The sequence below is a fragment of the Bradyrhizobium sp. WBAH42 genome (assembly GCF_024585265.1).
In the GTDB taxonomy this organism is placed as follows: Bacteria; Pseudomonadota; Alphaproteobacteria; order Rhizobiales; family Xanthobacteraceae; genus Bradyrhizobium.
The window spans coordinates 1-112,266 of sequence record NZ_CP036533.1 but is presented as its reverse complement, the minus strand read 5'-3'; the positions used below and the strand labels follow the sequence as shown (position 1 = coordinate 112,266).

108 protein-coding genes and 4 pseudogenes (1 of these 112 only partly in view) are annotated in these 112,266 nt (G+C 64.1%); 55 read left to right on the top strand and 57 right to left on the bottom strand.

Translation table 11 applies throughout. The features are described 5' to 3' along the window. A protein-coding gene (locus tag DCG74_RS00565) for a chemotaxis response regulator protein-glutamate methylesterase (RefSeq protein ID WP_172789632.1) crosses the window boundary here: on the top strand, positions 1–325 show its end. The gene continues 872 nt to the left of window position 1, outside the view; 325 of the gene's 1,197 nt are visible here — the last part of the coding sequence; the start codon falls outside the window, past its left edge; it ends in the stop codon at positions 323–325. After that, positions 322–1,194, top strand: a complete 873-nt coding sequence (locus tag DCG74_RS00560) for a protein-glutamate O-methyltransferase CheR (RefSeq protein ID WP_172789633.1) — start codon at positions 322–324, stop codon at positions 1,192–1,194. The genes DCG74_RS00565 and DCG74_RS00560 overlap by 4 nt, the downstream gene beginning before the upstream one ends. A gap of 155 nt (positions 1,195–1,349) precedes the next feature. Here the strand turns inward: DCG74_RS00560 and DCG74_RS00555 are convergent, their stop codons facing one another. From DCG74_RS00555 to ctrA, 4 genes are all read right to left on the bottom strand, one after another. Then, positions 1,350–2,510, bottom strand: a complete 1,161-nt coding sequence (locus tag DCG74_RS00555; protein ID WP_172789634.1) for a glutathionylspermidine synthase family protein — start codon at positions 2,508–2,510, stop codon at positions 1,350–1,352. A 2-nt stretch (positions 2,511–2,512) separates the two neighbouring features. Beyond that, positions 2,513–2,908: a hypothetical protein gene (locus DCG74_RS00550; protein ID WP_172789635.1), complete on the bottom strand. Its 396-nt coding sequence runs from the start codon at positions 2,906–2,908 to the stop codon at positions 2,513–2,515. 1 nt (position 2,909) lies between these two features. After that, entirely contained in the window at positions 2,910–3,314 is a 405-nt protein-coding gene (locus tag DCG74_RS00545; protein WP_172789636.1) for a DUF350 domain-containing protein, read from the bottom strand. A 164-nt stretch (positions 3,315–3,478) separates the two neighbouring features. After that, entirely contained in the window at positions 3,479–4,180 is a 702-nt protein-coding gene (gene ctrA / locus DCG74_RS00540; RefSeq protein WP_016848562.1) for a response regulator transcription factor CtrA, read from the bottom strand. 448 nt (positions 4,181–4,628) lie between these two features. Here ctrA and fliI point away from each other — a divergent pair, with 448 nt between their 5' ends. The 6 genes from fliI to DCG74_RS00510 all read left to right on the top strand — a co-directional run bounded on the left by fliI (position 4,629) and on the right by DCG74_RS00510 (position 11,084). Continuing rightward, positions 4,629–5,954, top strand: a complete 1,326-nt coding sequence (fliI, locus tag DCG74_RS00535; RefSeq protein ID WP_172789637.1) for a flagellar protein export ATPase FliI — start codon at positions 4,629–4,631, stop codon at positions 5,952–5,954. 121 nt (positions 5,955–6,075) lie between these two features. Continuing rightward, the gene (fliJ, locus tag DCG74_RS00530) at positions 6,076–6,495 is read left to right on the top strand and encodes a flagellar export protein FliJ (protein ID WP_172789638.1); all 420 of its coding nucleotides are present in this window, start codon (positions 6,076–6,078) and stop codon (positions 6,493–6,495) included. A 315-nt stretch (positions 6,496–6,810) separates the two neighbouring features. Next, a complete protein-coding gene (locus tag DCG74_RS00525; protein WP_172789639.1) occupies positions 6,811–7,356 on the top strand; it encodes a sigma-70 family RNA polymerase sigma factor in 546 nt (181 codons plus the stop codon). Between the two features lie 37 nt (positions 7,357–7,393). Continuing rightward, positions 7,394–8,455, top strand: a complete 1,062-nt coding sequence (locus DCG74_RS00520; protein WP_172789640.1) for an anti-sigma factor domain-containing protein — start codon at positions 7,394–7,396, stop codon at positions 8,453–8,455. Between the two features lie 149 nt (positions 8,456–8,604). Next, positions 8,605–9,564: an AraC family transcriptional regulator gene (locus tag DCG74_RS00515; protein WP_172789641.1), complete on the top strand. Its 960-nt coding sequence runs from the start codon at positions 8,605–8,607 to the stop codon at positions 9,562–9,564. 299 nt (positions 9,565–9,863) lie between these two features. After that, positions 9,864–11,084, top strand: coding sequence for an NAD(P)/FAD-dependent oxidoreductase (locus DCG74_RS00510; RefSeq protein WP_172789642.1), 1,221 nt, complete (start codon positions 9,864–9,866; stop codon positions 11,082–11,084). 282 nt (positions 11,085–11,366) lie between these two features. Here the strand turns inward: DCG74_RS00510 and DCG74_RS00505 are convergent, their stop codons facing one another. The 8 genes from DCG74_RS00505 to DCG74_RS00470 all read right to left on the bottom strand — a co-directional run bounded on the left by DCG74_RS00505 (position 11,367) and on the right by DCG74_RS00470 (position 18,691). Beyond that, positions 11,367–11,567 (bottom strand): hypothetical protein, encoded by a 201-nt coding sequence (locus tag DCG74_RS00505; protein ID WP_172789643.1) that lies wholly within the window; start codon positions 11,565–11,567, stop codon positions 11,367–11,369. A 294-nt stretch (positions 11,568–11,861) separates the two neighbouring features. Next, the gene (gene flhA, locus DCG74_RS00500) at positions 11,862–14,003 is read right to left on the bottom strand and encodes a flagellar biosynthesis protein FlhA (RefSeq protein WP_172789644.1); all 2,142 of its coding nucleotides are present in this window, start codon (positions 14,001–14,003) and stop codon (positions 11,862–11,864) included. Between the two features lie 342 nt (positions 14,004–14,345). Beyond that, positions 14,346–14,648, bottom strand: coding sequence for a copper-binding protein (locus tag DCG74_RS00495; protein ID WP_172788126.1), 303 nt, complete (start codon positions 14,646–14,648; stop codon positions 14,346–14,348). Positions 14,649–14,665: 17 nt separating this feature from the next. Further along, positions 14,666–15,121, bottom strand: a complete 456-nt coding sequence (locus DCG74_RS00490; RefSeq protein WP_172788127.1) for a plastocyanin/azurin family copper-binding protein — start codon at positions 15,119–15,121, stop codon at positions 14,666–14,668. Positions 15,122–15,153: 32 nt separating this feature from the next. Further along, positions 15,154–16,488: a copper oxidase gene (locus DCG74_RS00485; protein ID WP_172788128.1), complete on the bottom strand. Its 1,335-nt coding sequence runs from the start codon at positions 16,486–16,488 to the stop codon at positions 15,154–15,156. A gap of 14 nt (positions 16,489–16,502) precedes the next feature. Then, positions 16,503–17,930: a TolC family protein gene (locus DCG74_RS00480; protein WP_172788129.1), complete on the bottom strand. Its 1,428-nt coding sequence runs from the start codon at positions 17,928–17,930 to the stop codon at positions 16,503–16,505. Positions 17,931–17,939: 9 nt separating this feature from the next. Beyond that, positions 17,940–18,221: a hypothetical protein gene (locus DCG74_RS00475; RefSeq protein ID WP_172788130.1), complete on the bottom strand. Its 282-nt coding sequence runs from the start codon at positions 18,219–18,221 to the stop codon at positions 17,940–17,942. A gap of 77 nt (positions 18,222–18,298) precedes the next feature. Next, positions 18,299–18,691: a hypothetical protein gene (locus DCG74_RS00470; RefSeq protein ID WP_257187608.1), complete on the bottom strand. Its 393-nt coding sequence runs from the start codon at positions 18,689–18,691 to the stop codon at positions 18,299–18,301. Between DCG74_RS00470 and DCG74_RS00465 the strand changes: the two genes are divergently transcribed. After that, positions 18,678–18,938, top strand: coding sequence for a hypothetical protein (locus DCG74_RS00465; protein WP_172788125.1), 261 nt, complete (start codon positions 18,678–18,680; stop codon positions 18,936–18,938). The genes DCG74_RS00470 and DCG74_RS00465 overlap by 14 nt on opposite strands. After that, positions 18,877–20,142 (top strand): MFS transporter, encoded by a 1,266-nt coding sequence (locus DCG74_RS00460; protein ID WP_172788221.1) that lies wholly within the window; start codon positions 18,877–18,879, stop codon positions 20,140–20,142. Before DCG74_RS00465 ends, DCG74_RS00460 begins: the two co-directional genes overlap by 62 nt. 53 nt (positions 20,143–20,195) lie before the next feature. Here DCG74_RS00460 and DCG74_RS00455 read toward each other — a convergent pair. Next, positions 20,196–20,599, bottom strand: a pseudogene (locus tag DCG74_RS00455) (DUF4864 domain-containing protein). 222 nt (positions 20,600–20,821) lie between these two features. Between DCG74_RS00455 and DCG74_RS00450 the strand changes: the two are divergent. Further along, on the top strand, positions 20,822–21,199 hold the full coding sequence (locus DCG74_RS00450) for a PRC-barrel domain-containing protein (protein ID WP_172788132.1): 378 nt from the start codon (positions 20,822–20,824) through the stop codon (positions 21,197–21,199). 180 nt (positions 21,200–21,379) lie between these two features. Here DCG74_RS00450 and DCG74_RS00445 read toward each other — a convergent pair whose 3' ends face one another. Continuing rightward, positions 21,380–22,846, bottom strand: a complete 1,467-nt coding sequence (locus tag DCG74_RS00445; RefSeq protein WP_172788133.1) for an NAD(P)/FAD-dependent oxidoreductase — start codon at positions 22,844–22,846, stop codon at positions 21,380–21,382. A gap of 195 nt (positions 22,847–23,041) precedes the next feature. On the opposite strand from DCG74_RS00445, the gene DCG74_RS00440 reads away from it, so the two are divergent. Beyond that, a complete protein-coding gene (locus DCG74_RS00440) occupies positions 23,042–23,857 on the top strand; it encodes a class I SAM-dependent methyltransferase (RefSeq protein ID WP_172788134.1) in 816 nt (271 codons plus the stop codon). 114 nt (positions 23,858–23,971) lie between these two features. Here DCG74_RS00440 and DCG74_RS00435 read toward each other — a convergent pair whose 3' ends face one another. Further along, the gene (locus tag DCG74_RS00435; RefSeq protein WP_172788135.1) at positions 23,972–24,949 is read right to left on the bottom strand and encodes an ABC transporter substrate-binding protein; all 978 of its coding nucleotides are present in this window, start codon (positions 24,947–24,949) and stop codon (positions 23,972–23,974) included. Between the two features lie 489 nt (positions 24,950–25,438). On the opposite strand from DCG74_RS00435, the gene DCG74_RS00430 reads away from it, so the two are divergent. Then, entirely contained in the window at positions 25,439–25,642 is a 204-nt protein-coding gene (locus DCG74_RS00430) for a hypothetical protein (protein ID WP_172788136.1), read from the top strand. A gap of 379 nt (positions 25,643–26,021) precedes the next feature. Here the strand turns inward: DCG74_RS00430 and DCG74_RS00425 are convergent, their stop codons facing one another. Further along, entirely contained in the window at positions 26,022–26,660 is a 639-nt protein-coding gene (locus DCG74_RS00425) for a TetR/AcrR family transcriptional regulator (protein ID WP_172788137.1), read from the bottom strand. Positions 26,661–26,911: 251 nt separating this feature from the next. Between DCG74_RS00425 and DCG74_RS00420 the strand changes: the two genes are divergently transcribed. From DCG74_RS00420 to DCG74_RS00410, 3 genes are read left to right on the top strand one after another with little or no spacing between them, the layout of a single operon-like run. Beyond that, positions 26,912–27,409, top strand: coding sequence for a (2Fe-2S)-binding protein (locus DCG74_RS00420; RefSeq protein ID WP_172788138.1), 498 nt, complete (start codon positions 26,912–26,914; stop codon positions 27,407–27,409). After that, a complete protein-coding gene (locus tag DCG74_RS00415) occupies positions 27,406–28,461 on the top strand; it encodes a xanthine dehydrogenase family protein subunit M (protein ID WP_172788139.1) in 1,056 nt (351 codons plus the stop codon). The genes DCG74_RS00420 and DCG74_RS00415 overlap by 4 nt, the downstream gene beginning before the upstream one ends. Beyond that, positions 28,454–30,715, top strand: coding sequence for a xanthine dehydrogenase family protein molybdopterin-binding subunit (locus DCG74_RS00410; RefSeq protein WP_172788140.1), 2,262 nt, complete (start codon positions 28,454–28,456; stop codon positions 30,713–30,715). The genes DCG74_RS00415 and DCG74_RS00410 overlap by 8 nt, the downstream gene beginning before the upstream one ends. 103 nt (positions 30,716–30,818) lie before the next feature. On the opposite strand, the gene DCG74_RS00405 is transcribed toward DCG74_RS00410, so the two are convergent. After that, positions 30,819–31,367 (bottom strand): cupin domain-containing protein, encoded by a 549-nt coding sequence (locus DCG74_RS00405; RefSeq protein WP_008561958.1) that lies wholly within the window; start codon positions 31,365–31,367, stop codon positions 30,819–30,821. Between the two features lie 148 nt (positions 31,368–31,515). Here DCG74_RS00405 and DCG74_RS00400 point away from each other — a divergent pair, with 148 nt between their 5' ends. Both DCG74_RS00400 and DCG74_RS00395 read left to right on the top strand, forming a co-directional pair. Next, positions 31,516–32,844 (top strand): aspartate aminotransferase family protein, encoded by a 1,329-nt coding sequence (locus tag DCG74_RS00400; protein ID WP_172788141.1) that lies wholly within the window; start codon positions 31,516–31,518, stop codon positions 32,842–32,844. Between the two features lie 65 nt (positions 32,845–32,909). Then, positions 32,910–34,175 carry a D-amino acid dehydrogenase gene (locus DCG74_RS00395; RefSeq protein WP_172788142.1) on the top strand — a complete coding sequence of 422 codons (1,266 nt, stop codon included), beginning with the start codon at positions 32,910–32,912 and terminating at the stop codon, positions 34,173–34,175. A gap of 149 nt (positions 34,176–34,324) precedes the next feature. On the opposite strand, the gene DCG74_RS00390 is transcribed toward DCG74_RS00395, so the two are convergent. Then, positions 34,325–34,969, bottom strand: a complete 645-nt coding sequence (locus DCG74_RS00390) for a helix-turn-helix domain-containing protein (protein ID WP_172788143.1) — start codon at positions 34,967–34,969, stop codon at positions 34,325–34,327. 168 nt (positions 34,970–35,137) lie between these two features. On the opposite strand from DCG74_RS00390, the gene DCG74_RS00385 reads away from it, so the two are divergent. From DCG74_RS00385 to DCG74_RS00370, 4 genes are read left to right on the top strand one after another with little or no spacing between them, the layout of a single operon-like run. After that, entirely contained in the window at positions 35,138–35,896 is a 759-nt protein-coding gene (locus tag DCG74_RS00385) for an ABC transporter substrate-binding protein (RefSeq protein ID WP_172788144.1), read from the top strand. A 45-nt stretch (positions 35,897–35,941) separates the two neighbouring features. Continuing rightward, positions 35,942–36,595: an amino acid ABC transporter permease gene (locus DCG74_RS00380; protein WP_172788145.1), complete on the top strand. Its 654-nt coding sequence runs from the start codon at positions 35,942–35,944 to the stop codon at positions 36,593–36,595. Continuing rightward, complete coding sequence (locus DCG74_RS00375; RefSeq protein WP_172788146.1) at positions 36,592–37,323, top strand: amino acid ABC transporter ATP-binding protein; 732 nt, start codon at positions 36,592–36,594, stop codon at positions 37,321–37,323. The genes DCG74_RS00380 and DCG74_RS00375 overlap by 4 nt, the downstream gene beginning before the upstream one ends. 11 nt (positions 37,324–37,334) lie before the next feature. Beyond that, positions 37,335–38,618, top strand: a complete 1,284-nt coding sequence (locus DCG74_RS00370) for an FAD-binding oxidoreductase (RefSeq protein WP_172788147.1) — start codon at positions 37,335–37,337, stop codon at positions 38,616–38,618. 431 nt (positions 38,619–39,049) lie between these two features. On the opposite strand, the gene DCG74_RS00365 is transcribed toward DCG74_RS00370, so the two are convergent. Then, complete coding sequence (locus tag DCG74_RS00365; protein WP_172788148.1) at positions 39,050–40,639, bottom strand: gamma-glutamyltransferase family protein; 1,590 nt, start codon at positions 40,637–40,639, stop codon at positions 39,050–39,052. A gap of 119 nt (positions 40,640–40,758) precedes the next feature. Between DCG74_RS00365 and DCG74_RS00360 the strand changes: the two genes are divergently transcribed. Next, positions 40,759–41,532, top strand: coding sequence for an enoyl-CoA hydratase-related protein (locus DCG74_RS00360; RefSeq protein ID WP_172788149.1), 774 nt, complete (start codon positions 40,759–40,761; stop codon positions 41,530–41,532). A gap of 159 nt (positions 41,533–41,691) precedes the next feature. Here the strand turns inward: DCG74_RS00360 and DCG74_RS00355 are convergent, their stop codons facing one another. Beyond that, on the bottom strand, positions 41,692–41,868 hold the full coding sequence (locus DCG74_RS00355) for a hypothetical protein (RefSeq protein ID WP_172788150.1): 177 nt from the start codon (positions 41,866–41,868) through the stop codon (positions 41,692–41,694). Positions 41,869–41,877: 9 nt separating this feature from the next. Further along, positions 41,878–42,111 (bottom strand): hypothetical protein, encoded by a 234-nt coding sequence (locus DCG74_RS00350; protein ID WP_025032002.1) that lies wholly within the window; start codon positions 42,109–42,111, stop codon positions 41,878–41,880. A gap of 200 nt (positions 42,112–42,311) precedes the next feature. Between DCG74_RS00350 and DCG74_RS00345 the strand changes: the two genes are divergently transcribed. The 3 genes from DCG74_RS00345 (at position 42,312) to DCG74_RS00335 (ending at position 46,451) form a co-directional block, all read left to right on the top strand. Next, complete coding sequence (locus DCG74_RS00345; protein ID WP_172788151.1) at positions 42,312–44,399, top strand: sorbosone dehydrogenase family protein; 2,088 nt, start codon at positions 42,312–42,314, stop codon at positions 44,397–44,399. After that, the gene (locus DCG74_RS00340) at positions 44,356–45,294 is read left to right on the top strand and encodes an SMP-30/gluconolactonase/LRE family protein (protein WP_172788152.1); all 939 of its coding nucleotides are present in this window, start codon (positions 44,356–44,358) and stop codon (positions 45,292–45,294) included. The genes DCG74_RS00345 and DCG74_RS00340 overlap by 44 nt, the downstream gene beginning before the upstream one ends. A 131-nt stretch (positions 45,295–45,425) precedes the next feature. Then, entirely contained in the window at positions 45,426–46,451 is a 1,026-nt protein-coding gene (locus tag DCG74_RS00335) for a histone deacetylase family protein (RefSeq protein ID WP_172788153.1), read from the top strand. A gap of 30 nt (positions 46,452–46,481) precedes the next feature. Here the strand turns inward: DCG74_RS00335 and DCG74_RS00330 are convergent, their stop codons facing one another. The 3 genes from DCG74_RS00330 to DCG74_RS00320 form a co-directional block, all read right to left on the bottom strand. Next, positions 46,482–47,213 carry a 4'-phosphopantetheinyl transferase superfamily protein gene (locus DCG74_RS00330; RefSeq protein ID WP_172788154.1) on the bottom strand — a complete coding sequence of 244 codons (732 nt, stop codon included), beginning with the start codon at positions 47,211–47,213 and terminating at the stop codon, positions 46,482–46,484. 220 nt (positions 47,214–47,433) lie between these two features. Continuing rightward, on the bottom strand, positions 47,434–47,607 hold the full coding sequence (locus DCG74_RS00325; RefSeq protein WP_172788155.1) for a hypothetical protein: 174 nt from the start codon (positions 47,605–47,607) through the stop codon (positions 47,434–47,436). Between the two features lie 139 nt (positions 47,608–47,746). Beyond that, positions 47,747–54,190, bottom strand: coding sequence for a non-ribosomal peptide synthetase (locus DCG74_RS00320; protein ID WP_172788156.1), 6,444 nt, complete (start codon positions 54,188–54,190; stop codon positions 47,747–47,749). Positions 54,191–54,326: 136 nt separating this feature from the next. On the opposite strand from DCG74_RS00320, the gene DCG74_RS00315 reads away from it, so the two are divergent. The 5 genes from DCG74_RS00315 to DCG74_RS00295 all read left to right on the top strand — a co-directional run bounded on the left by DCG74_RS00315 (position 54,327) and on the right by DCG74_RS00295 (position 60,525). After that, complete coding sequence (locus tag DCG74_RS00315) at positions 54,327–57,797, top strand: AAA family ATPase (protein WP_172788157.1); 3,471 nt, start codon at positions 54,327–54,329, stop codon at positions 57,795–57,797. Continuing rightward, complete coding sequence (locus tag DCG74_RS00310; RefSeq protein ID WP_172788158.1) at positions 57,794–58,588, top strand: protein-L-isoaspartate O-methyltransferase; 795 nt, start codon at positions 57,794–57,796, stop codon at positions 58,586–58,588. Before DCG74_RS00315 ends, DCG74_RS00310 begins: the two co-directional genes overlap by 4 nt. Before the next feature lie 102 nt (positions 58,589–58,690). Then, positions 58,691–58,957, top strand: coding sequence for a type II toxin-antitoxin system Phd/YefM family antitoxin (locus tag DCG74_RS38945; protein WP_212259253.1), 267 nt, complete (start codon positions 58,691–58,693; stop codon positions 58,955–58,957). Between the two features lie 8 nt (positions 58,958–58,965). Then, a complete protein-coding gene (locus DCG74_RS00300) occupies positions 58,966–59,436 on the top strand; it encodes a hypothetical protein (protein ID WP_172788160.1) in 471 nt (156 codons plus the stop codon). Between the two features lie 138 nt (positions 59,437–59,574). Further along, complete coding sequence (locus DCG74_RS00295) at positions 59,575–60,525, top strand: DUF6492 family protein (protein WP_172788161.1); 951 nt, start codon at positions 59,575–59,577, stop codon at positions 60,523–60,525. 3 nt (positions 60,526–60,528) lie between these two features. Here DCG74_RS00295 and DCG74_RS00290 read toward each other — a convergent pair whose 3' ends face one another. Next, positions 60,529–61,596 (bottom strand): endo-1,4-beta-xylanase, encoded by a 1,068-nt coding sequence (locus DCG74_RS00290; RefSeq protein WP_172788162.1) that lies wholly within the window; start codon positions 61,594–61,596, stop codon positions 60,529–60,531. A 348-nt stretch (positions 61,597–61,944) separates the two neighbouring features. On the opposite strand from DCG74_RS00290, the gene DCG74_RS00285 reads away from it, so the two are divergent. Together DCG74_RS00285 and DCG74_RS00280 are read left to right on the top strand one after the other, a co-directional pair. Continuing rightward, on the top strand, positions 61,945–63,381 hold the full coding sequence (locus DCG74_RS00285) for a lipopolysaccharide biosynthesis protein (RefSeq protein ID WP_172788163.1): 1,437 nt from the start codon (positions 61,945–61,947) through the stop codon (positions 63,379–63,381). A 239-nt stretch (positions 63,382–63,620) separates the two neighbouring features. After that, positions 63,621–65,171, top strand: coding sequence for a L,D-transpeptidase (locus DCG74_RS00280; protein WP_172788164.1), 1,551 nt, complete (start codon positions 63,621–63,623; stop codon positions 65,169–65,171). A 29-nt stretch (positions 65,172–65,200) separates the two neighbouring features. Here DCG74_RS00280 and DCG74_RS00275 read toward each other — a convergent pair whose 3' ends face one another. From DCG74_RS00275 to DCG74_RS00255, 5 genes are all read right to left on the bottom strand, one after another. Continuing rightward, positions 65,201–66,013, bottom strand: a complete 813-nt coding sequence (locus DCG74_RS00275) for a class I SAM-dependent methyltransferase (RefSeq protein WP_172788165.1) — start codon at positions 66,011–66,013, stop codon at positions 65,201–65,203. Between the two features lie 298 nt (positions 66,014–66,311). Continuing rightward, the gene (locus tag DCG74_RS00270) at positions 66,312–66,821 is read right to left on the bottom strand and encodes a DoxX family protein (RefSeq protein WP_172788166.1); all 510 of its coding nucleotides are present in this window, start codon (positions 66,819–66,821) and stop codon (positions 66,312–66,314) included. Further along, on the bottom strand, positions 66,818–67,600 hold the full coding sequence (locus DCG74_RS00265) for a DNA-binding domain-containing protein (protein ID WP_172788167.1): 783 nt from the start codon (positions 67,598–67,600) through the stop codon (positions 66,818–66,820). The genes DCG74_RS00270 and DCG74_RS00265 overlap by 4 nt, the downstream gene beginning before the upstream one ends. Next, the gene (locus DCG74_RS00260) at positions 67,590–68,504 is read right to left on the bottom strand and encodes a DUF692 domain-containing protein (protein WP_172788168.1); all 915 of its coding nucleotides are present in this window, start codon (positions 68,502–68,504) and stop codon (positions 67,590–67,592) included. The genes DCG74_RS00265 and DCG74_RS00260 overlap by 11 nt, the downstream gene beginning before the upstream one ends. A gap of 37 nt (positions 68,505–68,541) precedes the next feature. Then, positions 68,542–68,847: a DUF2282 domain-containing protein gene (locus DCG74_RS00255; RefSeq protein ID WP_172788169.1), complete on the bottom strand. Its 306-nt coding sequence runs from the start codon at positions 68,845–68,847 to the stop codon at positions 68,542–68,544. 311 nt (positions 68,848–69,158) lie between these two features. Between DCG74_RS00255 and DCG74_RS00250 the strand changes: the two genes are divergently transcribed. From DCG74_RS00250 to DCG74_RS00235, 4 genes are all read left to right on the top strand, one after another. After that, entirely contained in the window at positions 69,159–71,255 is a 2,097-nt protein-coding gene (locus DCG74_RS00250; protein WP_172788170.1) for an adenylate/guanylate cyclase domain-containing protein, read from the top strand. Positions 71,256–71,431: 176 nt separating this feature from the next. Next, positions 71,432–72,385 carry an alpha/beta fold hydrolase gene (locus tag DCG74_RS00245; protein ID WP_172788171.1) on the top strand — a complete coding sequence of 318 codons (954 nt, stop codon included), beginning with the start codon at positions 71,432–71,434 and terminating at the stop codon, positions 72,383–72,385. Continuing rightward, the gene (locus DCG74_RS00240) at positions 72,360–72,944 is read left to right on the top strand and encodes a HutD family protein (RefSeq protein WP_172788172.1); all 585 of its coding nucleotides are present in this window, start codon (positions 72,360–72,362) and stop codon (positions 72,942–72,944) included. Before DCG74_RS00245 ends, DCG74_RS00240 begins: the two co-directional genes overlap by 26 nt. 103 nt (positions 72,945–73,047) lie before the next feature. Beyond that, positions 73,048–74,253, top strand: a complete 1,206-nt coding sequence (locus DCG74_RS00235) for an adenylate/guanylate cyclase domain-containing protein (RefSeq protein WP_172788173.1) — start codon at positions 73,048–73,050, stop codon at positions 74,251–74,253. Here the strand turns inward: DCG74_RS00235 and DCG74_RS00230 are convergent. From DCG74_RS00230 to DCG74_RS00220, 3 genes are all read right to left on the bottom strand, one after another. Next, the gene (locus tag DCG74_RS00230) at positions 74,240–74,533 is read right to left on the bottom strand and encodes a hypothetical protein (RefSeq protein WP_172788174.1); all 294 of its coding nucleotides are present in this window, start codon (positions 74,531–74,533) and stop codon (positions 74,240–74,242) included. The genes DCG74_RS00235 and DCG74_RS00230 overlap by 14 nt on opposite strands. Before the next feature lie 165 nt (positions 74,534–74,698). Next, positions 74,699–74,878, bottom strand: coding sequence for a hypothetical protein (locus DCG74_RS00225; protein WP_172788175.1), 180 nt, complete (start codon positions 74,876–74,878; stop codon positions 74,699–74,701). Positions 74,879–74,923: 45 nt separating this feature from the next. Next, on the bottom strand, positions 74,924–75,130 hold the full coding sequence (locus DCG74_RS00220; RefSeq protein WP_172788176.1) for a hypothetical protein: 207 nt from the start codon (positions 75,128–75,130) through the stop codon (positions 74,924–74,926). Between the two features lie 148 nt (positions 75,131–75,278). Between DCG74_RS00220 and DCG74_RS00215 the strand changes: the two genes are divergently transcribed. Beyond that, a complete protein-coding gene (locus DCG74_RS00215; protein WP_172788177.1) occupies positions 75,279–76,076 on the top strand; it encodes an adenylate/guanylate cyclase domain-containing protein in 798 nt (265 codons plus the stop codon). Between the two features lie 157 nt (positions 76,077–76,233). Beyond that, the gene (locus DCG74_RS00210; protein WP_172788178.1) at positions 76,234–79,305 is read left to right on the top strand and encodes an EAL domain-containing protein; all 3,072 of its coding nucleotides are present in this window, start codon (positions 76,234–76,236) and stop codon (positions 79,303–79,305) included. Between the two features lie 57 nt (positions 79,306–79,362). Here DCG74_RS00210 and DCG74_RS00205 read toward each other — a convergent pair whose 3' ends face one another. Then, positions 79,363–79,935 (bottom strand): hypothetical protein, encoded by a 573-nt coding sequence (locus DCG74_RS00205; protein WP_172788179.1) that lies wholly within the window; start codon positions 79,933–79,935, stop codon positions 79,363–79,365. A 265-nt stretch (positions 79,936–80,200) separates the two neighbouring features. Here DCG74_RS00205 and DCG74_RS00200 point away from each other — a divergent pair, with 265 nt between their 5' ends. Then, positions 80,201–81,142, top strand: coding sequence for a Ku protein (locus tag DCG74_RS00200; RefSeq protein ID WP_172788180.1), 942 nt, complete (start codon positions 80,201–80,203; stop codon positions 81,140–81,142). 45 nt (positions 81,143–81,187) lie between these two features. Here the strand turns inward: DCG74_RS00200 and DCG74_RS00195 are convergent, their stop codons facing one another. Continuing rightward, positions 81,188–81,457, bottom strand: coding sequence for a hypothetical protein (locus tag DCG74_RS00195; RefSeq protein ID WP_172788181.1), 270 nt, complete (start codon positions 81,455–81,457; stop codon positions 81,188–81,190). A 247-nt stretch (positions 81,458–81,704) separates the two neighbouring features. Here DCG74_RS00195 and DCG74_RS00190 point away from each other — a divergent pair, with 247 nt between their 5' ends. The 5 genes and pseudogenes from DCG74_RS00190 to DCG74_RS00170 all read left to right on the top strand — a co-directional run bounded on the left by DCG74_RS00190 (position 81,705) and on the right by DCG74_RS00170 (position 85,903). After that, complete coding sequence (locus tag DCG74_RS00190; RefSeq protein ID WP_172788182.1) at positions 81,705–82,181, top strand: DUF3833 family protein; 477 nt, start codon at positions 81,705–81,707, stop codon at positions 82,179–82,181. Between the two features lie 786 nt (positions 82,182–82,967). Then, positions 82,968–83,244 (top strand): annotated as a pseudogene (locus DCG74_RS00185) (DUF3833 family protein); the annotation flags it as partial. 159 nt (positions 83,245–83,403) lie between these two features. Then, positions 83,404–83,826, top strand: a complete 423-nt coding sequence (locus tag DCG74_RS00180; RefSeq protein ID WP_172788183.1) for a hypothetical protein — start codon at positions 83,404–83,406, stop codon at positions 83,824–83,826. A gap of 502 nt (positions 83,827–84,328) precedes the next feature. Further along, a complete protein-coding gene (locus DCG74_RS00175; RefSeq protein WP_246708952.1) occupies positions 84,329–84,913 on the top strand; it encodes a hypothetical protein in 585 nt (194 codons plus the stop codon). A 213-nt stretch (positions 84,914–85,126) separates the two neighbouring features. Continuing rightward, positions 85,127–85,903 (top strand): response regulator transcription factor, encoded by a 777-nt coding sequence (locus DCG74_RS00170; RefSeq protein ID WP_172788184.1) that lies wholly within the window; start codon positions 85,127–85,129, stop codon positions 85,901–85,903. Here DCG74_RS00170 and DCG74_RS00165 read toward each other — a convergent pair. The 7 genes from DCG74_RS00165 to DCG74_RS00135 form a co-directional block, all read right to left on the bottom strand. Then, on the bottom strand, positions 85,900–87,372 hold the full coding sequence (locus DCG74_RS00165; protein WP_172788185.1) for an HlyD family type I secretion periplasmic adaptor subunit: 1,473 nt from the start codon (positions 87,370–87,372) through the stop codon (positions 85,900–85,902). The genes DCG74_RS00170 and DCG74_RS00165 overlap by 4 nt on opposite strands. Further along, positions 87,369–89,105, bottom strand: coding sequence for a type I secretion system permease/ATPase (locus DCG74_RS00160; RefSeq protein WP_172788186.1), 1,737 nt, complete (start codon positions 89,103–89,105; stop codon positions 87,369–87,371). Before DCG74_RS00160 ends, DCG74_RS00165 begins: the two co-directional genes overlap by 4 nt. Before the next feature lie 136 nt (positions 89,106–89,241). After that, complete coding sequence (locus tag DCG74_RS00155; protein WP_035705682.1) at positions 89,242–89,700, bottom strand: hypothetical protein; 459 nt, start codon at positions 89,698–89,700, stop codon at positions 89,242–89,244. 251 nt (positions 89,701–89,951) lie between these two features. Beyond that, positions 89,952–91,256, bottom strand: a complete 1,305-nt coding sequence (locus DCG74_RS00150; protein WP_246708953.1) for a hypothetical protein — start codon at positions 91,254–91,256, stop codon at positions 89,952–89,954. 680 nt (positions 91,257–91,936) lie between these two features. Beyond that, positions 91,937–93,076, bottom strand: coding sequence for a tyrosine-type recombinase/integrase (locus tag DCG74_RS00145; RefSeq protein WP_172788188.1), 1,140 nt, complete (start codon positions 93,074–93,076; stop codon positions 91,937–91,939). A gap of 244 nt (positions 93,077–93,320) precedes the next feature. Then, positions 93,321–93,497, bottom strand: coding sequence for a hypothetical protein (locus tag DCG74_RS00140; RefSeq protein ID WP_172788189.1), 177 nt, complete (start codon positions 93,495–93,497; stop codon positions 93,321–93,323). Next, positions 93,494–93,649, bottom strand: a complete 156-nt coding sequence (locus DCG74_RS00135; RefSeq protein WP_172788190.1) for an Arc family DNA-binding protein — start codon at positions 93,647–93,649, stop codon at positions 93,494–93,496. Before DCG74_RS00135 ends, DCG74_RS00140 begins: the two co-directional genes overlap by 4 nt. 582 nt (positions 93,650–94,231) lie before the next feature. Between DCG74_RS00135 and DCG74_RS00130 the strand changes: the two genes are divergently transcribed. Together DCG74_RS00130 and DCG74_RS00125 are read left to right on the top strand one after the other, a co-directional pair. Beyond that, positions 94,232–94,510, top strand: coding sequence for a TIR domain-containing protein (locus tag DCG74_RS00130; RefSeq protein WP_246708954.1), 279 nt, complete (start codon positions 94,232–94,234; stop codon positions 94,508–94,510). An 11-nt stretch (positions 94,511–94,521) separates the two neighbouring features. Continuing rightward, positions 94,522–94,788, top strand: coding sequence for a hypothetical protein (locus tag DCG74_RS00125; RefSeq protein ID WP_172788191.1), 267 nt, complete (start codon positions 94,522–94,524; stop codon positions 94,786–94,788). On the opposite strand, the gene DCG74_RS00120 is transcribed toward DCG74_RS00125, so the two are convergent. The 10 genes from DCG74_RS00120 to DCG74_RS00075 form a co-directional block, all read right to left on the bottom strand. Continuing rightward, positions 94,777–95,154: a hypothetical protein gene (locus tag DCG74_RS00120; protein ID WP_172788192.1), complete on the bottom strand. Its 378-nt coding sequence runs from the start codon at positions 95,152–95,154 to the stop codon at positions 94,777–94,779. The two genes, DCG74_RS00125 and DCG74_RS00120, sit on opposite strands and share 12 nt — an antisense overlap. A gap of 703 nt (positions 95,155–95,857) precedes the next feature. Continuing rightward, the gene (locus DCG74_RS00115) at positions 95,858–96,133 is read right to left on the bottom strand and encodes a hypothetical protein (RefSeq protein ID WP_172788193.1); all 276 of its coding nucleotides are present in this window, start codon (positions 96,131–96,133) and stop codon (positions 95,858–95,860) included. Between the two features lie 2 nt (positions 96,134–96,135). After that, positions 96,136–96,888, bottom strand: a complete 753-nt coding sequence (locus tag DCG74_RS00110) for a hypothetical protein (RefSeq protein ID WP_172788194.1) — start codon at positions 96,886–96,888, stop codon at positions 96,136–96,138. Continuing rightward, positions 96,888–97,253, bottom strand: a complete 366-nt coding sequence (locus tag DCG74_RS00105) for a hypothetical protein (protein ID WP_172788195.1) — start codon at positions 97,251–97,253, stop codon at positions 96,888–96,890. Before DCG74_RS00105 ends, DCG74_RS00110 begins: the two co-directional genes overlap by 1 nt. 58 nt (positions 97,254–97,311) lie before the next feature. Next, positions 97,312–97,665 carry a hypothetical protein gene (locus DCG74_RS00100; RefSeq protein WP_172788196.1) on the bottom strand — a complete coding sequence of 118 codons (354 nt, stop codon included), beginning with the start codon at positions 97,663–97,665 and terminating at the stop codon, positions 97,312–97,314. A gap of 67 nt (positions 97,666–97,732) precedes the next feature. Continuing rightward, positions 97,733–98,185, bottom strand: a complete 453-nt coding sequence (locus DCG74_RS00095) for a hypothetical protein (RefSeq protein ID WP_172788197.1) — start codon at positions 98,183–98,185, stop codon at positions 97,733–97,735. Between the two features lie 2 nt (positions 98,186–98,187). Next, positions 98,188–98,796, bottom strand: a complete 609-nt coding sequence (locus tag DCG74_RS00090; RefSeq protein WP_172788198.1) for a hypothetical protein — start codon at positions 98,794–98,796, stop codon at positions 98,188–98,190. An 8-nt stretch (positions 98,797–98,804) separates the two neighbouring features. Next, positions 98,805–99,113 (bottom strand): hypothetical protein, encoded by a 309-nt coding sequence (locus tag DCG74_RS00085; RefSeq protein ID WP_172788199.1) that lies wholly within the window; start codon positions 99,111–99,113, stop codon positions 98,805–98,807. A 482-nt stretch (positions 99,114–99,595) separates the two neighbouring features. Further along, positions 99,596–100,672, bottom strand: coding sequence for a hypothetical protein (locus DCG74_RS00080; protein ID WP_172788200.1), 1,077 nt, complete (start codon positions 100,670–100,672; stop codon positions 99,596–99,598). Then, entirely contained in the window at positions 100,669–100,944 is a 276-nt protein-coding gene (locus DCG74_RS00075; protein WP_172788201.1) for a hypothetical protein, read from the bottom strand. Before DCG74_RS00075 ends, DCG74_RS00080 begins: the two co-directional genes overlap by 4 nt. A gap of 523 nt (positions 100,945–101,467) precedes the next feature. On the opposite strand from DCG74_RS00075, the pseudogene DCG74_RS00070 reads away from it, so the two are divergent. From DCG74_RS00070 to DCG74_RS00040, 6 genes and pseudogenes are all read left to right on the top strand, one after another. After that, a pseudogene (locus tag DCG74_RS00070) lies at positions 101,468–101,587 on the top strand (IS1595 family transposase); the annotation flags it as partial. Positions 101,588–101,993: 406 nt separating this feature from the next. Then, complete coding sequence (locus DCG74_RS00060) at positions 101,994–102,533, top strand: hypothetical protein (RefSeq protein ID WP_172788202.1); 540 nt, start codon at positions 101,994–101,996, stop codon at positions 102,531–102,533. A 339-nt stretch (positions 102,534–102,872) separates the two neighbouring features. Continuing rightward, complete coding sequence (locus DCG74_RS00055; protein ID WP_172788203.1) at positions 102,873–103,190, top strand: hypothetical protein; 318 nt, start codon at positions 102,873–102,875, stop codon at positions 103,188–103,190. 15 nt (positions 103,191–103,205) lie between these two features. Next, on the top strand, positions 103,206–104,429 hold the full coding sequence (locus DCG74_RS00050) for a class I SAM-dependent DNA methyltransferase (protein ID WP_257187537.1): 1,224 nt from the start codon (positions 103,206–103,208) through the stop codon (positions 104,427–104,429). A gap of 383 nt (positions 104,430–104,812) precedes the next feature. Continuing rightward, positions 104,813–105,097, top strand: a complete 285-nt coding sequence (locus DCG74_RS00045; protein WP_172788204.1) for a DUF3892 domain-containing protein — start codon at positions 104,813–104,815, stop codon at positions 105,095–105,097. Between the two features lie 573 nt (positions 105,098–105,670). After that, a complete protein-coding gene (locus DCG74_RS00040) occupies positions 105,671–105,955 on the top strand; it encodes a DUF3892 domain-containing protein (RefSeq protein WP_172788205.1) in 285 nt (94 codons plus the stop codon). Positions 105,956–106,499: 544 nt separating this feature from the next. On the opposite strand, the gene DCG74_RS00035 is transcribed toward DCG74_RS00040, so the two are convergent. The 5 genes from DCG74_RS00035 to DCG74_RS00015 form a co-directional block, all read right to left on the bottom strand. Continuing rightward, positions 106,500–106,682, bottom strand: coding sequence for a hypothetical protein (locus tag DCG74_RS00035; protein WP_172788206.1), 183 nt, complete (start codon positions 106,680–106,682; stop codon positions 106,500–106,502). Then, positions 106,682–106,804 (bottom strand): hypothetical protein, encoded by a 123-nt coding sequence (locus tag DCG74_RS00030; RefSeq protein ID WP_257187536.1) that lies wholly within the window; start codon positions 106,802–106,804, stop codon positions 106,682–106,684. The genes DCG74_RS00035 and DCG74_RS00030 overlap by 1 nt, the downstream gene beginning before the upstream one ends. 1,090 nt (positions 106,805–107,894) lie before the next feature. Further along, a complete protein-coding gene (locus DCG74_RS00025; protein ID WP_172788207.1) occupies positions 107,895–108,320 on the bottom strand; it encodes a hypothetical protein in 426 nt (141 codons plus the stop codon). Further along, a complete protein-coding gene (locus DCG74_RS00020; protein WP_172788208.1) occupies positions 108,317–108,742 on the bottom strand; it encodes a hypothetical protein in 426 nt (141 codons plus the stop codon). The genes DCG74_RS00025 and DCG74_RS00020 overlap by 4 nt, the downstream gene beginning before the upstream one ends. 621 nt (positions 108,743–109,363) lie before the next feature. Beyond that, a complete protein-coding gene (locus tag DCG74_RS00015) occupies positions 109,364–109,606 on the bottom strand; it encodes a hypothetical protein (protein WP_172788209.1) in 243 nt (80 codons plus the stop codon). A gap of 816 nt (positions 109,607–110,422) precedes the next feature. Between DCG74_RS00015 and DCG74_RS00010 the strand changes: the two genes are divergently transcribed. Together DCG74_RS00010 and DCG74_RS00005 are read left to right on the top strand one after the other, a co-directional pair. After that, positions 110,423–111,259: a terminase gpA endonuclease subunit gene (locus tag DCG74_RS00010; protein ID WP_172788210.1), complete on the top strand. Its 837-nt coding sequence runs from the start codon at positions 110,423–110,425 to the stop codon at positions 111,257–111,259. A gap of 630 nt (positions 111,260–111,889) precedes the next feature. Next, positions 111,890–112,266 (top strand): annotated as a pseudogene (locus DCG74_RS00005) (transposase); the annotation flags it as partial.

Genomic DNA, 112,266 nt, shown 5'->3' with positions numbered 1-112,266 from the left:
CGGCGTTGACCCGGTGATCGCGCTCGACGACGGCCCCGCCGTCAATTTCTGCAAGCCTGCGGTCGATCCGCTCTTCACCTCCGCCATCGACGTCTGGCATGGCAACATCCTCTCCGTGATCCTGACCGGCATGGGCTCGGATGGGATGCGCGGCGGCAAGGACATCGTCGCGGCCGGCGGCAGCGTGATCGCGCAGGACGAAGCCTCCAGCGTGGTCTGGGGCATGCCGGGCGCGGCGGCCAATGCCGGCATCTGCGCGGCGATCCTGCCGCTCAACCAGATCGGCGCCAAGGTCAACCGCTTGTTCGCGGGAGACCGCTCGTGACACCCGCAGATTACGACTATCTGCGCAAGTTCCTGAAAGAGCGCTCCGGTCTCGATCTCTCCGCCGACAAGCAATATCTGGTCGAGAGCCGGCTGCTGCCGCTCGCCCGCAAGGCAAGCCTTCCCGGCATCCCCGATCTCGTTCTGAAGATCAGGAACGGCGACGGCCGGCTTGCGACCGACGTGGTCGAGGCGATGACCACCAACGAGACCTTCTTCTACCGCGACAAGATCCCGTTCGATCATTTGCGCGACACCATCCTGCCGGGCCTGATCCAGGCGCGCGCGGCGCGCAAGTCGCTTCGCATCTGGTCAGCGGCCTCCTCGACCGGGCAGGAGCCCTATTCGATCGCGATGTGCATGAAGGAGATGGGCGCAGCTCTCGCCGGCTGGCGCGTCGAGATCGTTGCCACCGACCTGTCGCAGGAGGTGCTGGAGAAATCCAAGGCCGGCGTGTACAGCCAGTTCGAGGTGCAGCGCGGCCTGCCGATCCAGCATCTGGTGAAATACTTCACGCAAGTGGGCGAGCTCTGGCAGCTCAACGCCGACATTCGTGCCATGGTGCAGTTCCGCCAGCTCAATCTGCTGCAGGACTTCTCCCATCTCGGCACCTTCGACGTGATCTTCTGCCGCAACGTGCTGATCTATTTCGACCAGGACACCAAGGCGGTGATTTTCGAGCGCATGGCGAAGGCGATGGAGGCGGACGGCACGTTGCTGCTTGGCGCCGCCGAATCCGTCGTCGGCATCACCGACGCGTTCCGCCCGGTCGCCGATCGCCGCGGTCTCTATCAGCTCAACCCCGCGCGTTCCGGCCGTCCGATGGGCGGATTGATGCCGCAGCCGCTGAAGCTCGCCGCGGCGAGGTGACACTGTCATTCCGGGGCGGCGCGCTTGCGCCGAGCCCGGAATCCATAACCACAGGAAATCGTAACAGGCAGGCTGAGAGAGCCGGCCTCTTTCGATCCGCCTGTGGTTATGGATTCCGGGCTCGCTCGCTCCGCGAGCGCCCCGGAATGACCGCTTCACAAAATCGCATGCGGCAAAAACCGCGAGCGGTTGCCTGTGATCGGGCTCTCGTCCTCGCGGATCGACAGCCCGCAGGGCTCGTGGTTCACCAGCCAGCTTCCGATCACCGGATAAAAGCCCGAAAAGTTCGGCAGCGGTGACAATGCCTGGCGCACGAAACCTTCGGCGCCGTAGGGCCCTGCCTGCTCGTCGAGCTGCATGCCGCCGGACACCAGCGTGACATTAGCGCCTTCGCGCGACAGCAGCGGCTTGCGCACATAGGACGAGCCGAGCTCGGCGGCGCGCGGATCGTCCTCGAAGAAGGCCGGCAGCAAATTGGGATGATTCGGAAACATCTCCCAGAGCAGCGGCAAGATGCCCTTGTTGGAGAGCACCGCCTTCCACGGCGGCTCGATCCAGCGCGTCGGCGCATCCTTCAGCTTGGCGCCGAAGGCGTCCTGGAACATCCATTCCCAGGGGTAGAGCTTGAAGGCGAGCGCGATATCGTTCTCGTCAACATCGACGAAGCCGCCGGCCTCGTCGCGCCAGCCGACCTGTTCGATGTCGAGCAGCGTCGTCGAGAGTCCGGCCTGGCGCGCGGTGTCTTCGAGATAAGCGAGCGTGCCGGCGTCTTCCTCGTTGCCGGTGATCCCGGTGAGATGGACGGGACGACCGCCAGCGATTTCCTTCCAAGCTGCGATCAGCCGCTCATGGATGGAGTTGAACTGGTCGGCGCGCGAGGGGATGACGCGGCGTTCGATCGCCTGTTCGAGCCAGGTCCATTGGAACACCGCGGCCTCGAAGATCGAGGTCGGCGTATCCGCGTTGTATTCGAGCAGCTTCGCCGGCGACTTGCCGTCGAACCTCAGATCGAGCCGGCCGTAGAGGCTGCGGTCGTCGCGCTTCCAGCTCTCGGCGATCAGGCTCCAGAACGCTTCCGGAATCTTCAAGCGCTGCAAGAAGCGCTCGTCGCCGATGACGCGGCCGGCAAGATCGAGGCACATCGCGTCGATCTCGCCGGTCGGCGTCTCGATGCCGCGCTCGATCTCGTCCAGCGTGAAGCCGTAATAGGCGCGCTCGTCCCAATAGCGCTCGCCGTCGATGGTGTGGAAGACGAAGCCGCATTGCGCCGCGGTCTCTCGCCAGTCGTCGCGCTCCAAGCAAGTGATGCGTTGCATGGTCAACCCCCGCCGGAGAAGCCATGGCCGAACGAGCCGAAGCCGCCACGGCTCACGCTGCTGTGGCCGGAATCCGACGACGTGCCCGACGAGGAATGGCTCGATGAATCGCTCTCGAAGAAGCTCGATCGCGACGACCAGCGCGAGCTGCTGCCGCCCGACGAACTGCTGCTGCTGCTGCTGGTGGTGCAAGTCGTGGTCGTCTGCCCCGGCACGGCGCCGGGGGAGGGCTCGCAGGTCTGCCGCGGCATCAAGGTGTAGGCGGTGGTGCCGACGGCGATCGTACCCATCACCAGCAGCGCGACGTGGCCGGAGCGCTTCATCGGCGGCCGCGAGGGCGGCGGCTCGGCCACCGGCCGGCGCTTGCCGAACTCCTTCTTGGCGGGTTTGTCGGCCATGTCAGTAGATCATGCTGGCGGCGTTGAGCAGCCCCGCGGCGAGCGAGGACAGGCCGAGCCAGATCGCCGGGGCAAGCTCGCCGGCGGAGATCCGCTCCGAGAGGTTGGGGACCGGGACCTTGATGAGGAAGAACACGATGACCTGCACGATCAGCGCGATCGTCGCCCAGATCAGGCAGTCCAGCACGTTCGCCGAATGCGCGATGGCGCTGACCAGCGGCGCCACGAAGCCGAGCAGGCTCAGCCCGAGCGCGATCGCCGCGGCCGGCTCGTTGTCGCGGATGAGCTGGAACTCGTTATGGGCCGTGATGCGGGTATAGACGAACAGATAGGCCACGATCGCGATCAGCCCGGTGCAGAAATAGACCAGGAAGGCGGGCAGGCCGGCGAGTGATTGCAGGATCATCGTTCCCCCATCGTGCAGCGACCATTCGTCGGCAGGGGAAGGCTAGTGGTTCAAACGTTAAGCTTCGGATGAAGCCTCACCCCAAAAAACGAAAACCCCGCCATTTGCGGCGGGGTCCAGGCTGGGAGGAGCGAGCCTGATGGGCTCGCGACGTAACCTTAAGATCAGGCGGGGATGCGCTCGTCGGCCTCGTGCGGCTCGCGCAGCACGTAGCCGCGGCCCCAGACGGTCTCGATGAAGTTGCGGCCCTCGGAGGCGTTGGCGAGCTTCTTGCGGAGCTTGCAGATGAAGACGTCGATGATCTTCAGCTCGGGCTCGTCCATGCCGCCATAGAGATGGTTGAGGAACATTTCCTTGGTGAGGGTCGTGCCCTTGCGCAAGCTGAGCAGCTCCAGCATCTGATATTCCTTGCCGGTCAGATGCACGCGCTGGCCGCCGACTTCCACCGTCTTGGTGTCGAGGTTGACGACGAGGTCGCCGGTCTGGATGACCGACTGGGCATGGCCCTTGGAGCGGCGCACGATCGCGTGGATGCGGGCCACCAGCTCGTCCTTGTGGAAGGGCTTGGTCATGTAGTCGTCGGCGCCGACGCCGAGACCCTTGACCTTGTCCTCGATGCCGGCGAGGCCGGAGAGGATCAGAATCGGTGTCTTGATCTTGGAGACCCGGAGCTGCTTGAGCACGTCGTAGCCGGACATGTCGGGCAGGTTGAGGTCGAGGAGAATAATGTCGTAATCGTATAGTTTACCGAGATCGACGCCTTCTTCCCCCAAATCGGTCGTGTAGACGTTGAAGCTCTCCGACTTCAGCATCAGCTCGATCGACTGCGCGACGGCGCTGTCATCTTCAATCAGCAAAACGCGCATGCCAGTTCCCCATAGTCGCCGCTCCTGGGCGTCAGGTCGGCCGCATTCGCGGCACTCAACAAAACGCCTTTGAACAACTGATTCGGATCCTGACAACAGATGGTTAACAAAGTCTGATTCTGGAACGCAAGTCCCCCCGGTGCAATTTTTGTCGAATCGCCCTAAGGTCTTGCGGGAGAAGCAGCTTTCGTTACCCGATTCCGTTCAAGCTCCACTTTAAGAGACGGGCCTAACCGACTCCCGGGACTCAGCCTTCTTCTGAAGGGGAGTCACGCTCAGTCTCAAAGACAGTGACGCAATGATTAATGATGCGGGTAAACACGAAGTTAAGCGCCGTTCAGAAATATGGCGAAACTTAAGGTTTCCACCGTGATGTCCCGGGATCACCAAAGGCGACCATCTCATGAGGCCCCTCATATGAAGGTGCGCTGCCGATGAAGGCCCCCCTATGAAGGCGCTGGCCGAACAGATCGGCGACATCGACGGCATCAACATCTATGGCCGCGTCGTCGGCGTTCGCGGTCTGATGGTCGAGGTGGCCGGCCCGATTCACGCGATGTCGGTCGGCGCGCGGCTCGTGATCGAGACCGGCGCCAACCGCACCATTCCCTGCGAGGTGATCGGCTTCTCCGGCAACAATGCCGTGGTGATGCCGTTCGCCGGCCTCGAGGGCGTGCGCCGCGGCTGCAAGGCGGTGATCGCCAACGCCGCCAATCAAGTACGGCCATCCGCGGCCTGGCTCGGCCGCGTCGTCAACGCGCTGGGCGAGCCGATCGACGGCAAGGGGCCGCTGCCGCAAGGCTCTTCGCCGATGCCGTTCCGCAATACGCCGCCGCCTGCACATTCGCGCAAGCGCGTCGGCAGCCCGCTCGATCTCGGCGTGCGCGCCATGAACACCTTTCTCACCTGCTGCCGCGGTCAGCGCATGGGCATCTTCGCAGGTTCCGGCGTCGGCAAGTCGGTGCTGCTGTCGATGCTGGCGCGCAACGTCGATGCCGATATCAGCGTCATCGGGCTGATCGGCGAACGCGGCCGCGAGGTGCAGGAATTCCTTCAGGACGATCTCGGCGAGGAGGGCCTTGCGCGCTCGGTCGTGGTGGTCGCGACCTCCGACGAGCCGGCGCTGATGCGCCGCCAGGCGGCGTACCTCACGCTCGCGGTCGCCGAGTACTTTCGCGACGAGGACAAGGACGTGCTCTGCCTGATGGACTCGGTGACGCGCTTTGCCATGGCCCAGCGCGAGATCGGCCTGTCCGCCGGCGAGCCGCCGACGGCCAAGGGCTACACGCCGACCGTCTTCACCGAGTTGCCGAAGCTCTTGGAGCGTGCCGGGCCGGGACTGGGCGAGGGCGCCATCACCGCGATCTTCACGGTGCTGGTCGACGGCGACGACCATAACGAGCCGATCGCGGATGCCGTGCGCGGCATCCTCGACGGCCATATCGTGATGCAGCGCTCGATCGCCGAGCGCGGCCGCTACCCCGCGATCAACATTCTCAAATCCGTCTCGCGCACCATGCCGAAATCGGCCGATCCGCAGTTCTGGCCGGTCATCCAGAAGGCGCGCCAGGTGATGGCGACCTATGCCGACATGGAGGAATTGATCCGTCTCGGCGCCTACCGCGCCGGCTCCAGTCCCGAGGTCGACGAGGCGATCCGCCTGAATGAGCCGCTGGAAGCCTTCCTGCGCCAGCGCAAGGACGAAAAGGCATCGCTCGCGGAGGGCTATCGCCAATTGGCGCAAATCCTCGGCAATTTGGAAACGGAACGCTAACTTTGTCCGGTCATCATCCGATCCCACAGAGTAGCAGAGCCGGTCTGGGCCCCCTTCGGGCCCGTGGGGTGACCGGTATCGTCCCACGTGCAGCGGGGGGACTTCTGGGGAGTACGAGTCGATGAAGTCACGAGATACCCTCATCCGCCTGAAGAAATTTCAGGTCGACGAGAAGCGCCGCCGGGTCACCCAGATCGAGACCATGATCGCCGACTTCCAGCGCATGTCGGTCGATCTCGAACGCGAGATCCAGACCGAGCAGGAGCGCGCCGGGATCAACGATCCCTCGCACTTCGCCTACCCGACCTACGCCAAAGCCGCGATCCAGCGCCGCGAGAACCTGACCCGTTCGGCCGACGAACTCAGGGGCCAGCTCGAGGAGGCCAAGGCCGCACTGGCCGAGGCCTTCGAGGAGCTGAAAAAGGTCGAGCTGCTCGACGAGCGCGACCAGGCCCGCGAGCGCGCCGAGGAGAACGCCCGCGAGCAGGCCGACCTCGACAGCATCGGCCTGATGCGTGCCCGCATCGGCGCCGTCGCCTGAGCCGCTAGCGCCAGACCATCCAGAAATTCCAAAACCCGGACCCGCAAGGTCCGGGTTTTCGCATGTGCTGTCCACAGTGAGGCGCCGCGCCCCTGGTTGTCGGCTTGGCCGCGCGCTATGGTAGCGGGGATGAATGCTGTGCCAGCGACGGCGGTGACCACCTCTCCCTTGGGAGAGGTCGGCGCGGAGCGCCGGGTGAGGGGTAACGGTCTCCCGTCAGCCCTGCGCCCCCTCACCCGATTTGCTGCGCAAATCGACCTCTCCCCGTCGGGGAGAGGTGAAGGGAAGCGACTGGGCCGCGTTTCAGGGGGCTGAATGCTGACGCCAGCAGAGCTGGTCGGGTTGATCGAGGCGGTGGCAAAGGGCGATCAGGCCGCGTTCGAGCGCCTCTACGCCGCCACGCGCGCGAAACTCTATGGCGTCGTGCTCCGTATCTTGCGCAGGCAGGATCTCGCGGAGGAGGTCATTCAGGAGACTTACGTCAAGATCTGGAACAGCGCCGGCCAGTTCAATCCGGCCCTGTCGTCGCCGATCACGTGGATGGCCTCGATTGCGCGCAACCGCGCGATCGACATCGTGCGGAAAAAATCGGAAACCTCCATCGAGGAAGAGCCTCAGGCGATGGAGGTGGCGGCCGAAAGTCCCGATCCGCTGGCGCGCCGCGAGATGACCGAGGAGCTGAAGCGGCTCCTGGAATGCGTCGGCCGGCTCGAGCCGGACCGTCAGAGGCTCGTGCTGCTCGCCTATTACAACGGCTGGAGCCGCGAGCAATTGGCGGAGAAATTCGCCGCGCCCGTCAACACGGTGAAGACGTGGCTGCGGCGCAGCATGCTGGAAATCCGGGAGTGCCTCGGACTGTGATCGCTTGGATGATGAGGGTGGTTCTGGACTGCAATTGATGGCCTACACGGAGGACCATATCGCGCTCGCCGCGGAATACGCGCTCGGTACGCTCGGCGCCGACGAGCGCGCGCAGGTCGAGACCATGATGGCGGTGGACCCGGCGTTCGCCGAAATCGTGCAGGCCTGGGCCTATCGGCTCGGCGTGCTCAACCAGATGGTCGGCTCGGTCGAGCCGCGTCCGATCGTGTGGGAGAACATCAGGGCGGAGATCGCGCGCACGGCCGCCGCGCAGGAGCAGCCCGCGCGCGTCGAGGCTTCGCCGCCGCCGCCGCCACCTGTGCCCGACTCGTTCTCGCTGGGACCTGCGGAGCCTCCGTCCGAAAGCTCGCAGCCGCTGGAGACGCTGCATACCGAAGCCGGGCCAATCGAGGCGCCGCATCCCGAGCCTGATGCGCTTCCGGACATCGCGCCGCAATTCATCCCGCAGGTCCATGCTCCGGATGCCAACGTCGTCCGTGCGCCGCAGCCGCCGGTGGTCGACGACAGCAATGTGATTCGTCTCGAGGGCCGGGTGAAGCGCTGGCGCAATGTCGCATCCGCAATCGGCGCGCTCGCCGCCGCGCTGCTCGTGACGTTGTCGCTGCAGATCTTCCTGCCCGAGGCGCTGCCGGGCGCCTTGCGTCCCGCGCCGCGCATCCAGACGGTCGAGGTGAAGACGCCGGCGGCGCCGCTCGCCGCCTCCGCGCAATATGTCGCGCTGCTGCAGGGCCAGGGCGGTGGTCCCGCCTTCATCATGACGATCGACGGCGCGACGCGGAATTTCACGGTGCGCAAGGTCGGCGCGACACCGGAGCCGGGCAAGAGCTTCGAGCTCTGGCTGATCTCGGACAAGCTGCCGCGCCCGCGCTCGCTCGGCGTCATCGGCGCCAGCGATTTCACCGCGCGTCCGCTGCTCGCTTCCTACGATACCGAGGTCATCAACGGCGCGACCTACGCCGTCACCGTCGAGCAGGCCGGCGGCTCGCCGAACGGCCAGCCGACCTCCGCGCCGGTGTTTTCCGGCAAGCTGATCGAGACCGTGCCGCCGTCCCAACCGCAGGCGCCCGCGCAAAAATAGGGGCCGTGGCGACTGTCGCTACGGTCCGTCCCACCGTCGCATCCCGACAAATGCCCCTGAATCCGCCCCTGATTTGAACCTCCGCTCGGTCCGCGGCGTCAAATTCCCGGAATTTGCACGCGGTGATGCCGGAAAGGGCGAGAAATCAGATGGATGCAGCGAGAACGCCGGGCATCTTCGTTCACCAATATACCGGCCTGCCGCACGGTGCGGCCTTCGAACATTGGCGCGAGCGGGCCGTCGGTCCGTGTGGCCTCGATATCGGGCCGAGCCATGGCGACAGCATCGATTGCCGGCTACAGATCAGCGTCGTCGACAACATCGCGCTCGCCATTGCCGAAGGCGCCTCGGCGCAATATTCCCGCACGCAGAGCCACCTTGCCGACGGCAGCGACGATCTCGTGCTGATTTCGGCCCATGCGGGGCTCGTCCGCGTCGGGCAGAACGGCCACACTGTCGAGCTCGCGCCCGCCCAGATGGTGCTGGTCGACATGAGCGTGACCGGGACAGTCGGCCACACCGAGGCAGACCGCTTCACCACCATTCGCATGCCGCGCCGTGCGCTGCTCGACATCAGCCCGCGCGCCGAGGACAAGCTCTCGCAGGTGCTCATCGACGGCGCGGTCGCCGAGACCATCTTCCGCTACCACGCGCTCGCCGCCAATCACGCGCCGCATCTCGATGCGGTCGGCCAGCGCCTGACCGCGCAGCACATGGTCGATCTCGTCGGTCTCCTACTCGGCACCGATGCCGAGCACGCAAGCCGCGCCCGCGGCCGCGGGCAGGCGGCGGCCCGCCTCGATCTCATGCGCGCCGACGTGATGGCCGCGCTCGGCCGCAACGATCTCTGCCTCGCCGAAGTTGCGACGCGCTCGGGCTTGAGCCCGCGCCAGGCCCAGCGCCTGTTCGAGCAGGCCGGCACGACCTTCACCGAATTCGTGCTGGAGCAGCGCCTGCTCCAGGCACGCAAGCTGCTCGGCGATCCCCGCGCCAGGATGCGCAAGATCAGCGACATCGCGCATTCCTCCGGCTTCTCCGACCTGTCCTATTTCAACCGCGCCTTCCGCAAGCGCTTTGGCGCGACGCCGTCGGAACTGCGCGAGGCGTAGATCGCAGGTCTGTAGGAAGGTCGTCATTGCGAGCGCAGCGAAGCAATCCAGTCTGCCCCAGCGGAAAGATTCTGGATTGCTTCGCTGCGCTCGCAATGACGGTGTATGTCGCACCAGGTCGTCCTCAAGCTGCGCTCCGCTTCGCTCCACCCATCCCACGGCCGCGTTGCGCGAAGCGTAGATCGCGATTTCGTGTTGGCGGCGCGGGCGCTGCCGCATTTGGTCGCCGCCCGCTGTTGAGCTAGTCTGTCTCTGCGGGCAGGCCGCAGGTAATCCTCGGGAAAGTGCAGTAGGCGGAGATGGCGCGTATCGTCGTGCTCGGCGCCGGGTTTGCAGGCTTGTGGGCGGCCATCGGCGCTGCGCGCAAGCGCGAGGAGATCGGCGCAAGCGAGCGCGACATCGAGATCCATCTCGTCGACCGCAATCCCTATCACAACATCCGCGTGCGCAATTACGAGGCCGATCTGGCCGAGGTCGCGCTTCCGCTTCCGCAATTGCTCGATCCGATCGGTGTCAGCCACCGCCTCGGCGAGATCGAAGCCATCGATCCGGCCCGGCGCGAAATCTCGCTCGTCACCAGCGCCGGCGAGGAGACGCTGTCCTATGACCGCCTCGTGCTGGCGCTCGGCAGCGAGGTGATGCGCCCCGACATTCCCGGCCTTGCCGCGCATGGCTTCGACGTCGACAGCTATGCCGCGGCGCTCCGCCTCGAAGATCATCTGGTTTCGCTCGGACGCAGCGCGCCGTCTGTCGGCCGTTCAACGGTGGTTGTGGTCGGCGCCGGCTTCACCGGCATCGAGGTCGCGGCCGAAATGCCGGCGCGGCTCGCGCATGCGGGCATCACCGGCAGCCGCCGCATCATCCTGGTCGATTCCAATCCGAGCGTCGGTGCCAGCATCGGCGCGCATGCGCGTCCCGTCATCGAGACGGCGCTGGCTTCGCTCGACGTCGAGATGCGGCTCGGCGTGCGCGTCGCCTCGGTCGAGGCGGCCGGCGTGCATCTGAGCTCGGGCGAGTTCATCCCGGCGCAGACGGTGATCTGGTGCGCAGGCATGCGAGCAAGTCCTTTGGCGGCGAGCTTTCCGGGCGGGCGCGATCGCCTCGGGCGTCTGCTGGTCGATCCCTTCATGCGGGTTGCGGATGTGCCTGGCGTGTTCGCGGCCGGCGATGTCGCCTCGAGCGTGATCGACGGTCTGCATCCGACCGTGATGTCCTGTCAGTTCGCCCGTCCCATGGGCCGCTTCGCCGGCCACAACGTCGTCGCCGATCTCGTCGGCCTGCCCATGCTGCCGCTGCGGATCGATTGGTACGTCACCGTGCTCGACCTCGGCGGCTGGGGTGCGCTCTATACGGAAGGGTGGAATCGCGAGGTCCGCGCCACCGGCGCCGCGGCAAAGGCGACCAAAGAGACCATCAACCGCAAGCGCATCTATCCGCCGCTGACCGGCCGCAAGGACGAGCTGTTCGCCGCGGCCGCGCCGACCGTGCAGGCGCCGCCGCCGACTTATGGGGGGAGGTAGTTTGACAGGCAGGGCCCTGCCGCTTGCTCCGTCATTGCGAGCGCAGCGAAGCAATCCAGAATCTTTCCGCGGAGGCAGTCTGGATTGCTTCGCTGCGCTCGCAATGACGAGTTTGACGCGCGTGCGCTCGCAATGACGAGGTACCCCAGACATGGGAAAGCGCCCGTGGGGGGCGGGCGCTTTCTGTAGTCGACTTGGGGTTGGGGTCGTCTACATATCCACGTGGCGACTTTGGGGGGCTGGTAAAGAGCCGCGTGAATTCACAAAACTCGTCAGATCTCCTTAGCGAACGAGGGATGCGTTCGAGCTGGTGACAACGACCGGCTTGCCGGCCTTGATGACGCGGGCGGTCTGGGTCAGGCCTTCATCCGAACCCGAGCGTGCCGTGATGCCGAGGCCTGCCAACGCGATCCCTGCGACGAGGGCGACGACCACGACTTTCAAATGGGTCGCGCGATCTGCGCTGTAGATCGAGTGGTTCATGGAAGCCTCCTGCCGCCATCTACCCGAAGTAGTCGCCGGCCGCTTCAGGCAGGTTCATACTTCCGGTGCCCAACAACCTAGTATTGGGTGGATTCGTTCCCAAGAGGCCATCACAAGAGCGTGATAGGACGTGAAAGATCGCGATCAAAAGCGACCTTCGATCGTCGTTTTATACAATTATTTCAAAGCTGTAATGTGCCTGTGGCCCGACTTTTGGGCGCTTGGTCGACAAAGCGCCAGGAACTCAAAAACCATTTGCCTGTGACTGAAAAACACACGGCTTCTTAAGGCAAATCAGATGCTTCCGACCGTTTTCAGCCTCGCCCTGGGGTGGATTTCGGCCTGCGACAGCACGGTGGTCTGGGCCCGGAACCGTTCCACCAGGGACCGCACGAAGGGCCGGATGGACGCGGAGGTGACCAGCACGGGCGCCTCGCCCTCGCGGGCGGCGCGCTCGAAGGCCTCGCGCACGGCGGTCATGAATTCCGACAGCTTCGACGGCTGCATCGCAAGGCTGCGCTCCTCGCCCTGGCCGATGATGGATTCGGCGAAGGCCTGCTCCCATTTCGCCGAGAGCGCGATCAGCGGCAGATAGCCGGCGTAGGAGGTGTTCTGCGCACAGATCTGCCGTGCCAGCCGCGCGCGGACGTGCTCGACCATGGTGGCGGGGTTACGCGAGAAGGCGAGCGAATCGGCGATGCCTTCTAGGATGGTGGAGAGATCGCGGATCGAGATGCGCTCGGCGAGCAGCAGCTGCAGCACGCGCTGGATGCCGGAGACCGTGACCTGTCCCGGCACGATGTCCTTGACCAGCTCGCTCTGCTCCTTCGGCAGCTCCTTGAGCAGCTTCTGCACCTCGCCGTAGGACAACAGGTCCGACATGTTGGCCTTGAGCAGCTCGGTGAGATGGGTCGACAGCACGGTCGCGGCGTCGACGACGGTGTAGCCCTTGAGCGAGGCCTCTTCCTTGAGGCTGGCATCGACCCAGGTCGCGGGCAGGCCGAAGGTCGGCTCGGTGGTGTGGATGCCGGGCACCTGCACCTGGCTGCCGCCGGGGTCCATGACCATGAACTGGTTCGGCCAGATCTTGCCGGTGCCGGCGTCGACCTCCTTGATCTTGATGATGTAGGTGTTGGCCTCGAGCTGGACGTTGTCGAGGATGCGCACCGCCGGCATCACGAAGCCCATCTCGATCGCGAGCGAGCGGCGCAGCGCCTTGATCTGCTCGGTGAGGCGGTCGGTGCCGTCGGGCCCGTTGACCAGCGGCAGCAGCGCATAGCCGAGCTCGATCTTGAGGTCGTCGATCTTGAGCGCGGCGGAGATCGGCTCTTCCGCCGCGGCAGCGCCCGGCGCGCCCGGCGTTCCCGGAGCGGGTGCGGCCATGGCGGCCTGCTCGGCCTTGATGGCGGTCTTCTTGTGGTTGCGGGCGTGCCAGGCTAGCGCGCCGGCGCCGGCGCCGAGCGCGAGGAAGGGAATGGTCGGAATGCCCGGCAGCGCCGCCAGCACCAGCATCACCGCCGAGGACATCGCCAGCGCCTGCGGATAGCCGGAGAACTGCTTCATCAGCGCCTTGTCGGCAGCGCCGGAGACGCCGGCCTTGGAGACGAGCAGGCCGGCCGCGGTGGAGACGATCAGCGCCGGCACCTGGGTGACGAGGCCGTCGCCGACGGTCAGCAGCGTGTAGGTGCGGCCGGCGTCGGCGAACGACATGCCCTGCTGCGCGACGCCGATGATCATGCCGCCGACGACGTTGATGAAGACGATCAGGAGGCCGGCGATGGCGTCGCCGCGGACGAACTTGGAGGCACCGTCCATGGCGCCGAAGAAGCCGCTCTCGTCCTCCAGCTCCTTGCGCCGTTCCTTGGCGACCTTCTCGTCGATCAGGCCGGCGGAGAGGTCGGCGTCGATCGCCATCTGCTTGCCGGGCATGGCGTCGAGGTGGAAGCGCGCGGCAACTTCGGCGATGCGGCCCGAACCCTTGGTGATGACGACGAAGTTGACGATGATCAGGATGGCGAAGACGATGATGCCGATGACGAAATTGCCGCCCATCACGAAGTTGCCGAAGGCCTCGATGACGTGACCGGCCGCAGCCGTGCCCTCGTGCCCGTGCGACAGGATCAGGCGGGTCGAGGCCATGTTGAGCGACAGGCGCAGCATGGTCGAGATCAGGAGGATGGTCGGGAAGGCGGAGAATTCGAGCGGCGCCTGGATGAACAGCGACGTCATCAGGATCAGGATCGAGAGCGTGATCGAGATCGCCAGGAACAGGTCGAGCACGATCGCGGGCAGGGGCAGGATCAGCACCACCAGGATGGTGAGGATGCCGAGCGCCAGCGCGATGTCGCCGCGCTTGAGGACGGTGACGATGTCGTTGAGGGAGGGGATGCCGGGCTTGGCGTTGCCTACGCCCTGTCCCGCGGTGACGTCGACCATGGTAGCTGCCTCCCCGCGCGACTGCCGTCCGCGCGCCCCAAACGTCTGCGCGGCGGCCGATGGGCCGCCGTTCCGAAAGTGAGGCACCGCACTGGCGTCCACGGGGTTCCTCCCGTTCTACGCGGCCGACGACACTCGACTTCACCCGGCAATTTTTGCCCGGTGTATGGTTAGCAAAGGGTTAACGGAGGGGGGGAGAAGGGGTGGACGACCGGGGTGTTTCGGGGTGTCATTCCGGGGCGATGCGGAGCATCGAGCCCGGAATCCATCGGGTCGCAGGTATGGTGGTGAAATGGATTCCGGGCTCGCGCCAAGGGGCGCGCCCCGGAATGACAGCGGAAGCTACTTCGCCTTCTCCATCTTCGTCACCGTGTAGCCCGACGACGCCTCCTCGGCCTCGAAGGTCACCTTGTCGCCGACCTTCACCTGCTTGAGCATCGCCGCGTCCTTGACGCGATAGACCATGGTCATGGGGTCATCCATGCCGAGGCTCTTTGCCGGTCCGTGCTTGAGCGTGATCTTGCCGGCGCCCTCGTCGATCTTCTTCACTTCGCCGCTGATCGAAGCGCCTTCGGCGGCGAGGGTTGCGGTCGCAAGGCCGGCGGTCAGCGCCAGCGCGGCCGTGATATTGATGATGCGGTTCATGGGAATCTCCTTTCGCGTTACTTCACGGTGACCTGGCCCACCATGCCGTACTCGCGGTGGTCGGGAATGAGGCACGAATATTCGAACGTGCCGGGCTTGCTGAACTTCCAGAGGATCTCGGTCGTCTTTTTTGGTGCAAGCCGCACCGCATTGGGATCGTCGTGCTCCATGTGCGGATGCTTCTTCATCTCGACTGCATGCGCGAGATTCTCTTTCGTCGTCGCGAGCAGGAATTCATGGTCCTCCTTGCCGACATTGCGCAGCACGAAGCGGATCTGCTCGCCGCGCTTCACCTCGATTTTCGCGGGCGTGTAGTCCATCTCGTTCAGCAGAATCTCGATGGTTCGTGCGGGCTTCTTGGGATCGCCGGGCTCGCCGGCCGAATAGTTTCCGTGCCCGTGCTTGTCGTGAGCAAAGGCCGGTGCGGTCGAAAGTGCAGCCAGCGCGAGGGCGAGCTTGATCGTGATCTTCATCGTAGTCTCCAGTTGGTGGTTCATCGAAACGCTCACATCTTGTGCTTCATCGGCGCCCTGCCGGGTTTGTGCCGTGCCGGCTCCGTGGCGGGTGCGGCCACTTCGTAGGCGACGGTGCCTTGCGGGAACTTGTACGGACCGGGATCGCGGTAATCGTCGCGCGCGAGGTCTTCGCGGATCTTCATCACCGTGAACATGCCGCCCATCTCGATCGGGCCGAACTGGCCGGTGCCGGTCATCATCGGCAGCGTGTTGTCGGGCGCGGGCATCTCCATGTTGCCCATCGCCATGCCGGTCGAGCCCATGGCCATGCCGTCAGGCGCGAGCTTGCCGACGGCCTTGGCGAGGTCCTTGCGCGACACGCCGATCAGGTTGCGCACGTCGTGTCCCATCGCGTTCATGGTGTGGTGCGACTTGTGGCAGTGGAACGCCCAGTCGCCGGGATTGTCGGCGAGCACGTCGAACACCCTGATGGCGCCGACCGGCACGTCGGTGGTCGTCTCCGGGATCTGCGCGCTCTCGGCAATCCAGCCGCCATCGGTGCAGGTCACCGCAAAGCTGTGGCCGTGCAAATGGATCGGATGGTTGGTCATGCTGAGATTGCCGATGCGCACGCGCACCTTGTCGCTGAGCCTGACCGGCAGCGGATCGATGCCGGGAAAGACCCGCGCGTTCCAGGTCCACATGTTGAAGTCCGTCATCTCGTTGACGTGCGGCAGATAGGTGCCGGGGTCGACGCGATAGGTGCTCATCACGAACACGAAGTCGCGGTCGACGGCGCGGAAGTTCGGATCGCGCGGGTGCACGACGACCATGCCCATCATGCCCATCGCCATCTGCACCATCTCGTCGGAGTGCGGGTGGTACATGAAGGTTCCGCTCTTCTTCATCTCGAATTCGTAGACGAAGGTCTTGCCGGGCTCGATGTGCGGCTGGGTCAATCCGCCGACGCCGTCCATGCCGCTCGGGATGATCATGCCGTGCCAGTGCACGGTGGTGTATTCGGGCAAGCGGTTGGTGACGAAGATGCGGAGCTTGTCGCCCTCGACGGCCTCGATGGTCGGGCCCGGCGATTGCCCGTTGTAGCCCCACAAATTCACCTTCATCCCTTCCGCGAACTCGCGCACCACCGGCTCGGCGACGAGATGGAATTCCTTCCAGTCGCCGTTCATGCGGAACGGCAGCGACCAGCCGTTCAGCGTGACCACGGGACGATAATCCGGGCCGCTGGTGGGGTGCAGCGGCGGCTGCATCACCACCTTGTCCATGCTGGCGGCTTCCGGAATCGAAGCGGCCTGGACGCGGCCTTGAATGGCCGATGCGCCGACCAGCGCGGCGGTGCCCAAAAATCCTCGGCGGGAAAACATCTCAGCCTCCGTCTTTAGTGTCCGCCGCCTTCGGCAGGTGCTGCCGCGGCGATAGTGGTTGGATTGTCCCCGCCGGCGGCGGACGCGCCGCCGCCGTTGACGGCGGTCTGCAGATCGGCCTGGGCAAGGAAGAATCTCTGCCTGGCGTCGATCGCGCCGCGCAGCGCCGCGAGGCGCTGCCGCGCTTCGGTGAGCAGCGCGAAGATGTCGACCTGCATGCTGGAGAATCGCAGCTGCATCTCCTCGGTGATGATCTTGCGCAACGGGATGATCTCGCGCTGGTAGTGGCCGACGATGTCGTAAGTGGAGCGATAGACGCGATAGGCGTCGCGCGCCTCGGAGCGCACATTCACGGCCCGCTCGGTCAGGCGGTTGAAGGCGAGATTGTAGGTCTCGGCGGCCTGGCGCACGCGCACCTCGCCGCCGTCGAAGATCGGAATCTGGAACTGAACGTCGAAGCCGCGCTCGCGGAACGGTGGTCCTTCCGGATCCTGGGTGCGGCGGGAGATGCCGGCGAGATCGAGCAGCGTCACGAAACGCGTCGCCTCGGTGAGGTTCAACGCCTTCGCCAGCGCGGCCAGCTCCAGCCGTGCGATCTGCAGGTCGATGCGATGCGCGACCGCATCGGCCTCGATCGTGGGGAGGGCGAGCGGCCGGCGCGGCAGCGGCGGCAATTGATTGGGCAGGCGGAAGTCGAGACCGTCGTCCCACAGCCCCATGAGGCGCGCCAGCCTTTCGCGCGCGCTTCCCGCCGCCTGCCGCGCGGTGGCGAGGTCGGCGGTGGTCTCGGCATAAAACACCTGCTCGCGGGCCTGGTCGAGCTTGTTGAGCGAGCCGGTCTCGCCGAGCTTGAGCGCGAGCTGCGCGGTCGATTCCGCCGTCGCTTTCGCGTCGGTCAGCAGCCCCACCATCTCGTTGGCAGCGACAGTGCGGACATAGGCGCGGCGCATGTCCGCGGCGAGCCGCAGCGTCGCCAGCGCGGCGCGCAGCTGCGCGCCGCGAAAGCGCTCCCGGGCGATCTCGGAGCGGAACGGCAGGGTGGCGAGCGCGAGGATGTCGCCGACCACCTGGCGCTCGATCTCGCTGGCGCCATTGCCTGTGATGCGCGAGACCGCGAACACCGGATTGGGCGGCAGGCTCTGCTCGACCAGGTCGGCCTCCGCCAGCGCCAGCTCGTTATAGGCAGCCTGCAGTCCCTTGTTGTTGAGTAGTGCGATCTGCACGGCGGCGTCGACGCTGAGGGTGCGCGAGAGCAGCTGGCGGACGCGGGCGTCGACCGTGGCGGCGCCCTCGGCCGAGCGCACGAAGGCGACGTCCTTGTTGATGGTCCGGCTCGTCAGATCCGCGACATCAGTCATGCCGCCGTCGGGCGAGAACGCAGCGCAGCCGGACATGCCGAGCGCGGCGAGCAGGAGCAGGGCTCGCGCAAAATGCTGTGCCATGGCGCGCCCCTAGCGGTCTTGCTTCGGCAGCGGCGTCACCGCCTGGTTGCGGTCACGCCACGGCGCCGGCGTCGCCGGCCGCAGGCTGGTATAGGGCGCGGTGGTCGAGCGATAGCCGATTGGGGCCACCTTCGCCGCCGGATCGGCGGGATCCGCGCTGGCTATCTGCGTCGTTGCCGGCATGCAGCCGGACAGTGCCGACGCAGCAAAGGCCAGCAGCAGCCAAATGAATCGAGCGTGTCGTTCACCCACCGCAGATGCGGCGGATGTCGCCCCGGAAAGCGCAAGCATGTCTTCATTCCTGATCTGAAAGACCACAGGTTCGCGCGCGCAAAAGCGCGCATCGAAACCGACGCCGTCGTGTCAGATCAGGCGATGGGGGGACGGTAGTGCTGCGGCGGCGCGGCGCTGTGCAGGCTGGGCACGATCGCGGGCGCACAGGTCGACGTCGGCTGGACCGGCGTGGCGACGCTGGGCAGATCGGCCGGCAGCGCGCTGACGCACATCATCGCACAGCACGGGCCCACTGTTCCCTTGCCGTCGTGATGATTCGGAAGAGGTGCATCCTTCGCGGCAGTCTGGGAAGGGGTGCCCGCATGCTCGTGCGGAACATCGCCATGGCTCGCAGCCATGTGATGATGCACCGGAACGAGGTCCGCCAAAACCTCGTCGCCAAGGCAGGGCGCAGCACTGCCCCAGGCAAGGCTTGCGGCTGGCGCGAGCACGCAGAACAGATAGGCGAGGGCGATGATTCGCCCCACCCTGATCCGCACCGATCGCGTCAATCGCAACAACATCCCGCCGATAGGCTCCTCGCGCGGCAATGTTGCACGCGCTTATTGCAACCTAATGTCAAAAGACGCATTCGCCAAGAACTTATTACCGCAGCGCACCGCGCATGCCCAATATCGCGGCACGCTGGTTGACCATGCGACGGTCCGCGAACATGGTCCTGACCGTGCACGCGCCAAATCATCCAGGACAAACACCTGCTTCCTTCACCCCTGACTCCCGTCAGGCCTGGGTGCGACTCGTCCTTGCCCTCGTGATCGGCTCGATCGGCGCCGTCGGCATGTGGGCGGTCGTGGTCGTGATTCCCGTGGTGCAGACCGAATTCGCTGCCACGCGCGGCGCGGTGTCGCTGGCTTTCACCCTGATGATGTTCGGCTTCGGGCTTGGCGGCGTGATCGCCGGCAAGATCACCGACCGGTTCGGCATCGTGCCGGCGATGGCGATCAGCATCGCCTTTCTCGGCGTTGCCAATGTGCTCGCGGGCCTGTCGGGGCAGCTGTGGCAGTTCGTGGCGGCATATTTCCTGATCGGGCTCGGCACTTCCGCGACCTTCGCGCCGCTGATGGCCGAAGCCTCGCACTGGTTCGAGCGCTATCGCGGATTGGCCGTGACCATCGTCGCCAGCGGCAATTATGTCGCCGGCGCGATGTGGCCGCCGATCGTGAGCTGGGGCACGCAGGAGATCGGCTGGCGCTACACCCATATCGGCATCGGCATCGTCTGCGCCGGCCTGATGACGGTGCTGGTGCTGATCCTGCGCGCGCAAATGGGCCGCGACACCGTCCACGATCATGCCAACGCACCGCCGCCGCGGGTCGATCTCAGGCTGTCGACGAATACGCTGACGGTGCTGCTCTCGATCGCCAGCATCTCCTGCTGCGTGGCGATGGCCATGCCGCAGGTGCACATCGTCGCCTATTGCGGCGATCTCGGTTATGGCGTCGCACGCGGCGCCGAGATGCTGTCCTTGATGATGGGCTGCGGCATCGTCAGCCGGATCGGTTCGGGCTACCTCGCCGACAAGATCGGCGGCATCCGCACGCTGCTGGTGGGATCGCTGGCGCAGGGCTTTGCGCTGGTGTTCTATCTGTTCTTCGACAGCCTGACCTCGCTGTATCTGATCTCCGCGATGTTCGGCCTGTTCCAGGGCGGCATCGTGCCGAGCTACGCCATCATCGTGCGCGAGGCGATGCCGGCGAGCGAGGCCGCGACCCGCGTCGGCATCGTGATCTTTGCGTCCGTGTTCGGCATGTCCTTCGGCGGCTGGGTGTCAGGCGTCATCTTCGATGCCACCGGCTCCTATGCCGCGGCGTTCGCCAATGGCGTCGCCTGGAATGCGCTCAACATCGGCATCGTCGTGCTGCTCTTGATCCGCGCGCGGATGGGCTCGGTCAAGACCGGGGCGGGTTTTGCCACTTGAAGTTTGAGCATGATCTTTTCGGAAAACCGCTACACACTTTTCCGGATCATGCTTTAAACCGCCTGTCCCGCCTTCAGCAGCGAGCAGCCGGTGATCTTGTAGCTGCCGTCGCCCTGCTGCTCGAGCGTGTAGAGCGCCTCCCAGGCCTCGCCATTGGCATCGACGATATGAACGCGCTGGGCGATCCAGGTGCCATCAGTCCTGCTCTCGCCGAATTCGAAACTCTTGTGACGATAGACCGGCGCGTAGCCGTTCTGCACCATGGACATGAAGATGTCGGGTGCGGGAAAGATCTCCTTGATCGCCGGTGCCGCATGGGAATAGGCCGCCGTCGCATCGTCGCGAACGAAGGCCTGCTCCTGGGCGCGGATCACGCTTTGGGCGGCCGCGACATCGCCGGCAAACGCTGCGTGATGACAGGCAACGATGAGGCGATCAGCAAGGCTGCGATGCGCATGGCAGGCTCCGCGTTGAGATCCCGGCGGAGGCGATCCTAGCACATCTGCGCCGACAGGACGTGCACTCAGATATCACGCGCTGGGCTTGGATGCTCCAGATGCCCATTCATCCGGGACAGCGACACAAACCGCAGGCAGCTGCGACATGTTCTCCTAAGGCAGGAACGGCTCCGCGATGGCCGAGTTAAGCCGGCAAAACCACCCTATCAAGGAGCAAAGTCATGGCCCGTGCAACAGCCCATCCGGATCATCACTGCATCTCAAGCGAGGACATTGAGGGAACCGAGGTCTATGGAGCAGATGGGACGAATATCGGCGAGATTGATCACCTCATCATCGACAAGATGTCAGGGCGCGTGGCTTATGCGGTCATGAGCTTTGGTGGATTTGTGGGTTTGGGTCACAGCCACTACCCCATTCCCTGGGGCGCTCTGACATATGACAGGTCGCTTGGCGGTTTTCGAACCAATATCACCGAGCAACAGCTGAGGGATGCGCCCGAGTTCAGCGATGACTCCTGGGAAGATCGAGACTGGGAACAGCGAACTCACCGGTATTATGGAACGCCAACCTACTGGGAAGGGCGAGGTGGCCTATAACGCCAGCTGCGCGTCAGGACAGCTGAACTGACGGCGGCACCAACATCAGAGGTCGTGCAAGTCGCCAATCGGGCAGAAGCTGATTGACTTGTCCTCACTGGATCGGAGGACTGGACTTCGCAATGCCTAGTGCTTTCGCCTTGGAGAAAGGATGGGTTTCGCTGGCGATCTACCCCCATCCTACGAGCTGTCCAGCAGCGCTGCCATTCGGTGTCGGTCGATGATGTTGGGATCCGGCGGGATTTGATAGCCGTCCATTTCAGCCAGTTTTGCGGCGACGCGCGGTCTGGTGACGACCTCCTGAGGCAGCGCAACGCACATTGCGATCTCAATGATGCCACGGAGCACGTCGGCGTCTTGAGACGACGCAATGAGAAGCTTGGCCATGACCGGGTTGGGTGCGGGCAGCGGCGTGCCCGCTTCCAGAGCATTCATCTCAGCGATCCGCGCGCGGTCCGCGGCGATCTGGTTGCGGTAAAACGGACCGACCTGGATTTCGGTCTCGGCGTCGTATTCCCGGGAGAACGCTTCGGGATCGTCGAGGTGTCGGCGGGCAACATTGCGAAGCACCTGTGCGTGCAGAAGTCCGACGCTCAAGCCTCGTCCGGCGGACGGGTTGGTGCACGCCCATGCATCGCCGACAGCAGCGAATCCCGTGATGACGGGACGGCCATCGACGACAAATCGCCGGTATCGGTCGATAACTCCCGCCATCAGAAGGACGGGTGTTATTGGCTCGCCGTCGAGCCAATGGGCTTGCCGTGGGCACGCTGAGACGACGCGATGGAATGTCGCCGTATCGCGCAAGGCGCGCATCGCCTTGTTTCTCGACGAGGTATACAAGGTGACCGACCAGGTGTCGTTGTCGCCGTCCAGGGTCAGGATCGAGAACAAGCCCATCGGAGTAAGCGCGCGTCCCATCCTGCGAGGCCGCTGTTGCCCCGAGAAATATCGCGTAAAATAGACAAAGTTGCTGTCTTCGGCCTCCTCGAACGGGCTGCGGGCACCCGCGCCGCTGATCCAGTCACAAGCCGTGCTTCGCCGTCCCATGGCGTCGATGACCAAATCAGCGCGAATCTCTTCGCCGGATGTCGTGCGCACCCCCGTGACGTGCGGCACACGCGCGACCGCCGATGCGCCAATGATCAGTTCGCGAACCTTGGTCCCCCGACGAATAGCAACGTTAGGCGCGGCTTGCGCCATTGCAGCTACGGACCATTCTATAATTGGCCTCCTTCCAGTGACGAAGCGCATGGCCTCGTCGCCGGGACGCGGTGTCTTGTCCGTTAGCGTCGGGGGAAGAGATCGACTGTCGAGAAAGTCCACCCAAACGCATCCGGCGCGCAGCAAATCATCCGTCAATCCCGGCAATTCCAGATCGCTGATCATCCGAAATCGCGAACCGAGGCTGTGTGGTTGCCTGAATTGTGCAACTCCCGGACGTGCCCACGTGTCCCATCCCTCGGCAGCGACCACAGGGTGACCGGCCGGATCAGCCTCCAGGACCGTGACGTCGTGGTCGTCGCGACCAAGCATCGTCGCAACGCTCAATCCAATCACGCCTCCGCCGCAAATGACGATTTTGCTCATCTTCTTCCCCACCTGTTCGAGCTCGGCGGGCCGCAGAAGCGGCGATGAAATCGTCATCGTCTCCTCCCGGCGAACGACAACGATGCCCACCCACGTGGGCACGGGTACTCAAGAGATTGAGTCGGTGTGGCGAACCGGAGGTTCAAAGAAAGGCGCCAGAAGCGGCCTCGCCCCTTGCAGCTCCTCGTCCAATAGGTCAGCATCAACGCTGCGAGCGTGCAATGCTTTCCACTAGTGATCATAGGGGAAGTCATGTCGGTCGAAGAACATTGGCAAATGGATGCCACCGCGCCGGAACTTTACGATCGGTACCTGGTACCAGCGATCACTTCACTATGGGCCGGCGACCTGCTCGACCGCATCGCGCCAAAGCGCGGCGACAGCGTACTCGACATCGCCTGTGGAACTGGGGTCGTAGCGAGGTTCACGGAGCAGCTTGGCCTGGCGAGACGCGTCGTTGGCCTTGATCTCAATAGTGCCATGCTCGCGATTGCGCGCTCGAAGACTCCACAGATTGAATGGATCGAGGGGAGCGCGCTCGACCTTCCATTCGATGCAGGCAGTTTCGACGTGGTGCTTTGCCAGCTCGGGCTTCAATTTTTTCCAGATCGGTCTCTCGCGCTAAAGGAAATGGTGCGGGTGCTCAAGCCCGGAGGCCGCGCAGGCTTCAGCGTTTACAGCGCAATTGAGAACACCCCCGCAGCGTACGCATTTGTCCAGGCGCTCGATGAGTGCCTCGGAGAAGAGGCGTCACGCACCAAGCGTTCTGAGCATCTCTCTTGCGATGCTCAGGAGATTGCCGATTGGACGAAGCAGGCGGGCTTTGATCTTGTCGATGTGGCCACGGTCACCAAACAGATCAAGTTTCCGTCAATGTTGGATTATGTTCGCTTTCAGCTCACGGCAACACCAATGGCTGGGCTCCTGAAGGACAAGGAGGTACCTGAGCGGGAGCGCCTAATCGTCTCGATTTCCGATGATGCAGCCTCTCGCCTTGATCGTTCGATGTTGGCAGGTGGCAAGCTGACATTTCCGCAGCAATCCTTCGTAGCGATTGCTTCCCTCTAGTGAGCCCCGCTTGGGTTAAAATGCGAAGGAGATCGCTGCTTCCGTCTCCTCCGAGGACCGAACGGTCATGAGCCTCGCAGCGTGACGCAAGGGGCCAGTTCAGACATTTCGATGCTATTCAATCACCTCATCCGCACGAGCAATGAGGACCGATGGCAAGTCGGCTCCAATGAGACGTGCCGTCGCAAGGTTGAGTACCAGCTCGTATTTTGAAGCCTGCTCGACAGGGAGGTCGCCCGGCTTTTCCCCTTTCAGTATCTTGTCGACAAAGAAGGCGACGTAACGATACATGCTGTTGAAGTTCGGTCCATAGCTCATGAGCCCGCCAGCTTCCACGTTCGCTCTGTTCGCAAACATGGTCGGTAATCGGTGCTTGATACCCAGTTCGGCGAGCGCCCGACGGCGAGCGTTTGTGATCGGGGACGATGGGACAAGCACCGAAGCAACCTTTTCGTTCACCATCAGGTCAAAAGCTCGGTTGAAATCGTCGGCCGTGCTGATCGGCGCTCCCACCAAATCGATGCTCTTGCGCTTAGCCGCTTCTTCAAGGACGGACAGTACACGGGCATGCGTCGGCGTGGTCAAATTCCACAGCACCCCCACACGCTTCGTCCCCGGTTGTGCCTCGACAAGGATTTCCAATCCTTTGGCAGCCATTTCTGTAAGGACCATCGATACCCCGGTAACATTGCCACCCGGGTGCGCCAGACTGGCTACGTGCCCAATTCCGACTGGGTCGGCGTGCTGCGCAAAAACGATCGGGATCGTCCTCGTGGCCCGCAGTGCGGGTTCAACCTGCGTCGACGCCGGCGCGATGATAATGTCGACATTCAACTTCGAAAGCTCTTCGGCAAACCTATCCAATTCAGCAATCGCGGCGGCCCATCGAAATTCGATCAGCAGGTTGCGGCCTTCGTGATATCCGAAGCGCTTAAGTCCAAGGCGCAAGGCTTCGATCTGGTCAGTCCAATCCTCGGACTTGCCAAGACCGAGAAACCCGATGCGAGGAACACTCCCGGTCCGCTGCGCCAGCCCCACGACTGGCCACCCGATCACGCAAACCGCCGTGGCAATGAACTGCCTCCGGTTCATCCCTGACTCCAGCTGTACTTAAAAGCCATCGTAGAGACCGGCAGTTCATCCAGAAGGGCCATGTCCGTTACTGTCATAGGCGCCGCTCTGGCGCATTGCACGATCAGTGATCTTGGTTGGGGACCCATTCCTCAGCGGTTTCATCCCAATGATGGGTATCGTCGAAATGCTTCCAGAGTGGCTGCCTTTGCTTCCTTTCGTCCTCCTGCCGGTTTGCCTGTGCGCCGACAACGAGTGTAATAGCCAACATTACCCATTCGCGAGTGCGAGAATTCCATTTGATTGCTGAGAGCATGGGAGGCCTCCGTCAAAGCAAGAACTTGTCTTCACACTAGGCCGCGCCATGAGCGAGGAGATGTAAACTACTTCACAAGCAGTCAATATCTTCGACAGAGGTGACGGTGATGCGGTGCAGCGAACGAGAGGCAAAGCGTCGGCTTGCCTTCCAGGTTAAGAAGAGTTGCGGGCTGCGGCCCTTGGCGATGATTCATGGCAGGGGATTTCCAGGCGGCTGGAAAAGCCAGTCCACCTTCCATTGCGGCGGAGCAGATCGAAGCCCACAACCTGTTGGCGCACGAGCGAGCTTCGGTTGGTTCGACACCGCGCCTGCATGTGCGAGATGGAATGGGCCTGGTATGGAAGCAGCGATGCCTGCAACAACTGACTCACCCACCGATGTTGCTGCAATCGTGATTGTCACCATGGATATGACGACTACAACGAAGTAGGGCACAACGCTGTTTGAAAAGTGCTTCGTCATGAGTTGAGTCCTCACAACCGAAATAAACGACCGTGCAGCTACAATCTCAGTTCGTGGCAGATGGTTATTTGTATCGGTGCTCGCAGCAAATGGCGTGCTCGTCGCCTTTGTAGGGCAGACGTGAACAATGTTGTAGCAGCGATCCAGACCTAGTCTGGCGCAAAAACACGCTCCCATCGTGCGTAGGCGCTCCTGAAAAGAGCGCCTTCATAAATCAGAGATCGTGCTGCCGGTTTTCACATGATCTTGGATTGTGGTTTGCGACCCGCGTGGCGAAGCGCTTCGCCTGCGGCGTAGGTCGCTCTGCACGCCCTACCGCTTCCGCTTCGTCGCGGGCTTCGTCGTCTTCGACGAGCGCGCCTTGGCCTTGCTGGGCGGCGGCACCCGCAAGCCGTCGACGAACACGTCGAGCAGGCGCAGCGCCGTCGCCTGCCAGCCGGGCTGGTCGTGCACGTAGCACATGCCGAAGAAGGCGCGCAGCAGGTCCTCCGGGCTGAGGTCGGCGCGCATCTCGCCAGCTGCGACCGCCCGGTCCAGCAGCGAGCCGATCGCCTTGGTCAGACGCTCGAAGGAGAAAGCATGCAGCTCCGACCCGCTCTGCACCGCGAGCGCCAGCGCCGCCATCATCCCCTTCTTGGTCGCAACGAACTCGACCCCCGAGTGCAACCAGCGCCGCAGCGCCTCGACCGGGTCCTTCTCGTTCTTCAGCAACTCGGCAAGCTCGCTGAACTGCTCGACCTCGCGCCGATACACCGCCTCGAACAAGGCCTCGCGCGTCGAAAAATGCCGATACAGCGTGCCGATGCCGACGCCGGCCCGCTTCGCCACGGCTTCCAGGCTCGCCTCGGGCCCGCCCGCGCTGAACACCAGCTTGGCCGCTTCGAGCACGCGCTCGCGATTGCGCACGGCATCGGCGCGGGGCTTTCGGGTCTGGTCGGTGTGGTCGTCCATGGCGCGCAATGTAGATCACGAATTGGTTAGATTGAACCCTCGCCGGACCCATGCAGGGCTGCATCGCGTTGGCGGCGCACGCGGTTTTGACGAATTCCAAATATTTCCGGGCGGCTCTTGTTAAACGGAGGGTGCCTCCGTATCTTCGCTCGTGCGCCGGCCGCATCATGTTCGGGCGGCGCTATTCGACGGCGGCCACGGCGGTGGCGCGCTGCGCGATGACTCATGTCCAAATCTGATCGGAGCCTTGTATGAACCACTCCATCAGCCTCACCGTGAACGGTGCGCGGCGCGACTTCGTCCTCGACGATCCGCGCGTCACGCTGCTCGATCTCCTGCGTGAGCGCCTCGATCTGACCGGAACCAAGAAGGGATGCGACCGCGGCCAGTGCGGCGCCTGCACCATTCTGGTCGACGGCAAGCGCATCAACTCCTGTCTCGCGCTCGCCATCAGCCACGACGGCGCCGACATCCTCACCATCGAAGGCCTCGCGCGCGGCGACCAGCTGCATCCGGTGCAGGCCGCCTTCATCGCCCATGACGGCTTCCAGTGCGGCTTCTGCACGCCCGGCCAGATCATGAGCGCGATCGGCATGATCGGCGAAGGCCAGGCCGGCAACGATCCCGAGCGCGTCCGCGAATGCATGAGCGGAAATTTGTGCCGCTGCGGCGCTTACGCCGGCATCGTCGATGCCGTGCTGGACGCGCAGGCCGGGATGGACGAGACCAATCAGAGGCGCTCCGCATGAAACAGTTCGATTATGTCAGGCCGGCCACGGTCACTGAAGCCGTTGCTGCCGCGGCCGAGCCGGGCGCGGTCTACCTCGCTGCCGGCACCAACCTGCTCGACCTGATGAAGGGCGGCGTCAGCCGTCCGGACCGGCTGGTCGACGTCACGCGTCTCGATGGCCTCGACCAAATCGAGACGCTCGCGGACGGGTCGTTGCGCATCGGCGCGCTGGTGCGCAATGCCGATCTCGCCCATGATGCGGAGTTTGCGCGGTCCTATCCCGCTGTGGCCGAAGCGCTGCTCTCCGGTGCGTCGGCTCAGTTGCGAAATGCCGCCACCGTCGGCGGCAACCTGTTGCAACGGACGCGCTGCGCGTATTTCTACGACACTGCCAGCCGCTGCAACAAGCGCGCGCCCGGCTCCGGCTGCGACGCGCGCGACGGCGAGAACCGCAGCCATGCCGTGCTCGGCTGGAGCGAGAGCTGCATCGCCACGCACCCCTCCGACTTCTGCGTGCCCCTGGTCGCGCTCGATGCCATCGTCGAGATCGAGGGCAGGGGCGGCCGGCGCGAGGTTGCGCTCGACGAGTTGCACCGCCTGCCGGGCGATGCGCCCGAGCGCGAGTCCGTGCTCGAGCCCGGCGATCTCATCGTCGCGGTGCGCCTGCCGCCCGCTGCACGCGGCTTTGCCGCGCATGCGCGCTACCTCAAGGTCCGCGAGCGCACCTCCTATGCCTTTGCCGTCGTCTCGGCCGCGGCTGCGCTGCGGATCGAGAACGGCAGAATCGCACAGGCGCGGCTCGCGCTCGGCGGCGTCGCCGCAAAGCCCTGGCGCGCTCGCGCAGCGGAAGACGTCCTCAAGGGCGCCGCGCCCACGGCAGACGCATTCCAGGAGGCGGCCTGGCGCGCGCTCGAGGGCGCAAAGCCGTCCGGCGACAACGCCTTCAAGATCGAGCTCGCGCGTCGCATCGTCGTGCGCGCGCTGACCTTGGCCGCCGCCGGCATGCCCGCGCGGATACCCGCGCTGCCGGCCTCTCCCTTTGCCTCGACCTCCGGAGCCATCCATGTCTGAGCTCAACCTCACCAGCGCTCCCGCTCATCTGCGGCACGGCTCGAATATCGGCCAGCCGCTGACCCGCCGTGACGGCATCCTCAAGGTGACGGGGCAGGCGACTTACGCCGCGGACAATCATCCGCCCGGCATGCTGTTTGCCGTGATGGCCGTCTCCAGCATCGCGCGAGGCCGCGTCGTCTCGCTCGATGTCGCTGCCGCAAAACGCCATCCCGGTGTCGTCGACGTCATGACGCCGGAGAATAAGCCGGCGCTCGCGATCGATCCGGAGATCAAGACCAATCCGTTCGTGTTTCGGATGGAGGCGTTGCAGAGCAACGAAGTCCGCTACGCCAACCAGCCGATTGCCGTCGTGATCGCCGAGACGCTTGAAGCCGCGACCGAAGGTGCCGCGCTGCTGGCACCGCGCTACGAGACGCTGCCTCCGCTGGTTGGGCTCGACGCCGGCGAGAGTTTTGTGCCGCCCGTCGTCGGCGTCGGAAACCCGACCGAATATCACCGCGGCGATGTCGAGGCCGGCCTTGCCGCAGCCGAAAAGCAGATCGATGCGACATACGAGACCCCGCCGCAATATCATAACGCCATGGAGCCGCATGCTGTCGTGGCGCACTGGGATGGCGACAGGCTGTCCGTGGACATGCCGACCCAGGGCCTGAAGCTGTCGCTGGCGCGCATCGCCGAACTGTTCGGCATCGCGCCCGACAAGATCCACGTGCGCAGCCCGTTCCTCGGCGGCGGCTTCGGGTCGAAGGGGCTCATGGGCGGGCCGCCGGTCCTCGGCATCATGGCGGCAAAGCTCGTCGGCAGGCCAGTCAAGCTGGTGCTGCGCCGCGAGCAGATGTACGGCCCGGTCGGCCATCGCGCGCCGACACGTCAGCGCCTGCGGCTCGGCGCTGATCACGAGGGCCATCTGACCGCACTCGACCACCATGCCAGAACGGTGTCGAGCACCTTCGACGATTTCTACGAGCCCGCCGCCGATGCCTCGCACACGCTCTATGCGGCGCCGGCGATCCGCACCTCGCACGATGCCGTCCGCGTCAACACCGGCACGCCGCTGTTCATGCGCGCGCCCGGCGAGGCGACCGGCTCGATCGCGCTGGAGAGCGCGATCGACGAGATGGCCTGGGCCTGCGGCATGGATCCGCTGGCCTTCCGCCTGAAGAACTACGCCGAGGTGGAGCCGATGACGGGGCGGCCTTTCTCCTCCAAGGCGCTGCGGGCCTGCTACGAGCAGGGCGCCGCGCGCTTCGGCTGGGCGGAGCGTCCGTTGCAGCCGCGGCAGATGCGCGACGATGCCGGCCTCCTGGTCGGCTGGGGCATGGGCACGGCGACCTTCCCGGCGCTGATGTTCCAGGCCGAGGCGCGCGCGGCGATCCGCCGCGACGGCTCCGGCGTGATGGAGATCGGCGCGCACGACATGGGGCAGGGCGCCTGGACGGCGTTGGCGCAGATCGCGGCCGATTCCGTCGGCCTCGACATCGACCGCCTCGACTTCAAGTCCGGCACGTCCGACCTGCCCGACGCCGGTATCGCCGGCGGCTCGGCGCACACGGCAACGGCGGGCGCGGCGATCCACAGCGCCGGTGCGGCCGTGATCGCAAAGCTCGCCGATCTCGCCACCAGCGACGAGCGCTCGCCGCTGTTCGGCGCCGGCAATGCCGGCGTGATCGCGCGCGACGGCAGGCTGATCCGCCGCGACGACGAGAGCCGCAGCGAGAGCTATGCCGAGATTCTCGCGCGCGCCGGCGTTGCCGAGGTCGAGGCGCGCGGCACCGGCGCGCCGAACCCTGCGGCGATGGAGCAATATGCGATGCATGCCCACGGCGCGGTGTTCGCCGAGGTGAAGGTCGATCCCGAACTCGGCCAGGTCCGCGTCAGTCGCATGGTCGGCGCCTTCGCCGCCGGGCGCATCGTCAACCCGCGCATGGTGCAGAGCCAGCTGTTCGGCGGCATGATCTGGGGCCTGTCCTTCGCGCTGCACGAGGCGGCGATCACCGACCGCCGCAGCGGGCGGATCATGAATGCTGATCTCGGCGAGTACCACATCCCGGTGAATGCCGACGTGCCGCCGCTCGACGTCATCACCGTCGAGGAGCACGATCCGCACGTCAATGCGCTCGGCATCAAGGGCGTCGGCGAGATCGGCATCACCGGCAGCGCCGGCGCGGTCGCCAACGCGGTCTGGCACGCGACCGGCGTGCGGGTGCGCAAATTTCCGATCCGGATCGAGGAGTTGCTGACTCAGCTTTGAAGCGCGATGAAATGAGGCCAAATCGCTGCAACGACGGAGGTGCGCTCCCTCTGCCGCTTGCGGGAGAGGTGAACGAGTCGCGCCGGATGCGTCGATCTCGCCTTCAGAACGTCGGCGGCGTGCAGGCCGAGATCACCTCGCACGGCTTGCCGCCGACGCAGCGGAAGCGATGCGGGCGGCGGCTCTCGAAATAATAGGCATCGCCGGGATTGAGGATGCGGCGCTCGTCCTCGACGGTGACTTCGAGCTTGCCTGAGATCACGATGCCGCCTTCCTCGCCGTCATGGACGAGATGCACGCGCCCGGTGTCGCTGCCGGGCTCGTAGCGCTCTTTGAGGATCTGCAGGCTGCGGCCGAACAGATTGTCGCCGATTTGTCGGTACGAGATCGGCTTCTTGCCGACCTCGGTGAGCTCCTCGGCGCGGTAGAAGATCTTGCGCCTGGACTCCGGCTCCAGCGCGAAGAACTCGGCGAGCCCCATCGGGATGCCGTCGAGGATGCGCTTGAGCGCGCCGACCGAGGGGTTCATCTGGTTGGATTCGATCAGCGAGATCGTCGAATTGGTGACGCCGGCACGCTTGGCCAGCTCGCGCTGCGACAGCTTGTGGCGCGCCCGGATGAATCGCAGCCGTCCACCGATGTCGACGCTCATGCCCTGGTCCCGTGTTGCAGGTGTTGCGGATCGCGCAAATATGGACCGACAGCCCCAGTCAAATCAATGGCTTGCAGGTCACCAGAAAAGGACTTGTTGCGGTTTCCAAGCCGTGGCTCTGCTAGCGGGTCAGCAAAGGAGCGCGGCCGTGACCCTTCATCAGATTCCGAACACCATCAAGACCGACTCGTTCTGGATGCCGTTCACGGCCAACCGGCAGTTCAAGAAGGCGCCGCGCCTGTTCTCCTCGGCCGAGGGCATGCATTACACCACCGTCGACGGCCGCAAGGTGATCGACGGCTCCGCCGGCCTCTGGTGCGTCAATGCCGGCCACGGCCGCAAGCAGATCGCCGCCGCGGTCGAGCGCCAGCTGATGACGCTGGATTTCGCGCCCACGTTCCAGATGGGCCACCCGCTGGCCTTCGACTTCGCCGAGCGCCTCGCTGAGATCGCGCCGAAGGGCCTCGATCGCATTTTCTTCACCAATTCCGGCTCCGAGTCGGTCGACACCGCGCTGAAGATCGCGCTGGCCTATCACCGCGCCAACGGCCAGTCGAGCCGCACCCGCCTGATCGGCCGCGAGCGGGGCTATCACGGCGTCGGCTTCGGCGGCACGTCGGTCGGCGGCATGGTCGCCAACCGTCGTGCGTTTGCGACCCTGCTGCCGGGCGTCGACCACATCCGCCACACCCACGATCTCACCCGCAACGCCTTCGCCAAGGACCAGCCCGAGCATGGCGCCGAGCTCGCCGACGATCTCGAGCGTCTGGTCGCCTTGCATGGCGCCGAGACCATTGCCGCCGTCATCGTCGAGCCGGTGCCGGGCTCGACCGCGGTGCTGCCGCCGCCGAAGGGCTATCTGCAGCGCCTGCGCGAGATCTGCGACAAGCACGGCATCCTCCTGATCTTCGACGAGGTCATTACCGGCTTCGGCCGCCTCGGCACGCCGTTCGCCGCCAACTTCTTCGGCGTCACGCCGGACCTGATGACGACGGCCAAGGGCATCACCAACGGCACCATTCCCTGCGGCGCCGTGTTTGCGAGCCGCAAGGTGCATGACGGCATGATGGTCGGCCCCGAGAATCAGATGGAGCTGTTCCACGGCTACACCTATTCGGCGCATCCGACCGCCTGCGCCGCCGGCATCGCCACGCTCGACATCTACAAGGACGAAGGCCTGCTCACGCGCGGTGCGTCGATCGCCGAATACTGGCGCGATGCGCTGCACTCGCTGAAGGGATTGCCGAACGTCGTCGACATCCGCAATTGCGGCCTGATGGGCGCGGTCGAGCTCGCCCCGCGCGACGGCGTCGTCGGCGCGCGCGGCTATGACGTCATGGTCGACTGCTTCAACACCGGCCTTTACTTGCGCATGAGCGGCGACAGCTTCGCGATGTCGCCTCCGCTCATCGTCGAGAAGAGCCACATCGACCAGATGGTCTCGATCCTCGGGGACGCCATTAAGAAGGTGGCCTGATAATTGCTCTCGCCGTTGCGAGTTGTGTCCTTGCAGCGGCGAGCGCCGCGGGAGTTTGACGAAGCGTGAAAGTTCTGATCCTCGGCAGCGGTGTCATCGGTGTCACCTCTGCCTACTACCTCGCGCGTGCAGGCCATGAGGTGACGGTCGTCGACCGTCAGCCGGAGCCGGCGCTGGAGACCTCTTTCGCCAATGCGGGCGAGGTGTCGCCCGGCTATTCTTCGCCCTGGGCCGGCCCCGGCGTGCCGGTGAAGGCGGTCAAGTGGCTGTTGATGAAGCACGGCCCGCTGGTGATCCGGCCGAAGCTCGATCCCGTCATGTGGGTCTGGCTGCTCAAGATGCTGCGCAACTGCACCAGCGAACGCTACGCGGTCAACAAGAGCCGGATGATTCCGATCGCGGAATACAGCCGCGACTCTTTACGCGATCTGCGCCGCGACATCGGCATCCAGTACGACGAGCGCTCGCAGGGCACGCTGCAGCTGTTTCGCTACCAGGCCCAGCTCGACGGCACCGCCGAAGATATCGCCGTGCTCAAGCAGTACGGCGTTCCCTTCGAGGTGCTGAGCCGCGAGGGCTGCATCGCAGTCGAGCCGGCGCTTGCCGGCGTGAAGGAGAAGTTCGTCGGCGGACTTCGCCTGCCGCAGGACGAGACCGGCGACTGCCACATGTTCACGCAGGCGCTCGCCAAGCACGCCCAGGCGCTCGGCGTGCGCTTCATGTTCAACACCTCGATCGATCGCATCGTCACCGAGGGCGCGCGCGTCAGCGGGGTCGCGACCAGCGCCGGCCTGTTGCAGGCGGACGCCTACGTGCTCGCGCTCGGCAGCTGGTCGTCGCGGCTGGCGGCGCCGCTCGGCATCTCGCTGCCGGTCTATCCGGTGAAGGGCTATTCGATCACGGTGCCGATCAAGGACGCCTCCGGCGCGCCGGAATCGACCGTGATGGACGAGAGCTACAAGGTCGCGATCACCCGCCTCGGCAATCGCATCCGCGTCGGCGGGACCGCGGAGATCTCGGGCTATTCGAGCAAGCTCTACGACGCGCGCCGCGACACGCTCGATCATTCGCTGACCGACCTGTTCCCGCGCGGCGGCGATCTGTCCAAGGCGACGTTCTGGAGCGGCCTGCGCCCGATGACGCCGGACGGCCCGCCTGTGATCGGCCCGACGCACTACGCCAACCTGCACCTCAACACCGGCCACGGCACGCTCGGCTGGACCATGTCCTGCGGCTCGGGCCGCGTGCTCGCCGACATGCTGTCAGGCAAGAAGCCGGAGATCGACGTCAGCGCGCTGTCAGTGGAGCGGTACAAGCACCGGTTTGGCTAAGGCTCTATCCCCTCGTCATTGCGAGGAGCGAAGCGACGAAGCAATCCAGGCCGTCTCCGCGGTGAGACTCTGGATTGCTTCGCTTCGCTCGCAACGACGGCGTGGAGATGTCCCGGGATTTCTTCAGTCCGCCGCGTGCGTTGAAGCAGCTACCCCGCCCCCGTCACGCAATTCACCCACAGCACCACGGCTTTTGCATCCTGCGCCGGATTGGAAAACCGGTGCGGCCTTCGGCTCGCGAAGCGAAAGCTGTCGCCTGTTTTCAGCGACCACGTCTGGCTGTCCACCGTCAGCATCATCTCGCCTTCGAGCACCAGCCCGGCCTCCTCGCCGTCGTGGGTGTAGAGCTCATCGCCGGTGGAGCCGCCGGGCTCCAGATGCACCAGGAACAGATTGAGCTTGTTGTCGCTGCTGGCCGGGCTCAGCAATTGTTTGGACACGCCCGTGCGCCAGAGCTTCAGCTCGGGCCGTTGCAGCCCGCGTGTCACCACCTGATCCGATGCGCCGTCGGCGCTCGGGCTCGCGCCGAACAGCGCGGCGATGCCGACGCCGAGCACGTCGGCGAGGGTCGCCAGCACGCGCAGCGACGGCGACGACAGCCCGCGCTCGATCTGGCTGAGAAAGCCGATCGACAGCTCCGTGCGCGCGGCGACCGTCTCCAGCGAGAATTGCCTGACCCGCCTGAGGTCGCGGATGCGGCGGCCGACCGCGACGTCCATCGCCGGCTCGGCCGGCTTGGCCTTCACCTTAGCCGGCCTTTTCTTGGCCGGCTTTGCGGCGGCCGGTTTGCGCATTCTTTTGCCACCGCTCACGTCAAACCGCTTCCTTCATGTGCATGAAAACCGCTTGCATCGTCCGCGAAAGTATGACCAAATTTTCATATTAGTGAAAATAGGCCGAAACGGCCCGGCCCGCAACGTCTGATCGCGACATGCGCCGGCCAGGCCCAAAAGGGGGATGCGATGAAGCGTTTTGTTCAGGCCGCAATCGCGGCGCTCGCCATTGCCACAGCCGTGCCGGCTTCGGCGCAGCAGGTGCTGAAGGTCGGCTCGACACCGACAGGCATTCCCTTCACGTTCCTCGACACCAAGACCAACACCATCCAGGGCATCATGGTCGATCTCGTCACCGAGATCGGCAAGGACGCCGGCCTCAACGTGCAGATCGAGCCGATGGCGTTCTCGGCGCTGATCCCGTCGCTGACCTCGAGCAAGATCGACATCATTGCGGCCGCGATGTTCATCACCGCGCCGCGCAAGGAGGTCGTCGACTTCTCAGACCCGATCTACACCTATGGCGAAGGCCTCGTGGTGCCGAAGGGCGATGCCAAGGCCTACGCTGCGCAGGAGGACCTGAAGGGCGAGACGGTCGGCGCGCAAGTCGGCACCGCCTTCGTCGATGCGCTGAAGAAGTCCGGCCTGTTCGCGGACGTGAAGGCCTACGACACCATCCCCGACATCCTGCGCGACGTGAACACCGGCCGTCTCAAGGCCGGCTTCGCCGACTATCCGATCCTCGCCTACAATCTGAAGCAGGGCGGTTTCCCCGACGTGCGTCTCGTCGATAGCTACAAGCCCGTTACCGTCGGCTCGGTCGGCATCGGCGTGCGCAAGGGCGAGAGCGCACTGCTCGGCAAGATCAATGCCTCGCTGGCGAAGCTGAAGGCCAACGGCACCATCGACAAGATCCTCGAGAAATGGGGCCAGAAGGCGCAAGGTTGATTGCCAAGACCTGACCGCAAGACCTGATCGATCGAAGGCTGCCCGATGAAAGGCTTCTGGCGCGACGCCGTCGAGTTCTTCCCGATCCTGCTGAACGGCGTCGCCCTGACGATCATCGTCACGGTGGGCTCGCTGCTGCTCTCGACGGTGCTGGGCCTCGTCTGGGCGATGATGCGGGTCTCCGGCATAAGAGCGCTGTCGATGCTCAGCGCCAGCCTGATCAACGTGATCCGCGGCATCCCGATCATCGTGCTGTTGTTCTACCTCTACTTCGTGATGCCCGATCTCGGCGTCACGCTGTCGGCCTTGCAGGCCGCCATCCTCGGCCTCGGCATCGCCTATTCGGCCTATCAGGCCGAGAACTTCCGCGCCGGCATCGAGGCCATCGACAAGGGCCAGATCGAGGCGGCGCAGTCGATCGGCATGGGCTGGTGGCTCACCATGCGCCGCGTAGTGCTGCCGCAGGCGGTGCGCATCGTGCTGCCGCCTTACGGCAACGTCATGATCATGATGCTGAAGGATTCCTCGCAGGCCTCGACCATCACGGTCGCCGAGCTCGCGCTGCAGGGCAAGCTGATCGCGTCCTCGACGTTCAAGAACACCAGCGTGTTCACGCTGGTCGCCCTGATGTATCTCACCATGAGCATTCCGTTGATCCTGCTCGTCCGTCACTTCGAGAAGCGGGCCGGCAAGCGATGATCGAGCTGAGCGACGTCCACAAGAGCTTTGGCAAGGTCGAGGTGCTCAAGGGCATCACGGCGAGCGTCGAGAAGGGCGAGGTGGTCTGCATCATCGGCCCCTCCGGCTCCGGCAAATCCACCATCCTGCGCTGCATCAACGGGCTCGAAAGCTACGACCGCGGCGAGATCAGCGTCGAAGGCCTGAAGGTTGACCGCGACGCGCCGTCGATCGTGAACATCCGCACCCAGGTCTCGATGGTGTTCCAGCGCTTCAATTTGTTCCCGCATCGCACTGCGCTGGAAAACGTCGTCGAGGGACCGCTCTTCGTGAAGAAGGAGCCGCGTGCGCAAGTGCTGGAGCGCGGCCGGACGCTGCTCGCCCAGGTCGGGCTTGCGGAAAAGGCCGACGCGCATCCGCCGCAGCTCTCCGGCGGCCAGCAGCAGCGCGTCGCCATCGCGCGGGCGCTCGCCATGCAGCCCAAGGCCATCCTGTTCGACGAGCCGACCTCGGCGCTCGATCCCGAGCTCGTCGGCGACGTTCTTGGCGTCATGCGCAAGCTCGCCGACGACGGCATGACCATGGTCGTCGTCACCCACGAGATGGGCTTTGCCCGCGATGTTGCCGATCGCGTGCTGTTCATCGACGGCGGTGTGATTGTCGAGCAGGGGCCGGCGAAATCGGTGCTCAATCAACCGCAGCACGCGCGGACGCAGGACTTCCTGCGCCGCGTGCTGCATCCGCTCTGACCGGACTCGCCATGACGCGCCTGCCTCTGCCGCCCTCGCTCTATGCCGATACTGCAGTCGCGCCGGTTGCCACGCCGCCGCTCGACGTCGACAAGAGCGTCTCCGTCGCGATCGTCGGCGGCGGGTACACCGGCCTCTCCACCGCGCTGCATCTGGCGGAGCAGGGCGTCGAGGCGCTGGTGCTGGAGGCGCAGGAGCCGGGATGGGGCGCGTCCGGCAACAATGGCGGTCACACCAATCCCGGACTGAAGCACGATCCCGATCAGATCGAGGCCGATTTCGGCACTGACCTCGGCCGCCGCATGATCGCGTTCGCCTACGGCACGACCAACTTCACGCACGATTTGATCCGCCGCTACCAGATCCCGTGCGAGGCGCGGCAGAACGGTACGCTGCGCGCGGCTTACAATGAGAGCAGCGCCGCCGCGATCGAGAAGACCGCGCAGCAATGCATCCGCCGCGGCCTGCCAGTGACGTACCTCGACCGAGCGCAGCTCCGCGACATGACCGGCACCGACCGCTACATCGGCGCCATGCTCGATACAAGCGGCGGCGATCTGCATCCCCTCAGCTACGCCCGCGGGCTTGCGCGGGCCGCCATTTCGGCGGGCGCGACGGTTCATGGCGAGACGCCGGCGTTGTCGCTGCGCCGCGAGGGCTCGCGCTGGCGCATCGAGACGCCGCGCGCGGTGGTTCATGCCGACAAGGTCCTGCTCGCCACCAACGGTTTTACCGACGATCTCTGGCCGGCGCTCCGCCGCACCATCGTGCCGGTGTTTTCCTCCATCGCCGCCACCGCGCCGCTCTCCGACGCGGTCGCCCGTTCGATCATGCCGACGCGCCCCGTTCTCTACGAGAGCGGCCACATCACGGTCTATTATCGCATCGATCAGCAGAACCGCCTGCTGATGGGCGGACGCGGCCCGATGCGCTGGATCAAGTCGCCGCATGACGTCGCCTACCTCATGCGCTATGCGGAGCGGCTCTGGCCGCAGCTCAAGGGCGTTGCCTGGACCCACGGCTGGAACAGCCGGCTCGCCATCACCAAGGACCATTATCCCCACGTGCACGAGCCGGCAGAAAGCGTTTTGATCTCGCTCGGCTGCAACGGTCGCGGTGTTGCGCTCTCGACCGCGATGGGCGCGCAGCTCGCCCGCCGCCTGATCGGCGGCGCCAAGGCCGAGATCGACATGCCAATCACGGGCATCAAGCCGATCCCGATGCATGCGTTCTGGCCGGTCGGCGTGACCACCGCCGTGATCGCGGGCCGCGTGCGGGACCGGCTCGGCATATGAAAAAGGCGCCGCCCGTGAGGAGCGACGCCTTGTGTGAATTCCGGATCGGCTTTAGCAGCGACCCTGCTTCCACAGTCCGGGCGGGCAGCCGTAACCGCGCCAACCCACTTTGCGTCCATGCGACCAGCCGGGCGGCGTGCCATGGTAATGATGGCCCATCTTAAGGCCATGACCATGGCCATGACCGCCACCATGGCCGCCCTTGGCCAAAGCAGGGCTGGTGAATGTGAACCCGGCCGCAATGACCAGCGACGCAGCGAACGCAAGTTTCTTCATATGTCCTCCAGGGGTGAGCGCACTTGTCCGTTCAATGAACGACGTTCGGCTGCCTAAGTTCCCCGCGAATGTGGAGGAGTCGTGACGCTCGCCTTGATGCGTAATCGCGCAAATGCTCAACGCGCGCTGGCACGATCTTTCTTCGATCCCCGCGTTCAGCTCTCCGCCACCGCATCGGCCCACGGCTGGAAGATCTCGACCGCGCCGGAATTGAGCTCGCCCTCGCGCATCACGACGCTCGGGAAGGCGAACTTCTGCGGCACCGCCTGCAGCCGGCTCTCTTCATAGTCGAAGCGCGCGGCCAGCGCTTTGCGCACCTCCGCCGGCAGGCGCGCCTCGCCGATCACCACCGCGCCTTCGCTGGCGTCGATGCGCGGCTGGTGGATGGCGGCGTCCAGGTCCATGCCGTAATCCATCGCGAAGGACACGAGCTGCATCACCGCGGGCAGGATGCGGCGTCCACCGGAGGCGCCGACGGCGAGGCGCTTGCCGTCCTTGGTCTCGGCGATGACCGGCGTGTAGTTGCAGAGGCAGCGCTTGCCCGGTGCAAGCGAGTTGGTGTTACCGGGCGACGGGTCGAACCACATGATGCCGTTGTTCATGGTGATGCCTGTGTGCGGTGTCACGTAGCGCGAGCCGAACGACGAGAGCAGCGTCTGCGTCACCGCCGCGATGTTGCCGTGACGGTCGACCACCGAGAAATGCGTGGTGCAGGCCGGCGCCAGATATTCGGCGCCGAGCGAGCGCTTGCCGTCGGCATCGCCCATGTCCTTGAGCCGCTCGCGGAAGGCGGCCTGCAGGGCGAGCGCATATTCGACATAGGCGCCGGCATCCGGCGCGCCTGCGGGCGTCAAGCTCTGCTGCAGCAGGCGCAGCGCATGCGCCATGGTCGGCCCCGCGGTGAGCTCGGGGGTCGCGAACACCCTGCCTTCGCGATAGGGGATCGCCAGCGGCTCGCGCAGATGGGCGCGGAAGGCAGCGAGATCCTCCACCGACAGCGAGCCGCCGTCGGCCTTGATGTCGGAAGCAATGCTCCTGGCGAGATCGCCTTGGTAGAAATCGCGAGCGCCCGCATCGGCGAGATGTGACAGCGTCGCCTTCAGGGCGTCCTGCGGCAGCCGCGTCTCGAACTTGATGCCCCAGGGCGCGGTCGGCGGCAGGCCGTCCTTCAGATATGCGGCCGCGCTCGCGGGATAGCGCCTGAGATCGGCTGCCGAGCCCGCGATCGTCACCGTCGTCCACCAATCGACCAGCAGGCCTTCGCCGGCGAGCCGAGCTGCCGGCGCGATCAGATCCTTCCACGGCATCTTGGCGTAGCGGCGATGCGCCTCTTCCATTCCGGCGACGACGCCGGGCACGGCAATCGAGCCGGGGCCGTGAATGTTGCGATCGCCTTTCACCCTTGGCCAGGGAAACAGGTCGGAGGCGGCGCCTTCGCCGCTGAGCGAATAGTCCTCAGTGCGCAGGCTCTGCGGCGCGCACATGCCGTAGTCGATCACCTCATAGCGATTTTCCTTGGCGCGGTAGAGCACCATCGCACCGCCGCCGCCGATGCCGCTGTTCCAGGGCTCGAGGACGTTGAGGGCAAATGTGGTCGCGACGATCGCGTCCACGCAGTCGCCGCCGGCGGCCAGCACCTGCGCCCCGACTTCAGCCGCCCGCCGCGATTGCGAGGCAACGATGCCGCCCTGGGATGTGACGGCGGGCTTGCGGACGGTTTGGTTGAGACTGAACTGCTGAGGCATGGTGTCGTCTTGATGCTTGTCGATGGCTTCGCTGCGTTGAATGCGAGGCTCCGCAATTGGCGAAGCGCGCGGACAATGGCACATTGCCGCCAACGAGAACATCCAAAGGGAGGCGCGGCATGGCTGGTGTGAAACAGGCGCGGGATGGCGCGGTCGGGATCCTGACGCTCGACGAACCGGCCAGCCTCAACGCGATGACGCCGGACCTGCTCGGCGCGCTCGCCGCTGCCGTGACCGAGATGACGCAGGACGAGGACATCCGCGCTCTGATCCTGACCGGCGCGGGGCGCGGCTTCTGCTCGGGCCAGAACCTGAAGGCCTCGGAGGCACTCGGCGAGGACATCGCGGCCGGCGTGATGCGCTTCCACTGGCCGGCCTTCAAGGCGCTGCGCGAATGCCGCGTGCCCGTCCTCGTCGCCGTCAATGGCGTTGCGGCTGGCGGCGGTTTTAGCCTGGCCATGGCCGGCGACATCATCGTCGCGGCGCGGTCGGCGAGCTTCATCCAGGTTTTCAGCCGCATCGCGCTGGTGCCGGATCTCGGCTCGACCTGGCTGCTGCCGCGACTGATCGGCCGGCAGCGCGCGCTCGAGCTGATGCTGCTCAACGAGCCGCTGACGGCGGAACGTGCCCAGGAGATCGGCCTGGTGCGGCAGGTCGTCGACGACGCCAAGCTGATGGACGAGGCGTTAGGTCTGGCCCGCCGCCTGGCGGAAGGCCCGACCCGCGCCTTGGTCGCAACCCGCAACCTGGTCGAGGAGAGCGAGCACGCGACCTACCAGGCGCAGTTCCGCCGCGAGATCGAGCTCCAGGCCACGATCCGCAAGAGCGCGGACGCCATCGAGGGCCGCAACGCGTTCGTCGAAAAGCGCAAGGCGAGGTTTACGGGGAGGTGAGGTGGGGCACACTTTCTCCCCTCGTTATGCCCGGGCTTGTCCAGGCTTGTCCCGGGCATCCAACGTCTTCGTATCGGCGCTCCCAAAACGTGGATGGCCGGGACGAGCCCGGCCATGACGAAAGATAAAAATGTCTGCAAAGGCCCGCTAAGCGCTGCCTCAGCGCATGCGATCCAGCCGGCTGGCCTGATACTTGGCGCGCCATTTCGGGCCCGGTCCGCGCATGTAGTGCAACTCGGGGCGATAGGGGTTGGCCGCGACGCGGATCAGCGTCTGCCATCGGGTGGCGACGAAGCTCAGGGGCTGACGCAGCAGGCTCAGTGAAGCGAGCAACATGGCATCACCTCAATGCGGCTTGCCGAGCATGGCGGTGAAGGGGAGATCGAAGATCTCCTCGCCAGCGTCGTCGCTGACATGGATCACCCAGTCGCGCCAGTCTTCGGCACCGGGGGTCTGGATCATCGAGTTCATGATCTGAGCGGCGCGGTCGCGCGCCTCGGTCAGATTGGCGACGGCGGCGCCGTAGCGGTCGATCAGCGTGCCCTCGGTGTTGGAGCAGTGAAAATAGACCTGGACCATAGGCGCCTCCTGTAGAAAGCGATCGGGACGGCAAACCGATACCACCCCAAGCATTCGCGAAACATTCGGGTCGAGCCCGGTAAGGAAATCTACGGATATTGGTCGGACCCAAGGTCGTTACAGGTTTAATCACAGGCGGGTGATGACTGGACGGCGCCGCGGCGGCATGGAACAACGTCCGCGGGAAGGCGGGGGTCACCGTGAACCAGCTCACATTCGCGCGCGAACGCCGACATCTGCGCTTGCTTGCAGCGATTGTCTTTCCAGCGGTTTTGGCCGCCGCGCCGCTCGGCTTGGCCCCGGCCTCATCCGAGCCGGTCAGGAAGAGCGGCTATGCGATCGGCACGGAAGCCTGCGGCAGCGGCGAACTGGCCTTTCCCAGGATCCAGATCGACATGAAGGCGGGATTTTGCGCCGGCCTCGTCGCCAGCGAAGAGGACCGCCTCAAATTTCCGCGCGCGATCGTGCAGGTGCCCGGCCGCGACCTGTTCGTGGTCGCCGACATGGGCGGCTGGGGCCACACCGACGGGCGGCTGCTGCTGCTCGATCCGCGTGCGCCGCAGGGGCAACGCTTCAAGGATCTGCTGACGGGGATAGAATATCCGTTCGGCCTCGTCGTCGGCCCGGACAGGAAGCTCTACGCCTCGACCGCGGAGACGATCTTCCGGTTCGATCCGCTTGCCGACAACCCGCGCAGCACGGTCGAGACCATCATCCGTCACATGCCCGGCCGCCGGATCACGCTGCCGGATGGCAAGAGGGTCGATGAGAGCGCGCATCCGCTCAAGCAGTTCGTGTTCGATCGCGACGGCCGGCTGTTCGTCAATGTCGGCTCGCACAGTGACGACTGCATCACGCCTGCGCCGATCACGAAACCCTGCGCGGCGGCCGAGGGCGCGTCCGCGCTGGCCTCGATCTGGCTGTTCACGCCGCCGGCAGGCGGTGTCTTTCCGGCATTGAAGCCCGGCGATCCCGACCCGCCGCACAGCGTCTATGCGCGCGGCTTGCGCAACTCGATGGCGCTGGCGCTGCATCCGAATTTTCCGGATGCCGGCTACGCCTTCCTGCAGGGCGAGAACGCCCGCGACCTGCCCGACATCTTCAAGCCGAACGAGGAGATCAACGCAATCGAGCAGGGCAGGCACTATGGCTGGCCCTATTGCTACGATTTGTCGACGCCGAGCCCCGAATTCAGGCTGGTGCTGCAATCGGGGATCTACAAATCGCTCTGCTCAGCCAACGCGCTCTACAAGCCGCCGCTCTCGCTGATGCCGCCGCACGGCGCGCCGCTCGCGATGCTCTATTACCACGGCGCCAAATTCCCGGAGCTGGAAGGCAAGCTCTTGGTCGGCCTGCACGGCTATCGGCCGACCGGCAGCCGGCTGCTGGTCTATGACGTCGACGAGCACGGCTTTCCCAAACCCAGTGCGGCACCGGTGCGCTATCACGTGAGTTGCGCGGCCGACCCGACCCGCAGTTTCCAGACCGACGCCGGCGAGGTCGCGGCCGCGCCGTTCGAGGAGCTGATCGCAGGCTGGCATCGCGTCAACGGCGCGCGGCCGCAAGGCGCGCCGGTCGGCATGACGGTCGCGGAGGACGGTGCGATCTGGCTGGTCGAGGACAAGAACAAGACCGTGATCCGGATCGATCGCGCGGCCGGCGAGCGACCTCAGCCGCTCCCCTGCGATACGCGCAGCCAGGCGATGATCGACCAGCTCGCAGCTTTCGTCGCCAGGGATGCGCAGAACAGCGCTCGCCTCACCACCTTGCGCAAGGGCCTCGTCCAGAAGTATTGCGTCGGCTGCCATTCGGATTTCGGCCTGAATGCGGGGCAATCGGATGCGGAGAAGGACAGGGTGGTGCTGCACTTCATGCTGGCGCAGGACGGCTGGATCTATCCTGGCGATCCCGACGCCGGCAGGCTGCGCACGCGCCTGCGCGGCCTTGGCGCCGAGAAGCTGATGCCGCCCGGCGGTGAGAGCCTGCCGAAGAGCGAGCCCGGCTATTCGCGCCTGCTCGATACCGCGGACCTGTTCGTCGCCAAAATGGTTCCGGGCACGCGGATGCGGATCAAGCCGGGCCCGCCGCAGCGGAAGTTTTTCAGCAAGGCCAACAAGGAATGCGGCGAAATACCGGCCGGAAAGGTCGTCGTCGTGACACAAAGGAGCGCTGTAGACAAACCCGGCTTCAGCCGATTCTTCCGGCCAGCCGATCCCTATCTGAATGGTGAGTGCACCGACGGCGATGGCTATTACATCCGGCAGGAACTTCTGGTGCCTGTGCAGTAGCATCCTGCTCGTCGCGACGCAGCCGGCCGCCGCCGAAACGAAATTGTTCGAAAGCGCACAGGTGACGCCCGCCAGCGAATACACCTTCGGGATCGAAGGGCCGGCCGCCGATCTCGACGGCAATCTGTTCGTGGTCAATCTCGGCAAGCCCGGCACCATCGGCAAATTGCCCGCGGGCGGCGCCGCCTCGGAGCTGTTCACGACGCTCCCCGACGGCAGCGTCGGCAATGCGATCCGTTTCGATCGCGGCGGCACCATGTTCATCGCCGACTACAAGAAGCACAACATCTTCGCGATCCCCAAGGGCGCGACCGAGCCCGCGGTGTGGTTTCACTCCGACCAGATGAACCAGCCCAACGACATCACCATCGCGCGCGACGGCACGATCTATGCGAGCGATCCGAACTGGAAGGGCAGGGAAGGCCACATCTGGCGCATCGTCAGGGGAGCGGACGGGACGGCGCAGGGGCAGGTGATGTCGGCGCCGCGCGCGATGGGCACTACCAACGGCATCGACCTCAGCCCTGACGGCAAGACGCTCTATGTCGGCGAGTCCAGCAGCGGCCAGATCTGGTCCTATGCGATCAGCGGCAACGAGCTCACCGCGGCAAAACTGGTCAAGGCATTTCAGCCCGACACCATCGACGGCCTGCGCACCGATGTCGCCGGCCGCCTCTACGTCGCACGCATTCTCAAGGGCACGATCGCCTTGATGAAGCCGACCGGCGCGGTCGAGCGCGAGATCCCGCTGAAGGCCAAGGAGCCGACCAACCTTGCCTTCGGCGGCAGCGACGGCAAGACCGTCTTCGTCACCCAGCGTCAGGGCGGCTTCATCGAATCCTTCCGCACCGACCAGCAGGGCCGCGAGCACTGTCTCCAGCGCGGCCGCTGCTGAGCTTCGCAAGCGCTCTGCTTTCGGCGCAGGGCAGCGCGACGATGGGCGGCATTCTTCTTGCTTGCATCCGGCGGCCGTGGCGATCAAGACTCTGCGGCACGTCCAGTAGCATGCGACCACGGAGTGTTTGAGTGAAAGCCGTCCATACCGAACTGCATCGCAGCCACGATCCGCAATTCTTCCTGGTGCGCGGTGTCGTCAAGCGCACCACCGAGCAGCCCGAGCGCGCCGACCGCCTGCTCAAGGGGTTGAAGGACGGCAGGCATCAACTGGTCGAGCCCAAGACATTCGGGCAGGGGCCCCGCGCGCGCATTCACAGCCCGGAATACCTGTCGTTCCTCAGCGAAGCCTGGGACGCCTGGACTGCGCTCGGCGATTCCGGCCCGGAGATGATCGGCAATATCCATCCCGTGCGCCATGCCGCGACCTATCCGACCCACATCGTCGGCAAGCTCGGCTGGCACACCGCCGACACCGCGGCGCCGATCGGCCCGGGCACGTGGGCCGCGGCCTGCGCCGCCACCGACGTCGCGGTCACCGCCGCGCAGATGGTGATGGATGGCGAGGACGCCGTCTACGCGCTCTGCCGTCCGCCCGGCCATCACGCCTATCGCGACATGGCCGGCGGCTTCTGCTTCCTCAACAACAGCGCGATCGCGGCGGCGCATCTGCAGCAGAAGCACGAGCGCGTCGTGATCCTCGACGTCGATGTCCATCACGGCAACGGCACGCAAGGTATCTTCTATGCCCGGCCCGACGTCTACACGATCTCGATCCATGCCGACCCCTCTGCGTATTATCCCTACGTATGGGGCTATGCGCATGAGCGCGGCGAAGGTCCGGGCCTCGGCACCAATCTCAACATTCCGCTTCCCATCGGCACCGGCGATGACGGCTATCTCCAGGCGCTGGACGTCGCGCGCAAGGCGATCGAATCCTTTGCCCCCGGCGCCCTCGTCGTCGCACTCGGCCTCGATGCCTCCGAGCACGATCCGCTGAAGGGATTGGCCGTCACCACACCCGGCTTCCGCCGCATCGGCCAAGCCATCGCGAAGATGGGCCTGCCGACCGTGTTGGTGCAGGAAGGCGGCTATCTCTCGGATATCCTCGGTGCCAACCTGACCTCCGTGCTGGCTGGCTTCGAAGACGCGCGGTGAGATCGCTTCGCCTCTTCCTGCTTAACGCGCTCACTCAGCCGCTTCGCGGAGCGGCCAGGCATGGCGGCTGATGGGAAGGCCGCCGTGCGCGCGGGAGCCGTCGGCGATCGCGAGGCGATGCGAGGGCGATGGCGAGCACAGCGAGAAGCGCCAGCCGTCCGGATCGTCGACGATGTCGGGCTTGAAGCTGATCTCGATGGCCTCGCGTGACACCTGCATGGCGAAGGCGTCGAGCGGCAGATTGAGCCCAAAGCCCCTGGCCTTCAGATAGGCCTCCTTGAGCGTCCAATAGTCGAAGAAGCGCTCGATCGCCGCGGGCTCCGGCAGTCCGCGCAAGGTTTCGACCTCCTCCGGCGCAAAGAAGCGAAGCGCGGTGGACAGCGGCGCGATGCGCCGCGACACGGTTTCGACGTCGACCCCGACGGCCTCATGCCGCGACACCACGCAGGCGACGCAGCCGTCGGCATGCGACAGGCTGAAATGCAGCGCGGTCGAGGTGGCCGGTGCTGCGACGAACGGCCGGCCATAGCGGCCCGCGCCGAACGACCAGTCGGTGGGTGCGACGTTGGAAGCGACCTGCGACAGCGCCAGGCGCAACATGGCATGTGCAAAAATGTACTGCCGCCGATGCCGCTCGAACACGAAGCGATCGGCCCGCGCCCGTTCGTCGACCGAGAGCAGGCGTCGGCACGCCTCGACCGCGCCCGGCGCGTCAATCGTCTCGATCAGTCCGACAAAGAGTTCGATTCTGTCGTCTGCCATCAATTGGGCCCATGGCGTCAGGCGAGGCCAAATCCCCCGGTCCCGACGGAAGAAGCAACTGCGCAAGAATCAGCCGAGAGGACCGTTCCTAGCGGTCCACCCGGGCGATTTCTTGTCGATTTGTAGGCCGGTTTACAGGCGCAAGCTTGTGCGAGCCCCCAAGCTCGACAAGCAAGCGGCCGATCTGCGAAGACTCGTACGGCGTCCCCGACCGACGAATTTATTTCTTCTTCTTGGACTTCTTCTTCTTGGACGCGCGCAGAGCCTTAAGGCTGGCTTCGACATCCTTCAGCTCGGTCTGGAGTTTCTGCTTCTCGAAATTGAGCAGGTCCTGCAGCGCCTTACGGTCCTCCGCGCTGAGCGAGGTCTTCTTGGTAAATTTGATGAAACCCATAACACTCCCCGGGTTGAAAATAATCGTCCAAATCAAACCCCGGGAATAATCTTGCGCGCTGGTGCCAAATAATCAAGATGCAACTTGATCATTCACAGCTTTGCCGCGTGAACCCGTATTCTTGCGCGATGCAGCGGCGTCAGGCGGCCCTGCGCGCGAGCAACCTGCCGAGCGGTGCGTTGGGCTGGGCGATCGCCGCCGTCAGCAGCGCGACGAGGTCCTCCATCCATTCGCCGACCACGCGGCCCTCCAGCAAATCGCGCTTGTAATTGCATGAGCCGGTGATGCCGGTCGGGCGCTCCTTGAGCATCAGCGACAGCCAGGTCTGGTCGATCGGCAGCGACGGCTGGCCTTCGCGCGCGACGTTGCCGATCGATTCCGTCGCGAGATCCGGGAGATCGAGCGGCTGGCGCAGCGGATTCTGCAGCGTGAAATAGACCTGGAGCAGCGAGGTCGGATCGATCCCCTCCTGCTCCAATCGATCGGCCAGGACGTTGAACGGCAGCTCCTGCCGTGCATGCGCGTCGAGCACGCTCTGGCGCACCCGCATCAAGGCCTGGACGAACGACAGATCCGGTGTGATTGTCGTGCGGACGATCACCGTGTTCTCGAACGGGCCGATGATTCGGTCGGTGTCCGGCTGGGCACGATTGGCCATGGCGGTCGCGATCGCGATGTCGGTGCGGCCCGTCCGGGCCAGCAGCATGGCCTTCAGGCCGGTGAGCAGGCACATGAACAGCGTGCAACTGTGCTGGCCGGCGAACGCCGTCAGCCGGGCGATCAGCTCGTGCTCGAGGCTGACCGGATGATGCCCGGTGGAGGCGCCCGGGCTCGATTCGCCGTTGAAAAGGGGGCCGGCTCCACGCAAATTCTGGGTCCAGTCTTCAGCCTGGCGGCGTGCCGCGTCGGTGCCGCACCACCAGCGCTGCCAGCGTGCGACATCCGAAAAGGCCGGCGGCGGCTTCGGCAATGGCGCGGACGGATATCCGGCCAGCGCCGCATAGCGGCTCGACAATTCCTCGAACAGCACGCCGATCGACCAGCCGTCGACGACGGCGTGATGCAGCGTCAGCAGCAGCACGTGGTCGTCGTCGTGGAGCCGCAACAGCCGGGCGCGCAACAGCGGCGCGCGCCTGGTGTCGATCGGAATATAGGTCTCCTGCTCGATCAGGAGATTGATCTTCCTGAGCTCGAGCGCCTTGCGCCGCTTGTTGTTGTGGGGATGGCCGTCGCCGATGGTCTCGACCGTCATGATTCGGCCGAGCGTGCGCGGCGCGGCGATGCGGCTTTTGGGCTCATCGCCGTTCCAGGCGAACGCGGTGCGCAGCGATTCGTGCCGGCGCACCACGTCGTCGATCGCCTTTGCCAGGGCGGCCGAATCGAGCGGGCCCTGTAGACGGAAGGCGAAGGGCAGGTTGAACTGCGGCAGCCCCGGCAGATTCCGTTCGATGTGCAGCATCTGGTCCTGCCCGATGGAAGGCGCGGGCGGCCCGCCCGCAGCTGATCGTGGCAGGCTTGCGGCAGGCTTGCGCGGCTTCGTGGCCACGGCCTGGTCGATCCGCCGCGCCAGCCCTTCGATTGTCGGTGCCTCGAAGATGGTCTTGATCGGCAGCGACACGCCGAGCGCCCGCGCGATCCGCGCCATCACCTGGCCGGCCAGCAGCGAATGGCCGCCGAGGTCGAAGAAATTGTCGGTGACACCAATGCTCTCGGCCTTCAGCAGTTCGATCCAGATGTCGGAGAGCACCTTTTCGGTGAAGCGCCGCGCCGGGACGGCCGCATCCGGGCCGGTCGTTTCCCGCGGGACGGGCGCCAGCAGCGCGGAGCGGTCGATCTTGCCATGGGCGTTGAGCGGCAGCTGATCCAGGAACAGGAAGGCGGAGGGGATGGCGTGGCCGGGCAACCGGCTCTTCAGGAAGTCGCGCAGCTCGCTGGCGCTGCTGCGGCTGCCGGGCTTGGCGACGACATGGGCGATTAGCCTGATATCTCCGCTCGCCTCGCGGCGCGGTTCGACGATGGCGGCGCGCACGCTTCGATGCTCGGCCAGCGCGTTCTCGATCTCCTTGAGCTCGATGCGATAGCCGCGGACCTTGACCTGATGGTCGGCGCGGCCGAGGCATTCGATCGTCCCGTCGGCGCGGCGCCGGGCCAGATCGCCGGTCCGGTAGAGCCGGCTGGCGGCCTGGCGCGAGAACGGATCGGGCAGAAAGCGCTGCCGGCTCTGCGCGGGATCGTTGATGTAGCCGCGGCCGATTCCTGCGCCGCCGATGCAGAGCTCGCCGGTCACGCCGATCGGTTGCGGTTGGAGGTGCGCGTCGAGCACGTAGAGCTGGGTGTTCGGCAGCGGCGCGCCGACCGGAACGTTGGCCGTCGCGATCGCCGGCGCCTCGGTCAGGCGATGCAGGGAGACGTCGTCGGAGCATTCCGACGCGCCATAGGCATTGATCAGCGGCACCCTCGGGCAGCGGGCAAACCAGGCGCGGCAGAGCTCGACGGGCAACGGCTCGCCGGTCGAGATCAGCAGCCGCAATCTGGAGAAGGCGCGCAGCATCGGCGCCTCGTCCATGCGATCGAGAATGACGCGCAGCAGCGAAGGCACGATCTCGAGCACCGTGATGCCCTCGCGCTCGATCTCCCGCGCCAGCAGGATCGGGTCCTGCACGATCGCGTTGCCGCAGACATGGACGCGCGCGCCGACCATGGGACCGGCGAGGAATTGCCAGACCGAGATGACGAAGCTCTGCGGCGCGGTCTGCGCGATCACGTCCTTAGGCGAGAGACCGAGCTCGGAGATCAGCGAGGCCAGATGGTTCGACAGGCCGCACTGCTCGATCATGACGCCCTTCGGCGCGCCGGAGGAGCCGGACGTATAGACGAGATAAGCGAGGCTCGTGGTGGCGCGCCGTGCGATGCGGGCCGGCTTGTCTGCCCTCGGCGCGAGCGCGTCGTCGAGCTCGGCCACCTGGATGCGCTCGACCAGCGGTTCGAGCAGGGCCTCGACCATGCCAGATTGAGCCCGCCCGGTCAGCAGCACGCGGGCACAGCTCGATCCGAGGATGGTCGAAAGCCGAGCCGTCGGCTGGTCGGGATCGAGATTGAGGAAGGCCGCGCCGACGCGCTGCACCGCGATCATCGCGGCGAGCAGGTCGGGCCCGCGCTCCGCGAGCAGGGCAACCACGCTCTCAGCGCCGACGCCCTCGCGGGCCAGCCAGCGCGCGGCCGCCCGGCTGCGGCGTCCCAGCTCGCGATAGGTCAGGGACGTGCGACCGTCCGAGACCGCGACGGCGTTCGGCGTCTTCCTCGCCTGGCGGTCGAAGCGTTCGCTTAAGTTGCCGCTTGTGGTGAAATTGGCCGGCGTGCCCCGGCCTTTCGCCAGCAATTGCCGGCGTTCGGCCTCGGTCAGGAGCGGCAGGCGCGAGATGCGCTGCTCCGGATTGGCGATGACGGCCCTGAGCAGCGTCTTGAACTGGGCGGCCATGCCTTCGATCGTCGCGGCGTCGAACAGATCGGTGGCGTATTCGAAGAAGCCGGTGAAGCGGCCATCGGCCTCGACCAGTTCGAGCGTGATGTCGAAGCGCGCCACCCTGGGATCGACTTCCAGCCGCCGCGTCGACAGGCCGGGAAAGCGCGCCGCCTCGATCGAGGCGTTCTGGAGGATGAACATGATCCGGAACAGCGGATTGCCGTCGCTGCGGCGCGCGACCTGCAATGCGCGCAACACCTCCTCGATCGGAAGGTCCTGGTTGCGGTAGGCGTCCAGCGTGACCTGCCGCACCCGCCGCAACATCTCGCCGAAGCTCGGATCGCCGCTGAAATCGTTGCGCAGGATTAGGGTGTTGGCGAACAGCCCGATCAGGCGTTCGCTCTCGATCTGGTTGCGGTTGGCGATCAGCGATCCCGTGGCGACATCCTCATGCGAGGTGTGGCGGAACAACAGGCACTGGAAGGCGGCGAGCAGCGTCATGAACGGTGTGACGCCCTGGTTCTGGCTCAGCGTGCGCAGCTCGGCCGACAGGGATTTTGGCAATTCGAGATAGTGGCGCGCGCCGTGCCCGCTCCAGACCTCAGGCCTCTGCCTGTCGGTTCGGAGCGGCAGCATGGTGACGCCGTCGAGCTGGGTCCGCCAATAATCGAGCTGCTCCCTGGCCGCCGGCGTCTGCGCCCAGCTTTGCTGCCAGAGCGCGAAGTCGCGATATTGGAAGGCGGGCGGAGGCAGTGCGGCCGGATGCTTCTTGCGCGCCGCGGCATAATGGACGGCGAGCTCCTCCCAGAACAGCCGCTGCGACCAGCCATCGGTGGCGAGGTGATGGACGTTGACCACCAGCGCATGACTGTTCTTGCCGAACGACAGCAATGTGGCCTTCAGGGGCGGCTCGTGCGCCAGGTCGAACTGATGTTGCGCAAGCTTGAGCGCCTCGCGCCGGATGGCCGCAGGCCGCTTGTCTGCCGGGCATGGCTTGAGCTTGATGTGCGCCAACCGCGGCGTCGATGACAGCACGAGCTGCACCGGCTCGCCCTGGCGCTCGATGAAGACCGAGCGCAGCGCCTCATGGCGCGTTGAAATCGCAGCGAGGCTCGCAGACAGCGCGGCGGCGTCGACGCGGCCCTCGAGAACGGCGATCTCGACGACGTTATAATTGTACCGGGTCGGGTCGAGCCGCGAGAGCACGTACATCCGCTGCTGCTGGAACGACAGCGGTGCGTCCGTGCCCGCGGCGCGGCGCCAGGCCGGCAGCGCCGTCTCGCGCCGGCTTGCGGCGGTCTCGATCCGGGCCGCGAGCGCTGCGACCGTCGGGCAATCGAAGATGTCCTCGAACGAGAAATCGACATTGAAGCGGTCGCGCAGGCGCGAGCGCATCTGTGTCACGGCGAGCGAATCTGCGCCGAGCGCGAAGACGTCCTGGTCGGCGCCGACCTGCGGCAGCTCCAGCAGGCCGGCCCAGATCTCGGCGAGCTGGCTCTCGACCGCATTGCGCGGCAGCCGGGTCTCGCGACCTGCGTCCGCAGTTGCAATCAGTTCGGCGAGGGCATTGCGCTTGACCTTGCCGCTGGCGCCCTTCGGCAGCGTGGCCACACTGCGGATCAGGCTCGGCACCTTGTAGGCTGCAAGCCGCTTTCGTGCGAATTGGCGCAGCTGGTCCGAGGTCGCCTCGGCGTTCGGCCGCAGCACCACGATTGCTGCGACGTTCTCGCCGAGCTTCTCGTGCGGGACCGCGAACACGCCGGCCTCCAGCACCGCCGGATGGCCGAGCAGGACGTCCTCCACCTCCAGCGGCGAGATCTTCTGCCCGCCGCGATTGATGACGTCCTTGATGCGGCCGACGATGAAGAGATAGCCGTCGTCATCGAGATAGCCGAGGTCGCCAGTCCTGAACCAGCCGTTGCGGAACGCGGCCCGTGTCGCCGCCTCGTCATTGTAATAGCCGCGGCTCATGTTCGGCCCGCGCAGCATGATCTCGCCGTGCGCGCCGCTTGCGAGCATGCGGCCCGTCTCGTCCATGATCGCGATCTCCGGGCCGGCGGCGCGGCCGACCGATCCGACCTTGCGCAGCTCGAACGGATTGGCCGCGATCTGCGAGGCCGCCTCGGTCATGCCGTAGGTCTCGAGCACGGGAACGCCGAACGTCGCCTCCAGCCCGGCGAGAATCGCCGGCGCGAGCGAGGCCGAGGCCGACCGGATCACGCGCAGCGACGACGGTCGGGCGCGGTCCGGGTTCGCTTCCGCCGCCGTCAGCAATGCGCGATGGATGGTCGGCACCGCCGTGTACCAGGTCGGCTGCAGCTCTCGCATCCAGCCGAAGAAGGACGCTGCGTCGAAACCGTCCGTGCAGATCACGCTGGAGCCCGCGGCGAGCGCCGTGAGCAGGCCGGAGATCAAGCCATGGGCATGAAACAGTGGCAGCACATTGAGCAGGCGATCATGCGTCGTGAGCGACAGCACATGGCCGGCATTGTAAGCGGAGAGGCAGACATTGCGGTGGGTCAGCGGCACCATTTTCGGCCGCGCCGCCGTACCTGACGTCAGCAGGATGAACGCATCCTCGTCGCCGCGCGAAGCGCCGTTGGCTCTTGCCGCCCCGATCGCCGGAGCGATGAACGTGCAGCCGCCGAGATCGTGGGCGGGCCCCGCCACGAAATCGATCACGGCGATATCGAGCGCCCTGGCGACGTCACGGCTCGCCGAGTTCATGTCGGCCCGGGTCACGAGCGCCGTCAGCTTCAACTCGCTGAAATAGCGTTGCAGCTCGTCCGCCGTCAGGTCGGGGTTGACGGGGACGCAGGCGCAGCCTGATGCGACCGCGATCAGCGCCAGCGCAGAATCCGCGCCGCGCGGCAGCGCAACCGCGATGCGGTCTGCGGGGCCGATGCCGAGTTCACGCAAGGTCTGGACCAATTGCCGGATCGACTCGGCCAGCGCGCCATAGCTGAGCGCCGGCCGGCCGGGAGCGAGGAGTGCGGGGGCGGCCGGCGTCTTGCGGGCATAGAATTCGAGAAGGCCGCTGATATGCGCGAATATCTTCGGTTCGGCCGTGGTGCCGGCGAAGGCTTCGTCCGCTCCGGTTGCAATACCCGACAACGCCATTCCCTTTTGGTCCGATTAAGTTATTCTTCCAAGAAGTTAGGGAATGCGTCCAGTCCGAGGTGAAGTTTGGCCCCCAAAATCTTTGGTTGAGGGGCCTCCAAGCCCTTCGACGGAGTGATGGTCGGGCAGAATCACCATGCTGGAGAATGAGCCGGGCACGAGTTTGGAAGGCGGGCTGAAACGCTGGCTCGAAAGTATCGGCCTCGGGCACTACACCGATCTTTTCGCGCAGCACCGTCTCGATCTCGACGTCATCGCGGATCTCACCGAAGCCGATCTGGTCGAGCTCGGATTGCCGCTCGGCGATCGCAAGCGGCTCCAGCGGGCGATGGCGGCGCTGTTTCAAGCGGAGACCACGGAGGCGCCAGCCGCGGCGGCGCGTCCGCAAATCCGGGCGGAAGTCGGAGCCGAACGGCGCCAGCTCACCACCATGTTCTGCGACATGGTGGATTCCACCTCGCTGTCCGCACAGTTTGATCCGGAGGACGTCCGCGACATGATCGCGGACTTTCGCGAGACCTGCGTCCGGGTGGTCAAGCAATACGAGGGCTTTGCCGCCCGTTTCGTCGGCGACGGTATCCTGGTTTATTTCGGCTATCCGACCGCACATGAGGACGATGCCGAGCGCGCGGTGCGCGCCGGACTCGAGATCGTGCGGGTGCTGTCGACCGCACGCGCGGTCGAGCCGCGCGGTGCGCTCAGCCATTCACCCGCCGTCCGCATCGGGATCGCGACCGGCCTCGTCGTGGTCGGCGATCTGGTCGGGCAGGGTACCGAAGAACGCGATTCCGCGGTCGGGGAAACCGTCAATCTCGCGGCGCGCCTGCAAGGCCTGGCGCCGCCCAACGGCGTGGTCATCTCCGCTTCGACACAGTCGCTGCTGAAGGGGAAGTTCGACTACCGCAATCTCGGCGTCCACGACTTGAAGGGAATTCCCGAGAAGACACAGGCCTGGCACGTGGTGCGCGCCTCGCGGGTGGAGACCCGCTTCGCCGCCGCGATGGGCACGCGGCTGACGCCGCTCGTCAACCGCGAGGAGGAGATCGCGCTGCTGATGGGGCGCTGGCAGCAGACCAAGGACGGCGACGGCCAGGTCGTGGTCAAGTTCGGCGAGCCCGGCATCGGCAAGTCGCGCATCATCCAGGAGATCTTCGAGCGGGTATCGGGCGACCGCCATGGACAGGTCTCGCTGCAGTGCTCGCCCTACTACACCTCGACCGCGTTCCATCCGTTCGTCGCGCAGCTCAAATTCACCCTCGGCCTCGATCGCGAGGAGTCGTCCGCGCTGTCGCTGGCGAGCCTGGAGAACGCGATCGCCGCCGCTCATGGCGACATCGAGCAGGTCACCCCGCTGTTTGCCGCGTTGCTGTCGATTCCGACCGGAGACCGCTATCCGCCGCTCGAGCTGTCGCCGCAGCAGCAGAAGGATGCGACCGTCGTGGCGCTGGTCAACCATTTCCTCGGCCTTGCGCGCGAGATGCCGCTCGTGATCGCGTTCGAGGATCTGCACTGGATCGACCCGACCTCCCGCGAGGTGATCGACCTCCTGGTCGACCGGGTGCAGAACCGGCCGATCCTGGCGATTATCACCGCGCGCTCGGAATTCCAGCCGAGTTGGAACGCGCATTCGCACGTCACCACCCTGGTCCTGAATCGGCTGAGCCGGCAGCTGCGCACGACGCTGGTCGAGCGCGTCGCGGGGCGCGAGATGCCCAAGGAGGTCGTCGAGGAGATCATCGTCAAGACTGACGGCGTGCCGCTATTCCTGGAAGAGCTGACCAAGACGGTGCTCGAATCCAATCTGCTCACCGAGCGGCACGGGCGCTATGTGCTGTCGGGACCGTGGCGGCAGCTCGCAATCCCGGCCACCCTGACCGATTCGCTGATGGCGCGGCTCGACCGGATGGGACCCTCCAAGCGCATCGCGCAGATCGGCGCCACGATCGGCCGCGAGTTCTCCTACGAGACGCTGCACGCCGTCGCCAACACGCCGGCCGAGCAGATCGAGGCGGCACTCAATCATCTGGAGGAGGCGGGGCTGATCATGCGCCGCGGCCATCCGCCGGACGCGCTCTACTCCTTCAAGCACGTGATGATCCAGAACGCCGCGCATGCGAGCCTGCTGCACAGCGAGCGGCGCAAGCTGCATGCGCGGATCGCCCAGGTGCTCGCCGAGATGTATCCGGAGAAGACCGAGCGCGAACCGGAGCTGCTCGCCCATCATTTGACCGAATCCGGCCAGAGCGAGGGCGCCGCCAGCTTCTGGCTCAAGGCCGGCAAGCAGGCGGCCAAGACCGGCGCCAACCTGGAAGCGATCGGCCATCTCCGCCGCGGCCTTAACGTCGTGCAGGCCAATACGCGCATGCAGGGCGCGGACGAGATGGAGCTCGAGCTGCGTATTGCGCTCGGCAATGCGCTGATCGCCGCCAAGGGCTACGCGGTGCAGGAGGTCGAGGAGAACTACATCCGCGCGCTGGAGCTCGGCCGTCAGCTCGACGACGACGAAAAGGTCTTCGCTGCCACGCGCGGGCTCTGGGTGTGCCATTTCATCCGGGCCGATCTCACCCGCGCGCACGACCTCAGCGTCGAGCTGTTGAAGTTCGCCAAGCGCGAGCGCCTGAACGAGCGGACGCAGCCGGCGCAGCAGACCGGCTATCTGATCGAGGCGCACCGCGCGATCGCGATGACCATGTTCTATCGCGGCCGCTTCGCAGCCTCGCAGCACCATTTGCACCGCTGCATCAACCTGTTCAGCCCCGATCTGCACTCCGACCTGATGGAACGGCACGGCATCGATCCCGGGGTCGTCTCGCTGTCCTATCTCGGTTATCTCTTGTGGTTCCTCGGCCGGCCCGACGCCGCGCGCCAGCACAGCGAGCAGGCGATCGCGAACGCCGAGAAGATCCGCCACCCGTTTACGCTCGCCTTCGCGCTGGTGTTCGGCGCCTATCTCCGGCAGCATTTGCGCGACGTGGAAGGCACGCGCGACCACGCCAACCGCGCCATGATCATTGCCACCGAGCACAATTTCCTGCACTGGAAGCAGCAGGCGGCGATCCTGCGCGGCTGGGCGCTGGCTCAGCTCGGCGAAGCCGACGAAGGCCTCGCTCAGATGCGCTTCGGCCTCGACGAGTACGAGGCGATGGATTCCTGGCTCGCCGGCTGCTGGTTCCGCTGTCTGCTCGCGGAAACTTACGCCAAGGTCGGGATGCGCGACGCCGCCTTGCGCGCGCTGGATGGTGCGCTTGCGACCGCAAGGCGGACCGGCGATCACTTCTATCTGGCCGAGGTCTATCGCCTGCAAGGCGAGATCACGCTGGCGGGTGGCGACCCGGCGTCGGTACAGGAGGCGGAGGACCTGTTCAGCCTGTCGCTGGAGATCGCGCGCAAGCAGGGTGCGCTGTCCTGGGAACTCCGCACCGCCGTCTGCCTCGCGCGCCTGTCGCATCAAGCCGGCAAGCGCGAGCACGCAAGGCTCCTGCTCATGCCGATCGTCGGTAAATTCAGCGAGGGCTTTCATACGCAGGACCTGAAGCAGGCGATGCAGCTCGTCGAGGAGCTCGGTATGGACGCGCCGGTGCGCGAGCAGGCCGGTCATGTGACATGAGCGATCTTGCGGCCGCGCGTGCGCGCTATGTGGAGCTGATCGCCAGGCGCGAGCGGATTGCCTCAAGGCGTCTGCTCGATGCGCTCGCCGCCGTCCCGCGCGAGAAATTTCTGCCAAGGGGGCCGTGGCGCATCAAGGGCGAGGCGGCGCGCAGCTACCGGCTGACGCCCGATGCCGATCCCGTTCATCTCTATGACAACGTGCTGGTCGCCATCGATGCACGCCGCAAGCTCGACACCGGCCTGCCGAGCCTGTGGGCGCATTTGATCGACACGCTCGACGTCAAGCGGGCGGACCATGTCGTGCAGATCGGCTGCGGTCTCGGCTATTTCTCGGCGGTGCTGTCGATCATGGTCGGCGACAAGGGGCGCGTCCATGCGATCGAATGCGACGAGCGGCTCGCGGCCCGAGCGGCGAGCTATTTGCGCGACTATGGGAACGTCACGGTCGTCCACGGCGATGGATGCAAGGACGTGGGCGAGCCCGCCGACGTGATCATCGTGCATGCCGGCTTCTCGCATCCGCATCCGCTCTGGCTGCGGTCGCTCCGTCCGCGCGGCCGTCTTCTGGTGCCGCTGACCCAGCGCGACCGCGAAGGCGCCGCCCTCAAGATCAGGCGGAGGGCCAGGGGTTTCGAGGCAGAGGCGATCCAGCAGATCCGGATCTTCCCCGGCCAGGGCCGCGGCGTGAGCGCCCTCGACGACCGCGTCGCCGACTGGTGGCAGCGCGCCTCAGCCCTCGCACCGCTCCGCTTTCGTGGGCTGGAGCAGGGGCTGCCGTCGGATGGATAAGTTATTGATCAATAACAGTTTTATATCTTTCCGGCGTCTGCCATTGAACGCGCAATATATGTGAATTACATATTTCACAGCTTCAATGTGGTTTGGTGAGACATGCGGGATTTAAAGGAGTTTAGCGCGCAGGACCTGCAAAGACGGTTGGGCGAGGTCCAGGACGCGGCTCTTGTTGCGCCGATCGCGATCACACATCGCGGTCGCCGGCGGCACGTCATGATGTCCATCGATGAATTCAACCGCCTCGAACAAGCCGCCAGCGCAAGGGTCTACAGGATCGGAGAGCTGCCCGGCGATCTCGCGGAAGATCTGGCTAATGTCGAGATGGATTCCCGGCATGACCATCTCGACAAGTTGCTGGATTAGGTGACGGCTTGCGCGAGCAATTGCCGACACCCGAACCGGGCATGGTCGTTCGCTTCGATTATCAATGGGCCGATCGCAAGCAGCCCCGGAAAGATCGGCCGGCCTGTGTCGTTCTCGTCAAGGTGCGGCCTGACCCCCGACCGCATCGGGAGGGTGATGAGCCTGCCCGTCTCGACGAAGTCATTTACCTACCGGTCAGCACCAAGCCGCCCCGCGCAGATCAGGCAGCTGTTCGTATCCCCGATCAGGTTCGACGTCATCTCGGGCTTCCCGGCGAATCCTGGATCGTGATCTCAGAGTGCAACGTCCAGTTCTGGCCGAACGATTTGTCGCGCGTTCCAGGATCTGGAAGGTGGCTATACGGATTTCTGCCTCCACGCTTCTTCCGTAGCGTTCGCGACCGGCTTGTCGAAGAGTTGAAGAGCCAGCGATTGAAGATGGGGAATGTGCGCTATCTGCCGCCGCGGACGAGGTCGTAGGTGTCCGACGGAACTCGAAGCAAGGCTGCCGTCGGATGGATAACACTTCGTTTCATTTTACCTTGATTCCGTTTGTGGGTTTCCCCGGTTTCACGGCGCCGCTATCAGTGCGGGCTGATGGCCATTTGAGCGTGCTCCATGCATTCCGTCGCCCTGCTGACCGCCAGCTACGCCAAGGATATCGAACGTTTTTCGCTGCTGAGCGAGAGCATCGACACCTGGCTGACGGGCTACACGCGGCATTATGTGCTCGTTAACGATGAGGATGTGCCGCTGTTCGCGCGCTTCGCGTCCGACAGGCGGGTCATCGTTCCGGCCTCGCGGTATCTGCCGAAATGGCTGTTCGCGCTGCCGCCGCCGCTTCAGTTCATCAGCAAGCGGCGCGTCTGGTTGTCGCTGCTGTCGTCGCCCGTGCACGGCTGGCACATCCAGCAGATCCTCAAGATCGCTGGCGTCCTCAATGCGCCCGAGCAGCGCCTCTGCATCCTGGACTCGGACAATCTGTTCTTCCGCGAATTCGACGTCGGCCAATATGCCGGCGGCGAGCAGACGCCTCTGTTCGTCACGCGCGAAGCGATCGGTGCCGACCACCCCCTGCATGGTCTGTGGCAGCGCACGGTCGATCAGTTGCTCGGCATCAAGCAGCGCACCTTCCCGGCGGACGATTATGTCGGCAACGCTCTGGTCTGGGACAAGGACACCGCGCGTGCGATGACGGACGCGATCAAGTCGGCGACGGGCCTGAGCTGGGCGCTGGCGCTGTGCCGGAAGAAGAAGTTCTCCGAGTATTTGCTTTACGGAAACTTCGTCGCGACCTCGCCGGAGCACCTGGCGCGGCATCGGGTCACCGAAGACAGCATCGCGGTCTCGCATTGGGACGACACGCCGCTCGACCGCACCGCGATCGAAGCGATGATGCGCACGGCCTCGCCCGAACAGGTCGCGCTTTGCATTCAGTCCTATTCGTCGACCTCGATCGACGACATCCGCGACGTGTTCCGTCTCTCATCAAGCGACCGACGCGCGCCGAGCCTGGCTCCCGATCACATCGGCGATGTAGCCGCGTTCGAAACGCCCAAGACACGCTGATCTCTAAGCGTCTTTCGTGAACTTGCTGATGACGTCCATGAACGGCTTCGGCTTGAACTCGCCGTCGAGCGGAAGCGGGCGGTTCGGCTGCTTGTCCGCGCGGGCGAAGGTGCCGTTGATCCAGCTGTAACGGTCCGAGAGGCCCCAGGTCAGGATCGAGCGCACCGGGCCGCTCGCGGAAACGGCGGTCAGCAGGTCGTCGACGCGCTTGGCGACGACGGCATCGCGCTCCGCAGGACTTCCCGCCAGCTTCTGGTCGTCGACGTCGAGCTCGGTGATGAGCACCTCGAGCCCCCAGGAGCGCAGCTCGGTGACGAAGTCGGCGAGCCCGTGCGTGTCGATCTCGAGCTCGGCATGCAGATGCGATTGCAGCCCGACGGCGTGGAGCGGAACGCCCTGATCGAGCAGGTCCATGATGAGGTTGCGATAGGCCGCCCGCTTGGCGATGAAGGAGTCCTTCGCCGATTCGATGTCATATTCGTTGATCGCGAGCTTGACGAAGGGATCGGCCGCGGCGGCCGTGCGGAACGCCAGCGCAATCCAGCTCTTGCCGAGATGCTGCGTCCAGAACGTATCGCGCCGGTCGGTGATCCCCTTCGGGTTGTCCGGGATCGGCTCGTTCACGACGTCCCACGACGTCAGCTTGTCCTTGTAGTAGGAAACCACGGTGCCGATGTGGTCGAGATAGGCGCGCTCGACGCCCCTTCTGTCCTTGATCTGCTTGGTCCAGTCCGGAATGTCGTGATACCAGGCGAGCGCGTGGCCGCGCATGGTCAGATCGTTGTCGCGCGCGAAATCCAGGATCGCGTCGGCGCGCTCGAAGGCGAAAGTATGGGCGTCCGGCCGCAGCATCGGCCATTTCAGCTCGAGCACCGGCACCACCTGCGTGCAATAGGTGCTGATGGCCTCGCCGAGCCGCGGATCGGCTTGCAGGTCCCACAGCGTCGCCGCAGCGCCAAAGCCGGGACGGCGCTGGGCGCGTTTCGAGGCCGGCACCGCGGACGCAGATGCGCCCGCAGCAAGGGCCGCGGCGCTGCCGAGGAGAAATTCGCGTCTAGCGAGCCTGGTCACGTTGGGACGTTCCTTCTGCAACCAACGCGCCTTCGTACCAAGCGGTGCGGTGAACCGCCCGGGTTTCATGGCGTTCGGTTAACTCTGCAGCAGGGCGGGTAAAAAGGGACCCGGAAGCGAAAAACGCCGGGAAACATGGTTTCTTTTCCCTGATCCATGCGCCCGTTCAGCACAGGGCAAATTTAACGCTAACGCGCGAAAGCCGCTCCAACGCCGCATTCGCCGCCCGATCTGCAGACTTATGTGACACTCTTGAGGGATGCTGCGGCGCAGTTCGTTCGCCCGCCAAGATCCAATTTGGATCGAGCCTCGCCACACTCGCAAGTCCGCTGCCGGTCCCGTGCTCGCATGCTGAACCGCCATTTCTCGATTTATCTCGTCGCCTACATCCTGCCTGCGGCGGTGGGCTTCTTGGCCGTCACGGCCTATACGCGGCTGCTGAGCCCGGCGGAGTACGGCGTCTATGTGGTCGGCATCAGCCTTGCGGGCATTCTGGGTGCGATCTTCTTCGCCTGGATCAAGCTGTCGGTGTCGCGCTATCAGGCGATGTCGGCGGAGGTCGATTTTCGCGGCACGGCGATCGTCGCCTTTGCCCTGACTGTCGCCGTGCTCTGCGCCACCACGCCGTTGATTGTCCTGTTCCGCAGCGATGTCAGCGTCGAGCTGCTGCTCGCCAGCATGTTCGTCGCGATCATGGCCAACGCGGTCGATGTCGGCCAGGAGTTCGAGCGCGCCAAATTGCGGCCCTACCGCTTCGCGGCGATCTCGATCGTGCGCAGCGTCTCCAGCGTCGGCTTCGGTCTGCTCGGCATCTGGCTCGGCTGGGGTGGATTGGGACTGCTCGCCGCATTCGGTCTGGGCTCGCTCGCCGGCATCATCCTCAATCTCGTCGGCGACCGCACCAGGATTGCGCGCTTCCAGCGCAGCCAGTTCATGCAGCTGGCGCGCTATGGCCTGCCGCTGACGCTGGCCGGCCTCTCCGTCGCAGTTTATTCGGCCTGCGACCGGCTGATCGTCGCCTATCTGCTCGGCAAGGACGCTGCCGGCATTTTCGGCGTTGCCGCCGATCTGCCGCGCCAGTTCATGGTCATGATCGCATCCAGCGTCGCCGCGGCGACCGTGCCGCTGGTGTTCCGGTCATTGTCCGAGAATAACGGCGAGACGACGCGCGAGCGGCTGACCGAAAGCCTCGAGCTCCTGCTCGTCGTCGTCGCGCCCGTTGCGGTGTGGCTTGCGCTCGCCGCGGACCAGGTGGCCGGCACGCTCGTCGGCATCGACTTCCGCGCCGGCGTCTCGGCGCTGCTGCCGACCCTGGTGCTCGCGCGGCTTTTCGGCATCGCCAATCAGTTCTACGTTCAGATCAGCTTCCAGCTCGCCGAGCGGCCGTTCATGCTGGCGGCGCAATCCTTTCTCACGCTGGTGATCAGTGTGATTCTGATGTTCGCGCTGATCGGCGGCTACGGCCTGTACGGCGCGGCGCTGGCGACGCTGGCAACCGAGGCGATCGGCTTCCTCGTCGCACTCGTCCTGATGCATCGGGCCCATCCAGTCCCGTTCGAGCTCAATCGCCTCGCCGGCGTTGCCGCCTCCGCAGCCGCGATGGCGGCGGCAATTCTGCTGGCGCGCTCGCAAGCGGGCGGCACCGGCCTCGTATCGCTCGTCATCGTCAGCCTCGCCGGCGGCCTTGCCTATGCGGCTGCGGCCTGGCTGCTCAATGTTGCGAACGTGCGAACCTTGTCGCTGCGTGTACTGCGAACGCTGAACCGCAAGGCGTTGGGCGTCTAGCCGCGCCGCCGTGGGCGGCTGATCGGACATTCTGCCGCAGTGGTCCAGACCAGCTTCGGGCCAGCCTCGGCTGAAGGCCGCCTTCCGCCTGGGCGAGGCGTCGTATATGAGAGATTTGCCGCCGGAAGTGCCGAATCTCGCCACAGAGGGAACGTAAGGCGGCTGCGATTTCTTAATGCAATGACTCCAATCTGGCACGTGAGCGACACCAGCCGACTGGCAGTTCGACCGAGGATGGCATGAAAAACCGATCGACGACGGCGCAATCCATCAGGGCGGTGGGGCGCCGGGGGCCTGCCGGAATCATGGCGTTCGTGGCGGCGGCGACCCTTGCAGCGGTGGCCCCGGCGATTGCGGCCAAGCAGCAGCGCCAGGTGGCCGAGGCGGTGGCGCAGCGTGTGGCCGGCGAGCCGATCATGGCGATCGTGTCGATCAAGAGCCAGCAGGTCACGTTCTACGATGCCGATGGCTGGATCCTGCGCGCGCCGGTATCGACCGGCACCACGGGCCGCGAGACGCCGGCCGGGGTGTTCGCCATCGTCGAGAAGGAAAGGGAGCACCGCTCGACGATGTATGACGATGCCTGGATGCCGCATATGCAGCGCATCACCTGGAACGGCATCGCCCTGCATGGCGGACCGCTGCCCGGCTACGCCGCCTCGCATGGCTGCGTGCGCATGCCGTTCGGCTTCGCCGAGAACCTGTTCGACAAGACCTATCTCGGGATGCGCGTGATCATCTCGCCGTATGACTCGGTCCCGACCGACTTCTCTCACCCCTCGCTGTTCGTGCCGAAGCCGGAGGCCATCGCGGCCGTGCCTGCTCGGGCCGACAAGCTCTCCGCCGAGGCCGAGGAGGCCACAAGGGCGGCCGACGAGGCCAAGAAGGCTGCGTCCGCCGCCGCGAAGGAAGCCGCCTCGCTCCCGGCCGCGCTGCGCAAGCTGGAACAGCAGAAGGCCCGCGCCGATGCCGAGCTTGCCTTCGCCGACAAGACGCTCGCGAATGCCAGGAACGATCAGGCCCGCGCCAAGGCCGAGGAGCTGAAGCAGAAGGCGGCAGCCAAGGCTGCCGACACGGCGACGCAGCTCGACGCCGCCAGGGCCGCCGCGCAGCCGAAGCGCGATGCGGTGGCCGCGACCAAGGAAGCCGCGAAGACCGCTGCGGCCAGAAAAACCGAGGCCGTCAAGCTGGCGACCGACGCAAAGCTCGCCGGCGAGCCGGTCTCGGTCTACATCAGCCGTTCGACACAGAAGCTCTACGTGCGGCGGAACACGCACAAGCCGGCGCCCGACGGCGGCGGCGAGGTGTTCGACACCAGCATCGAGGTCCCCGTCACGATCCGCAATCCCGAGCAGCCGATCGGCACGCATATCTTCACGGCGATGGCGAAGAGCGGCACCGGCTTGCGCTGGAGCGTGGTCACGATCGAGAACGGCGACGAGGCACGCAACGCGCTCGACCGCATCACCATCCCGCAGGACGTGTGGGACCGCATCGGGCCGACCGCGTTGCCGCGCTCCTCGATCATCATCTCAGACGAGCCGCTGAGCAGCGAGACCAATTACCGGACCGAGTTCGTCGCGGTGCTGAGCAACGAGCCGCAAGGCGGCTTCATCACGCGCAAGCCGACCGCGCCTGCGATGATCGCAAGCGATGACGGCTGGGACAATAACGGCTTCGGCTTCTTCTTCCAGCAGCGCGATCCGTACGTCCAGCCGGCCAACCCGCGCCGGCGCAGCCAGTACCAGTATTATCAGCCGGCGCAGCCGATGCAGCGGGGCTTCTGGTAAGGACGCGCCGCGTCGGCCGACGCCCGCAGCTAGGGGCGGGCCTCGATCACGATCGCCTGGATCTTGCCCTCGACCGGCCCGGACCCATGGCGCGTCCGGATCGTCTCGGCAACGATCTCGGTTGCGGCCTGAAGCTTGCCGGCATCCCGTGCCTCGATCTCGCTGCGCAGCGGCGTGCCCTGGCAGAGCGCAATGGCGACGTACTCGGCTGACGGCGCGCGGCTGATTTCGGATCGGGTTTCGATCGAGATGTCGCGGAAGCCCGCGCGTTCGAGATCGCCCCTGATGACGGCCTTGTCGTGATAGCCGTGCGGCGTCCGGATCATGAAACGCGGCGGATCATCGGGAAACAGCTTTCCGAGCGCGGCCGTGGCTTCATGCGTCAGCACGTTGTCCTCGATGCGATCCCAGACATTGAACACGAACGTGCCGTCGCCCTTCAGGACGCGCTTCACCTCTCCATAGGCCTTGATGCGGTCCGGAAAGAACATCGCGCCGAACTGGCAGCAGACCACGTCGAACTCGGCATTGCCGAAGGGCAGGGCCATCCCGTCAGCCTGACGCCAGGTGATGCGATCGTCATCCGACTGGCGCTGCGCTGCGACCGCGAGCATCGGCTCGTTGAGATCGGTTGCAACGTAGCGAACGCCGCGCGGCAGCGCCGCCGCCACGGCACGCGTCACGGCGCCGGTGCCCGCGGCGATCTCGAGCAATACGGAGGGAGAGCGTGCGGCGACGCGCCGAGCCATGTCCTCCGCATAGACGGCGAAGATCATCGGGACGAGATAATCGTCGTAGATTTTCGGAATCGAGCCGGCGAAGACCTTGTCAGTGTCGGGCATGTTAGCCTCGCTGAAGGTTCTGACACGAGGTGCAAATTACCATGGTTTCCCGCCAAGGCTAGCACCTCGCGGTCGATAGCGTTTGAGTGGGATGTAGCTACGCTCATCACACCCGCAGCCGTCATCCCTGCGCAACTGCGAAGCAGTTGTCGCTGGAGGTGCGAGCCTTGCGATGCGCTCGCATCGCAAGGTGTGCCTCGAAGGATGGGCCACAGACGCTTGCAGCTCATCCTTCGAGGCGCGCAAGGGCGCGCACCTCAGGATGACGGAGTGCTTGTGGATAGATAAGATCGCAGGCTCATCGCCCGTGCGACCGCGCACGACAAACAAGATGGTCGAGCGAGATGAGCCCGGGCCCGTAAGCCATGATGCCGAGCGCCATCGCCGCCCAGGTGAGGTGGATCGGCCAGCCGTCGGGCACCGTGAGCTCGACGATCACCGTCATGAACAGCAGCCCGAGCGCTGCGAACCGCGTGCCGAGCCCCAGCACCAGCAGGATCGGGAACATGATCTCGCCGCAGCCCGACAGGAAGGCCATCACCGTCGGTGCCGGAAAGTGATAGGGCCCGCCCGGCAGATGCAGCATGAATTCGTCGCTGAACAGCGTCACCGCGGTGTCGTTGAGCTTGAGGAAGCCGCCCCATTTGAGCAGGCCCGAGCGCCAAAATGGCACGGCCAGCGCGAGGCGCAGCACCAGCTGGACCAGCGATGGCGTCGCGAGCGTCTGCACGAGATGATTGGCTCTGTCGATGATTGCTCCGGGCAAGGGCAGGCCGCTGGCGGTCGTCATGTGCTGGTCCGTGATCATGATGGGTCTCCGCAACAGAGCGAGGTGAAGGCGCCGGCTTCCATCAGCCCGGCGATGTTCGCGGCGATGTCGAATTCGCTTGCAGCCTCCAGTGCCGCCGCCGCGGCCTCGCCGAGCGGTCGCCCTGACATGAGAAGGTGCGCGAAGACCGCGCCGCCGGGTGGCAGGCGGCGCACGGCGACGTCGAACTCGCCTCGCGTGACCAGCGCATCCTCCGGCGTCGAGGCATCGATCCGCATGACCGGCGCGTTGTCGCGGTTGGCCGCAAAGATCGTCACGGCGGCGTAGTCCGAACGCAGGCATCGTGCGGCCGGGTGCGGAATGAACACCAGATCAGCCAAGCGATCGGGTGTCACCGCCACGAGCCGGGCCGGCGATAGCGGGGCGGCGTCGGCGGCGTGATAGGCATCGAGCCAGGCCCGTTCGAGACGCGCGACGTCGGCGAGCCAGGGCATATCTTTCGCATGCTCGTAAGCTTCGATGAACTCCGGGAAATCGCAGCCGTATTCGAACAGCAGCGGCGATGTTGGCGGATGGCTGCGCACATGCAAGCGCGCCATCGCGCGGAAGAAGTCGGTGCCGGTGATGCGCTGCACCGCCGGATAGATCGCGGCCAGCGCGTCGATCAGGCTGACCGTGACGTTGTTGCGGTAGACGTCGTAGCGCCGGCCGGCGGCTTTGCCGTTCGGGCCGGTGACCAGCTCAGGCGTGCTGCGTGCCGGATCCAGCAGCGCCGGCGCGAACGATGCGGCAAAGGACAAGCCGGGTTCAGGCAGCATGACGGTCTCCTGCCATTGCTGCGGACTGACGGCGGTCGAGGATCGCCTGGGCTGCAGCGGCCTCCGCTTGCAGCACCGGCCAGTCCGGAATCTTGCTGTCCCATTCGATCAGCGTCGGTACCGGCCCGCGGCGTTGGATGACGATTTCGTAGAGCTTCCAGACGGCGTCCGCGACCGGGCCGTCGTGGCTGTCGATCAACAGCAGGTCACCCTCGTCGTCGGCCTGCTCGGCATGCCCGGCGAGATGAATTTCCTCGACGCGCGACAGCGGGAAATCAGCGAGGTAGTCGAGCGCCGAATATCCATGGTTGGTCGCGGAGACGAACAAATTGTTGACGTCGAGCAGCAGGCCGCAGCCGGTGCGCTCCGCAACGGCGCGGATGAATTCGGTTTCGCGCATCGAGGATTCGCGGAAGGCGAGATAGGTCGACGGGTTTTCCAGGAGCAACGGCCGGCGGATCGCCTCCTGCACCTGGTCGATGTGATCGCAGACGCAGGCCAGCGTCGCGGCGGTGTAGGGCAGGGGCAGCAGATCGTTGAAGAAGCTGGTCTCGTGCGTCGACCACGCGAGATGCTCGGACACCAGCGCGGGCTGATAGCGCGCGACCAGGCCGCGGAAACGCGCCAGATGCGCCTTGTCGAGCGGGCGGGGTCCGCCGATCGACATGCACACGCCGTGCAGCGAGAGCGGATGATCGCGGCGGATCGCCTCCAGCGCGCGATGCGGCGGCCCGCCAGCGCCCATGTAGTTCTCGGCGTGGACCTCGAAGAAGCCGCGCCGAGGCTTGGCCTCGAGAATTGCGGGGAGGTGCTCGGGCTTGAAACTCGTCCCGGCAACACCGCCGATCGGCGTTGCGAAGCGGAGCGGCAACGCTGCTGGCGGGGCCGGATTGATTGTGCTCATCGTGCTGCTCCGTTCGCGCTTCCCGTTGCGCCGGCCGTTACACCGGCTTGAGCGAACCCTTCTTGCCGCCCGGCAGCTCGATGCTGGTGCAGGTGCCGCCCTGGACGAATTTCCAGGCATTGCCCTGGAAGTCGACGGTCGAGGTGCCCTGGCAGGTCGTGCCCGGTCCCGCCGCGCAATCGTTCTGGCCTTTCAGTGCGACGCCGAAGCACTTCTCTTTCTTGGCGGCGACGGCGGCATCGGCTTCGGCCTTGGTCAGAGGGCCGGCGGAGGCAAGCGTTGCGAGCGCGGTCGACACCGCACCGGCGAGGACGAGAGAGGTCACGGCATGTTTGACAGACATCAGAGGTTCTCCTGTTCGAGGTGGCATCGCCTGGGCGGGGATGCGCGCATGGTCTCCTTCGCTCCGCGCGCCGCCCGCGTTACGGCGGGCTGCTCACGAATCCGTGAGACCGAGTGGGTCGGGCGCACGGCGGTGCGCTTGGGTGGGGATTAGTGGGCAAGTGGGCGGCCAAATCCAATGCCTTGGCGCTATCGACACGTTAGAGCGAGAGCATTGGATGCGTCCTACCAAACTTGGCAGAGGTAACGGACGGTAGGAAATCTGCGTAGAGCGATGACAGGAGCCGTGCCCACCCAAAGGCGGATACAACCATGAACGTCGATCCCGGACGCCAGCTTCGTGCGATCGCAAGGATGACGGTGAGCATCCGCCTTGCTGTGTCCGCGCTGGTCCTCACGGCGATCCTGCTGACCGCGGCGCTTTCCAGCCTGCTGTGGTGGCGCACGGCGGAGGCGGCCAGCCGGCAGCTCGCCTCGACCATCAACGAGCAGATCGTGGCGGCGGTGCGCAAGGAAGTCTCGGCCATCGTCGACGAGGCGCGGGCCGCGCACACCGCGATCCGCACCCTGTTCCTCCAGAACGTGCTCGACACCCGCGAGGCCGACAAGCGCGAGTTCGTCTTTCTCTCGCAATTGCAATCGCAGGCGACGATTTCCTGGGTCGCGTTCGGCTGGCCCGACGGCTCCTTCTTCGCCGCGCACAAGCTCGGCGATCGGCGCCTGGAGATGATGGAGATCTCGCTGACGGATCATCCGGGGCAGCGCCGCGTCGACGAATATGACGTGGTGCCCGGCGACATCGAGTTCGCCAACCGGCGCTTCGAGCCGACCGATTTCCGCGTCGCCGATCAGGCCTGGTTCAAGGCCGGGCTCGGCGCGGACGACCCGCAATGGTTCAGGGTGATGGACCATGCGACCGGCGAGCGCCCGTCGATCGCTTTCGCCGGACCGATCGACGTCTACCAGGAACGGCAAGGCGTGCTTGCCGTCATCATCGAATATACCAGGCTCGCGCGCTTCCTGTCGCAGCTGGAGGTCGGGCGCACCGGCACCGCCTTCATCGTCGACGGCAGCGGCGAGCTCGTCGCAGCGCCGGACAAGGACGCCGACGAGCTCCATCCGGCGCGCGGCGACACGACGCTGCTGCCGCTGGCGCGCGCAGCGCTCGACCAGGCGGGGGAGGCCGGCCGCAAGGAGGCCTGGCGGAGCCGGCTCACCTCGGGCGGCGCGGCCTATGAGGTTGCGCTGACGCCGCTGCCGTTTCCCGGCTGGTCGCTCGCGACCGTGATCCCCGAGGCCGAATTTCTCGGGCCGGTCGAGACGACATTGCATCGCCTGATCCTCGGTCTTGCCGTCGGCGCCGTGCTCGCGGCGCTGGCCTCGGCGATGCTGGCGCGGTCCGTCATCGCCGCGCCGCTGTCGCGCGTCGTCGGCGAGCTGCGCCATGTCGAAGCCTTCGCACTGGAGCAGGTTCGTCGCCATCCGTCGCGGCTCAAGGAGATCGCGAGCCTGTCGGGTGCAATCGCGGAGATGGCGGCCGGCCTGTCCGCATTCCGCAAGTTCATCCCGGCGGATCTCGTCCGCGGCCTGCTGCGTCAGGGCGTCGAGGCGCGGCCGGGCGGCAGCATCCAGGAGCTCAGCGTGATGTTCATCGACATAGCCGGCTTCACCGGATTGTCGGAGCGGCTCGGCGATCGCGTCGTGCCGCTGCTGTCGCGCTATCTCGACCTCACCTCGGAGATCATCGTCGCCAATGGCGGGACCATCGACAAGTTCATCGGCGATGCCGTGATGGCGTTCTGGGGCGCGCCGCAGGCGCAAGACGATCACGCCGCGCGATGCTGCCGCGCCGCGCTCGCCTGCCGCCTTGCGGTCGAACAATCCGGCCTCGTCGACGATCTCGGCCAGCCGCTCCAGATCCGCATCGGCATCAATTCCGGCCGCATGCTGGTCGGCAATATCGGCTCGGAGCTGCGGCTGAACTACACGGTGATCGGCGATGCCGTAAACGTTGCGAGCCGGCTCGAAGGCGCCAACAAATCTTACGGCACGCAAATCCTGATCGGCGCGGCGACCGAACGTCTGGCGCGCGGCGCCGTCGTCACGCGCGAGGTCGACAGCATCGCGGTTTACGGACGCGAGGAGGGGCTGTCCGTTCACGAGCTGATCGGGATGGTGAACGATAATGCGGCGGGCAGCGACACGATCGGCTGGATCGCGGATTACGAACGCGGTCTCGCCGCCTATCGCGCGCGCCGATTTGCCGACGCACTCGCCGATTTCGAGGCCGTGCTGAGGCAACGCGGCGACGATCGTCCGGCCGAGCTGATGCGTGACCGCTGCCGTCGGCTCGCTGCAGCTGCGCCCGACGTCACTTGGCGGCCTGTGGCGGCATTGACGTCGAAATAGCCGCGCGGATTTTGCGACGTCATGCGCGTGCCGCGCATTCCGCAGGCCGAGCCCTTGAGCTCGCCGGGGGCCCATAGTAAGGATCGCCTGGGTCTGCAGGTCACCCAGGCGTCAGCGTCCCGCGAAGCTTCTGCGTCATCTCAAGGCCGGCGCACTCGAGGCGTGGAAGGCGCGACATGACCGCAAATCCGGATGCATTGCCGCTCGCCGGGCCTGCTCCGGTCTCGGTGCAGACCTCCCGCGGGATCTTCCAATGCGCGGTCGCAGGCGAGGGGCCCGCCATCCTCGCCATTCATGGTGGCATGGGCGGCCACGACCAATCCTGGCTGCTCGCGCGTGCGCTCGCCTCGACGCTCGGCGACAAGCGGGTGGTGGCCGTGTCTCGCCCGGGCTATCTCGGCTCGCGCCTGGAGCTCGGTGCCTCGCCCGACGAGCAGGCTGATCTCTATCGCGAGTTGCTCGATGCGCTCGGGATCTCCAATGCGGCGGTCGTCGCGGTCTCGGCCGGCGGCCCCTCGGCGCTGCAATTTGCCGCGCGGCATCCCTCGCGCTGCCGCTCGCTGGTGCTGGTGTCGGCCTGCACGGGGCGACTGCAAACGCCGCCGGACATCGCCGGGCGGCTGCGCATAATGCGCCATCTTGCGCGTCTTCCCGGATTGCCTCGGCTCCTGAAGTGGCGAGCTGAACGAAATCCGCAATCCGGTGCGCGCCGCGCGATTCCCGATGACGCGATGCGCGAACGAACCTTGCGCCATCCCGAGGCAGCTCTCTTATTGCGCACCTTGCAGTCGAGCGTGCTCGAGCATCTGCACGCCAGGATCCCCGGGACCGTCAACGACATCGCGCAATTTGCCGCGCTGGAGCAATTGCCCGCAGGAACGGTCTCGGCGCCTGCTCTCGTCGTGCACGGCCGCGCCGACGACGTGGTGGCCTTCTCGCATGCCGAGAACGTCTGCCGCGCAATCCCGCAGGCGAAGCTGCTGGCGCTCCCCGACGGCGGTCACGTCTCGCTGTTCACGCATCTGGACGCTGTGCGCAAGGCGGCCGAGCCGTTCCTGGACGGGCGCGACGATGCTCCGCAACCTCATCGCATCAGGGATCTCCATGAAGGCAACGCTGCTCAATCCTGAAAGCTACACCCGCGCGCCGTGGAAGAACGGCGGCGGCATCTTCACCGACATCGCCGACGCTCATCGGGCCGATGCGCCGCGGAAGGACTGGGACAGCCTGCTCTGGCGCTTTGCGTCGACGCCGATTCTTGCGCCTGGTCCCTTCTCCCATATGCCCGGCATCGACCGCTTGCAGATGGTGGTCGAGGGGCGCGGACTGGTGCTGAAGTCGCCGACGCAGGAATTCGACGAACGCGAACCTTTTACGACGGTGCGTTTCACCGGTGAGCTCGAGATCGTGACCGAGCTCGAGGCGGGTCCCGTCGAGGTCGTGAACCTCATGGCGCGGCGCGGTGCGGCGGAGATCGACCTCCTCGCGCTGAAGGAGCCCGGCGAAAGGCCGCTCGCCGCCGGCACGCATCTGGTCTACGCCCCGCGTGGCGAATGCCGCATCCGTCTCGACCATGAGGATTTTTCGATTCCCAGCACCGGCGCGCTGAAGCTCGAGCTGGCCGGGCCGTCGCAGCTCGTGCTCGTCTCGGGCCTGGCGGTGCTGGGGTCGATCCGGCTTTTGGGGTAGAACTTCAGACCAATGCGCACAATCCGTGCAACTGGCTAGGTTGACGCCGCCCGGCCGGCGCACGATATCTGCTTCGCAAAGACCGCACCCCGAGGGGCAGGATATGAATGCGCCAGATACATACGCCCCCACGCAGGCCGACGGCGTCATCGACTGGCTGACCAACGGCACGCGCGACGAGCGCTACATCGACGACATCTTCGCGCAGATGTGCATCCGCCTGCAGCAGGCGGGCATTCCGGTGCAGCGCGCGACGCTCCATGTGCTGATCAATCACCCGCAATGGCTGGGCGCCCGGATGATGTGGTCCGACGGGATGCGCGAGGCGGAGATTGCGTTGGTCGACTACGATGTGCGCGAGCGATCCGAATATATCGGCAGCGCCGCCAACGAGATCCATGACGGCGCCGCCGAGGTGCGCGAGCGGCTCGCGCAGGATTCCGCGCATCGCCGCAAGCACGCCCTCTATGACGAGATGCGGGCCAAGGGCCTGACCGACTATGTCGCCTGGCCGCTCTACCATACGCTCGGCAAGCGGCACATCGTCACTTTCGCGACCGCCCGGCCCGGCGGGTTCGACGATGCGCATGTCGCCGGCCTGAAGAAGCTGTTGCCGGTGCTGGCATTGGTCAGCGAGATCCGCATCAAGAACCGGCTGGCGCGCACGCTGCTGGAGACCTATGTCGGCACGCATGCCGGCGAGCTGATCCTGGCCGGCGCCACAAGGCGCGGCAGCGGCACGACGGTGCGCGCCGCGATCATGATCTGCGACCTCAGGGACTTCACCAAGATCTCCGACAACTGGCCGCGCGACGACGTGATCGACCTGCTCAACGACTATTTCGACGCGATGTCGGAGCCGATCGCGCGGCACGGCGGCGAGATCCTCAAATTCATCGGCGACGGGCTGCTCGCCATCTTCCCGCTGCATCAGCCGAACGCCTGCGCCAATCTGCTGCACGCGGTGGGGGAGGCGAGGGGAGCCATGGCCGCGCTCAACGAGCGGAACAGCGGAAGCGGCCGCGCGCCGCTGAATTACGGCATCGGCGTCCACGTTGGCGACGTCATGTACGGCAATATCGGATCGGCCAGGCGGCTCGACTTCACGGTGATCGGCCCGGCCGTCAACATGGCCTCCCGCCTGGAGACACTGACCAAGACGCTCGGCAGGAACGTGCTGCTGTCACGCGATTTCGCCGAGCTGGTCGAGAAGCAGTTCGCGCTGGAGCATGTCGGCAGCCACGAGGTGCGCGGCTTCAACGCTCCGATCGAGCTGTATGCCTATCCGGCTCGCGCTACTTCCGGTTAGTTCCGCTGGTGTTCGGCAGGGCCTGCTGGCCGCCCTGGGTTTGCCTGGCCGGATCGTTGTCGCCCGGCCTCATCGTTGACGACTTCGCCGGTGCATTCGCGCCGCCGCTGTTGGCGTCCGACGAGGTATTGAGGCTGGAGGCGCCCGCGCCGGTGGTGCCGCCGGTGCCGGTCGAATTGATGCTCGAGCCCGTCCTCGACGCACCCGCGCCGCTTTGCGCGAAGGCGGAAGGAGACGAGGCGAGAGCCGCGATGAGCCCTGCGATGACGAGTGCTTTCATGTCCGCTCCTGTGCTCGGCCCCAGGCGGCCCCGGCCCGGCGGTCCGGGGGCGGGGCTTTGAGCCGGGGCCGCCATTTGCCGGAATGGTGAGACGCCGGCGAAAGGCCAATGCGCGGCAGCGCGTGGTCGTTCCAAATCCGATGGCGCGGCCGCAAACCCGCTGAACTACGCCGACCAGCGATCCTGCTCTTCCTGGTGCGCGTGCTCGTTCAGCCGGTCGGCGAGCTCGTCCGCGATCTGCTCGGTCTCGGCCGAGGCCACCGGCTCGCCCTTGTGGGTCTTCAGCTTGTCCTTGTCGGCTTCAATCGGAAAATCGTCGGGTGTCAGTCCGGTCGTCTTGTTCATGGCGCGCCTCACTGCATCCAGTTGCGGAAAACACACGAGGCGGCGTCAGGCGCCGCCGACCGCCCGCGTGATGGTGCCGCTCCCGCCGCAGGTCGCGCAAGGCGCGCCATCGATGCGCCCCTTGCCGTGACAATCGGGACAGACGTCTTCGCCGGTGCCCTTGGTTCCGGGCGGGGCTTCGTCACCGGGATTGAGCGCTGCTTGCGTCGGGATCTTTACGTCTTGCGCGTGGGCAGCCTTCGTCTTGGTCATCTGCGCCTCCTCGAAAACACCGCAACGCGCCTTGCCGCAGAAAGTGCCAATCGGTCGGCCAGAGAACCGAGCGCCTATTGCCGATGCGGAACTCTCCGAATAGGCTTGGCGCACATCGTCCAACGGTCCTTCCATCGGCCGCGCCTTCATGCCCAAATTCCTCCGCATCGGTGTCCATCAGTCCAACGTCTCCGGATACACGTCGAAGGCGTGGTGCGTCAGGCGGGTCGGCTCGGCGGTCTTCCTGAAATGGGGCGCGGTCGAGGTGCATGGCACAGGTGCTGCGCGCAAGGTCTATTGGTCGCGCCTGCCGCAGGAGAAGACCGTTCGTTGCGGCAGTGCGCAAGCCGCGCAGGACTACACCAAAGCCGCGATCGCGCGGCGCCGCAGCCATCGCTATGAGCCGCTGACCGGCGCGATCGCGAACCGGCGGCCGTCGGCCGCACGCAGCGCCGAGCTCAAGCAGGCGCTCGCCACCATCCTGATCGTCGACATCGTCGGCTCCACCGCGAAGGCGGCCAAGCTCGGCGATGCGCGCTGGACCAAGGTGATGGGCCATTACTACGCGGCGGTCCGCAAAGAGCTGAAGACGTGCGGCGGCAAGGAAGTCGTCACCACCGGCGACGGCGTGCTGGCGACCTTCAGGAAGCCCGCCGCCGCCATCGCCTGCGCCAGCGCGATCCAGAAAGCCGTGCGCACGCTCGGCCTCGAGATCAGGGTTGGCCTGCACACCGGCGAATACACCATCAGCGGCGGCGAGATGGTCGGCCTCGCCTTCCACATCGGCACCCGTATTGCCGCGAAGGCGCGCGCCGGCGAGGTCCTGGTGTCGAGCGCGGTGAAGGAGCTGATGACGACGCAGACGGCGATCGGCCTGCGCGATCACGGCGTGCACCGGCTGAAGGGCGTGCCGGAAAGGTGGAGGCTGTGGCGGGTGGAGGGGTGAGGGCGGCTCTTTGCCGAGCCCCGAGGTTTCATTTCGGGAACCGAGATGATCGACGTCCCAGTGTTTCCGACATTCCGTTAAACCTAAAAACACCAAGCGCCTTTACGGGTCCTTCGCCACTCCTGCCCTAGCCTTCACGGCGGCTGGGGCAAATTTGATGGGCTTCTTCGCGCGGCTTCGCGACTCCTTCTCCGTGGGCGACACGAGCGATCCGCTCGGCCGTGCGCTGCTGGTCGAACAGTTCCGGGTTTTGCGCAAGCAGGTGCCCGTTCTCTACGCCATGCTCCTGGTCAACAGCATCAGCGTCGGGCTGGTCCTTCCCAACACGATATCGGCGTGGCTGCGATTTGCCTTGCCGGCCGCCCTTCTGGCGGCCTGTCTGTTTCGGCTCGCCCAGTGGCTGCGGCTCAAGAAGGCCGATTTCACCGCCGAGGAGGCGTATCTCGAGCTTGCAAGAGTTCGCACCGCCACGGTGGTGCTCAGCTCCGGCTTCGTGATCTGGATCCTGGCGCTGTTCATGGTCGTCGATCCCGGTCTGCGCGCCTCGGTCTCGCTGCTTCTCTTCATGGGCTGCGTCGGCACCGCCTACTGCCTCGGCAGCTTTCCGCCCGCGACGCGGCTGACGATGATCATCGCCGGCGCACCGATCGCCACGCTCCTCTTGCTCTCGGGCGAGGGGATGCTGGTCTCGGTCGGGATCAATCTCCTGGTGTTGCTCGCTCTGCTCGCCCGGATGATCAACACCAATTTCCGTTCCTTCGTGAAGCTGGTCGAGACCCACGGACGGCTGTCCGAGGAGGGTGACCGCGCGCGGGCCGCAGAGCAGACCGCGACCGCCTTCGCCGAGCGCTTCGACAGGGCGCTCAACAACATGTCCCATGGCCTCTGCTTCTTCGACGACGATCAGCGCCTGATCGTCTGCAACAGGCAATATCTCGAGATCTACGATCTGGATCCGAAGCTGGTCCGGCCCGGCATGAAGCTGACCGAGATCGTCGATCTCCGCTATTCGGCCGGCAGCGCGCCGAAGATGTCGAAGCAGGACTATCTGGTCTGGCGCAACAGCGCTCCGGTGAGCGCCGAGAATTCGGATACCACCGTGGAATTGACCAACGGCCGGATCGTGCGGATCAAGCATCGCCCGATGGAGGGCAAGGGCTGGGTCGCCACCCACGAGGATATCACCGAGCGTCATCGAACCGAGATGGCGCTTGCGGAAGCCAAGACGGCGGCCGAGCAGGCCGAAGCCGCCGCCCGCGCCGCTCACACCCATCTGACCGAAGCCCTCGACGTCGTCCCCGAAGGACTTGCCGTTTTCGACAAGGACGATCGCCTGGTGCTCTGGAATCATCAATACGCCGAATTCTACACGGCGAGCCGGGAAGCCCTTGCGGCCGGCACGCCGTTCGAAACCATGCTTCGAACGGGCCTTGCCGCGGGACAATACCCGGACGCCGCGGGGCGCGAGGAGGCGTGGCTCGCCGAGCGCCTCGCGCACCACGCGCTGCCGCACCATTCGCACGAGCAGCATCTGGCGGGCGACCGCTGGGTCCGCGTCGAGGAACGGCGTACCAGCGACGGCGGCAGCATCGGCGTCCGCATCGACATCACCGACCTCAAGCGCCGCGAGGCCTCGTTCCGCCTGCTGTTCGAGGAGAACCCGCTTCCGATGTGGGTGGTCGACGCCAAGCGGCGGCGCCTCATCGCCGTCAATGGCGCGATGTGCCGGCACTACGGCTATTCCCGCCACGACCTGCTCGCGATGTCCGAACGTCAGCTCGAATATTGCGAGCGACAGGACGCAGAGCAGGACTACGAATTGCACAGGACCGCCGACGGCGAGGCTATCCAGGTCGTGATCGAATCCCGGCCGCTGGTCTATGAGGGCCGTCCGGCCCATGTCTGCGTCGCCTTCGACGTCACCGAGCGCAATCGGGCGCAACAGCGGGTGAGCTATCTCGCGGGCCACGACGCGCTCACGGAGCTGCCCAACAGGGCCGCGCTGGGTGAGCATCTCGGCGATGCCATCGAGCGCGCGGAGATCACGGACGGCGCCTTCGCGGTGCTCTGCATCGATCTCGACCACTTCAAGGCGATCAACGACCGCTTCGGTCATGCCGTCGGCGATGCCGTGCTGCGCGAAGCCTCGCGCCGGCTGCAGGAGGCCGCGCAGGGAGCTTACGTGGCGCGCGTCGGCGGTGACGAGTTCATTGGCGTCACCGATGAGCTGCCGCTGCCGGCGACCGCCGAGCTGCTTGCGACGCGCATGCGGGCGCAATTCGAGCGTCCGATCGAGGTCGACGGCCACGCGCTCAAGATCGACCTCTGTGTCGGCGTTGCGCTCTATCCGCGCGATGCGGACAACGCCGCCTCGCTGCTCGCAAACGCCGATGCCGCGCTCTATCGCGCCAAGCACGAGGGCAGGGGAGCCATCCGCCTGTTCACCAGCGCGATGGACCAGCAGCTGCGCGACCGCCGCGCGCTGGAGCACGATCTGCGCCTCGCGGTGGAGCGGGGCGAGTTCTATCTCGAGTACCAGCCGCAGCATCATCGGGACGGCACGCTGATGGCTTACGAGGCGCTGGTGCGCTGGCGGCATCCGTTGCGCGGTGTCATTCCTCCGGGAGAGTTCATCCCGATCGCGGAGCAGAGCGGCGCCATCGCGCAGATCGACGATTGGGTGCTGATGGAGGCGTGCCGGGAGGCGGCGTCATGGGATCAGCCGCTGCGGGTCGCCGTCAACGTCTCCGCGGCCCAGTTCCGCCGCGAAAACCTCGATGCGCAGGTCCGAAGGGCGCTGCGCGAGAGCGGGCTGCCGGCCGCGCGGCTCGAGCTCGAAATCACCGAAGGTGTCCTGATCGAGGACGTGCCGCGCGCCAGGCGGACCATGCAGTCGCTCAAGTCGCTCGGCATCCTGATCGCGCTCGACGATTTCGGAACGGGCTATTCGTCGCTGTCCTATCTCGAAGCGTTTCCTCTCGACCGGATCAAGGTCGACCGCTCCTTCGTCGCCGCTCTCGGCCAGAGCGAGCGCTCGCTCGCCATCGTCCGCGCCGTGATCGGCCTCGCCCACGGGCTCGGCGTCCCCGTCCTCGCCGAAGGCATCGAGACCGAGGCCCAGATGTCGCTCCTCGTCCAGGAAGGCTGCGACGAGATGCAGGGCTATCTCTTGGGGCGGCCGCGGCGGCTGGAGGCGGCGGCGGAGAAGGTGAGGCGGGCGGCGTCTTAAGGGATGCGCGCGGATTGGAGTTTCAGTCGACTTTGATTCCAGGAGGTGAGGAGCGCGTCATCGGAGCGGACAATTGGTGGTCGTGACGATAAAGATTCCACGACGCATCCGTTTTGAAGCAACGATGTCGCAACTCGATCCGACGTTGCGGAGCCACTCCGAAGCTCCACCGTCCTCGGCAAGGGTATCGCTTGGGTTCGAGACGAGGTAAGCGTTGTTTTCCATGCCGACCATGCCCCAGCTTTCCCAATCCAGCATGACCGCGTCTTTGTCTGCGAACCACCCTTCTGCCGCGTCGCTGTGCGTGTGCGACCAAGCTAAGAACCGAAGTTCATCCTTGACTCGCGGCACTGCCCAGAATGTCCCGCCGATCAGCGTGAGCATCACCGCAAGCGAGATGACGATCGAGCGCGCGCGGGATGACTTCCTCTCGACGGCTGCCCAGATGCAGAGCCCGATGCAAACCAAGGCCATCGCGGGCAAGTAGAGCGAGATGAGAAGGAGAAACGTGCGAAGGCTCTTATCCCACGCAAACGGAGCTGCAGTCACGACTGCGGCAATTGCGGCAATGAAGGGCAGCCACCGCAGGGTGCGTGATTTTTCTTCGGGGGCTTGAGCAAACGAGGTCATGGGTCTCAAGTTTAATTACGATGATCGTCCAGTACTGTCACCGTAATTCCGGGCTCGGCGTCCCCCTCCTCGCCGAAGGCATCGAGACCGAGGGCCCAGATGTCGCTCCTCGTCCAGGACGGCTGCGACCAGATGCAGGGCTATCTGCTGGGGCGGCTGCGGAGAAGGTTAGGCGGGCGGCGTCTTAATTGTCGCTCCCCATGTCGGAACCCGGGCCGGCCGTTCGTCTTGAATCCGTGTCGCCTCGAACCGGAGTTCTGCGTAAATGGCCCCGCGCGCCAATTGGAAAGGCTTCCTGAGACTGTCCCTCGTCACCTGCCCCGTGGCGCTCTATCCGGCCACGTCCGAGAGCGAGAAGATCTCGTTCAACCAGCTCAACCGGCAGACCGGCCACCGCATCAAATATGTGAAAGTGGACACGGAAACCGGCGATGAGGTGCCGAATGAGGACATCGTCAAGGGCTACGAGCTCGAGAAGGGCCAGTACATCGAGGTATCCAAGGAAGAGCTCGAGGAGATCGCGCTGGAGTCCACCCGCACCATCGAGATCGACGAGTTCGTCGACAGGTCGGATATCGACCCGCGCTATTTGATCCGCCCCTATTACATCCGCCCCGACGGCAAGGTCGGCCACGACGCCTTCGCGGTGATCCGCGAGACCATCCGCGAGATGGACAAGGTCGCGATCGGGCGGGTGGTGCTGACCAACCGCGAGCACATCATCGCGCTGGAGCCGATGGACAAGGGCCTGGTCGGCACCCTCTTGCGCTACCCCTACGAGGTGCGCAGCGAGCAAGACTATTTCGACGACATCCAGGACGTGAAAGTCACCAAGGACATGCTCGATCTCGCCCGGCACATCGTCAACCAGAAGGCCGGACGCTTCGAACCCGACAAGTTCGAGGATCATTACGAGACCGCGCTGATCGAGCTGATCAACGAAAAGCGCGCCGGCAAGGTGATCCGGCCGAAGGAGCGGCCGAAGGGCGAGAACGTCGTCGACCTCATGGAGGCGCTGCGGCGAAGCGTCGGCAAGGAAGCCGGGAAGCAGGCCGCGCCCGCGAAGGCAGACAAGCCCGCCAAGAAGCCGAGGAAGGCGGCGGCCGGCCAGAAGGAGATGCTGATGCCGATCGCGGGCAAGAAGGCGGCCGCCAAGGAGTCGTCTGCGAAAAAGCCGGCCTCAGGGGCGCGGCGGAAATCGGCATGAAGCATCTTCAGCGTCCGCGGTACGCGAAGGTCCTTGCCGCAGGCCTCAAAGGCCCTCGTCAGGGCACTCCGGACAGGTATCGCCGATCGAATCGAGGACATCGTTGATCTCAGCGACGGCCTGATCGGCGGAGACGCCGTCCGGTGGATCCTGGCGCGCAAGCTCGACCGCGCGTTTCCGAGCGTGCGGGTCGGCACGATCCTTGGCCCAGCCGTGCTCCTCGCATTCGTTGATCGCGCCAGCCTCCTGCAGCACATGAATGGCCCATCCGCGCAAGGTCCGGATCGCCGGCCGTCTTTCCCTGGTCATCAGCATGCAAGATCGCTCCTGCGGGACGAATCCGCGCTACCGCCCGCTCGTTCCCGGCGGTTAGCACGGGTCAGGGATTCCCAAACGGCGGGGCTGATCTTGTCCACGTGTTCCGGCGGGCTGTGGAGAAGGCGAAGTGTTGACGCGGGGTCTGCATGCGCCGCAAGCACGCGACCGAGCCAGGCGGGTCCCTGCTGGGGAACCCGGTGCCGAGAGACGACTTGAGTGGTCATCGGTTTCGGAGGAAAAGCCCATGGCCATTGATGCGTTCGCTGGCACCACGCCGGTGTTTCTCCCTGAGCAATTCTTCGTCGGCCGCCTGGAAGGATGGGCGGTGGTCGAGAGCCTCGTCGGCGGGCTGTTGAAGCGGGCGACGATTACGGCGCATGGCGAGTTGGACGCGGACACCGACACAGTCGTCCTGACCGAAACCTACACCTTCGATGACGGCCACAGCGACACGCTGCGCTGGACGATCCACAAGCTGGGCGAGGGTCAATACACCGGCCATGAGAACCGCCTGGAAGGCGAAGCCACCGGCGAGCAGGCCGGTTGTGCATTCCATTGGACGTACACGCGCGACACGCCCCAAGGCGATGGAAAGTCGTTCAAGCTGAACTTCGATGATTGGCTCTATGCGATCGACGACCGCGCCTGCATCGTGCGCGGCAGTGCAGGGCGCGCGGGCATTCCGTTCGCGACGGCGCATGTGACTTATCGGAAGCTTTAGGTCTGGGATCGCATGGCAGTTTCTCCGATGGACCTACGATGAGGAGTTAGATGACCCTCGGTCCACGCCCTCGCAATCGGCCACGCCTGCAAGACTGGTAACGTCCTCGGCATCACGCGCCGTCGCATGGCTTCTGCACTCAGCAGCCGATGCGGGAGCGACTTTGGCGAAAGTGTTCGACGTGACGCGACTTCAGACATGCGGGGATGCGGGTGTGCGTCACGCAATGGTGAGCATACCGATTTGCCATTCGCGCAGCCGTGATCGTTCACCGCGTGTTTTTCCCGAGCGCATACCCACCTAATGTTCATCCAAGAAATTCGAAGGAAACGCGTTCAACAGAGCAGCCGATTCGAGCCAGCGCGAATGCTCCGCACGAAAACAACAGCCGTTCGGAGCACGACCATGACTGGATTCAGGACCTTTGTTATTGCAGCGATGATGTCGATTTGCGCGATAAGCTCTGCAAGCGCCCAGTGCCCATTGTGGGCGACTCAAAATCCAAACTTGTTTCAGGCGCAATATCCCGACCGGGATGTGTTGAACGACTGCGAACTGACGCCGGCAGGCAGAATGGGCCTGGAGCGTCCTGGCGGCGCGGCTCCCTTGTTTGGGCCCAACAGGGCTTATGAGACAACGCCTGGCGTTGCCCAGCACCACGGCTTTCACCACCGAACGCGGTGAGTATCTGAAAATAGATCCGGATGGTCGGATTCCGGCGGAGAAAACCGTAGCGCGCCAAGTCGAATGACCAGAAAATCAATCCGCGCACTTTCGGTACACGACCACAGCGACACGCTGCGCCGGACGATTCACAAGCTAGGCGCGGGTCGATACAGCGGCCATGAGAACTGCCTGGAAGGCGAAGCCACCGGCGAGCAGGCCGGTTGTGCATTCCATTGGAGGTACGGGCGACACGCCCCAAGGCGACGGAAAGTCGTTCAAGCTGAACTTCGATGACTGGTTCTATGCGATCGATGACCGCGCCTGCATCGTGCGCGGCAGCGCCGGGCGCGCCGGCATTCCGTTCGCGACGGCGCATGTGACTTATCGGAAGCTCTAGGTTCGGACTACGCGCCCCTGCAGTCCTGCTCCCCCCTGCGCGTCCTTACTTTCTCGCGATTAACATTTTTGAATCGCGAACGCAGCGAAGCAAAGTACCGTGGCCGTTTCCCGGGAAGGGATCTTCTGGCGCTGATTGACCAGAGCGGGGGCGGGGGCGTTGAATTTCCAGGTTACGGTATTGAAGATCCTGGTGAGCTATCCGGACGGCTTCGCCGTCATGGAAGACCTCAAGCGCGACATGGCCATCCTGGCGACCAGTGGCCCCGATTGGGCCGACCGGACGAGGCGTCTTGCCAGCCGGGTGCCGGACCTCGACATCTTTTCGCAAGGCCTTGTCGAGCGCATCAGCGGTGGCTGGAGAGTGACGGCCAAGGGGCGAGACGTCTTGGCGTTCATGGAAGCCCGCCCGGCACCAAGCGAGCCAAGCCTGGCGTCCCCGGTCAAAGAGACGCCCCCACCGGTAGTCGAGATTGCTCCGGTTTCCCCGCTGCCGCAGCCAGCTGACCGTGCCAAGCGGCGGCGCGAGCGCCGAGAGCGCCGCCGCGAAGCCCGCGAACGGGCGAGGGCGAACGCGTCCTGAAGCGGGATTGAGGTCCGCACGAACATCTCTGCTCGTGCCAAGACAACAGCAGCAGTTTTGGAATGCTCTCCAGTGCCACCACGCTACTTGACGAAATCGATACTCCGGCACTTCCAGTCATCGAGCGGAAATTCAAACGATAAGAAACCTCATTGGGCACGGCAGCCTTCACTCGCTTCGCTTCTAATGTGTGTCGCTGGCTCTCCTAGCTGAAGCTCGCCGCAACAGTCCGTCGTCGCTTCCGCTGCGCTCCAGCTATGCCGGACACCGCGCTTCGCCCTTCGGGCCTCTGCGTGGCTGTGCCACGCGCCGGTGATCGGCAGCTTTTGGTGGTGCAAGGCGGACGTTCGAACACGCAAGTTGCAGAGAGGTCCAAGAGCGGACCAAATCGCGCCGCTGCGCGCTTAATGGGCGTTTAACGCTTTTGCGCAACAGATGGATCACCAGCGCGGAATTAGTCCTAGTTACGAGTGCGAGCCGAGCTCCCAGGGAGGGGAATCGGATGGGACTGCTTTTTGTTGGAGTGCTGGCAGGAGTCCTGATCGGCTTTGGCTGGTTCGCGCCTTCCCGAGGGTATTTCCTTGGGTGTGCGTCACGACCCTGTTTCGACCGGGTTGCGGTCGCCCGACCCCCGCAGCCAACGCCGGCGGCACTGGCGCCGGATCCCGTGATCGTCAAACCGAATTCTGCAACTCCGGGAAGGTCAGGCAAGAAATCATCACCAAAGAAGAGCGGATCGGTCGACCTCGCCAAAGCGGCGTCACTGCGGACGAGGACCAGCGTCCCAGCATCCGAACGGCCCGCGGAAGACTCAGATCCTGTCCTAGAAAAGGCGAAGGTCACCATCGCGACGAAGATGGAGGATCCAGGATCGGCCGAATTCACCGAAATGAAGCGCACGATGCGAAAGAACACGCTCGGACGCCCCGTGGATACGATTTGCGGGCGTGTGAAAGGAGGAAGCGCATCAGGGGGCGAGACCGCAGAGAGACCGTTTCTTTATCTCGTGAAGGAGGATGAAGCATATGTCGTCGACGGCAAGTCGGGGTCGGCGGCGTCAACGGCCTATAGAAATATCTGCAATTAGGGAATGCGTCGGCTGCGGCAGCGCGCGGTCCGCGCCGAAATGAATTTGAGCGGAAAGAATTTCCACCCAGGCGCCAGTTAAACCGCAGTGGACAAGGCACTGGCGGCGGCACTGCGCCGCTCTCGTGATGATCATTCAGGATGAATGCAGCAGCAGGGGACAAGCAATAGGGAATGGGAATATCGCGGAAGCTCTTTTTATCTCGAGGAAATCATGGACGACATAACCAACTCCTCAAAGCGGCTCGATGGGTCACTTCACTTGCCGGTTCTGGTGTTCGTCGAACCGCTCCTGTTGCCTCGCACATGTATTCTGAACGTCCTCAGGCGGGAATTGGCGGAATTCGAGATCCTAGACATGGCAACGGTCGAAAGCCTGGACTGCACATCAACCCGCGATGTTCGTCTGGTGGTGCTGAGTATCGCAGACAAGCCCATCGACGATCCCTCGGTTGAGGGAAGTCTCGCCTTCGTTGCGGAGTGTTGTCCCAACGCCGCCGTTGCAATTCTGTCAAACCATGACGACGAGCCGACCGTGCAGGCCGCGATGCAGCGGGGTGTGCGCGGCTTTCTTTCTACCTCGCTGCCGATCGAGATTGCCATAGCTGGCCTGCGCCTTGTCCTTGTCGGCGGCGTCTACAGGCCGTTGCCCGTCGCCGGGATGAACAGGATACCGGATTTCGAGCCGCCAGATGCGCGCGGGCTTGCGCGCGCATCTCTTGTGAACGAGGGAGCCGGAGTGACTATCGAAAGGAGCGTGCCGGATCTCACGCCTCGTGAGCAACAGGTTCTGGCGGAATTGGCGCTCGGCCTGCCCAACAAGCTGATCGCCGCCAAATTGAACCTGTCGGAAAGCACAGTCAAAATGCACATCCAGCACATCATGAGGAAATGTGCTGCGCACAATCGGACGGAAGCCGTGCTGCGCTGGCGCGGCCGGTTGCCGTCGCAGGGGCACGACCCCGGCGCAGGTCCGATGCAGGAGACTTAGTCCTCTCTGAATGCATTACGGAAGCAGTCGAGCAGGGGCCTGAGCGCGTAGAGAGCCACGGTACCGCGCCCTGTCGTGATGAACACTTGAACCGGCATGCCGGGGACGATCTGGATGTCGTTTGCGACGATCTGCGCGTCATCGATCCGGATTTTGGTCGCGTAGTATGGCTGGTCCGTGCGCTTGTCGAGGAGCCGGTCTGCGGACACGTGCACGACAGTTCCGATCAGGCGAGGCACGCGACGCTGATTGTACGGTACGAGGTGAACCTCGGCATTGAGGCCGGGATGAACCACATCGATATCCTCGGGCCTCAGGCGCGCGGTCACGATGAGACGGTCTTGCCGGGGTACCAGGTCCATGAGCGGAGCGCCCGCTCCGATGACGCCGCCGGCTGTATGAATCCGCAAATCGGTTATCACGCCGTCCTCTGGCGCCTTGACCTCTGTTCGCGATAGCTGGTCCCTGGCCGCAAACAACCGCTCGCGGAGCTGGAATATCTGGTTCTGTGCTTCACGAAGCGACTGTGCGATCTCGTTCTGCCTCTCGCTCTCGAGCTTGAACAATGTGGCCTGCTGTTCGCTGATGACTTGCGCGGCGCGGGAAATCTGCGCGGCGATCTCGCCGCGGCGGCCCTCAACGTCGGCCAGTTCCCGCTGCAGGTTCAGAAGTCGCGGCCGCCGTTCGAGCCCCTTGTTGACGAGGGTCGTGACCATATCCAGTTCCTCCCGGACGATGCCGACCCGCTGCCCGGTGGCGCTCTCCTGTGCCGTGAGACCTTCGATCTCCTTTTCGACTTGACGCCTTCGTTCGCGAATGACCGCAAGCTGCGACTCGTGGACCTGCAGGCGCGCCTGGAAAATGAATTGCTGCGCCGACAGTGCAGCGGCGGCCACTCCGCTCTGCCTGCTGTCCTGTTCCAGCGCGTCCGGAATTGCGATCCTCTCGAATCTCTGCTGCTCGGCCTGAAGCCGAGCGGCACGAGCAGCTGCATCCCACAATTGGCCTTGAAGGCTCTGCACCTCCGAGCTCGCCCGGGTGTCCTCCAGCGCGATCAGCGTTTGGCCGCTGCGCACGATGTCGCCATCCGAAACCAGGATCTTGCTGACGATACCGCCTTCCAGATGCTGGATCGTCTTGCGACTCGATTCCGATTCCACGACGCCGGACGCGATCGCGGCGCTTTCGAGAGGCGCGAGGCTCGCCCATGTACCAAGCCCCAGCATGAAGCAGAGCACCAGCAGATTGCCCGCGACGGTGATAGCGCGAAGCCTTCCGCGTGGCGAGGTCGGCGTAGGCGTCGAGCACCATGGAAATTCCAGAGGCTCGAAATCGTCGATTGCGGTTACCACGACGCCAGATCGTCGGGTCGGCGTGGGGCGCGACGGCCCTCGTACGAACCGGTCCCAGATCATGGGAAGTCTGGCGACGGCAGGATGCTTCCAGATGGTGAGAGAATTCCAGATCATGGCGCAACCTGTGAAGTAACCTGGGGTCGGCTCAGGTGCCGTTCAAAGATGTCCTCGCTGTCGCCGAACGCGGCGACCGCACCGTCTTCCATGATGGCAATCTTGTCCGTGGCGGCGAGGAGACCCATCCTGTGAGTGACGACGACAAGGATGACGCCCGCGAGCTTCATGCGCTCGATGGCATCCAGGAGCATTCGCTCGCCCCCGTAGTCGAGGCTGGCGTTGGGTTCGTCGAGAACGATGAGGCGTGGACTGCCGAAAAATGCGCGGGCAAGACCGAGGCGCTGCCGATACCCGCGTGAGAAGATGGTTTCACTGTGAACCACCGTGTCGTAACCCTGCGGCAGGCGCATGATCGCCCCATGGATTCCGGCGAGCTTGGCCGCTTCGACGACCTTTTGCCGGTCCGCATCTTCAAGGCGTGCGATGATGTCGTTGATGGTATCGCCGATCAGATTGATATCCTGGGGGAGATATCCGAGGCCGTCGCCGTTTCGGGTCTCGCGAAGCAGCGAAACGTCGGTATTGTCGAGGAGGACACGGCCATGCGTCGGCATCGACAGCCCGGCGATCACCTGGCCGAGCAAGGACTTGCCTGACCCGGACGGACCGATGATGCCTAGGCATTCTCCGGGCATGAGGCTGAAGGAGACGCCGTTCAGCAGAAGATGGTCGGTCCCCGCAAGCCACACGCCCACATTGTCGACGACGAGGCCGCTTCGCGCCTGCGGCGGGAAAACCCCGGCGCTCTCCTGCCGGGCGACGGGGAATGCGGCGAGAAGTGCGCCGAGCCGCTGACAGGCGCTCACGGCCGTCACGAGTGATTTCCAGCCTGCGACCGCACTTTCGACCGGCGCGAGCGCCCGGCTGAACATCAGCGTAGAAGCAAAGATGATTGCCGGACTTTTCCCGTGATCGAGGACGAGCCACGCCGCAGCCCCCATGATCAAGACCTGCGACAGCGCGCGAACCGGCTTGGCGACGAGAGAAACGATCTCGCCTCGCCGGAGCGCCACATCGTGCTCTCTGCGCGCGTGCTGCGCGTCACGGTGGATCATGCGCGCGGCGCTATCGAACATTCCCATGGCGCGGATCATGTGGATGTTGCCCGCGGCAGTCTGAAGGCGACCGTAGCTTCTGGAGAGCGCGGCGCCGGACCTGAGCAAAACGTCTTCCGTGACCAGCTCTCCGGCGACCGTGAGTGCGAACAGGAAGGCGACGCAGCAGGCGCCCACCACGCCAAGCAGGGGATGGATCAGAACGAGGACAAGGAGGAACAAGGGCGCCCAGAGCGCGTCGAACAGCATCGTACATGAGCCGGACTCGACGAACTGGCGCAGCACGGTGAGGTCCCGATATGCGCCCGACGCTTGCGTCCAATCGCTGCGAAACGCCGATTCGAGGCCGGCCGAAAGCACGCAGGGACGAAGGCGATCGTCGAGCCAGGCGCCGAGGCGTCCAAGGACGGCGCGCCGCAATGCATCGAACACGCCGCCGACGACCACTGTGATCGCGACGATGAGCGTGAGCAGGAGCAACGTGTCGCCGCTCCGGCTCGACAACACCCGGTCGTAGATCTGAAGAAGATAGATGGAGGGCGCAAACAGTAGCAGATTGTAACTGCAGCTATATGCGAATACGAGACCTAGCGGTCCCACGCAGGACCGGAGGGCTGTGTGCAGTGGCGTCCGGATCTGCGGCAGGATGGGCAACCGAATGGGCGGCATCAGCATGATCGTCACCGCCTGAAATCGAGGTCCGGCGCACTTGAGGTCAACGCAATCCGGCAAACGCATCGGTAGATCTTTGGCGCGAAATCCGGGACCGGCGGCCGCGGCAGCCGGTCCCGCCAGTCGGACGAGCGGCTCGTCAGAGCGTGTCGAGATGGAAGGTCACTCCGCCACCCCATGCGAAGTTGCCGTCTCCGCCATCGCCGCCGATGCCGGCGACAACTTCCTGGTGCTGGTCCACCGCGAGCTTGTTGATCTGGGTGGCATCCGTATTGGCGTAGACCTTGGAAGTATCGTAGCCGCTGTAGGACTTCTGGCTGCCGTTCGACTCGGCGTCTCCGCCATGAGCCTTGGAGAACACCGAGGCCTTGGCGTTGGCGCCGCCGGCATCCCAATCCGCCGTCTGCTTGACGTGATCGCCGGTGCTCACGTGCACGTCGGCGCCTTCCGCCTTGTTGGTCGGATCGTAGTTGACAGTCGGCTTGCTGATGATGGCTCCCTTGAAAGTACCGTCGCCGCCATTTCCGGCACTTTGACCACCGGTGTCGATCGATTTGACCTTGATCGTATCCGAGATGTTGATTGCCTTTGGCATCATTTGAGGCCTCCGTCGTTTTGTTGGCTGTCGTGCAACATCCATCCCGATCAGGCGGACGCGCACGGCAAGTCTGATCCGCCCGTGCGCGAGAGCGATAGATGTCAAATCGAACATCATCCGGTTTGGTGGGCCTACCTACGAAAGTACGACATTTCGTCAGGGGAGGGCGCCTCTGCGCGGGATTTGCATGCGGCGAGTGGCGAGGCCGCGTGCCGCGATGCGATCGGCCATGTGAGCGATGCGACGTTTCGCTACGCCACCAGGTGAAGATCCGACAGGAGATGCGCGGCATCGGCACCTGGCGCGAGGTTGCCGTAGCCGCCGTCCCCGCCAACGCCGGCGATCTGGGTCGCACTCTGATCGATGTGCACGTTGTTGACCTGATCGGCCACGGCCGTCGAATGTGGACCTGCGATTGCTATGTTGATGGGTGCATAGATCGCGACACTGACGTCGATCAGACTGCCCGCAAAATAACCGTTGCCGCCATTGCCTGCGCTGTTCGAACCGGTCGCGATCGTATCGGACCCGCCCCACAGATGATGGGAGAGAAGGCTTGCATGGCCGCCCGCTGCGGCGTTGTCGTTGCCGCCGTGCCCGCCAATGCCGGCGATCTGAACCGCGGATTGATCCACGGAGACATCGTTTATCTGGACCGCGTAAGCACTGGAGCCATAGCCCGCGATTGCGATGTTGATCGGGTTGTACACGACAAACGAGGTATGGACGAGTTCCCCGTAGAACATGCCGTCACCGCCATTGCCGGTCTGGTTTCCGCCCGTTTGAACGTCAAAGACGCTCGATCCCCAACTGGGGTCGAGCGTGATGACGCTGCCGCCGGCGGCCACATTGCCATGTCCGCCACTTCCGCCGACGCCCGCGATCTGCGTGGCCGATTGGTCGATGTCGACCGTGTTCGACTGACTTGCATGTGCAGTGCCGCCCGAGCTCGCCAACGCGATATTGATCGGATGATAGATCACCACGGGAGCGTCCACGATCGCACCCGAGAAATGGCCGCTGCCGCCGTTTCCGGCGCTGTTGTCGCCACTCGCAATCACGCCGGAGCCTGAAAACGTACCGATGCTCCCACCCGCTGCAATGTTGTCATTGCCGCCATGGCCGCCGACGCCGGCCATTTGAAAAGCGGATTGATCGACATGCAAATCGTTGGACTGGTTGGCCAGGGCGACCGAGCCGTATCCCACGCTGATCGAAATGTTGATCGGTTCGTAGATCAACAGGGACGCGTGAATGATACCTCCGTAAAAATGGCCATCCCCGCCGTTTCCTGCCGTGTTCGCCCCACTCTCGACCGAAGCAATGTCCTTCTCGGCAAAGGATGCGCCGGCAGCAGGCTTCGTGGACGAAACATCCAGGCCTTCTGCGGCGTGGTTGCCGGCGTGGCCGCCCATCTCGCCCCCCGATTGGGGATGTTTGGATTGAACCGGGTCGGAGTCTTTATGCTGGGTATGCGCGCTCGCGACGTATGCTCCAGGACCGGCAAACGGGCCGGGACGATGGACCAGGGCGCCACCGCCGACCGCGTCAGCCATGAACGGAGCTCTGGGTGCAGGGCCCAATTCGCCCGCGCCATCGTACCCATCGTGGTGATGAGAGGCGTGATGCAGCCGGATTGCATCCGACATCCGCGTAAAATCCATCGTAGCCTCCCTCATCGCGATCGCTCCGCGCGATCGGACGGGTTCTGCACTCCGGAGAGAATGTCGTCCCGGCAAGGTCGAATGCCCAGCCGTCAGTTCGGATATAGCGCTCGTCTGGCAGCCGCAACATCGGCTACATCCGTTCGGGTGCGGTTACAGCCTTGCATCAATTCCCCCGGTCCCCGCACTCATCTCGCCTGCGGCCAAAATGAATCCGGCGCATTGCCGGATTTGAACCGTATTGCGACCTGGGTCGCGGCCAAAGCTCGTGTCGCCCGCTTCAGCGGAAGTGGAGTGCTTGCCGCGGCCCGGCAAAGTGATCGATTTATTGGTGGGCCCGGCAGGACTCGAACCTGCAACCAGACCGTTATGAGCGGCGGGATAGCGATTGGCTTCGTTGATTTTGCTGACTTTTTGTTTGAATTTGATCGCGTTCGTTACGCTTCGGTTGGGTCGTTTCTGGTGCGAAACTGGTGCGGTAACGCCTGCTTATGCGAGCCGGGCGTGACATCCGGAAGGTCTCCATCGCAGGACTCTCAACGATGATCATCGAGGGGATCGACTTTACCCTCTCAAGGCTGAAACAGGGGTTCGATTCCCCTAGGGAGCGCCAGCCAGGTAATCACGGCGTTGTTTTCCCGTCGCTTTTTGCCGGTTTTCCCAAACTGTTCGGTGTGGTTTGGGAAGGTTTTGTTCTTCCGGTGTTCGTTGAGCTGCGTCACCGCGCGCTTGCCGCCGCGCTTCCGATCGGCCTCGCGGGTGTATCTCTCGGCCTCTGCAAGCGTCGTGTGCCCGAGCGCGGCCATGATGTCATGCGCCGTGCAGCCGGCGTCGGCGAGCATTCGGCCTAGAGTCTTGCGCAGGCCATGCGGTTGGCAGGAGAGAGGTAAGCCGGCGGCGGTGATGGCATCGCGCATGAATCGGCTGAACCCGTCGACCGTGAACGGCTTGCCATAGGCCGTGGTGATGACCACGACATGCTTGCGCGGCATCGCCGCCAGCGTCTTTTCCAGATCCTCACTCACGTCCATGTCGACCTGTACGCCGGTCTTATGCCGGCGGTAGCAGGCGCCATCGTCGACCTGATGCCACGTCAACAGATGCGTGTCGACGCCGGCGGTACCCATGTTGAGCATCAGAGCATAAGCTGTGCGTTGCTTGGTACCGAGCGGCCAGCGCCGTTCATAGGCGGCAAGCTCACGATCGGTCCAGGCCCTGATCTCGCCTCCCTTCGGTCGCTTGATTCCGGCGGTCGGGTCTGGCGTCAGCTTGAAATGGTTGATGAGGATGCGAAGTTTCTTCAGCGTATCGAGCGCAGCCCCCGGCTTGTTGGCGAGCGGTGCCAGAATGAAGGTTTCAATGCGTTCCTTGGTGAGACCGGAGAACGCACGGTGACCGTGATCGGTCCTGATCTGCTCGAGCCTAGAACTGTATCCTTCCTGCGAAGAGTCGCTGAGTCCGGTGTATGCCGCGCTCTTCAGGTAGGCATCGATCTTTGCGCTGATGATGTCGGTCGAGACTTTCTTCGTGGCGGTCTTCTGTGTCCCGCCCATCGCCATGGCGTAAGCGACGCGAAATTCTTCCGATGTCGGATCATCGGGAAGCCGAATGCGCGGCCCGTTCTGACTACGCACTCTGAATGAGAGGTAGGTGTGGCCCTTGACGGTGTTGGCCTCAACGTGCGGCGGCAGCCAGCGGCGCTTCCTCGTCATGTCCAGCCCTCGTCAGAGGCGGCAAGTTCCTCTCCCTCATGAGGCAACTGGTCTATGGCGATGTCAAGTTCCCTCATGTCCCATGCCTTGCGCCTATCGCCCAGAATCCTGGCCCGCGGCATGCGACCTGCTTCCACTAGACGGTCGAAGGTATTCGGACAGACACACACATAAGCCGCCGCCGCGTCGCGCCCGATCAGGCGCGGCGGCAAGGTTGGCGGAAGGGCAGCCTGCTTCGGCATGGTCAGGCCCTCAGCGCATGTGCGATCTGGTTCAGGCGTGTGATCATTTCCAAGGCGTGGTGAGTCGAGATCTTCACGTGCTCCTCACCTAGCTCGGTGGCGGTGCTCCATGCCAACGTGAGCGAGGAGGCCATATCGTTCAAGCTATGGGCCATCGCCTTGATGTCGGGGTCGGTCATCGTGCTACCGCCTTCTCGGCGCGCTCGCGGACGCTACGCACGAACTCTGCGTTCATAGAACTGACGTTGTCAGTCGCCCGGTTCTCAAGCGCCTCGCGCACATCGCGCGGCGTCTTGACGGTCATCACCATTATGTTCTGCGCCTTGTTCACGCCAGGATCTCCACTGTGTAAAACCTTGAAAAATCACTCTTAAATAAGGATTTCGCACCTATGGCGAACTAAAGGCACAGCGCCGATAGGCAGCACGAAAACCGGTAACGAAATACAGAAATTCCCTCCATCAGATTTTCTTCCGTTTTTCAGCATCACACGTTTGAGATAAAAGCAAAAGCCCGCCGGGCTGATCGTGGGCTTGATGTTGTCGGCCGGTGTGTGATCAGTGCTCGGGCGACGAGGTTGACCTCGGACCATTGCCGAGGGGCGCTCTACTTCCCGATCTTTTTTGATGGATAAGTGCCCGGATGACTACTGCACTAGCTTGTTTGCGGGAACCGTGAACGGCAGCATGCACCCTGCGATTCGCAACCGCAGGTAAAAGCATGGCTGAGGATACCCCCGATTACGCGATCTGGCTGCCGGTCATCGGCCGCTGAGGCGCCAGCGGAGACCGTCGAGCGGCCCACGCCACGCCGGGCTCAAGCACGATCCAAGAAGCCGGCAAAGCGCACCAAGGGGAACACCGTCGTCGTTCATGGACGCGACGATGCCCTCCGCCGCTCAACGTTCGAGTTCTTGCGGGCACTGGGGCTTCACCCGCTCGAATGGGACCACGCGATTGATGAGGCAAACGAAGGCAATCCGTATGTCGGCAGGGTGCTTGACGTCGTGATGGAGAAGGCTGAGGCGATTGTCGTGCTCTTCTCGCCGGATGACCTTGTCGAGCTCAAACCGCACTTCGTTAAGTCGGGTGAGCGTTCCACAGAGGGCAAGCAGCAGGGCCAAGCTCGCCCCAACGTGTTGTTCGAGGCCGGCCTGGCGCTCGGAGCCTATCCTGACAAGACCGTAATGTGAGCGTGGGTAAGGTGAAGGATTTCTCCGACATCGGCGGCCGGCACATGGTGCGCCTGAATGACAGCACACAGAGCCGCAACAGCTTTGCGAGCCGTTTGGCTAAGAAGTGCCAGGTCAACCGGATCGGTAACGACTGGATGAATGCCGGCAAGTTTGAGCCAACCGATCCAGGACCGGCGAAGAAGAAGCCCAGACGGGCGAAGAAGAAGCGCAGCAATTTGATGCACGTGACGCTTGGGAAAACCTATTATCGGCCCAGAGTGCAATCAGCGCGCTGAGGCGATGTGCTCGGCCGGCTCCCCGGTCTTGTCGCGCCGAGCCGCGACGCGCTCGGCGTCCAGTTCCAAGATCACCTCGATCAAGGTCTCTGCATCGAGCGAGCCGACCAGATCGTACTTCCGCATAAACGCAAGCTTGGCGGCGTTCCCGTCCTCCGTCTGCACGGGGTACGCAGTAACTCTGTACTCGAGGTCGACCGTCTCCCAGCTGGCGGCCTGGTACTCCGGCGTGTCCGTGGCATCGTCGCCGCCAATGGCAACTAGATCATCCATACGCTTCCACGCATGATCGTGGCGCCTGATAATTTCGAATAGCCCTTCGTCAGGGGAACGAACTTGGTTTGTGGTAGTCTTCTGCTCGGTCATCTCAGCACCTCACCTGATTAATGCTGTGGTGGCTAGGCTCCAGTCGATGTCCGTAGCAGGCTGGGGCTGCCGCTCGGGATCGAGCGACCCGTGATCATTTGTCCTCTCGCTGGAATGAGTCAAACAGCGACCACTGCACGCTATTCACCAAATCAGTGCATATGCTCTTTGCTGAAATTGCCTTGCGACAACGGCGTTTCGGCTCGATTGAAGGAATGACATCCGGTTTGCTCACGTGAGCACCGATTCGCGCCTGTTCAGCTCTCGCGAATTGCACACATTCAGTGCATAGCAGAGCTACACGGCGGGCGCAGGAAGAGCCAAGCGGATCAATGAGCAAGGCGCTACCATGCACCACTGCGCTTGTAGCCGTCACTTTGTTGTGAGTCTGCTTCCCGATCTGGCGGGACACCAGCGAATGGGCGCTTTACGCCCATTCGCATTTTTTAGATGTCAGTGCATTTGAATCAGCACTGCCACGATCGTCAGCAAAGCGGCTGCGATGTGCAGCCAGCTGGCCAGATCGTTCATATGGCGCTCCTCGTTGCCGAGGTGCCCGTCCGTGACTCGGTCTACCGACCTGAAGGAGTCACGCTCAATACAATTGGTTCTCTCTGGTACGTGGCTTACCGGATCTATCAGGCACCACAGTAGTCGGTCGGTGCGCTAGATATGCGTCCGCGACGGCCAACTCGCAAGGGCATCAACATCGCTGTAGACTGTCCGCCAGTTCGGCGGCGGCGCGCTCGCGGCACGCCACCTCCGGGCCGATCGCATCGTAAACACGCTGCGCGCCAGCTTCGTCGAGGCCATGCCTCTCGCAGGCTGATCCCAGCGCAACGGCAAGCGTACCAAGATACTTCTGCATGAACTCCGCGCCATCAGCCGTGCTGTTGTCGTTCCACGTCGCGGCGATCATTGCGTCGACGACCTCGATCACGGCCCGGCGCTCGCGCGCGCGTCGCTTAAAGCTCAGCATCCTCAGGTGTCCGAGAAATTATGGTCGCCGGCGAAATAGCGGCCGGAGCCATCCGGCGATGGAGCCCCGGTCGGGAAGCCGTACAGCGATTCTAGCTGGTCCGAGACTGCCTGCGCCAACGTCCGCCCGTCGATATTCAGCGCGATCGAAAGCGGACGCGCCTTTGACTGGCCGCTACCCGGCATGAACATCATCGGATGTTTCATCGGATCGCGGTGCGGCGAATGATCCTCGATGCCCGGCACCTTGTTGTTGCCGAAGCCGAACATCCAACCGATCTTGCCTAGGATGTTGTCGAGGGCATCGATGAAGGAGGAGATCGCGTTCTTGATGCCATCGAACATCGCGGACATTTTTTCCCATGCGATGCCCGCCAAGCCGGTCACTCCGGCGGAGAAGCTCGCGAGCCCGGTGCGAATTTGCTCCCAAGGAACTGCGCCCAGCGTGGAGAATAACGAGTTGACGCCGGTGATCTTGCCAAGGGCGTTCACGGCGAACTTGTCGATCTCGACAATGACCGATCCGAGCTGACCGACGATGCCGCCAATGGCCTTGGCCGTCTCACTCGTCACCATTCCCCGCATGGAGTTGATGACGGAGGTGATCTCCTGCAAGACGGTGGCGACCTTCTCGCTTTGCGGCCCAGCGACCGCCGTCAACAGGTTCGACCAGGCATTGCTCAACGCTGTCAGATTGCCGCTGACGCTCTTATCTTGGAGCAAGTTGAAGGCGCTGTCGGCACCGAGGCCCTGCATCAGACGACCGCGTTGGCCATCATTTGCTGAAAGTTTGCGACCTCTTCCGCGGTGAAACGCTGAGTGGTTTGCCGGCCGGTGAGCCGCATTATCGCGTTCATCTGCTCGAGTGGATCCGTGACGCCACGGTCGGCGAGCTGCTTTTGGATGTTGGCAGCGAAATCCAGTGGATCGTGACCGATCAGGCTGGTTAGTCGCTTCGATGCGTCCTTCCCGATAGATACGTGACCGCCTACTGTTGACCACTCACCGGGCTTGAGGAGGCCCATCTCTTGCAAGCCTTCGGCCGTGCGCTTCATCATGGTGCCGCCGGCGAGCTGTTGCCAGAGCGATAGATACGCCGTACCGGCACGGTGACCGCCCATGGCCCGGCTGCGACCAGCCGCCCATGGAGAGCAGCGTCGTGCGGTCGCGATCCGAAGTTCACGCCACCGCTCCCGTCAATGGATTGCGCCAATTCGCACCGTCGAACACGACCACCGCGCTCAGCGTGGTGTCGATGTGCAGGTCGCGTAGGTTCGGATTCCCCGGTCTCGAGGAGGTCGGGCCGCTAGAGCCGAGCATGAAGAGTCCGGTCACCGACAAAGAGCCAGGATTGTCGCCGCTGGTTCTAGTTGCGCTTGACGCCATCGCTGCGGCATCGCCGGTAGCAAAACCAGGGACGTCGACAAACGCACCGGCGGCGCAGGAGTAGAAGCGGCGCGATTGCGCGGTGCCGATGTCTGTCGGCCCGGCAAAGGTGGTGACCGCATTGTTGTTGATGTTGAGCAGTCTCATGGTCATGGGCCTGATCCTCTCTTAAAAAGTTGCATCCTCAGCGCGAGCCCAGCGTCGCCGCGCGTTCTCAGCTCCTAACGCAGCGAGTGCCCGCGACAACGACCCTGTCCAGGAAGGCACGGCTGGACATGACCGCTGTTACAGCTGCGATGATCTGTTCGCGAGCCGCGCGGACGGCCAGGAGATCGGACTCGGCGGCGAGTGCGGCGCCGTCGAGCCGAGATGTTGCGAGCTCGAATTGACGCCGAACTTCGGGAGCCAGCTGTCCTAAGCGGATTTCAACGCCGGCGATGACGATCGCATTCTCGCCGCGCTTGACCTTTACCGGCGCGCCGCCGATCGGGACCGTGAACTCGACCAGCTGCGCATCGGCGTAATGCCGATCTACTGCGAAACTGCCAGACCCCGGCCGACCTTGATCGGCCACCTTCGCCAGTGCGGCGCGGCGCAATTCGGTCTCGGTAAGCATTGCGCTCTTCTTCAGCGCACCAGGTTCAACCAATTTGTTCATCTTCGTCATTATCAGAATCTCTTTCCCAAATCGGAGCGATGCCGCAACACTGCGTCACCCACCGCGGATGACGGGTCGACCGCGGTTGTGTGTTTCGACAATGGTGCCAGTCCGCGATTGCCTTTGCTGGCGTCGGTGGACTTTTCCGCGACGCCAAATGAATGCGGGGCCGGCGCCGGTCCGCAATGCTGGGCCATCCACCTCATCCGAAATTCAGGAAAGGCCGCGTCTCTGCGGCCTAGGGCTTTCTTAAGTCCGGCCTGCGTGGCAATCATCTCTTCCTGGATTGAACTGATCGAGCTGATGTACTTTGAAATCGTCGTCGAGAGCTCCGAGAGCTCAGAGAAATCCGTTAGCGATTTGTTCAGATCGCGGGTGAGACCGTCGAAGCTGCTCGAGGATGCGCTTTTGCAGAGCCCGTCGAAACTGCTCGAGAGTTTTTGAACCTGTCGCTGACGCCGCTGCAGCTGCTCCTGCAATCGCTCGATCGTTACTTGACGCTGCTTTTCCAGGTCGCAAAGTTTCCTGGACAGTTCGACGGCGACGTCGGTCTCACGCTCATACTCCGTACGCCACGTCATGGCATAGACTCCAGGACCGAACTGTTTGGTGATGTCCATTGCAGCGCCTAGATCTGACCCAGCAGGGGCTCGTTAGCCTTCTGCCAGTCGAGACTGTTGCGGCCGCCCATGATCAGATCTCTAAACTCCGCCGGAAATAGGCGAGCAACACGCTTGCCGTCGACGACCTCGACGTTGATGAGTCGGCCTAGGATGGTCTGGATCCGCGACGTGTTGTCGTCAGGCACGACGACCAAGAGATTTCCTGTCAATTCTTTCGGTTGCGCCGCTGCCGCGCGTGCTTCGCTTTCGAGCTCACTCCGTCGCCATGTGAGCCGCGCGCGCTCGGCGACATCCAAGTCGCTGGTTGGCGACACCGGCAACGCATCAACGCGGCATCGATCTGTTCGATAGTTTCCATCATCTGATCTCCTGGTCGAAACTCCACCCATAGTTGGGGGCCTGGATGTCGTCATAATCGGTGTTGAGGCGGTTCGGCTCCTCGGCGAGGCGGCGATAAAACTCGAGCCAGCCTTCGGCGCCGGACAGCGGCGTCGCCAGCAGCGCGATGACGGCGCTTACTGTGTTGACCAGATCCTCGTGCCGATTACCGCGTCGCGTCGACGCGATCGCGTCCGTTCGAGCCGGCCTTGCGCTCGAGCAAAGCGTACTGTTCTGGCATAGCCGGCAGATCGAGAAGGCGGACGCGGCCGGGCAATGCGATCTGCGGCAGGGAGTCGAGGTACAGTCTCGACTTGTCACGGTCGGACGGCCTGTAGATTAGACCGTGCTTCGTCAACTCTGAGGCGACGAAACCATGGCTGAAACGATTGGCCGTGACGTCCCGGACCTTGTAGATCTAGATGGAGGCCAACTCCGCGGTGATTGCGCCGGCATCGAAAGGCGGCTTCCGCTCGGTGGCGAAGTCGAGCACGATCTGATCGTTTTCACGATGACCAATTGACCAGGCGTACCGATCGCCGTCGCCGCCGCTGGCGATACCGCTCGCAACATCGGCGAAGCAGATGTACTGGAAGCGCTCGTCATAGGGCCGTGACGTGACGCCGCGATCGATGCAGCGCTCGATGATGACGCGTTCGATGAAGGTCGAGATGTCGGCGCGAAACTCACAAAGGAACTCCGAGCGGGCTGCGAGAGGGTCACGCTCGAGAGCGCGGGTGATGACCAGTTCCGGCAGGGTCGGATTTGTCTGCCTGGATGTGCCCTTGGCGACAAGGAGTTTTGGGTCGCCGTTCGGTCCGAAGTGGTTCCGGTACAGGCGATACAGCTCACCCTCCTCCGCGTAGGGCGTCGAACCGATCAGCAATTGCCCACCGGTCGTGATCAGGCTCGGGCGCACTGAGTTGAGGATCTCGGCATCTGTGTTACTGCCCTCGACCTGGAAATAGTGCCGACTCGTCGGCGACGATATGGACGGCAGTGACGCCGCGCAGGTGTCTAAAGCTGGCGGCCGAACCTCCAGATCAATGTTGTTGGAGAGCGTCAGGCTTTCCGCCGTCCGGCCGATGACCATCTTGCGTAGCATCTCCGAGGCATCGATCAGACCTTCTGCGCGCTGAAAAGCGATCTGTGCCTGGCGGGCATTCGGCGCGATGCAGAGCGCGAGGCCGCGCTCGCCCGGACCAAGCACATCGCTGTAATCGATCAGGCAAGCCGCGAAGACCAGCGAGGCGCCCGCCATGGTGGTGAAGCCGCCGCGCCGGCCCTTGAGCACGCAGACCTCGTCAACCCGCTCCAAGGGCTCATGGTGGCGCTGTGTAAGCTCGGTAAAGACCTGGCGCTCCTCATCGTTCAATTCCTCACCGCGGCTCGCGATGAGCAGCGACCGCCATGCCAGCCATGTCGGGCCGGCAAAGGCGTTGCCCATGATCTTCGGGTTAGTCAGTGCTTCGCGCATGGTGAGCAGCGGGTTCATGTTCGCACCCGATGCGCGCCTATCAGATCGCGCAGTTTCACCGACTCGATCGAGTTTGGCGTCCTCACAACCTTGAGATCGCCGCCGCACGACGGGGCAAGCACGCCGGCGCGGAGGAGCTGCCGGACGACACTTGCGCTCGTCTGCTGGCGGAGGACGACGAGCAATTCGCCCATATACGGCTTGATCTGCCCCCGCTCTCCGGTGATGGAGAAGACCCGGCCATCACGCCGTTCCGCCTGCCAGGTTCGCAATGCCGAGTCGATCAGCAAGATCCTCAAGCCGGGCGGAGGCGGTCGCACTCACGGTAACACCGACGGCTTGAGGCCGTGCTCAGCGAGAGCAGGGTCCGGATGTCGTTGTTCTGCTTCGCCGGTGACGGTGGCGCTGGGCTTGAACCCGGACTGCCTCAACAACTGCGCAACGATGCGACGCTTGCTCAAGGGCGGACTTGCCGAGGGTCTCGAGCCGCTCCGCCTCCACCTGCATCGCCGCAATGGTTTTCGCCGCAATCCTGTCGGCTTCGACAAGGCTCTCGGCCGAGACCGGCCAGGAGACCGGCAGCGATCTGCTCGCGCTGAGCAGCGCGCATGGCCTGCAATTCCTTCCAGCGGGACCAGCCCGCGGAGAGGCGCGGGTTTCGTCGGATGATCGGTTGGGGTGTTCGGCATGACGTTCGACATAGGCTAGAACGTACCGCGAACCTCCGTTTTTCCCAAATGACGTCTTCGTAATAGTTGTTAAAAATCAATGACTTATCACCGAGTTGCGTGCAGCCTGGATCTCGATTGCCCTTATCTGGCGGCCTATGCCAGCGAAATGGCTTTGGCGGGAAACAATCGCCGTATCAGCAACGGCGAACAGTATCTCACGGCCACCGACGCTGCCTTGCAGCATCCAATTTCTCGGCAGTGAAAGGGCTATTGGCGACGCGGAACCCGCTAAAAAGTTGATAACTCGGGAAGAAGCAGCAACTTCTGGTTTATTTACCACACAATGAACCATAAAGGACTTGTAACGACCAAAGGGAACGAAAAGTGTTGACATCTGTTAACGCCGCACTAATTCTTCGGTGCAAGGATGGCTAGACGGTCGGCCCACCCAAACAAGGAGATCGAGGCTGCGGTTGCCTATGCTGAAGAGCAAGGGTGGTCGTGGATCAAGGTCAATGGCCACGCTTGGGGAAAGCTCTTGTGCGCCCACCACGACAGAGAAGGCTGCATGATCTTTGTCTGGTCTACGCCCAGAAACCCTCAAAACCATGCAAAGCAACTGCGGCGCAAAGTAGATCGCTGCCCCCACAAGGAAGAGGAGAAGAACGATGAAAACGTTTGAGTTCAGCATTATTGCTTCTGGCCTCAACCCTGAGGCGGAGGATTTCGCTGACCGGTTTTTCAAGGCTGGCTGCGATGATGCGACTATTTCATTTCAAAAGGGCCACATCATCGTGGATTTTGCCCGAGAGGCGAAGTCCATCAGTCAGGCTATTGCCTCAGCGGTGACGAATGTTGAGGCAGCTGGCGCGACGGTCGATCGAGTCGAGCCCGATCCGCTTGTCAGCTTGGCCGATATTGCCGCGCGAACCGGGATGACTCGCGCGGCAATGACCCAATACTCTAAAGGCCAGCGCAGCAAGGATTTTCCTGCGCCGGTTGCGCGCGTGACCTCGGATAGCCCGCTTTGGGACTGGGCAACTGTTGCCAAATGGCTCTTCAGACATGAAAAACTGTCGAGAGAAGATGCACTTGAAGCTGAGGCCGTTAGAATTGCCAATGCGGCAATACAAGCCCACGAACAGAAGCTCGAAGAGGCTTTGCAGGGCAGCTTACGCAACTATGAAAAGGAACTAGAAGCGGCCTAGTCAGCGCGCTGTTTCCAGAGATGTCAGTGGCGCGGGCCTGAGCCCGGCGATGAGTTAAGCGTCCGAGCGTAAACACCGCTGACGAGGCGGAGGTTGCTGTGAGGCGGTTTACAGAACTGCTTGGCAATCTCCGAGTATCCTCAATCAAGCGAGCACAGGTCAGATCATTTCGTGATGCGATGGCCAAGCTTCCAAAACACCTGCCGCACAATCTGCAAAAGCTGCCCCTGCCGCGTCTGCTTGAGCAAATCCCGGAAGGAATGGAGAAGCGATCAGCGAGAACGATCAATAAGTCGTTGCGACTGCTATCTGCAATTACCAACGCTGTGGCGAACGAGAATGACTTCGCCGAACGCCCCCGGCGGCTGGCGCAATCCATTTCACAAGATCGCAATCGCAGTCGAGGAGGGCGAAGATGACAGGCTTCCCCTTACTGTCGCAGACCTCAAGACGATCTTCACGTCGCGGGTGTATGCAGGCGCGAAACGACCCAAGGGGGGTAGAGGTGAAGCGGCTTTCTGGTTTCCGCTGATCTCGATGTACACCGGGGCGCGGCTCGAGGAGATAGCGCAGCTCTATGTGCGCGATCTGCAGCAACTGCCCAACGAGAATTTGTGGTTCTTCAACATTATGGAATTGCCCCGTCTGCATGACTGAACGGGACTCTCGACAGTGAACCATCAAAATCTGTCCTCCTTCATCTGGTCCGTGGCCGATCTGCTGCGGGGCGACTACAAGCAGTCTGATTACGGCAAGGTGATCCTGCCCTTCACAGTTCTGCGGCGGTTGGATTGTGTGCTTGAGCCCACCAAAGCCAAGGTTCTCGCCGAGTTCGCGGCGAAGAAGAAGGCGGGCTTGAACCCCGACCCCTTTCTGCTCCGAGCATCGGGCCAGAGCTTCTACAACACGTCCGACCTCGATCTGCGCAAGCTGATGGGTGATCAGGACCATATCAGCCAGAACCTCTACGCCTACGTTCAGGCGTTCTCGCCCGCGGTGCGCGACATCTTCGAGCGGTTCAGCTTCTCCACCCAAATCGACAAGCTGGCGAAGAGCGGCCTGCTCTACCTCGTCACCGAGAAGTTCGCAGGGATCGACCTGCATCCCGAGGCTGTCGACAACCACGAGATGGGCCTGGCCTTCGAGGAGCTGATCCGCAAGTTCGCCGAACTGTCGAACGAAACGGCCGGTGAACACTTCACGCCGCGTGAAGTCATTCGCCTGATGGTCAACCTGTTGTTTGTCGAGGATGACGATGTCCTGACCAAACCCGGCGTGGTCCGCACCATCTATGACCCCACGGCTGGCACGGGCGGAATGCTGTCGGTGGCGGGCGAACACCTGACCGCGCTGAACCCGCAGGCTCGGCTGACCATGTTCGGCCAGGAGCTGAACGACGAGAGCTATGCGATCTGCAAGGCGGACATGCTGATCAAGGGCCAGGACGTGGCCAACATCGTTGCGGGCAATACGCTGTCGGAAGACGGACACGCTCACGCGAAATTCGACTACATGCTGTCCAATCCTCCGTTCGGCGTGGAGTGGAAGAAGGTCGAGAACGAGGTCCGCAAGGAACACGAGAGCCAAGGATTCAATGGCCGGTTCGGTCCCGGGTTGCCGAGTGTTTCCGATGGCTCCCTGCTTTTTCTTTTGCATCTATTGTCGAAGATGCGACCAGCGTCAGATGGCGGCAGCCGGTTCGGTATCGTTCTCAACGGCTCGCCATTGTTCACGGGCGGAGCCGGGTCAGGTGCCAGTGAAATTCGCCGCTACCTGCTAGAGAACGACCTTGTCGAGGCCATTATCGGCCTGCCGACTGATATGTTCTACAACACCGGCATCTCCACCTGCGTCTGGATCGTCTGGGAAGGGTTTTGCGGTCACGTTTGGTGGTGAGGCATTGGGGCATTATGCTTCGCCATCCTCAGCCGCCGAAGACTTGGCGAACGGTACATGCTCTTGGCCTTCGAACGGAGACCCCTCAAACCTGGGCATACCGGAGAACATTAGCGAGTGGCAGCGCGTGCGGTGATTCACGCTGTTTGGATAATCCACAATCGAAGTTAGCGGCCACCTGGCTCGGCACCCGATCCGAATAAGGGCGCTGTCGCTACCACGCCCGCTAACTTCAACAGGCCAGCCTCGACGACGGAAGAAGCTGACGGTAGGATAATTCCATCAGCAAAAGCCCTGGCACAACTACCTGAATTGGTCGGCAGCATGGTCCGCCACTGAACGCTAAGCTGGTTGCTCTTTTTGCCTGAGGAAGAAGAGGACCCGTGGCCAGACTCGCACGCGTTCGTTGCATCAGTAAGACCGACAGGACGACTCCACACGAGAGAATCAGCAGCATCGGCGGGGTATATTCGAACGGAAGTCAGTGGAAGCAATCTGTCGTTCAGACGATCAGAGACATCGAAAGCGGCGCGTGGGAATTCTATATCCAGGAAGACGGGCTCACGGCTAGTTTGATCGTGGCCAAACACGAAGGGCACAAGTACATCAAGACAACAGCGGACGGAATTCAGCCGAACAATCTCCTCTCGCTCCCTGAGTGTCCGTGATGGTTATCGACCCCAGATCGCGCTCACCGGCCTGCACGTCTAGAAGTCCGCCACTCTGCCAGGGGATCGCTCGATGCGGCCTCCCCGGTAGGTAGACCAGACGCCCGGTCGAGATACCAGTCAATCGCTTTGCGATCCCAACGTTGAGTGCCGGGGATGGCCCCCGGCACCAAGCCCTTCTTGACCCATGTGTCGAACGCGTCCTCGGAGCAGCCGCAGTAGGCGGCTGCGTTGGCCTTTGTGAGGCCCCGGGGCGCGATCTGATCGGCGCGTGATATCCGCTCCGAACGTCTCAGCTCTGCGGGCGAAGGTTTGTCACGCTGATGATCCCCGTCCATTTGGACCTATGGTGAAGTTAGCGGCAACGTGACTCGGCGCCCTAGCTGGAGTTAGAGCGCTGTCCCTACCACGCCCCGCCAACTTCAACATGGCCAGCCTCAAGCGACAGAAGCTGACGGTGGGATCATCCACCGGAAACAGTCGCGCGGCACAACTACCAGAATCGGTCGGCCCCACGTCGTCAGGCACTCTCTAATCTGATCCGGCAGCTTGCCGAAACGGGAGACACCCAGGATGCCCAAACGCGTGCGCATTTGTTGCATAAACAAGACTGACAGGCGAAACGCACATGAGAGGATCAAATATGTCGGCGGGGTAAATTTAGACGGAACGCGATGGAGGCTATCCGTTAAGAAAACTATCCGAGACCTCGAAAGCCGCGAGTGGGAGTACTACGTCGAAGAATCAGGCGTCACTGTCGAAGTCATCGTCGCCACTGACGGCCTACACAAGTACATCAAGACAACAGTGGACGGAATTCAGCCGAACAACCTCCTCTCCCTCCCTGAGTGTCCGTGAGGAATTATGAGTGCCAGATCGCAGGCAGTGCGGGCGAGGCTCGGCGCTGTTCGGTTGCGTTCGATCAGACGCTGTCCCTACCCCGCCCGCACTACCCTTTGAAGCTAGCGGCCACCTGACTCGGCGCTTGTCCCCCACGCATACACAGAGGAAGCGCTGTCCCTGCCACGCGCCGCTAACCCCACACGGCCAGCCTCAAAGCAGCGGAAGAAGCTGACCGGGAGGTCATCGCTCGCAGAACGAGCGTAACTTACAGAGCCGGGAATGGCCCGTGATTTAGAGGCAATGGGCGCGACACGGTGCCGACCGACCAGGGGGGGTGAGTTGAAGGCGGCCCCTGCCGCATCCGCACTGCTGGTGAGTTTAGCGGAAGGTGACACTCCACCCCACTGCTCTGGAAACCACAGCAATGTCCGCGCCACCCCCGCTAAACCCAACAACCAATTATTGGGGCTAGCTTACCGAAAGCTGACGAGGCTGCGTGCTCACTCACAAAACGAAAAGCGGCCCACGGGGCCGCTTGCCGTCGAGACGATAAAGGCGTTCAGGCCGCAGACAAAATGTGTTCGGCCCACTTACGATCAGCGGCAGCCGCACCACGACGACGGGCCTGATTGGCGCTCAGCCAATCTATTGCACGCTTACGGCTGATAGGCGTTACGACTTCACGACCTCCCGGCTCCCGCGTCTCTTCGATCAGATAGAGCTTGCCGTTCGGTTTGTGCATCAGGCGGGAGTCTCACGCCAAGCGCCATCTGAGTCGCGCTCAAGGCTGATGCGTGTGACGATGGCTGTATCGACTTCGGTGTCGAGGGTCTTCGAGTTCGAGACGTTGCGGATGACTTCCATTTTAGTTCCCCTACAGGCTTATCAGTGAACGCCACAGAGAGACTGATGGAAGCCTCTCCACTGGCGGCGGGAGGCTGATAACCTGTAGAGGACAGGCGCGCTTATTCGTGCTGTTTCCAGCCTTATTTCGGGGCCCTCCCGCCATAGCGGAACGTCGAACGGAAATTGGGACACAAAAAAAGCGCCGTTCGAAGTTCGGCGCTTTTGGGCGCCTCTACCGGGGTTATCAGGCCCCACGCAAACTATCGATTGCGCAAGCATACAATGCACAACCGCCGTTTCTGTCAACGCCAAAACCGCTCTAAGGCACTGATTTTGCCGGATTTCTGTAAGGTGACATTCCTTACGAACTAACAACGTTTTGACCCTCCGCCTGTCGGGGTGAGGGGACTGCGCCCGTTGATAAATTGATGGCGTTGGGAAAGCAGCGTGGATGCGACTCGGCGTCCTTATCGACCGGGGGGCCTTAGATAAAGGCGCTGTCCCTGCCGCATCCGCACTTCCCGGGAAGTCAGAAGCGACGTGAGCCTCCCTCTGGAGAGCAAAGGAAAGCACGGTCACTATCGCGTGCTGATAACTTCGGTGGCCAGCCTGGGTATCAAAAGGCTAAACCGTCCGGCTTTCCCGTTAGGCCCGTTGCCACGGGATGCAATCATACTAGCGGGAAAGCTATCCAAAGTGACCTACCAGGATTGGTGGTCATGAAACTCGCGTGGAGACCGCTCTGATCGTTCTACAGTCTGATAGGCTGAGTGGCGTTAAGTCGCTCGCGCCGCGAACGGCAGGCTGATCTCCCCATATCTCTGCTTCAGTTACCGCAACCTCTGAAGGCCAAGCGCTCTCTCAAGCATCGGCTCGCCGCAGCATTTCATCACGACTCGAATGGCGCGAGCCGGAATGTCCTGCCGACGTGAAGCCGCCCACGCAAGGAACGGCAACACGACTTCAGGCAGCTCATCCGTCAAGCGCAGAACGTTGATTGCATCGCCCCCGCACTGTCTGAGCTTCGCGAGCGCATGGGCCAGGACATCTGGCGTATCAGTCTCGACGGCCGCAGTGCGCGGCGCGAACTGAAGTTTGACTACTCCCATTATGTTGCGTCCCTGCCGAGTTGCACGACCTTAGCTTCGATTCGCGCGACGCTGTCGTACTTGGGGTCTGTTACCTCATAGACTGCGCCGGTGCGACAAAGCTTGATCCGGTAACCCTGCTTGAGCGGCCACGGCAGCGACTTGTGATCGAAGCTAAACACGGGAACGCTTGTCGAGATGAGCGGGCTCAATGCATGGCCGCGCGCATGTACTATGTTGTCCTCCATCACCACCGTTTCTGGCTTCGCCATGAAAACCGCCGTTGTGCTGATTGACCGCTCGGGCTCGGGGATGGTGGGGAAGTTCACACCGCCCGACCGCACCGGAGTTACAACCACGGTTTCGCCCATCGTGTCGTCGATTGCGGCAGATACTTCCTGCATGCCCGCTCGCCAATCGTTTGCCTCTGGAAATAACCACGTCATTCCTGCGCTCCTGTCGGCGGGCCTTGCATCGGCTTGACCGAATTGTCACCCGGCCCTTGAAGACCGGCCCCGAGCTGACCGTTCAAATGCATGTTGGCTACCGCCTCCATCCGCGTGACCAGCGACTCGAAGTAGGTGGACGGCTTGACCTCGATTTGAATATTGTTGTGCAGCTCGGCTTCGCCGGTCACGGTGCCAGTGACGGCAACGTCCTTGAAGCCCGACGACTGAGCGACTGCGCGAATTGAGTCCTGCCAACCGAACCGGCTGCCATCCATATCCTCCGACGCGCCAAGCTGGCGAAGGTATTCGCTAGTCGCACCGCGCCGACGCTTCCAGGGGTTGGCGGGCTGATAGCGATCAAACGGGCTGGATTCATCACCAACCAAATCCTCGTACTCGCTGCCACGCGTCGCCCGCAATCGTGCCAGGTTTCGCCGATAGTTTGCAGCCCCCCGCCTTTTGCGTCGTCAGTTCCCGCCGCCTCTTTGCCGATCTCATCCCAAAGCGTAGGGCCGAACAACGCACCGAGGGACAGCCATCCGAGGCCCTTGGAAGCGCCACCCAGGATAGATGCCGCTCGCGAGCCTGCCGCGCCCGCAGCCATGCCTCCCGCTGCGCTGGTGGCCGTTCCGAGCGCGCTGCCGCCTGCCATCCGGGTCAAGGCCGCAGACGCCACATTGGCGCTCGCCGCTAGGCCCGTGAAGCTCGATATGACAGAGGCGATGGTGGCACCGGCAGCCGCTAAGCCGGACAGCGAGGCGAGCCCCGCTGAGACGCTGAGCGCCTGTTTCTGAGCGTCCGACAGACCAGCGGCAAACCCTGCCAGCTTTGCACCGGCATCGGCGAGCGGCGTCAGCCGTGCGATCTCGCGCACGTCTGTCTTACCCACGAGGCGATCTGCCACTCTGAGTCCGAGCGATAGCAATGCGGTGCGCGCTTCGGCTAAGATGCGAATGCCCGTATCGGTGACCGCCTGTCGGTCGATCAGACTTCCGGCGAGCTTTTCGTTCTGAAGGCGAAGCTACTCAGCGCGGTGCCTCTCAGACTCCGCGAGCCGCTGCGTAATCCGAGCTGTTACCCCCACCTTCGCCTCTGCCGTTGGCCGCGTGGCCGATTATGCGGTCGGTGTCTGCAATTGCAGCGACGTTCTCGATGGCTTTTGAGAAATCGGCCTCGCAGTCGCGTTCGGTTAAGTTGGAAGCCGCGAGCGCGCGGCGTACGGTCGATTGATCAAGGCCCGTTTCGTCGGCGATTTTGCGGATTGTGCCTCTCGGCCTGCCCATGATGGTTCTCTGCTATCAAAAAGTAGGCTCGCTTCAATCGAAAAACTGCGGCAGCGGACCGCTCGGCCCTTCCGAGGGCCGGGATAGGACCCAAGCGCGGGCGCTTGCCACGGCCTCACGGGCTTCCGCGTGGGTACTGCTTGTGATCGCCCGTGCGGTTGTGTGCGCCCGGCTGCGTCGGTGACGTAGTCCACGCGCGCTCCTTGTGCCGCACGGGCGATGCTGACGCGCGCAGTCGCGAGAGCTAAGCTGCTCGGCCTGCCGCGTGGGATAGATGCGCGCGGCGCCCTTGCGGAGCCTGCCAAGACGCACCAAGGCGCCGCGCGCTGCGCCCGCACTCCGGGTGGCGCACGGCCCATCAAGCGGCATGTCCGACCGCGAAGGCGTGTGCGGCCGTCCTAGTGCGGGCTGTTCTAGTCAGAACTCGCTTGGCATTTTGTGGGTTCGTCGGAGCTTGGCCGCGATATATGCGTGTCTACGCGATACCGAAAAGGCCCGCTTACGATAGGCTGACGAGGCACGCTCGTCGTGCCAGGCCGCGACCGCTTGGATGTTGCCCCATGTGTGGTCGGTCATTGTGTCCCGTCTCAATCGTTGTCTGGCGGCGTGTACGGCAGGCCTTCGACCAGTAGTTGCTTTTGGATTTCCTGCGGCAGGCGCTCAGCGATTTGCTTGTTGGCTTCCTTTTCCCACGCTGTGCGAGCCGCTGCGCCCTCTTGACCCACGGCTGTGCCTGGGTGCTCTGCGTAAACGCCTTGATCGGCAGCCGCTCGCGGCTCTTGCGGCGTTGTTCACGGTGAACGTGCTCGCCGATCAATGATCGAAGGCGGCACGTGGCAAGCTACGGCGGTAGGCGAGAAGGGGATTCGCTCCTATCACCTCACCGACCTGACCTCGCTTTTCAGCACCATGGCCTCGGTCGCCCACCAGTACGAGGCCGCCGCGACGCCAGAGCAGAAGCAGGCCTTCTACAACACGACGCTCGCGCAAGTGTACGACGCGGGCACCGAAGTCGAGCTGTCATCTTCCGAACTGCAACAGCGCGCCGAGAAGATCGGGCCGCCCTATGCGGCGAACCTGCTCTTCATCTCTGCGGGTGTCGACGTTCAGGCTGACCGGCTTGAGGTCACCTTTCTCGGAGTGCACAGCGATCAGACGTTCAGCGTTCTCAAGTTGATGGGCGATACAAGCCGCGATGCAGTCTGGCGTCACCTTGACGAAGCGATGGGGTCTACGTTCAAAACGACAGACGGGCGCACGTTGCCCGTTCAGATACAGGCCATCGACTCCGGCTTCAATGCCGATCAAGTCATCAAATTCGTGCTGGCACAACGCAAAAAGGCGCGTTCCGCTTACGCCGTGAAGGGCAAGGAAGGTTTCGACCGGCTGCCGCTCGCCCAAGGTGGGCGACTCAAGGGCCAAATGCGCTTGCTCATCGTGGGGTCTGACGCAGGCAAGCTCGCGGTGCAAAAAGCGCTGGCGCTGCAAGAGATCGGACCAGGCTACATCAGGCTGCCTGGTCACGTTGACGCGGACTACTTCGAAGGCCTTGCATCCGAAGAGCTGCGGGTCAAAGTCATTAAGGGCGCACGGCGTTACGCCTATCACCGCACAGTCAAACGCAATGAGCCTCTCGACTGCTTGGTTTCCTAAAGGCGACAAACGTGCCACCATTGGCATGCACGAGGAACGCGCTCTTGATCTTCAGCGAAGACGAGCCGCCGCCCGTCAGGCGATGCGTAGAAGCAGCCAGGCCGGCAGCGCCCACCTTCGCACCAGAAGTGTTCAGGATGCCGATGCGAAGCTTCGTAGCCGTGAAGCTCGCGCTCAGGTCCGTTTGCGTCGTCCGCCGCAACTTAGTAACGCCCGGCCTGATCCTAGCGACGGGGACACCCGCGTCTTGCGCGATGATCTTTAGCGCAGCCTTCCTTGCGGCCGTTGCTGACCTATCAATCGCGCGTCTTATGGAGTTCCGAAGTCCGCGCGTGGACAACACAGTCGCCCATTGTTCTAGCTTACTTCCGTCCAGATCAACTTTGAGCACCGACATGTGTTGTCCCTCTGTTGTTACTTCGCCTGCGCCCTAGTCGGGGCGATGCGGTCCAGCTCCATCTCACTGCGCACGCGCGCAGCTTGAGCATTAGCCATTACCGCGAAGCCCGTAGCTGCGAGCTGCAACACGCTCGAAGCGGTCGCTGGCGCGTTCGCGGCAAAAGCCGCCTGCACCCATGCTGCTAGCATTACAGTTGCATTGTCTTGAAGGTTCTGAATCCATGGGCGACCATGATTCGGGATCTGATGATTGGTGGCGCGTCGGTTGAAGATACGCTACGCCGTGGGCTTCGTCGTTGCGCGATGCCAAGCAACGCATCCGTCCGCTGTTTACGCAGGAGCGGGTCGCGGCCGCGGCGGGACAGTTTCTCGACGGACTGTTGGGCAACGAGCCGCGCAAGACGGGTTGGATGCGGGCGGAAGCGGCCGGCGATCCAGCCCGTGGCGCCAGCAGGCGATCCTGGGTCGGGGGCAGTGGGATGCCGACGCGCTGCGCGATATTGTGCGTGAATACGCGCTGGAAACGCTCGGCGATGAGGACGCGGTTCTGGTCATCGATGAGACCGGCTTTTTGAAACAGGGCAAGGCCTCATGCGGCGTCGCACGCC

Excerpts from the sequence above, each read along its gene's own strand:
- DCG74_RS00355 (WP_172788150.1), bottom strand. The coding sequence starts at position 41,868 with ATGTTGCTCGCTTCACTGAGCCTGCTGCGTCAGCCCCTGAGCTTCGTC.
- DCG74_RS00505 (WP_172789643.1), bottom strand. The coding sequence starts at position 11,567 with ATGAACCACTCGATCTACAGCGCAGATCGCGCGACCCATTTGAAAGTC.
- DCG74_RS00200 (WP_172788180.1), top strand. The coding sequence starts at position 80,201 with ATGGCCCCGCGCGCCAATTGGAAAGGCTTCCTGAGACTGTCCCTCGTC.
- DCG74_RS00190 (WP_172788182.1), top strand. The coding sequence starts at position 81,705 with ATGGCCATTGATGCGTTCGCTGGCACCACGCCGGTGTTTCTCCCTGAG.
- DCG74_RS00480 (WP_172788129.1), bottom strand. The coding sequence starts at position 17,930 with ATGGCACAGCATTTTGCGCGAGCCCTGCTCCTGCTCGCCGCGCTCGGC.
- DCG74_RS00310 (WP_172788158.1), top strand. The coding sequence starts at position 57,794 with ATGAGCGATCTTGCGGCCGCGCGTGCGCGCTATGTGGAGCTGATCGCC.
- DCG74_RS00205 (WP_172788179.1), bottom strand. The coding sequence starts at position 79,935 with ATGACCTCGTTTGCTCAAGCCCCCGAAGAAAAATCACGCACCCTGCGG.
- DCG74_RS00380 (WP_172788145.1), top strand. The coding sequence starts at position 35,942 with ATGAAAGGCTTCTGGCGCGACGCCGTCGAGTTCTTCCCGATCCTGCTG.
- DCG74_RS00175 (WP_246708952.1), top strand. The coding sequence starts at position 84,329 with ATGGGACTGCTTTTTGTTGGAGTGCTGGCAGGAGTCCTGATCGGCTTT.
- DCG74_RS00485 (WP_172788128.1), bottom strand. The coding sequence starts at position 16,488 with ATGTTTTCCCGCCGAGGATTTTTGGGCACCGCCGCGCTGGTCGGCGCA.
- DCG74_RS00325 (WP_172788155.1), bottom strand. The coding sequence starts at position 47,607 with ATGGGTTTCATCAAATTTACCAAGAAGACCTCGCTCAGCGCGGAGGAC.
- DCG74_RS00375 (WP_172788146.1), top strand. The coding sequence starts at position 36,592 with ATGATCGAGCTGAGCGACGTCCACAAGAGCTTTGGCAAGGTCGAGGTG.
- DCG74_RS00210 (WP_172788178.1), top strand. The coding sequence starts at position 76,234 with ATGGGCTTCTTCGCGCGGCTTCGCGACTCCTTCTCCGTGGGCGACACG.
- DCG74_RS00120 (WP_172788192.1), bottom strand. The coding sequence starts at position 95,154 with ATGACCGAGCAGAAGACTACCACAAACCAAGTTCGTTCCCCTGACGAA.
- DCG74_RS00015 (WP_172788209.1), bottom strand. The coding sequence starts at position 109,606 with ATGGGCAGGCCGAGAGGCACAATCCGCAAAATCGCCGACGAAACGGGC.
- DCG74_RS00115 (WP_172788193.1), bottom strand. The coding sequence starts at position 96,133 with ATGCTGAGCTTTAAGCGACGCGCGCGCGAGCGCCGGGCCGTGATCGAG.
- DCG74_RS00430 (WP_172788136.1), top strand. The coding sequence starts at position 25,439 with ATGGCAGGGGATTTCCAGGCGGCTGGAAAAGCCAGTCCACCTTCCATT.
- DCG74_RS00150 (WP_246708953.1), bottom strand. The coding sequence starts at position 91,256 with ATGGCTGACGCGGTCGGCGGTGGCGCCCTGGTCCATCGTCCCGGCCCG.
- DCG74_RS00460 (WP_172788221.1), top strand. The coding sequence starts at position 18,877 with ATGGTCCTGACCGTGCACGCGCCAAATCATCCAGGACAAACACCTGCT.
- DCG74_RS00510 (WP_172789642.1), top strand. The coding sequence starts at position 9,864 with ATGGCGCGTATCGTCGTGCTCGGCGCCGGGTTTGCAGGCTTGTGGGCG.
- DCG74_RS00475 (WP_172788130.1), bottom strand. The coding sequence starts at position 18,221 with ATGCTTGCGCTTTCCGGGGCGACATCCGCCGCATCTGCGGTGGGTGAA.
- DCG74_RS00110 (WP_172788194.1), bottom strand. The coding sequence starts at position 96,888 with ATGCAGGGCCTCGGTGCCGACAGCGCCTTCAACTTGCTCCAAGATAAG.
- DCG74_RS00170 (WP_172788184.1), top strand. The coding sequence starts at position 85,127 with ATGGACGACATAACCAACTCCTCAAAGCGGCTCGATGGGTCACTTCAC.
- DCG74_RS00370 (WP_172788147.1), top strand. The coding sequence starts at position 37,335 with ATGACGCGCCTGCCTCTGCCGCCCTCGCTCTATGCCGATACTGCAGTC.
- DCG74_RS00080 (WP_172788200.1), bottom strand. The coding sequence starts at position 100,672 with ATGAACCCGCTGCTCACCATGCGCGAAGCACTGACTAACCCGAAGATC.
- DCG74_RS00165 (WP_172788185.1), bottom strand. The coding sequence starts at position 87,372 with ATGATCTGGAATTCTCTCACCATCTGGAAGCATCCTGCCGTCGCCAGA.
- DCG74_RS00255 (WP_172788169.1), bottom strand. The coding sequence starts at position 68,847 with ATGTCTGTCAAACATGCCGTGACCTCTCTCGTCCTCGCCGGTGCGGTG.
- DCG74_RS00515 (WP_172789641.1), top strand. The coding sequence starts at position 8,605 with ATGGATGCAGCGAGAACGCCGGGCATCTTCGTTCACCAATATACCGGC.
- DCG74_RS00155 (WP_035705682.1), bottom strand. The coding sequence starts at position 89,700 with ATGATGCCAAAGGCAATCAACATCTCGGATACGATCAAGGTCAAATCG.
- DCG74_RS00090 (WP_172788198.1), bottom strand. The coding sequence starts at position 98,796 with ATGGACATCACCAAACAGTTCGGTCCTGGAGTCTATGCCATGACGTGG.
- DCG74_RS00525 (WP_172789639.1), top strand. The coding sequence starts at position 6,811 with ATGCTGACGCCAGCAGAGCTGGTCGGGTTGATCGAGGCGGTGGCAAAG.
- DCG74_RS00215 (WP_172788177.1), top strand. The coding sequence starts at position 75,279 with ATGCCCAAATTCCTCCGCATCGGTGTCCATCAGTCCAACGTCTCCGGA.
- DCG74_RS00420 (WP_172788138.1), top strand. The coding sequence starts at position 26,912 with ATGAACCACTCCATCAGCCTCACCGTGAACGGTGCGCGGCGCGACTTC.
- DCG74_RS38945 (WP_212259253.1), top strand. The coding sequence starts at position 58,691 with ATGCGGGATTTAAAGGAGTTTAGCGCGCAGGACCTGCAAAGACGGTTG.
- DCG74_RS00315 (WP_172788157.1), top strand. The coding sequence starts at position 54,327 with ATGCTGGAGAATGAGCCGGGCACGAGTTTGGAAGGCGGGCTGAAACGC.
- DCG74_RS00145 (WP_172788188.1), bottom strand. The coding sequence starts at position 93,076 with ATGACGAGGAAGCGCCGCTGGCTGCCGCCGCACGTTGAGGCCAACACC.
- DCG74_RS00390 (WP_172788143.1), bottom strand. The coding sequence starts at position 34,969 with ATGCGCAAACCGGCCGCCGCAAAGCCGGCCAAGAAAAGGCCGGCTAAG.
- DCG74_RS00240 (WP_172788172.1), top strand. The coding sequence starts at position 72,360 with ATGAAGGCAACGCTGCTCAATCCTGAAAGCTACACCCGCGCGCCGTGG.
- DCG74_RS00360 (WP_172788149.1), top strand. The coding sequence starts at position 40,759 with ATGGCTGGTGTGAAACAGGCGCGGGATGGCGCGGTCGGGATCCTGACG.
- DCG74_RS00440 (WP_172788134.1), top strand. The coding sequence starts at position 23,042 with ATGTCGGTCGAAGAACATTGGCAAATGGATGCCACCGCGCCGGAACTT.
- DCG74_RS00410 (WP_172788140.1), top strand. The coding sequence starts at position 28,454 with ATGTCTGAGCTCAACCTCACCAGCGCTCCCGCTCATCTGCGGCACGGC.
- DCG74_RS00100 (WP_172788196.1), bottom strand. The coding sequence starts at position 97,665 with ATGAGACTGCTCAACATCAACAACAATGCGGTCACCACCTTTGCCGGG.
- DCG74_RS00010 (WP_172788210.1), top strand. The coding sequence starts at position 110,423 with ATGATCGAAGGCGGCACGTGGCAAGCTACGGCGGTAGGCGAGAAGGGG.
- DCG74_RS00105 (WP_172788195.1), bottom strand. The coding sequence starts at position 97,253 with ATGGGCGGTCACCGTGCCGGTACGGCGTATCTATCGCTCTGGCAACAG.
- DCG74_RS00275 (WP_172788165.1), bottom strand. The coding sequence starts at position 66,013 with ATGCCCGACACTGACAAGGTCTTCGCCGGCTCGATTCCGAAAATCTAC.
- flhA (WP_172789644.1), bottom strand. The coding sequence starts at position 14,003 with ATGGTCGACGTCACCGCGGGACAGGGCGTAGGCAACGCCAAGCCCGGC.
- DCG74_RS00220 (WP_172788176.1), bottom strand. The coding sequence starts at position 75,130 with ATGACCAAGACGAAGGCTGCCCACGCGCAAGACGTAAAGATCCCGACG.
- DCG74_RS00035 (WP_172788206.1), bottom strand. The coding sequence starts at position 106,682 with ATGCACAAACCGAACGGCAAGCTCTATCTGATCGAAGAGACGCGGGAG.
- DCG74_RS00495 (WP_172788126.1), bottom strand. The coding sequence starts at position 14,648 with ATGAACCGCATCATCAATATCACGGCCGCGCTGGCGCTGACCGCCGGC.
- DCG74_RS00060 (WP_172788202.1), top strand. The coding sequence starts at position 101,994 with ATGAAAACGTTTGAGTTCAGCATTATTGCTTCTGGCCTCAACCCTGAG.
- DCG74_RS00450 (WP_172788132.1), top strand. The coding sequence starts at position 20,822 with ATGGCCCGTGCAACAGCCCATCCGGATCATCACTGCATCTCAAGCGAG.
- DCG74_RS00195 (WP_172788181.1), bottom strand. The coding sequence starts at position 81,457 with ATGCTGATGACCAGGGAAAGACGGCCGGCGATCCGGACCTTGCGCGGA.
- DCG74_RS00250 (WP_172788170.1), top strand. The coding sequence starts at position 69,159 with ATGAACGTCGATCCCGGACGCCAGCTTCGTGCGATCGCAAGGATGACG.
- DCG74_RS00465 (WP_172788125.1), top strand. The coding sequence starts at position 18,678 with ATGATTCGCCCCACCCTGATCCGCACCGATCGCGTCAATCGCAACAAC.
- DCG74_RS00280 (WP_172788164.1), top strand. The coding sequence starts at position 63,621 with ATGAAAAACCGATCGACGACGGCGCAATCCATCAGGGCGGTGGGGCGC.
- DCG74_RS00445 (WP_172788133.1), bottom strand. The coding sequence starts at position 22,846 with ATGACGATTTCATCGCCGCTTCTGCGGCCCGCCGAGCTCGAACAGGTG.
- DCG74_RS00435 (WP_172788135.1), bottom strand. The coding sequence starts at position 24,949 with ATGAACCGGAGGCAGTTCATTGCCACGGCGGTTTGCGTGATCGGGTGG.
- DCG74_RS00545 (WP_172789636.1), bottom strand. The coding sequence starts at position 3,314 with ATGATCCTGCAATCACTCGCCGGCCTGCCCGCCTTCCTGGTCTATTTC.
- DCG74_RS00260 (WP_172788168.1), bottom strand. The coding sequence starts at position 68,504 with ATGAGCACAATCAATCCGGCCCCGCCAGCAGCGTTGCCGCTCCGCTTC.
- DCG74_RS00490 (WP_172788127.1), bottom strand. The coding sequence starts at position 15,121 with ATGAAGATCACGATCAAGCTCGCCCTCGCGCTGGCTGCACTTTCGACC.
- DCG74_RS00140 (WP_172788189.1), bottom strand. The coding sequence starts at position 93,497 with ATGACCGACCCCGACATCAAGGCGATGGCCCATAGCTTGAACGATATG.
- DCG74_RS00320 (WP_172788156.1), bottom strand. The coding sequence starts at position 54,190 with ATGGCGTTGTCGGGTATTGCAACCGGAGCGGACGAAGCCTTCGCCGGC.
- DCG74_RS00285 (WP_172788163.1), top strand. The coding sequence starts at position 61,945 with ATGCTGAACCGCCATTTCTCGATTTATCTCGTCGCCTACATCCTGCCT.
- DCG74_RS00025 (WP_172788207.1), bottom strand. The coding sequence starts at position 108,320 with ATGACGTGGTTATTTCCAGAGGCAAACGATTGGCGAGCGGGCATGCAG.
- DCG74_RS00385 (WP_172788144.1), top strand. The coding sequence starts at position 35,138 with ATGAAGCGTTTTGTTCAGGCCGCAATCGCGGCGCTCGCCATTGCCACA.
- fliI (WP_172789637.1), top strand. The coding sequence starts at position 4,629 with ATGAAGGCGCTGGCCGAACAGATCGGCGACATCGACGGCATCAACATC.
- DCG74_RS00265 (WP_172788167.1), bottom strand. The coding sequence starts at position 67,600 with ATGCTGCCTGAACCCGGCTTGTCCTTTGCCGCATCGTTCGCGCCGGCG.
- fliJ (WP_172789638.1), top strand. The coding sequence starts at position 6,076 with ATGAAGTCACGAGATACCCTCATCCGCCTGAAGAAATTTCAGGTCGAC.
- DCG74_RS00365 (WP_172788148.1), bottom strand. The coding sequence starts at position 40,639 with ATGCCTCAGCAGTTCAGTCTCAACCAAACCGTCCGCAAGCCCGCCGTC.
- DCG74_RS00425 (WP_172788137.1), bottom strand. The coding sequence starts at position 26,660 with ATGGACGACCACACCGACCAGACCCGAAAGCCCCGCGCCGATGCCGTG.
- DCG74_RS00030 (WP_257187536.1), bottom strand. The coding sequence starts at position 106,804 with ATGGAAGTCATCCGCAACGTCTCGAACTCGAAGACCCTCGACACCGAA.
- DCG74_RS00055 (WP_172788203.1), top strand. The coding sequence starts at position 102,873 with ATGACTTCGCCGAACGCCCCCGGCGGCTGGCGCAATCCATTTCACAAG.
- DCG74_RS00520 (WP_172789640.1), top strand. The coding sequence starts at position 7,394 with ATGGCCTACACGGAGGACCATATCGCGCTCGCCGCGGAATACGCGCTC.
- DCG74_RS00350 (WP_025032002.1), bottom strand. The coding sequence starts at position 42,111 with ATGGTCCAGGTCTATTTTCACTGCTCCAACACCGAGGGCACGCTGATC.
- DCG74_RS00270 (WP_172788166.1), bottom strand. The coding sequence starts at position 66,821 with ATGATCACGGACCAGCACATGACGACCGCCAGCGGCCTGCCCTTGCCC.
- DCG74_RS00230 (WP_172788174.1), bottom strand. The coding sequence starts at position 74,533 with ATGAAAGCACTCGTCATCGCAGGGCTCATCGCGGCTCTCGCCTCGTCT.
- DCG74_RS00295 (WP_172788161.1), top strand. The coding sequence starts at position 59,575 with ATGCATTCCGTCGCCCTGCTGACCGCCAGCTACGCCAAGGATATCGAA.
- DCG74_RS00235 (WP_172788173.1), top strand. The coding sequence starts at position 73,048 with ATGAATGCGCCAGATACATACGCCCCCACGCAGGCCGACGGCGTCATC.
- DCG74_RS00550 (WP_172789635.1), bottom strand. The coding sequence starts at position 2,908 with ATGGCCGACAAACCCGCCAAGAAGGAGTTCGGCAAGCGCCGGCCGGTG.
- ctrA (WP_016848562.1), bottom strand. The coding sequence starts at position 4,180 with ATGCGCGTTTTGCTGATTGAAGATGACAGCGCCGTCGCGCAGTCGATC.
- DCG74_RS00555 (WP_172789634.1), bottom strand. The coding sequence starts at position 2,510 with ATGCAACGCATCACTTGCTTGGAGCGCGACGACTGGCGAGAGACCGCG.
- DCG74_RS00245 (WP_172788171.1), top strand. The coding sequence starts at position 71,432 with ATGACCGCAAATCCGGATGCATTGCCGCTCGCCGGGCCTGCTCCGGTC.
- DCG74_RS00330 (WP_172788154.1), bottom strand. The coding sequence starts at position 47,213 with ATGGCAGACGACAGAATCGAACTCTTTGTCGGACTGATCGAGACGATT.
- DCG74_RS00160 (WP_172788186.1), bottom strand. The coding sequence starts at position 89,105 with ATGCTGATGCCGCCCATTCGGTTGCCCATCCTGCCGCAGATCCGGACG.
- DCG74_RS00040 (WP_172788205.1), top strand. The coding sequence starts at position 105,671 with ATGCCCAAACGCGTGCGCATTTGTTGCATAAACAAGACTGACAGGCGA.
- DCG74_RS00225 (WP_172788175.1), bottom strand. The coding sequence starts at position 74,878 with ATGAACAAGACGACCGGACTGACACCCGACGATTTTCCGATTGAAGCC.
- DCG74_RS00415 (WP_172788139.1), top strand. The coding sequence starts at position 27,406 with ATGAAACAGTTCGATTATGTCAGGCCGGCCACGGTCACTGAAGCCGTT.
- DCG74_RS00405 (WP_008561958.1), bottom strand. The coding sequence starts at position 31,367 with ATGAGCGTCGACATCGGTGGACGGCTGCGATTCATCCGGGCGCGCCAC.
- DCG74_RS00340 (WP_172788152.1), top strand. The coding sequence starts at position 44,356 with ATGGCTATTACATCCGGCAGGAACTTCTGGTGCCTGTGCAGTAGCATC.
- DCG74_RS00095 (WP_172788197.1), bottom strand. The coding sequence starts at position 98,185 with ATGACGAAGATGAACAAATTGGTTGAACCTGGTGCGCTGAAGAAGAGC.